Annotated in this window: 112 protein-coding genes, 3 tRNA genes and 1 pseudogene (2 of these 116 only partly in view); 69 read left to right on the forward strand and 47 right to left on the reverse strand. The window is 70.1% G+C overall.

The features are described 5' to 3' along the window. A protein-coding gene (locus tag U8D42_RS24010) for an aspartate-semialdehyde dehydrogenase (protein ID WP_322860806.1) crosses the window boundary here: on the forward strand, positions 1–495 show its 3' portion. It extends 540 nt beyond the left edge of the window; only the last 495 of its 1,035 coding nucleotides appear in the window; its start codon lies beyond the left edge, outside the window; it ends in the stop codon at positions 493–495. 7 nt (positions 496–502) lie between these two features. Continuing rightward, positions 503–1,642 carry a DUF4185 domain-containing protein gene (locus U8D42_RS24015; protein ID WP_322860805.1) on the forward strand — a complete coding sequence of 380 codons (1,140 nt, stop codon included), beginning with the start codon at positions 503–505 and terminating at the stop codon, positions 1,640–1,642. A 43-nt stretch (positions 1,643–1,685) separates the two neighbouring features. Here the strand turns inward: U8D42_RS24015 and U8D42_RS24020 are convergent, their stop codons facing one another. After that, entirely contained in the window at positions 1,686–3,116 is a 1,431-nt protein-coding gene (locus U8D42_RS24020; RefSeq protein ID WP_322860804.1) for a PPE domain-containing protein, read from the reverse strand. A gap of 372 nt (positions 3,117–3,488) precedes the next feature. Between U8D42_RS24020 and U8D42_RS24025 the strand changes: the two genes are divergently transcribed. From U8D42_RS24025 to egtE, 9 genes are all read left to right on the forward strand, one after another. Next, entirely contained in the window at positions 3,489–3,860 is a 372-nt protein-coding gene (locus tag U8D42_RS24025) for a hypothetical protein (protein WP_085241301.1), read from the forward strand. Between the two features lie 147 nt (positions 3,861–4,007). After that, on the forward strand, positions 4,008–4,508 hold the full coding sequence (locus tag U8D42_RS24030) for a hypothetical protein (protein WP_085241303.1): 501 nt from the start codon (positions 4,008–4,010) through the stop codon (positions 4,506–4,508). Between the two features lie 43 nt (positions 4,509–4,551). Then, a complete protein-coding gene (locus U8D42_RS24035; protein WP_322860803.1) occupies positions 4,552–6,000 on the forward strand; it encodes a catalase in 1,449 nt (482 codons plus the stop codon). Positions 6,001–6,039: 39 nt separating this feature from the next. Continuing rightward, positions 6,040–6,687: a sensor domain-containing protein gene (locus U8D42_RS24040; protein WP_090421349.1), complete on the forward strand. Its 648-nt coding sequence runs from the start codon at positions 6,040–6,042 to the stop codon at positions 6,685–6,687. Positions 6,688–6,853: 166 nt separating this feature from the next. After that, positions 6,854–8,113, forward strand: coding sequence for an ergothioneine biosynthesis glutamate--cysteine ligase EgtA (gene egtA / locus U8D42_RS24045; RefSeq protein WP_322860802.1), 1,260 nt, complete (start codon positions 6,854–6,856; stop codon positions 8,111–8,113). 89 nt (positions 8,114–8,202) lie between these two features. Continuing rightward, positions 8,203–9,498, forward strand: coding sequence for an ergothioneine biosynthesis protein EgtB (gene egtB / locus U8D42_RS24050; RefSeq protein ID WP_431523890.1), 1,296 nt, complete (start codon positions 8,203–8,205; stop codon positions 9,496–9,498). Continuing rightward, on the forward strand, positions 9,498–10,199 hold the full coding sequence (egtC, locus tag U8D42_RS24055; RefSeq protein WP_322860801.1) for an ergothioneine biosynthesis protein EgtC: 702 nt from the start codon (positions 9,498–9,500) through the stop codon (positions 10,197–10,199). Before egtB ends, egtC begins: the two co-directional genes overlap by 1 nt. Positions 10,200–10,201: 2 nt before the next feature. After that, positions 10,202–11,167 carry an L-histidine N(alpha)-methyltransferase gene (gene egtD, locus U8D42_RS24060; protein ID WP_322860800.1) on the forward strand — a complete coding sequence of 322 codons (966 nt, stop codon included), beginning with the start codon at positions 10,202–10,204 and terminating at the stop codon, positions 11,165–11,167. Positions 11,168–11,214: 47 nt separating this feature from the next. Beyond that, positions 11,215–12,312 carry an ergothioneine biosynthesis PLP-dependent enzyme EgtE gene (gene egtE, locus U8D42_RS24065; RefSeq protein WP_322860874.1) on the forward strand — a complete coding sequence of 366 codons (1,098 nt, stop codon included), beginning with the start codon at positions 11,215–11,217 and terminating at the stop codon, positions 12,310–12,312. 75 nt (positions 12,313–12,387) lie between these two features. Here egtE and U8D42_RS24070 read toward each other — a convergent pair whose 3' ends face one another. After that, positions 12,388–13,068 carry a class I SAM-dependent methyltransferase gene (locus U8D42_RS24070; protein WP_322860799.1) on the reverse strand — a complete coding sequence of 227 codons (681 nt, stop codon included), beginning with the start codon at positions 13,066–13,068 and terminating at the stop codon, positions 12,388–12,390. Positions 13,069–13,089: 21 nt separating this feature from the next. Then, the gene (locus tag U8D42_RS24075; RefSeq protein WP_322860798.1) at positions 13,090–14,562 is read right to left on the reverse strand and encodes a glutamate--cysteine ligase; all 1,473 of its coding nucleotides are present in this window, start codon (positions 14,560–14,562) and stop codon (positions 13,090–13,092) included. A 138-nt stretch (positions 14,563–14,700) separates the two neighbouring features. On the opposite strand from U8D42_RS24075, the gene glpK reads away from it, so the two are divergent. Next, positions 14,701–16,167: a glycerol kinase GlpK gene (glpK, locus tag U8D42_RS24080; protein WP_348636983.1), complete on the forward strand. Its 1,467-nt coding sequence runs from the start codon at positions 14,701–14,703 to the stop codon at positions 16,165–16,167. 83 nt (positions 16,168–16,250) lie between these two features. On the opposite strand, the gene U8D42_RS24085 is transcribed toward glpK, so the two are convergent. Continuing rightward, on the reverse strand, positions 16,251–16,955 hold the full coding sequence (locus U8D42_RS24085) for a PadR family transcriptional regulator (RefSeq protein WP_322860796.1): 705 nt from the start codon (positions 16,953–16,955) through the stop codon (positions 16,251–16,253). Between the two features lie 220 nt (positions 16,956–17,175). On the opposite strand from U8D42_RS24085, the gene U8D42_RS24090 reads away from it, so the two are divergent. Then, positions 17,176–17,568 (forward strand): hypothetical protein, encoded by a 393-nt coding sequence (locus U8D42_RS24090; RefSeq protein ID WP_090418891.1) that lies wholly within the window; start codon positions 17,176–17,178, stop codon positions 17,566–17,568. A gap of 9 nt (positions 17,569–17,577) precedes the next feature. Here the strand turns inward: U8D42_RS24090 and U8D42_RS24095 are convergent, their stop codons facing one another. Further along, the gene (locus tag U8D42_RS24095) at positions 17,578–18,447 is read right to left on the reverse strand and encodes an RDD family protein (RefSeq protein ID WP_322860795.1); all 870 of its coding nucleotides are present in this window, start codon (positions 18,445–18,447) and stop codon (positions 17,578–17,580) included. A gap of 36 nt (positions 18,448–18,483) precedes the next feature. On the opposite strand from U8D42_RS24095, the gene U8D42_RS24100 reads away from it, so the two are divergent. Further along, complete coding sequence (locus U8D42_RS24100; RefSeq protein WP_090418885.1) at positions 18,484–19,476, forward strand: stage II sporulation protein M; 993 nt, start codon at positions 18,484–18,486, stop codon at positions 19,474–19,476. Between the two features lie 4 nt (positions 19,477–19,480). On the opposite strand, the gene U8D42_RS24105 is transcribed toward U8D42_RS24100, so the two are convergent. From U8D42_RS24105 to U8D42_RS24125, 5 genes are all read right to left on the reverse strand, one after another. Next, positions 19,481–20,803 (reverse strand): DUF58 domain-containing protein, encoded by a 1,323-nt coding sequence (locus tag U8D42_RS24105; RefSeq protein ID WP_322860794.1) that lies wholly within the window; start codon positions 20,801–20,803, stop codon positions 19,481–19,483. A gap of 73 nt (positions 20,804–20,876) precedes the next feature. Beyond that, positions 20,877–21,857 (reverse strand): AAA family ATPase, encoded by a 981-nt coding sequence (locus tag U8D42_RS24110; protein WP_085241332.1) that lies wholly within the window; start codon positions 21,855–21,857, stop codon positions 20,877–20,879. Next, positions 21,854–22,996 carry a DUF4350 domain-containing protein gene (locus tag U8D42_RS24115; protein ID WP_322860793.1) on the reverse strand — a complete coding sequence of 381 codons (1,143 nt, stop codon included), beginning with the start codon at positions 22,994–22,996 and terminating at the stop codon, positions 21,854–21,856. The genes U8D42_RS24110 and U8D42_RS24115 overlap by 4 nt, the downstream gene beginning before the upstream one ends. Continuing rightward, positions 22,996–23,649, reverse strand: coding sequence for a DUF4129 domain-containing protein (locus U8D42_RS24120; protein ID WP_322860792.1), 654 nt, complete (start codon positions 23,647–23,649; stop codon positions 22,996–22,998). The genes U8D42_RS24115 and U8D42_RS24120 overlap by 1 nt, the downstream gene beginning before the upstream one ends. Before the next feature lie 13 nt (positions 23,650–23,662). Then, positions 23,663–24,985: a hypothetical protein gene (locus U8D42_RS24125; RefSeq protein ID WP_322860791.1), complete on the reverse strand. Its 1,323-nt coding sequence runs from the start codon at positions 24,983–24,985 to the stop codon at positions 23,663–23,665. Between U8D42_RS24125 and U8D42_RS24130 the strand changes: the two genes are divergently transcribed. Then, positions 24,984–25,448: a GatB/YqeY domain-containing protein gene (locus U8D42_RS24130; RefSeq protein ID WP_090418874.1), complete on the forward strand. Its 465-nt coding sequence runs from the start codon at positions 24,984–24,986 to the stop codon at positions 25,446–25,448. The genes U8D42_RS24125 and U8D42_RS24130 overlap by 2 nt on opposite strands. Here U8D42_RS24130 and U8D42_RS24135 read toward each other — a convergent pair. From U8D42_RS24135 to U8D42_RS24145, 3 genes are all read right to left on the reverse strand, one after another. Then, on the reverse strand, positions 25,432–27,144 hold the full coding sequence (locus U8D42_RS24135; RefSeq protein WP_322860790.1) for a SelB C-terminal domain-containing protein: 1,713 nt from the start codon (positions 27,142–27,144) through the stop codon (positions 25,432–25,434). The genes U8D42_RS24130 and U8D42_RS24135 overlap by 17 nt on opposite strands. Beyond that, positions 27,132–28,412 (reverse strand): L-seryl-tRNA(Sec) selenium transferase, encoded by a 1,281-nt coding sequence (gene selA / locus U8D42_RS24140; protein ID WP_085241340.1) that lies wholly within the window; start codon positions 28,410–28,412, stop codon positions 27,132–27,134. The genes U8D42_RS24135 and selA overlap by 13 nt, the downstream gene beginning before the upstream one ends. Positions 28,413–28,430: 18 nt before the next feature. Next, positions 28,431–28,525, reverse strand: a tRNA-Sec gene (locus U8D42_RS24145). 19 nt (positions 28,526–28,544) lie between these two features. Between U8D42_RS24145 and selD the strand changes: the two genes are divergently transcribed. The 9 genes from selD to U8D42_RS24190 all read left to right on the forward strand — a co-directional run bounded on the left by selD (position 28,545) and on the right by U8D42_RS24190 (position 38,386). Beyond that, positions 28,545–29,585 (forward strand): selenide, water dikinase SelD, encoded by a 1,041-nt coding sequence (selD, locus tag U8D42_RS24150; protein ID WP_431523809.1) that lies wholly within the window; start codon positions 28,545–28,547, stop codon positions 29,583–29,585. 10 nt (positions 29,586–29,595) lie between these two features. After that, the gene (gene fdh / locus U8D42_RS24155) at positions 29,596–32,931 is read left to right on the forward strand and encodes a formate dehydrogenase (RefSeq protein WP_322860788.1); all 3,336 of its coding nucleotides are present in this window, start codon (positions 29,596–29,598) and stop codon (positions 32,929–32,931) included. Beyond that, the gene (locus tag U8D42_RS24160) at positions 32,894–33,907 is read left to right on the forward strand and encodes a 4Fe-4S dicluster domain-containing protein (RefSeq protein ID WP_322860787.1); all 1,014 of its coding nucleotides are present in this window, start codon (positions 32,894–32,896) and stop codon (positions 33,905–33,907) included. The genes fdh and U8D42_RS24160 overlap by 38 nt, the downstream gene beginning before the upstream one ends. A gap of 7 nt (positions 33,908–33,914) precedes the next feature. Next, on the forward strand, positions 33,915–34,994 hold the full coding sequence (gene nrfD, locus U8D42_RS24165; RefSeq protein WP_322860786.1) for an NrfD/PsrC family molybdoenzyme membrane anchor subunit: 1,080 nt from the start codon (positions 33,915–33,917) through the stop codon (positions 34,992–34,994). An 81-nt stretch (positions 34,995–35,075) separates the two neighbouring features. Then, the gene (locus U8D42_RS24170; protein WP_322860785.1) at positions 35,076–36,062 is read left to right on the forward strand and encodes an LLM class F420-dependent oxidoreductase; all 987 of its coding nucleotides are present in this window, start codon (positions 35,076–35,078) and stop codon (positions 36,060–36,062) included. 383 nt (positions 36,063–36,445) lie between these two features. After that, positions 36,446–36,808, forward strand: coding sequence for a hypothetical protein (locus tag U8D42_RS24175; RefSeq protein WP_322860784.1), 363 nt, complete (start codon positions 36,446–36,448; stop codon positions 36,806–36,808). Further along, positions 36,798–37,352, forward strand: a complete 555-nt coding sequence (locus U8D42_RS24180) for a type 1 glutamine amidotransferase domain-containing protein (protein WP_322860783.1) — start codon at positions 36,798–36,800, stop codon at positions 37,350–37,352. Before U8D42_RS24175 ends, U8D42_RS24180 begins: the two co-directional genes overlap by 11 nt. 99 nt (positions 37,353–37,451) lie before the next feature. Continuing rightward, positions 37,452–38,141, forward strand: coding sequence for a HemK2/MTQ2 family protein methyltransferase (locus tag U8D42_RS24185; protein ID WP_322860782.1), 690 nt, complete (start codon positions 37,452–37,454; stop codon positions 38,139–38,141). Next, complete coding sequence (locus U8D42_RS24190) at positions 38,138–38,386, forward strand: CDGSH iron-sulfur domain-containing protein (protein ID WP_322860781.1); 249 nt, start codon at positions 38,138–38,140, stop codon at positions 38,384–38,386. The genes U8D42_RS24185 and U8D42_RS24190 overlap by 4 nt, the downstream gene beginning before the upstream one ends. On the opposite strand, the gene U8D42_RS24195 is transcribed toward U8D42_RS24190, so the two are convergent. Genes U8D42_RS24195 through U8D42_RS24220 form a run of 6 tightly spaced genes read right to left on the reverse strand, consistent with a single transcriptional unit; the run spans position 38,334 to position 43,945 of the window. Beyond that, complete coding sequence (locus U8D42_RS24195; protein ID WP_085241450.1) at positions 38,334–39,353, reverse strand: iron-containing redox enzyme family protein; 1,020 nt, start codon at positions 39,351–39,353, stop codon at positions 38,334–38,336. The two genes, U8D42_RS24190 and U8D42_RS24195, sit on opposite strands and share 53 nt — an antisense overlap. Positions 39,354–39,402: 49 nt before the next feature. Continuing rightward, complete coding sequence (locus tag U8D42_RS24200) at positions 39,403–41,616, reverse strand: SpoIIE family protein phosphatase (protein ID WP_322860780.1); 2,214 nt, start codon at positions 41,614–41,616, stop codon at positions 39,403–39,405. Then, a complete protein-coding gene (locus U8D42_RS24205; RefSeq protein ID WP_322860779.1) occupies positions 41,613–42,239 on the reverse strand; it encodes a SpoIIE family protein phosphatase in 627 nt (208 codons plus the stop codon). The genes U8D42_RS24200 and U8D42_RS24205 overlap by 4 nt, the downstream gene beginning before the upstream one ends. Next, entirely contained in the window at positions 42,232–42,642 is a 411-nt protein-coding gene (locus tag U8D42_RS24210; RefSeq protein ID WP_322860778.1) for an anti-sigma regulatory factor, read from the reverse strand. Before U8D42_RS24210 ends, U8D42_RS24205 begins: the two co-directional genes overlap by 8 nt. After that, positions 42,632–43,021 (reverse strand): STAS domain-containing protein, encoded by a 390-nt coding sequence (locus U8D42_RS24215; protein ID WP_085241358.1) that lies wholly within the window; start codon positions 43,019–43,021, stop codon positions 42,632–42,634. The genes U8D42_RS24210 and U8D42_RS24215 overlap by 11 nt, the downstream gene beginning before the upstream one ends. A 21-nt stretch (positions 43,022–43,042) precedes the next feature. Continuing rightward, positions 43,043–43,945 carry an STAS domain-containing protein gene (locus U8D42_RS24220; RefSeq protein ID WP_322860777.1) on the reverse strand — a complete coding sequence of 301 codons (903 nt, stop codon included), beginning with the start codon at positions 43,943–43,945 and terminating at the stop codon, positions 43,043–43,045. Between the two features lie 163 nt (positions 43,946–44,108). Between U8D42_RS24220 and U8D42_RS24225 the strand changes: the two genes are divergently transcribed. Both U8D42_RS24225 and U8D42_RS24230 read left to right on the forward strand, forming a co-directional pair. Then, positions 44,109–44,477 (forward strand): STAS domain-containing protein, encoded by a 369-nt coding sequence (locus tag U8D42_RS24225; RefSeq protein ID WP_322860776.1) that lies wholly within the window; start codon positions 44,109–44,111, stop codon positions 44,475–44,477. Positions 44,478–44,666: 189 nt separating this feature from the next. Further along, positions 44,667–45,167 carry a DUF6328 family protein gene (locus U8D42_RS24230; protein ID WP_322860775.1) on the forward strand — a complete coding sequence of 167 codons (501 nt, stop codon included), beginning with the start codon at positions 44,667–44,669 and terminating at the stop codon, positions 45,165–45,167. Here the strand turns inward: U8D42_RS24230 and U8D42_RS24235 are convergent. After that, positions 45,132–45,827 carry an HAD family hydrolase gene (locus U8D42_RS24235; RefSeq protein ID WP_322860774.1) on the reverse strand — a complete coding sequence of 232 codons (696 nt, stop codon included), beginning with the start codon at positions 45,825–45,827 and terminating at the stop codon, positions 45,132–45,134. The two genes, U8D42_RS24230 and U8D42_RS24235, sit on opposite strands and share 36 nt — an antisense overlap. A 192-nt stretch (positions 45,828–46,019) precedes the next feature. Here U8D42_RS24235 and U8D42_RS24240 point away from each other — a divergent pair, with 192 nt between their 5' ends. From U8D42_RS24240 to U8D42_RS24250, 3 genes are all read left to right on the forward strand, one after another. Next, positions 46,020–46,337: a hypothetical protein gene (locus U8D42_RS24240; protein ID WP_322860773.1), complete on the forward strand. Its 318-nt coding sequence runs from the start codon at positions 46,020–46,022 to the stop codon at positions 46,335–46,337. An 85-nt stretch (positions 46,338–46,422) separates the two neighbouring features. Continuing rightward, the gene (locus tag U8D42_RS24245; protein WP_322860772.1) at positions 46,423–46,713 is read left to right on the forward strand and encodes a hypothetical protein; all 291 of its coding nucleotides are present in this window, start codon (positions 46,423–46,425) and stop codon (positions 46,711–46,713) included. 75 nt (positions 46,714–46,788) lie between these two features. Next, entirely contained in the window at positions 46,789–47,091 is a 303-nt protein-coding gene (locus tag U8D42_RS24250; RefSeq protein ID WP_090418854.1) for a DUF4193 domain-containing protein, read from the forward strand. A gap of 42 nt (positions 47,092–47,133) precedes the next feature. On the opposite strand, the gene U8D42_RS24255 is transcribed toward U8D42_RS24250, so the two are convergent. The 5 genes from U8D42_RS24255 to ponA2 all read right to left on the reverse strand — a co-directional run bounded on the left by U8D42_RS24255 (position 47,134) and on the right by ponA2 (position 52,589). Next, complete coding sequence (locus tag U8D42_RS24255; protein ID WP_322860771.1) at positions 47,134–47,709, reverse strand: hypothetical protein; 576 nt, start codon at positions 47,707–47,709, stop codon at positions 47,134–47,136. An 82-nt stretch (positions 47,710–47,791) separates the two neighbouring features. Continuing rightward, a tRNA-Pro gene (locus U8D42_RS24260) sits at positions 47,792–47,865 on the reverse strand. Between the two features lie 61 nt (positions 47,866–47,926). After that, entirely contained in the window at positions 47,927–49,042 is a 1,116-nt protein-coding gene (locus tag U8D42_RS24265; RefSeq protein WP_322860770.1) for a PLP-dependent cysteine synthase family protein, read from the reverse strand. Continuing rightward, a complete protein-coding gene (locus tag U8D42_RS24270) occupies positions 49,039–50,088 on the reverse strand; it encodes a metallophosphoesterase (protein WP_431523810.1) in 1,050 nt (349 codons plus the stop codon). The genes U8D42_RS24265 and U8D42_RS24270 overlap by 4 nt, the downstream gene beginning before the upstream one ends. A gap of 77 nt (positions 50,089–50,165) precedes the next feature. Further along, a complete protein-coding gene (gene ponA2 / locus U8D42_RS24275) occupies positions 50,166–52,589 on the reverse strand; it encodes a transglycosylase/D,D-transpeptidase PonA2 (RefSeq protein WP_322860769.1) in 2,424 nt (807 codons plus the stop codon). 357 nt (positions 52,590–52,946) lie between these two features. Here ponA2 and U8D42_RS24280 point away from each other — a divergent pair, with 357 nt between their 5' ends. Further along, a complete protein-coding gene (locus U8D42_RS24280) occupies positions 52,947–53,297 on the forward strand; it encodes a WhiB family transcriptional regulator (protein ID WP_065443482.1) in 351 nt (116 codons plus the stop codon). A gap of 22 nt (positions 53,298–53,319) precedes the next feature. On the opposite strand, the gene U8D42_RS24285 is transcribed toward U8D42_RS24280, so the two are convergent. After that, complete coding sequence (locus U8D42_RS24285) at positions 53,320–54,465, reverse strand: ArsA family ATPase (protein WP_085241376.1); 1,146 nt, start codon at positions 54,463–54,465, stop codon at positions 53,320–53,322. Continuing rightward, positions 54,462–55,481, reverse strand: a complete 1,020-nt coding sequence (locus tag U8D42_RS24290) for an ArsA family ATPase (RefSeq protein ID WP_322860768.1) — start codon at positions 55,479–55,481, stop codon at positions 54,462–54,464. Before U8D42_RS24290 ends, U8D42_RS24285 begins: the two co-directional genes overlap by 4 nt. A 77-nt stretch (positions 55,482–55,558) precedes the next feature. On the opposite strand from U8D42_RS24290, the gene U8D42_RS24295 reads away from it, so the two are divergent. The 3 genes from U8D42_RS24295 to U8D42_RS24305 are packed head-to-tail and all read left to right on the forward strand — an operon-like array spanning position 55,559 to position 56,973. Further along, positions 55,559–55,720 carry a DUF4177 domain-containing protein gene (locus U8D42_RS24295; RefSeq protein ID WP_007166633.1) on the forward strand — a complete coding sequence of 54 codons (162 nt, stop codon included), beginning with the start codon at positions 55,559–55,561 and terminating at the stop codon, positions 55,718–55,720. Continuing rightward, entirely contained in the window at positions 55,721–56,185 is a 465-nt protein-coding gene (locus U8D42_RS24300) for a RidA family protein (protein WP_322860767.1), read from the forward strand. It begins immediately after the preceding gene. Further along, entirely contained in the window at positions 56,182–56,973 is a 792-nt protein-coding gene (locus U8D42_RS24305; protein WP_085241381.1) for an MBL fold metallo-hydrolase, read from the forward strand. Before U8D42_RS24300 ends, U8D42_RS24305 begins: the two co-directional genes overlap by 4 nt. Before the next feature lie 229 nt (positions 56,974–57,202). Here the strand turns inward: U8D42_RS24305 and crp are convergent, their stop codons facing one another. Together crp and U8D42_RS24315 are read right to left on the reverse strand one after the other, a co-directional pair. Then, the gene (gene crp / locus U8D42_RS24310; RefSeq protein ID WP_044508824.1) at positions 57,203–57,877 is read right to left on the reverse strand and encodes a cAMP-activated global transcriptional regulator CRP; all 675 of its coding nucleotides are present in this window, start codon (positions 57,875–57,877) and stop codon (positions 57,203–57,205) included. Positions 57,878–57,976: 99 nt separating this feature from the next. After that, positions 57,977–58,372 (reverse strand): hypothetical protein, encoded by a 396-nt coding sequence (locus U8D42_RS24315; protein ID WP_249025885.1) that lies wholly within the window; start codon positions 58,370–58,372, stop codon positions 57,977–57,979. A 173-nt stretch (positions 58,373–58,545) separates the two neighbouring features. Between U8D42_RS24315 and nth the strand changes: the two genes are divergently transcribed. Genes nth through marP form a run of 4 tightly spaced genes read left to right on the forward strand, consistent with a single transcriptional unit; the run spans position 58,546 to position 61,933 of the window. Beyond that, positions 58,546–59,226: an endonuclease III gene (gene nth, locus U8D42_RS24320; protein WP_085241384.1), complete on the forward strand. Its 681-nt coding sequence runs from the start codon at positions 58,546–58,548 to the stop codon at positions 59,224–59,226. A 9-nt stretch (positions 59,227–59,235) separates the two neighbouring features. Next, positions 59,236–59,883 (forward strand): TlpA disulfide reductase family protein, encoded by a 648-nt coding sequence (locus U8D42_RS24325; RefSeq protein ID WP_322860766.1) that lies wholly within the window; start codon positions 59,236–59,238, stop codon positions 59,881–59,883. 29 nt (positions 59,884–59,912) lie between these two features. Continuing rightward, the gene (locus tag U8D42_RS24330) at positions 59,913–60,728 is read left to right on the forward strand and encodes an NUDIX hydrolase (protein ID WP_431523811.1); all 816 of its coding nucleotides are present in this window, start codon (positions 59,913–59,915) and stop codon (positions 60,726–60,728) included. 11 nt (positions 60,729–60,739) lie between these two features. Continuing rightward, a complete protein-coding gene (gene marP, locus U8D42_RS24335) occupies positions 60,740–61,933 on the forward strand; it encodes an acid resistance serine protease MarP (protein WP_090421339.1) in 1,194 nt (397 codons plus the stop codon). Here marP and U8D42_RS24340 read toward each other — a convergent pair. Beyond that, positions 61,926–62,879, reverse strand: a complete 954-nt coding sequence (locus U8D42_RS24340) for an alpha/beta fold hydrolase (RefSeq protein ID WP_322860764.1) — start codon at positions 62,877–62,879, stop codon at positions 61,926–61,928. The genes marP and U8D42_RS24340 overlap by 8 nt on opposite strands. Then, positions 62,880–63,407 (reverse strand): phage holin family protein, encoded by a 528-nt coding sequence (locus U8D42_RS24345; RefSeq protein ID WP_085241391.1) that lies wholly within the window; start codon positions 63,405–63,407, stop codon positions 62,880–62,882. Positions 63,408–63,642: 235 nt separating this feature from the next. Between U8D42_RS24345 and U8D42_RS24350 the strand changes: the two genes are divergently transcribed. Beyond that, positions 63,643–64,341: a serine protease gene (locus U8D42_RS24350; RefSeq protein WP_322860763.1), complete on the forward strand. Its 699-nt coding sequence runs from the start codon at positions 63,643–63,645 to the stop codon at positions 64,339–64,341. Positions 64,342–64,346: 5 nt separating this feature from the next. Here the strand turns inward: U8D42_RS24350 and acs are convergent, their stop codons facing one another. Further along, positions 64,347–66,305, reverse strand: a complete 1,959-nt coding sequence (gene acs / locus U8D42_RS24355) for an acetate--CoA ligase (RefSeq protein ID WP_322860762.1) — start codon at positions 66,303–66,305, stop codon at positions 64,347–64,349. A gap of 115 nt (positions 66,306–66,420) precedes the next feature. Here acs and U8D42_RS24360 point away from each other — a divergent pair, with 115 nt between their 5' ends. Continuing rightward, on the forward strand, positions 66,421–66,963 hold the full coding sequence (locus U8D42_RS24360) for a DUF4232 domain-containing protein (RefSeq protein WP_322860761.1): 543 nt from the start codon (positions 66,421–66,423) through the stop codon (positions 66,961–66,963). A gap of 7 nt (positions 66,964–66,970) precedes the next feature. Here U8D42_RS24360 and U8D42_RS24365 read toward each other — a convergent pair whose 3' ends face one another. Then, on the reverse strand, positions 66,971–67,795 hold the full coding sequence (locus tag U8D42_RS24365; RefSeq protein ID WP_322860760.1) for an LppU/SCO3897 family protein: 825 nt from the start codon (positions 67,793–67,795) through the stop codon (positions 66,971–66,973). Positions 67,796–67,872: 77 nt separating this feature from the next. Here U8D42_RS24365 and U8D42_RS24370 point away from each other — a divergent pair, with 77 nt between their 5' ends. The 5 genes from U8D42_RS24370 to U8D42_RS24390 are packed head-to-tail and all read left to right on the forward strand — an operon-like array spanning position 67,873 to position 73,667. Beyond that, positions 67,873–69,492: a peptide ABC transporter substrate-binding protein gene (locus tag U8D42_RS24370; RefSeq protein WP_085241397.1), complete on the forward strand. Its 1,620-nt coding sequence runs from the start codon at positions 67,873–67,875 to the stop codon at positions 69,490–69,492. Positions 69,493–69,495: 3 nt separating this feature from the next. Further along, the gene (locus tag U8D42_RS24375) at positions 69,496–70,422 is read left to right on the forward strand and encodes an ABC transporter permease (protein WP_322860759.1); all 927 of its coding nucleotides are present in this window, start codon (positions 69,496–69,498) and stop codon (positions 70,420–70,422) included. Next, on the forward strand, positions 70,415–71,290 hold the full coding sequence (locus U8D42_RS24380) for an ABC transporter permease (RefSeq protein WP_322860758.1): 876 nt from the start codon (positions 70,415–70,417) through the stop codon (positions 71,288–71,290). Before U8D42_RS24375 ends, U8D42_RS24380 begins: the two co-directional genes overlap by 8 nt. Next, positions 71,287–72,897 carry an ABC transporter ATP-binding protein gene (locus U8D42_RS24385; RefSeq protein WP_322860757.1) on the forward strand — a complete coding sequence of 537 codons (1,611 nt, stop codon included), beginning with the start codon at positions 71,287–71,289 and terminating at the stop codon, positions 72,895–72,897. Before U8D42_RS24380 ends, U8D42_RS24385 begins: the two co-directional genes overlap by 4 nt. 11 nt (positions 72,898–72,908) lie before the next feature. After that, positions 72,909–73,667: an oxidoreductase gene (locus tag U8D42_RS24390; RefSeq protein ID WP_085241403.1), complete on the forward strand. Its 759-nt coding sequence runs from the start codon at positions 72,909–72,911 to the stop codon at positions 73,665–73,667. A gap of 444 nt (positions 73,668–74,111) precedes the next feature. Here U8D42_RS24390 and U8D42_RS24395 read toward each other — a convergent pair whose 3' ends face one another. Continuing rightward, positions 74,112–74,945, reverse strand: a complete 834-nt coding sequence (locus U8D42_RS24395) for an HAD-IB family hydrolase (protein ID WP_068061442.1) — start codon at positions 74,943–74,945, stop codon at positions 74,112–74,114. A 479-nt stretch (positions 74,946–75,424) separates the two neighbouring features. On the opposite strand from U8D42_RS24395, the gene ssd reads away from it, so the two are divergent. From ssd to U8D42_RS24430, 7 genes are read left to right on the forward strand one after another with little or no spacing between them, the layout of a single operon-like run. Then, the gene (gene ssd / locus U8D42_RS24400) at positions 75,425–76,477 is read left to right on the forward strand and encodes a septum site-determining protein Ssd (protein ID WP_322860872.1); all 1,053 of its coding nucleotides are present in this window, start codon (positions 75,425–75,427) and stop codon (positions 76,475–76,477) included. Then, on the forward strand, positions 76,474–77,634 hold the full coding sequence (locus U8D42_RS24405) for a TadA family conjugal transfer-associated ATPase (protein WP_322860756.1): 1,161 nt from the start codon (positions 76,474–76,476) through the stop codon (positions 77,632–77,634). The genes ssd and U8D42_RS24405 overlap by 4 nt, the downstream gene beginning before the upstream one ends. Further along, positions 77,631–78,434, forward strand: a complete 804-nt coding sequence (locus U8D42_RS24410) for a type II secretion system F family protein (RefSeq protein ID WP_322860755.1) — start codon at positions 77,631–77,633, stop codon at positions 78,432–78,434. Before U8D42_RS24405 ends, U8D42_RS24410 begins: the two co-directional genes overlap by 4 nt. Beyond that, a complete protein-coding gene (locus tag U8D42_RS24415; RefSeq protein WP_322860754.1) occupies positions 78,431–79,027 on the forward strand; it encodes a type II secretion system F family protein in 597 nt (198 codons plus the stop codon). The genes U8D42_RS24410 and U8D42_RS24415 overlap by 4 nt, the downstream gene beginning before the upstream one ends. Before the next feature lie 42 nt (positions 79,028–79,069). After that, positions 79,070–79,246: a DUF4244 domain-containing protein gene (locus U8D42_RS24420; protein WP_090418817.1), complete on the forward strand. Its 177-nt coding sequence runs from the start codon at positions 79,070–79,072 to the stop codon at positions 79,244–79,246. A gap of 23 nt (positions 79,247–79,269) precedes the next feature. Continuing rightward, positions 79,270–79,572, forward strand: coding sequence for a TadE family type IV pilus minor pilin (locus tag U8D42_RS24425; protein ID WP_085241410.1), 303 nt, complete (start codon positions 79,270–79,272; stop codon positions 79,570–79,572). Between the two features lie 31 nt (positions 79,573–79,603). Then, complete coding sequence (locus tag U8D42_RS24430) at positions 79,604–79,891, forward strand: Rv3654c family TadE-like protein (RefSeq protein ID WP_322860753.1); 288 nt, start codon at positions 79,604–79,606, stop codon at positions 79,889–79,891. Here the strand turns inward: U8D42_RS24430 and U8D42_RS24435 are convergent. Next, on the reverse strand, positions 79,888–80,925 hold the full coding sequence (locus tag U8D42_RS24435; protein WP_322860752.1) for a PAS domain-containing protein: 1,038 nt from the start codon (positions 80,923–80,925) through the stop codon (positions 79,888–79,890). The genes U8D42_RS24430 and U8D42_RS24435 overlap by 4 nt on opposite strands. A gap of 81 nt (positions 80,926–81,006) precedes the next feature. Further along, positions 81,007–83,349: a DEAD/DEAH box helicase gene (locus tag U8D42_RS24440; RefSeq protein ID WP_322860751.1), complete on the reverse strand. Its 2,343-nt coding sequence runs from the start codon at positions 83,347–83,349 to the stop codon at positions 81,007–81,009. A gap of 261 nt (positions 83,350–83,610) precedes the next feature. Here U8D42_RS24440 and cspA point away from each other — a divergent pair, with 261 nt between their 5' ends. The 3 genes from cspA (at position 83,611) to topA (ending at position 87,546) form a co-directional block, all read left to right on the forward strand. After that, positions 83,611–83,814, forward strand: a complete 204-nt coding sequence (gene cspA / locus U8D42_RS24445; RefSeq protein ID WP_007166602.1) for a cold shock protein CspA — start codon at positions 83,611–83,613, stop codon at positions 83,812–83,814. A gap of 138 nt (positions 83,815–83,952) precedes the next feature. Continuing rightward, entirely contained in the window at positions 83,953–84,543 is a 591-nt protein-coding gene (locus U8D42_RS24450) for a hypothetical protein (RefSeq protein WP_322860750.1), read from the forward strand. 195 nt (positions 84,544–84,738) lie between these two features. Continuing rightward, positions 84,739–87,546, forward strand: a complete 2,808-nt coding sequence (gene topA, locus U8D42_RS24455) for a type I DNA topoisomerase (RefSeq protein ID WP_322860749.1) — start codon at positions 84,739–84,741, stop codon at positions 87,544–87,546. Positions 87,547–87,552: 6 nt separating this feature from the next. Here the strand turns inward: topA and U8D42_RS24460 are convergent, their stop codons facing one another. Next, positions 87,553–89,226 (reverse strand): adenylate/guanylate cyclase domain-containing protein, encoded by a 1,674-nt coding sequence (locus tag U8D42_RS24460; RefSeq protein WP_322860748.1) that lies wholly within the window; start codon positions 89,224–89,226, stop codon positions 87,553–87,555. 106 nt (positions 89,227–89,332) lie between these two features. Between U8D42_RS24460 and U8D42_RS24465 the strand changes: the two genes are divergently transcribed. Beyond that, positions 89,333–90,541 carry a DNA polymerase III subunit delta' gene (locus U8D42_RS24465; protein ID WP_322860747.1) on the forward strand — a complete coding sequence of 403 codons (1,209 nt, stop codon included), beginning with the start codon at positions 89,333–89,335 and terminating at the stop codon, positions 90,539–90,541. Between the two features lie 54 nt (positions 90,542–90,595). Then, positions 90,596–90,671, forward strand: a tRNA-Thr gene (locus tag U8D42_RS24470). A 26-nt stretch (positions 90,672–90,697) separates the two neighbouring features. On the opposite strand, the gene U8D42_RS24475 is transcribed toward U8D42_RS24470, so the two are convergent. Further along, positions 90,698–92,506, reverse strand: a complete 1,809-nt coding sequence (locus U8D42_RS24475; protein ID WP_322860746.1) for a hypothetical protein — start codon at positions 92,504–92,506, stop codon at positions 90,698–90,700. Here U8D42_RS24475 and U8D42_RS24480 point away from each other — a divergent pair. Further along, positions 92,472–93,416: an NAD-dependent epimerase/dehydratase family protein gene (locus U8D42_RS24480; protein ID WP_322860745.1), complete on the forward strand. Its 945-nt coding sequence runs from the start codon at positions 92,472–92,474 to the stop codon at positions 93,414–93,416. The genes U8D42_RS24475 and U8D42_RS24480 overlap by 35 nt on opposite strands. Positions 93,417–93,532: 116 nt before the next feature. On the opposite strand, the gene U8D42_RS24485 is transcribed toward U8D42_RS24480, so the two are convergent. Genes U8D42_RS24485 through U8D42_RS24495 form a run of 3 tightly spaced genes read right to left on the reverse strand, consistent with a single transcriptional unit; the run spans position 93,533 to position 95,881 of the window. Beyond that, positions 93,533–93,883, reverse strand: coding sequence for a DUF2304 domain-containing protein (locus tag U8D42_RS24485; RefSeq protein WP_322860744.1), 351 nt, complete (start codon positions 93,881–93,883; stop codon positions 93,533–93,535). After that, on the reverse strand, positions 93,880–94,581 hold the full coding sequence (locus U8D42_RS24490; RefSeq protein WP_322860743.1) for a glycosyltransferase family 2 protein: 702 nt from the start codon (positions 94,579–94,581) through the stop codon (positions 93,880–93,882). Before U8D42_RS24490 ends, U8D42_RS24485 begins: the two co-directional genes overlap by 4 nt. A 22-nt stretch (positions 94,582–94,603) precedes the next feature. Beyond that, on the reverse strand, positions 94,604–95,881 hold the full coding sequence (locus U8D42_RS24495; RefSeq protein WP_322860871.1) for a hypothetical protein: 1,278 nt from the start codon (positions 95,879–95,881) through the stop codon (positions 94,604–94,606). A gap of 75 nt (positions 95,882–95,956) precedes the next feature. Between U8D42_RS24495 and U8D42_RS24500 the strand changes: the two genes are divergently transcribed. Beyond that, complete coding sequence (locus tag U8D42_RS24500) at positions 95,957–97,045, forward strand: DUF475 domain-containing protein (protein ID WP_431523891.1); 1,089 nt, start codon at positions 95,957–95,959, stop codon at positions 97,043–97,045. Positions 97,046–97,058: 13 nt separating this feature from the next. Here the strand turns inward: U8D42_RS24500 and U8D42_RS24505 are convergent, their stop codons facing one another. Beyond that, positions 97,059–97,547, reverse strand: coding sequence for an inorganic diphosphatase (locus U8D42_RS24505; RefSeq protein ID WP_322860741.1), 489 nt, complete (start codon positions 97,545–97,547; stop codon positions 97,059–97,061). 107 nt (positions 97,548–97,654) lie between these two features. On the opposite strand from U8D42_RS24505, the gene dacB reads away from it, so the two are divergent. Genes dacB through hpt form a run of 4 tightly spaced genes read left to right on the forward strand, consistent with a single transcriptional unit; the run spans position 97,655 to position 101,698 of the window. After that, positions 97,655–99,040, forward strand: coding sequence for a D-alanyl-D-alanine carboxypeptidase/D-alanyl-D-alanine endopeptidase (gene dacB / locus U8D42_RS24510; protein ID WP_322860740.1), 1,386 nt, complete (start codon positions 97,655–97,657; stop codon positions 99,038–99,040). Continuing rightward, a complete protein-coding gene (locus U8D42_RS24515) occupies positions 99,037–100,083 on the forward strand; it encodes a zinc-dependent metalloprotease (RefSeq protein WP_322860739.1) in 1,047 nt (348 codons plus the stop codon). The genes dacB and U8D42_RS24515 overlap by 4 nt, the downstream gene beginning before the upstream one ends. Next, complete coding sequence (gene tilS, locus U8D42_RS24520) at positions 100,062–101,036, forward strand: tRNA lysidine(34) synthetase TilS (protein WP_322860738.1); 975 nt, start codon at positions 100,062–100,064, stop codon at positions 101,034–101,036. Before U8D42_RS24515 ends, tilS begins: the two co-directional genes overlap by 22 nt. 50 nt (positions 101,037–101,086) lie before the next feature. After that, positions 101,087–101,698, forward strand: coding sequence for a hypoxanthine phosphoribosyltransferase (gene hpt, locus U8D42_RS24525; RefSeq protein ID WP_322860737.1), 612 nt, complete (start codon positions 101,087–101,089; stop codon positions 101,696–101,698). Between the two features lie 24 nt (positions 101,699–101,722). Here hpt and U8D42_RS24530 read toward each other — a convergent pair whose 3' ends face one another. Further along, complete coding sequence (locus U8D42_RS24530; RefSeq protein WP_322860736.1) at positions 101,723–102,466, reverse strand: SIMPL domain-containing protein; 744 nt, start codon at positions 102,464–102,466, stop codon at positions 101,723–101,725. Positions 102,467–103,122: 656 nt separating this feature from the next. On the opposite strand from U8D42_RS24530, the gene U8D42_RS24535 reads away from it, so the two are divergent. Together U8D42_RS24535 and U8D42_RS24540 are read left to right on the forward strand one after the other, a co-directional pair. After that, the gene (locus U8D42_RS24535; RefSeq protein WP_322860735.1) at positions 103,123–103,422 is read left to right on the forward strand and encodes a PE family protein; all 300 of its coding nucleotides are present in this window, start codon (positions 103,123–103,125) and stop codon (positions 103,420–103,422) included. A gap of 11 nt (positions 103,423–103,433) precedes the next feature. Beyond that, positions 103,434–104,651: a PPE family protein gene (locus U8D42_RS24540; protein WP_322860734.1), complete on the forward strand. Its 1,218-nt coding sequence runs from the start codon at positions 103,434–103,436 to the stop codon at positions 104,649–104,651. A gap of 200 nt (positions 104,652–104,851) precedes the next feature. Here the strand turns inward: U8D42_RS24540 and U8D42_RS24545 are convergent, their stop codons facing one another. Then, positions 104,852–105,202 carry a hypothetical protein gene (locus U8D42_RS24545; protein WP_322860733.1) on the reverse strand — a complete coding sequence of 117 codons (351 nt, stop codon included), beginning with the start codon at positions 105,200–105,202 and terminating at the stop codon, positions 104,852–104,854. 172 nt (positions 105,203–105,374) lie between these two features. Here U8D42_RS24545 and U8D42_RS24550 point away from each other — a divergent pair. From U8D42_RS24550 to U8D42_RS24570, 5 genes and pseudogenes are all read left to right on the forward strand, one after another. Beyond that, positions 105,375–105,668 (forward strand): annotated as a pseudogene (locus U8D42_RS24550) (PE family protein); the annotation flags it as partial. Positions 105,669–106,283: 615 nt separating this feature from the next. Beyond that, positions 106,284–107,378, forward strand: coding sequence for a PPE family protein (locus tag U8D42_RS24555; protein ID WP_322860732.1), 1,095 nt, complete (start codon positions 106,284–106,286; stop codon positions 107,376–107,378). A 73-nt stretch (positions 107,379–107,451) separates the two neighbouring features. Next, complete coding sequence (locus U8D42_RS24560; protein WP_322860731.1) at positions 107,452–107,748, forward strand: WXG100 family type VII secretion target; 297 nt, start codon at positions 107,452–107,454, stop codon at positions 107,746–107,748. 39 nt (positions 107,749–107,787) lie between these two features. Further along, entirely contained in the window at positions 107,788–108,072 is a 285-nt protein-coding gene (locus U8D42_RS24565) for a WXG100 family type VII secretion target (protein ID WP_348636930.1), read from the forward strand. Between the two features lie 178 nt (positions 108,073–108,250). Next, the gene (locus U8D42_RS24570) at positions 108,251–109,222 is read left to right on the forward strand and encodes an IS481 family transposase (protein ID WP_322861702.1); all 972 of its coding nucleotides are present in this window, start codon (positions 108,251–108,253) and stop codon (positions 109,220–109,222) included. Between the two features lie 118 nt (positions 109,223–109,340). Here U8D42_RS24570 and U8D42_RS24575 read toward each other — a convergent pair whose 3' ends face one another. The 3 genes in view from U8D42_RS24575 to U8D42_RS24585 are tightly spaced (each overlapping or abutting the next) and all read right to left on the reverse strand, a layout consistent with a single transcriptional unit that may run on beyond the window. Beyond that, positions 109,341–110,354 carry a zinc-binding dehydrogenase gene (locus U8D42_RS24575; protein WP_322860365.1) on the reverse strand — a complete coding sequence of 338 codons (1,014 nt, stop codon included), beginning with the start codon at positions 110,352–110,354 and terminating at the stop codon, positions 109,341–109,343. Further along, positions 110,354–111,541 (reverse strand): LLM class flavin-dependent oxidoreductase, encoded by a 1,188-nt coding sequence (locus U8D42_RS24580; RefSeq protein WP_322860366.1) that lies wholly within the window; start codon positions 111,539–111,541, stop codon positions 110,354–110,356. The genes U8D42_RS24575 and U8D42_RS24580 overlap by 1 nt, the downstream gene beginning before the upstream one ends. Further along, positions 111,538–112,259: the 3' portion of an alpha/beta fold hydrolase gene (locus U8D42_RS24585; protein WP_322860367.1), read on the reverse strand. It continues 247 nt past the right edge of the window; only the last 722 of its 969 coding nucleotides appear in the window; its start codon lies beyond the right edge, outside the window — the gene reads right to left on this strand; its stop codon occupies positions 111,538–111,540. The genes U8D42_RS24580 and U8D42_RS24585 overlap by 4 nt, the downstream gene beginning before the upstream one ends.

Consider the following 112,259-nt stretch of genomic DNA (forward strand, 5'->3'; position numbering starts at 1 on the left):
GAGCGGTTGGTGCACGACGGCTCCGCGGTCGCCTTCCCCGCGCCCAAGACCTATGTGGCGCCGATCGCGTTCAACGTGGTGCCGCTGGCCGGCTCGCTGGTGGACGACGGCTCCGGCGAGACCGACGAGGACCAGAAGCTGCGGCACGAGAGCCGCAAGATTCTCGGCATCCCCGAGCTGGCGGTCAGCGGTACGTGTGTGCGGGTGCCGGTGTTCACCGGGCACTCGCTGTCGATCAACGCCGAATTCGCCCGGCCGCTGTCGCCCGAACGCGCCCGCGAACTGCTCGACGGCGCGCCCGGGGTCAAGGTGGTCGACGTGCCGACCCCGTTGGCGGCCGCCGGCGTCGACGAGTCGCTGGTCGGCCGCATCCGGCGCGACCCGGGCGTGCCCGACGGGCGCGGCCTGGCCCTGTTCGTGTCCGGGGACAATCTGCGCAAGGGGGCGGCGCTGAACACCATCCAGATCGCCGAGCTGCTGGCCGCCCAGCTGTGATCCGCGGGTGAGCACCGCGCCTGCCCGACTGGTCGCGCGGTGCTCGCTTGCACTGACTCTGCTTGCGCCGCAATGGTGTTGGCTTGCCCGCGCCGACCCGCCGGCGCCGGCCCCCGAGCCCATCGTGGGTCCGCTGGCACCCGGTCAGGTGTTGCGGATCGGCCCCACGGCCGGCACCGGCACCCCCACCGGGGACTACGGCATCGGCGCCACGGACCTGTGTGAGTTCGTGGAGTTCCCCACCGAACTGTTGCAGGTGTGCGGCGACAGCTTCGCCGGGCAGGGGGTGGGGTTCGGCGGCTGGTACGCCCCGGTGGCGCTGCACGTGGACACCGCGTCCGTCGACGACCCGGCCGGCGTGCGCTACACCGGCGTCACCGGGATCAGCCATCCGCTGCTGGCCGACCCGGCCCCGCCGGGCGCCTCGCAGCTGCCCGCCGGGGTGGTGCAGATCAACCGGCGCAACTACGTGATGGTGACGACGACGAAGAACCTGGAGCCGCAAAGCTCACGGCTGGTGACGGCCGAGCCGGCGCGGGCGGGGTGGCAGACCATCGCCGGATCGCGGCGACCCGCCTCCTATCAGGGCGGCTCGCAGACCCAGATCAGCGGCTACTACGACCCGATCCCCACCCCGGACTCGCCCACCGGGTGGGTGTACATCGTGGCGGACAGCTTCACCCGCCGCGACCCCGTCGTGCTGTATCGGGCCACCCCGCAGGCGTTCACCGACCGGTCCCGGTGGCAGGGCTGGGCGGCCGGCCCGCACGGCGGCTGGGGCAGGCCGCCCACCCCGCTGTGGCCGGACGCCGTCGGCGAGCTGTGCATCCGGCAGATCGACGGCAAGGCCGTGCTGTCGTATTTCAACTCGGTCACCGGCAACATGGAGGTCCGCGTCGCCGACGACCCGACCGGGCTGGGCGACGCCCCGGTGACCACGGTGGTGCAGCACGACGAGTGGCCGGATCCCGCGGAGAGCCTGCCGCCGCCCTACGACAACCGGCTCGCCCAACCGTACGGCGGGTACATCTCGCCCGGCTCCACCCTCGACGAGCTGCGAATCTTCGTGAGCCAGTGGGACACTCGGGCCCGGGTCGCGGCGCCCTACCGGGTCATCCAGTTCGCGGTGAATCCGTTCAAACCGTGATCCTGCCGACCCGACGAACCGGCGCCCGCTCGCCGCGGCCTTGTCAGAGCACCACTTCCGAAGGCGCCGCCCCCGCCTGGCCGCCGGCAGCCGGTGGCGCGGTGGGGGCGGCCCCGGAAGCCTGATCGCCCGCGGCGGCGCCGTCGACGAGTGTCGCCTGGTCCTGCGTTTCCTCGTCGTCCTTCTTGTCGTCGTCCTTGTTTTCCGCGTCCGCTTGCGGGTCGATCGCGGTGGTGTCCGAGGCGAGTGAAGCCGGCATCGAGCCGCCGCCCTGCGCGAAGCCCTGGATGCCCTGCATGATGCCCTGCACCCCCTGCGTAGCGCCCTGCATCCCTTCGGAAAAGCCCTGCATACCTTGCGAAATGTTGCCCGCAAGCTGACCGATCTGCGCGGGGGTGGGCGTCCCGCCGCCCGGGGTGGGCGTCCCGCCGCCCGGGGTGGGCGTCCCGCCGCCCGGGGTGGGCTTCGGTTCCGGCTTGGGACTCGCGTCGGGATCATCCGGGTTGGGATTTTCCGCGTTGGGATCGCCCGGGTTGGGCTTTGGCGTTTTGTCGGGCGGCTTGATGACCGTCGCCTTGGGAGGCGTATCCGGGGTGAGCGCCTTCAACGGCAAGTTCGCATACTGAACGTAATACTTCAGCGCCGATTCCGAGGTTGCCTGCAGCTTCTCATACCATTGAATGGTGACGGTCACGTAGTACTGATTGTTGGATTCCATGTAGCGCCTGTACCAATAATCGCACTGCGATATTTCATAGGACGTGGGGTGCGCGCCATCAAGGGCGTGCTGGTTGTTGTACCCGGTGGTGGCGGTGGCCTTCTTGTGCACGTCGACGACCCTGTTGGCCTGCTGCGCGAGGTCACCGCACAATTTCGCCATCGAGTAGATCCACTCCTTTTGCCGCTGGAAATTCTGCTCGACCTGCGCCGTCGCCTCACCCTCCCAGCTATTGAAGAGCCGGAACCGATTCGTTTGCTCCCGAAGCGCCCGTTGGAACGACTCCCATTCCTGCGCAAACGCCCTGAATGCGGTTCCCTGGTCACCGGACTCGATGTCCGCCGCCGCCCGTCTGACTTCGTAATAGGGGTATTCGAACGGCGCCGCCGCGGCCGCGGGTGGGGGCGGTGACCACGGCTCCTCCTCCGCGACCACTTGCACCGGCGCCATGGCCGCGGCGGAAGAGCCGTCGGTCAGGATCTTGTCGATGTCCTCCGCGGCCCCGGTGTCGACCTCTTCATAGGCCTTTGCCGCGTTCCTCAGCGATTTCGCCAGACTCTTCCATTCCCGTTCGCACCCTTTGAGGTACATCCGAAACGTGTCGGCGGTGAATGCGAGTCGTGCAGCGGTATCGTGGATGAACGAAAGGTTGCAGGGGCCTTGCGGATTGGTGGACGGGACGGTTGGCAGCGGTTGCTCGAGTTCTTCAGCGCGCGCGATGAGTTCCTGATATTCGACGTTCAGCGTCTGCGTCATATCGGCTCAATCTCCTTGTGCTGCAGCGACCCTGGCCGGCTGGGTCATGTCCTGGGGAGCGCCTTCGGCAGCCGGTGACGCCGGGGTGCTTGCTCTCCGCCTTGCCTGACGGCGGCCAAATACATTGCACCCACCGACCGTTCCTCTCGTTGTGCCGGTCATGCGAGCGGTGCAGTGGCGCGCCGGCCGCTACCACGTGCCATCCTAAGTCACCGACGGGGGGCTGGTACGCGCCGATTTCTACGGATTGCGAATCGGCCCGGTTTGATCCATTCGGCCCGGCGAAGCCGAGCGGTGGGCCCCTTGCGCTCACAGCTGCTACATAAGGAGCGCATAGCCGCAACTGGTGTTAACGGCTTCATCATTTGTCTCATGAGTGAAACATCCGAAACCCCCATCGCGCGGTCCTCCACCGCCACCGCACCGGCCGCCGCGGAAGCCGCGGCGGCATACCGGGCCCCGCGGGTCTTCCAACTCGCCGCGTGGGTCGCCATCGTCGCCGGGATCGTGTTCATCGTCGCGGTCGTGTTCTTCACCGGCTTCATCCTCGGCCACCGCGGCGGCCACCACGGCGGCCACCACCACAAGCACCACGCGGCGTTCATGCACCCGCACCGCATGGGCGGTCCGGGCGGCCCGGGTGCCGGCGGACCGGCCGGCATCCAGCAGGGCGGGCCCGCGTCGGCGACCCCCGGCGCCCCCGGGCCCAGCCAGATCCCGTCGTCGGTCGCCCCGGGCCGGTAGTCCAACCCTTCACCGAACAACCAGCAGCCCGGTGCTCGGCAGAGCACCGGGCTGCCCGTCGTTCAGTCAGCGCCGGCTCCGGATTCACAGCAAGTTTGTGGTCCCGAACCTGTTACGGCCGCCGCGCCCCTGGGCATGATTCAAGGCATGAGCGAGACACCCGAACCGCCGCCGCCCCCGCCGACCGCCGCACCCGTGCCACCCCCGCCGCCGCGCCCCGAGCGGGTGAAGCCCCCGCGGCTCTATACGGCCGCCGCATGGGTGGTCATCGTCGCCGGAATCGTCTTCATCATCTCCACCGTGTTCTTCGCCGGTGCCTTTTTGTTCGGTCACTACCACCACTGCCACTACCACCACGGCCAGATGTTCACACCTGGTGGCGGCCCGGGCGGACCCGGCCCGGGCAACGGCCCGTGGGGGCCCGGTCCCGGTACCGGCCCGTGGGGCCCCGGTCCCGGCCCCGGGCCGTGGGGGTCCGGCGGTCCCGGCCCTGGCGGCCCGTGGAATTCCGGCGGCCCGGCGCTGATCGTCCCGATGCCGCCCGGTGGCCCGGGTGGACCCGGCGGCCCCGGGGGCGGTCCCGGCGTGAGCGGCCCCGGTGGGCCGTCGGCAAGCCCGACGCCGAGCACGCCCGCGCCGCGCCCGTAACACCCCATGAGCGCGTCAGCCCAGCAATCGAGGAGATAGCGACATGACGGAGCGTTTCACCACCACTGACGCCGGCATCGCTGCACCCAGCGACGACCAGTCGTTGACCGTCGGCCCCGACGGCCCCATCCTGCTGCAGGACCACTACCTGATCGAGCAGATGGCCCAGTTCAACCGGGAACGCATCCCGGAGCGGCAGCCGCACGCCAAGGGCGGCGGCGCCTTCGGCACCTTCGAGGTCACCAACGACGTCAGCAAGTACACCAGGGCCGCGGTCTTCCAGCCCGGCACCAAGACGGACATGCTGGCCCGGTTCTCCACCGTCGCCGGCGAGCGCGGCAGCCCGGACACCTGGCGCGACCCCCGCGGCTTCGCGCTGAAGTTCTACACCAGCGAGGGCAACTTCGACCTGGTCGGCAACAACACGCCGGTCTTCTTCATGCGGGACCCGCTGAAGTTCCAGCACTTCATCCGGTCGCAAAAGCGCATGCAGGCCACGAACCTGCGCGACCACAACATGCAGTGGGACTTCTGGACGCTCTCGCCGGAGTCGGCGCACCAGGTGACCTGGCTGATGGGTGACCGCGGTATTCCCAAGACGTGGCGGCACATGAACGGCTACAGCAGTCACACTTACAGCTGGATCAACGCCGCGGGCGAGATCTTCTGGGTGAAGTACCACTTCATCACCGAGCAGGGCATCGACTTCCTGACCCAGGAGGACGCCGACCGGCTGGCCGGCGAGGACGGCGACTACCACCAGCGCGACCTCTACGAGGCGATCGAGCGCGGCGACCACCCGAGCTGGACGCTGAAGATGCAGATCATGCCGTACGAGGAGGCCAAGAGCTACCGGTTCAACCCGTTCGACCTGACCAAGGTGTGGCCGCACGCCGACTACCCGTTGATCGACGTCGGCAAGATGACGCTGAACCGCAACGTCACCGACTATCACACCGAGATCGAGCAGGCGGCCTTCGAGCCGAACAACACCGTGCCCGGCACCGGGCTGAGCCCCGACAAGATGTTGCAGGCCCGCGGGTTCTCCTACTCTGACGCGCACCGCGCCCGGCTGGGGACCAACTACCGGCAGATCCCGGTCAACGAGCCGAAGGTCGAGGTAAACAGCTACTCCAAGGACGGGGCGATGCGGGTGAAGAACGCCTCCGACCCCGTCTATGCGCCGAACTCCTACGGTGGCCCGCACGCCGACCCGGCCCGCGCCGCCGAGGTGCGCTGGCACGCCGACGGCGACATGGTCCGCGCCGCGTACACGCTGCACCCCGAGGACGACGACTGGGGCCAGGCCGGCACCATGGTCCGCGAGGTTCTCGACGACGCGGCCCGGGACCGCTTGGCGCACAACATCATTGGACACGTCTCGAAGGGCGTGAAGGAGCCGGTGCTGTCGCGGGTGTTCGAGTACTGGCGCAACGTCGACCCCGACCTCGCCAAGTTGGTCGAGGAGGGCGTCCGGGCCAACGGGGGCTGACCGCCCGGCCGCGTGCCTGGCATGATCGTTTGAATGACGATGCGGGTTCGCGCGGCGGCGATCACCATCGGCCTGGCCATCGGGGGCGCGGTCGCGCTCCCGGTTGCGGCCGCGCACCCGTCGGACCCGGGGGTGGTCAACTACGCGGTCCTGGGTAAGGGCTCGGTCGGCAACATCGTCGGCGGACCCATGGGCTGGGAGTCGGTGTTCACCGAACCGGTGCAGGGCGACTGGGTGGACGTCCCGGTGTGCAACAACTGGGCCGACATCGGATTGCCCGAGGTGTACAACGACCCCGACCTGGCGTCGTTCAACGGCGCCGTCACCCAGACATCGGCCAACGACCAGACCCACTTCGTCAAGCAGGCCGTCGGGGTGTTTGCCACCAACGACGCCGCCGACCGTGCCTTCCATCGCCTGGTGGACCGAACGGTGGGCTGCTCGGGCCAGACCACCGCGATGCACCTGGACAACGGCGTCACCCAGGTGTGGACGTTCGACGGCGGCCCGCCGGGACCCGCCGACGCGAACTGGACCAAGCAAGAAGCCGGCACCGATCGGCGCTGCTTCAATCAAACCAGGCTGCGCGAAAATGTATTGCTGCAGGCCAAGGTCTGCCAGTCTGGCAACGCCGGGCCGGCGGTCAACGTGCTGGCCGGTGCGATGCAGAACGCGCTCGGTCAGTGACCCGGCTTCCGCGGCCCGCATGGGCATGCTTGAGATCGGGCGCGAACGGGAATATGTCGGGGCCATCTGTTAGATGAAGTAGTGGCGGTTACCGTTGCCTTAGCTGTGCAGGGAAGTGGTCCGCAGTCGCGTGCTCAGGCTGGCCCAGGCCCGAAGGGATAGTGATATGACGTTTGCCGCCATCACTACCGCGGGCTCCGAGATGGCCGATTCCAAGGCCGCCGCGCACTACATCGCCGAGGGCTGCCTGGTGGACGGCCCGCTGGGCCGGGTGGGCCTGGAGTTGGAAGCTCATTGCCACGACCCGTCCGACCCGCATCGCCGGCCCGCCTGGCGCGAGATCGCCCGCGTGCTGGAGCGGCTACCGGCGTTGCCCGGCGGCAGCCGCGTGACCGTGGAGCCCGGCGGTGCGGTGGAGCTGTCCGGCCCGCCGGCCGACGGGGTGGTGGCCGCCATCGACGCGATGCGCGGCGACCAGGGCGTGCTGCGGTCGGCGTTCGCCGACGCCGGCCTGGGGCTGGTCTTCCTCGGGGCGGACCCGCTGCGGCCGCCCAAGCGCATCAACCCCGGCGCGCGCTACCGCGCCATGGAGCAGTTCTTCGCGTCCAGCCGCTCCGGTACGGCGGGCGCCGCGATGATGACGTCCACCGCCTCCATCCAGGTCAACCTGGACGCCGGTCCGCGGGCCGGCTGGGCGGACCGGGTACGGCTGGCGCACGCGCTGGGACCCACCATGATCGCGATGGCCGCGAACTCCCCGATGCTGCGCGGCGAGTTCACCGGCTGGGTCTCCACCCGGCAGTGGGTTTGGGGCCAGATGGACTCGGCGCGGTGCGGCCCCATCCTGGGGGTCAGCGGTGACGATCCGGGCACCGACTGGGCGCGCTACGCGCTGAAGGCCCCGGTGATGCTGGTCAACTCCCCGGACGCCGTCGCGGTCACGCATTGGGTGCCGTTCGCCGACTGGGTGGACGGCCGGGTGCTGCTGGGCGATCGCCGTCCCACGATCGCCGACCTCGAATACCACCTGACCACCCTGTTTCCGCCGGTGCGGCCGAGGCAGTGGCTGGAAATCCGCTATCTCGACAGCGCGCCGGACCTCTTCTGGCCGGCCCTGGTGTTCACCCTGGTGACCCTGCTCGACGACCCGGTCGCGGCCGGCGTCGCGGCCGAGGCGGTCGAACCGGTGGCCACCGCCTGGGATGCCGCGGCCCAGGCCGGTCTGCGGGACCGGCGGCTCTACGCCGCGGCCAACCGGTGCGTGGCCGTCGCCGCCGAGCTGGCACCGCCGGAACTCGGCGGCCCGATGCAGCGGCTGGTCGACGCCGTGGAGCGGGGCCGGTGCCCCGGCGACGACTTCTCCGACCAGGTGATCCGGCACGGCATCGCGCCCACGGTGGCGCGGCGGGCGCAAGGGGGGCTGTGACTTCCGCTGATGATTCCGACCCGCTGCGGCCGGTCCCCCGCAAGCGGGTGGGGTCCCCGCGGAGCTGGGGAGTGCCCGCCGCGCCGCGATTGCGATCGTCCTGCCGGGCGGGTCTTGCCGACGATCTGGCGCGGGCGCGGGCGCGGACGTTGCGGTTGTGCGACTTCGACGACGCCGAACTGTACCGGCAATACGACCCGCTGATGAGCCCCCTGGTGTGGGACCTGGCGCACATCGGTCAGCAAGAGGAGCTGTGGCTGCTGCGTGGCGGCGACCCCGGCCGGCCGGGCATGCTGCCCCCGGCCGTCGAGGGGCTCTACGACGCCTTCGTGCACTCGCGGGCCAGCCGGGTCGACTTGCCGCTGCTGCCCCCGGACCGGGCGCGGTCGTACTGCCAGACCGTGCGGTCGGCCGCGCTCGACGCCCTGGACGCCCTGCCCGACGACGCCGACAGCTTCGTCTACGCGATGGTGATCAGCCACGAAAATCAGCACGACGAGACCATGTTGCAGGCGCTGAACCTGCGCAGCGGCGCGCCACTGCTGCGCGACACCGCGGCGTTGCCGGCCGGTCGGCCCGGCCTGGCCGGCAGCTCGGTGCTGGTGCCCGCCGGCCCGTTCGTGCTGGGCGTGGACGCGGTCAGCGAGCCCTACTCGCTGGACAACGAGCATCCCGCACACGTCGTGGAACTGCCCGCGTTTCGCATCGGCCGGGTCCCGGTGACCAACGGGGAATGGCGGCACTTCATCGAGGACGGCGGCTACTCCGATCCGCGGTGGTGGTCCGAGCGCGGTTGGGAGCACCGCCGGCGCGCGGGCCTGACCGCGCCGCAGTTCTGGGGTCCGGACGGACGGACGCGCACCCGGTTCGGTCACGTCGAGGACATTCCCGCCGACGAACCGGTGCAGCATGTCACCTACTTCGAGGCCGAGGCCTACGCCGCATGGGCGGGCGCGCGGCTGCCCACCGAGGCGGAATGGGAGAAGGCCTGTGCGTGGGATCCGGCCACCGAGAGCCGGCGCCGCTACCCGTGGGGGGCGCAGCCGCCGACCGACGCCCTCGCCAACCTGGGCGGCGCCGGGCTGCGCCCGGCGCCCGTCGGGGCGTACCCGGCCGGCGCCTCGGCGTACGGGGCGGAGCAGATGCTCGGCGACGTGTGGGAGTGGACCTGTTCGCCGCTGCGGCCGTGGCCGGGGTTCGTTCCGATGATCTACGAGCGCTACTCGCAGCCCTTCTTCGACGGCGACTACCGGGTGCTGCGCGGCGGCTCGTGGGCCGTGGAGCCCGCGATCCTGCGGCCGAGCTTTCGCAACTGGGACCATCCGATCCGGCGCCAGATCTTCTCCGGTGTCCGGTTGGCTTGGGACGTCGAGGATTTCGCCTGATGTGCCGCCACCTCGGTTGGCTCGGGGCCGACGTCACAGTCTCCTCGCTGGTGCTGGATCCGCCGTGCGGGCTGCGGGTGCAGTCGTATGCCCCGCGCCGGCAGAAGCACGGGCTGCTCAACGCCGACGGCTGGGGCGTCGGGTTTTTCGACGGCGCTTCGAAAGGCCCCCGCCGCTGGCGTAGCCAGGCACCGCTGTGGGGTGACGTGTCGTTCGACTCCGTGGCCCCTGCCCTGCGCAGCCGCTGCGTGGTGGCCGCGGTGCGATCGGCGACGGTCGGGATGCCGATCGACGCCAGCGCGACGGCGCCCTTCACCGACGGCCGGTGGTTGCTGTCGCACAACGGAGTCGTCGACCGCGCCGTGTTGCCCGCGACCTCGCGCGCCGAATCGATCTGTGACAGCGCGCTCTTGGCGGCCGCCATCTTCGACCGCGGCCTCGACGCGCTCGGCGAGACGATCACCGAGATAGCGGCTGCCGACCCGGACGCCCGGCTGAACATCTTGGCCGCCGACGGCGCTCGCCTGCTGGCCACCACCTGGGGAGACACCCTGTCGATCCTGCGCCGCCCGGACGGTGTCGTCCTGGCCAGCGAGCCGTATGACAACGACTCCGGTTGGGAGGACGTGCCGGACCGCCACCTCGTCGAGGTCACCGCGACGGGCGTCGCGCTGACCCCGCTGGATCGATCGGAAGGTTGACGATGACGCTGACCCTGGCCAACCACCTGGCCGCCGACTCCGCCGACCGGGCGTTACGTCGCGACGTGTCGGACGGCCTGCGCCGGACGCCGAAGTCGTTGCCCCCCAAGTGGTTCTACGATTCGCTGGGCAGCCACCTGTTCGATCAGATCACCCGGTTGCCCGAGTACTATCCGACCCGCGCCGAGGCGGAGATCCTGCGCGCGCGGTCGGCGGAAATCGCGGGGGCCAGCCAGGCCGACACCCTGGTGGAGCTGGGCAGCGGAACGTCGGAGAAGACCCGGCTGCTGCTGGACGCGCTGCGCCAACGCGGATCGCTGCGCAGGTTCGTCCCCTTCGACGTCGACGCCGGCATCCTGGAGACCGCGGCGGCGGCGATCCAGCGGGAATACGCGGGGATCGAAATCAACGCGGTCTGCGGCGATTTCGAGGAACACCTCGCCGAGATCCCCACCGGCGGCCGCCGCCTGTTCGCCTTCCTGGGGTCGACGATCGGCAACCTCACGGCCGGCCCGCGCGCGGAGTTCCTGTCGAGCCTGTCCGCCCAGATGCGGCCGGGGGACAGCCTGCTGCTGGGCACGGATCTGGTCAAGGACACCGGTCGGCTGGTGCGGGCCTACGACGACCCGGCGGGGGTGACGGCAGCGTTCAACCGCAACGTGCTGGCGGTGATCAACCGGCAACTCGACGCCGACTTCGACGTCGAGGCGTATGAACACGTGGCGCGCTGGAACGCCGAAGAGGAGCGCATCGAAATGTGGTTGCGGGCGGCCCGGCCCCAACGGGTCAGCGTGGACGCGCTCGACCTGACCGTCGATTTCGCGGCCGGTGAGGAGATGCTCACCGAGGTGTCGTGCAAATTCCGCCCGGACGGGGTGAGCGCCGAACTGGCCGCGGCGGGGCTGCGCCGCACCCGGTGGTGGACGGACGCCGCGGGCGATTTCGGGCTGTCGCTGGCCGTGAAGTGACCGTCGGGGACTCGCTGGCCGCCCGTTGGCGGGCGGCCCGCCCGCCGATGGCCGGGCTGCACCTGGACAGCGCGGCCTGCTCGCGACAGAGCCTGGCGGTGATCGAGGCCGCCGCCCTGCACGCCCGCAACGAATCCGAAGTCGGCGGCTACGTCGCGGCGGAGGCGGCCGCGCCCGCGCTGGACGCCGGGCGGGTCGCGTTCGCCGCGCTGGCCGGCATGCCCGACGCCGAGGTGGTGTTCACCACCGGCTCCCTGAACGCGCTCGACCTGCTGCTGGGCGCGTGGCCGGCCGACCGACGCACGGTGGCGTGCTTGCCCGGCGAATACGGCCCCAACCTGGCGCTGCTGAACGCGCACGGATTCGACCGCCGGCTGCTGCCGACGCTTTCCGATGGCCGGGTCGCGCTCGATGACGCCGCGCTGGAGCTGGAGGCCGATCCGCCCGATTTCGTCCACCTGACCGCGGTGGGCAGCCACAGCGGGGTGGTGCAGCCGGTGTCGATGATCGCGCAGCTGTGCCGCGAGTTGGGGCTGCCGCTGGTGGTCGACGCCGCCCAGGCGCTGGGCCAGGTGGATTGCGCGGTCGGCGCCGACGTGACCTATGCGTCGTCGCGCAAGTGGCTCGCCGGGCCGCGCGGGGTCGGGGCGCTGGCTGCGCGCCGCGAGCTGCTGGAGGGCCTGCGCCCGAGGCTGGCGGCACCCGACTGGCTCGCCGGCTCGTTCACGGTGGCCCAGCAGCTGGAGTTCGGTGAAGCCAATGTGGCCGCGCGGGTGGGCTTTTCGCTGGCGCTCGGGGAGTACCTGGCGTGCGGCCCGCAGGCCGTGCGCGCACGGCTGGCCGCGCTGGGCGCCTCCAGCCGCCGGGTGCTGGCCGACGTGGCCGGCTGGGCGGTGGTCGAAGAGGTCGACGAGCCCAGCGCCATCACCACCCTGGCCCCGGTCGACGGCGCCGATCCGCAATCGGTGCGGTCCTGGCTGCTCGCCGAGCGGCGGATCCTGACCACCTACGTCGGCGTGCAGCGCGCGCCCCTGGAGCTGGCCGGCCCGCGACTGCGGATCTCGCCGCACGTCGACACCACGGCCGACGATGTGGAGACCTTCGCCGAGGCGCTGATCGCCGCGACCGCGGCGACGTCGGGTTAGAGATCGACACCGGCGCGCAAAAGTGCGAGAAGGGCCCGCGGTGACGTCGATTTCGGCGCGACCGGCCCTGTCGTCCTAGCCCGCTTTGTGCGCCGTCAGCAGGTAGGCCGGCATCTTCATCCGGCCCTTCTCGTCGCGCTGATGCGGCGGGAATTCGAAAGGCGCGTCGGGGATCTCGATGACGTTGGAGAGGATGAAGGCCGGTCGGATCTCGTCGACCTCCCAGTACTTGCTCACCGCGGCCCGAAGCTCGTCCTCGTCGACCTCGTTGGGCTTGGGTTCCATCTCGGCGGGAAACGCGCCCTTGGCGAACACCAGCACGAACAAGCCGGCCCCCGGCGCGGCCGCGCGGTGGATGGAGCTCAGGTAGCCGTCGCGGCCCTCGACCGGCAGCGAGTGGAACAGCGTGGAATCGACCACGGTGGAGAACCGGCCGTCGTGGCCGCCGAACGACGTGATGTCGGCCTGCTCGAAGCTGGCGGTGGTCAGGCCCCGCTCCCGGGCTGCCTTGGTGGCCGCCGCGACGGCGGTCGGCGTGAGGTCGACCCCGACCACCGTGTAGCCCTGGGCGGCCAGCGCCAACGACAGTTCGGCTACCCCGCACCCGGCGTCCAGCACGTCGCTGTGGAATTTCCCCGCGGCCACCAGCGCGGCCAGTTCGGGTTGCGGCTCACCGATGTTCCACGGCGGCGGCCCCTCGAAGTGCGCCTGCTCGCGGTATGCGCTGTCCCAGTCCATGATTTGATCGCCCGTCATGGATCTCAACGTACCCGGCGCTCAGCACTCCCAGGTGTGCACCGGCTCGTTGGCGTGCATGTGCGCGCAGTACCGGCGCAGCATCTCGGCCAGCGCGGCCGGCCTTGTCATCCCGCCGTCTTCCAGCGCGCGCACGGTGGACACCTGCCAGCTGGCGCCGTTGCGACCGGTCCTGGCGCGGCCCTCGATCACCCCGAGGAAGCGGTCCCGCACGTCGGCGTCCACCCCCCAGCGGCGCAGCCCCTCGTCGGCGATCGGCAGCAACGTGTCCAGCACCAGTGCGGTCGCCGTCACCTGGCCGCGGCCCGGCCAGTGCAGGCGGGCGTCGATGCCGTCGCGCGCCGCCGCAAGGAAATTCTCTTGCGCGGCAGCGAAATCCATGCCGGCCCACAGCGGATCGTCGTCCTCGGACAGGCGGCGCAGCATCCCGTAGAAGAAGGCCGAATTGGCCAGCATGTCCACGACGGTCGGCCCCGCCGGCAGCACCCGGTTCTCCAGCCGCAGGTGCGGCCGCCCCTGCACCACGTCGTAGACCGGCCGGTTCCACCGGTACACGGTGCCGTTGTGCAGCCGCAGCTCGGGGAGGCGCGGCGCCCGGCCGGCCGCCAGCTCCGCGACCGGGTCCTCGTCGGACACCTCCGGCAGCAGGGCCGGGAAGTAGCGGATATTTTCCCGGTACAGGTCGAGCACCGAGTCGATCCAGCCTTCGCCGAACCACACCCGCGGCCGCACGCCCCGGGATTTGAGCTCCTCGGGCCGGGTGTCGGTGGACTGGGTGAACAGCTCGATGCGGGTCTCGGCCCACAACTGGTGGCCGAAGAAGTACGGCGAGTTGGCGCCCAGCGCCAGCTGCGGGGCGGCCACCACCTGTGCGGCGTTCCAGTTCGCGGCGAATGCCTCGGGGGCCACCTGCAGATGCAATTGGGTACTGGTGCACGCGGATTCGGGCGCGATCGACACGGCCTGCCAGCTCAGCGGCTCGGGGCCGGAGATGTTGATCGGGATGTCGTCGCCGCGGGCGGTGAAGATCGACTCGTTGAGCGCCGCGTAGCGCCGGGAGTCGCTCATCCAGCCGGTGGCCAGGTGTTCGGGCATCAGCGTGGGCAGGATCCCGATCATCACGATGTGCGCACCGCCCGCGCCGGCCTTGATCTCGGCGGCGTTCAGGCTGGCCCGCACCTCGTCTTCGAGATCCAGCGCGGTGTGCCCGGGCAGGGCGTGGGGCGGCACGTTGAATTCGATGTTGTAGGCGCCCAATTCCGGCTGGAACGCCGGATCCCCGATGGCGTCCAGCACATCGCGGTTCGACATGGCCGGCTGATAGTCGGCGTCGACGAGGTTGCACTCGATCTCCATGCCGGTGAGCGGCTTCGCCGAGTCGAAGTGCGACCGGGCCAGCATCGTCTCCAAGACGTCCAGGCACAACTGGAGCTTCCGCCGGTATTCCCGCCGATGTGCGCTGTTGTACGTGGTGCGCTTGACCTCTTCGCCCACACCGCCGATGGAACAGGGTTACCGGCGGTAACGCAAGCTGCCCGGCCGCTTGTCGGGCGCGGCGGACCGTGATGGACTCCTGACGTGTCCGCCGAGTTCGTCGCCGCCATCGATCAGGGAACCACCAGCACCCGGTGCATGATCTTCGATCATGACGGCGCCGAGGTGGCCCGCCACCAGCTCGAGCACGAACAGATCCTGCCCCGCGCCGGCTGGGTCGAGCACGACCCGGTCGAGATCTGGGAGCGCACCTCCTCGGTGCTGATGTCGGTGCTCAACCGCGCCAACCTGTCCGCCGATCACCTTGCGGCGCTGGGCATCACGAACCAGCGGGAAACCACGCTGGTGTGGAATCGGCGCACCGGGCGGCCCTATTACAACGCGATCGTCTGGCAGGACACCCGCACCGATCGGATCGCGTCGGCGGCCGAACGCGACGGTCGCGGGGAGGTGATCCGGCGCAAGGCGGGCCTGCCCCCGGCGACGTATTTCTCCGGCGGCAAACTGCAGTGGATCCTGGACAACGTCGACGGGGTGCGCCAGGCCGCCGAGAGCGGCGACGCCCTCTTCGGCACCGCCGACACCTGGGTGTTGTGGAATCTGACCGGGGGCGCGCGCGGCGGCGTGCACGTCACCGACGTGACCAATGCCGGCCGGACCATGTTGATGGATCTGGAGACCCTGGACTGGGATGACGAGCTGTTGTCCTTCTTCTCCATCCCGCGCGCGATGCTGCCGGCGATCGCGCCGTCGTCGTCGCCGCAGCCCTACGGCGTCTCCGCGCAGACCGGGCCGGTCGGCGGCGAGGTGCCGGTCACCGGCATGCTGGGCGACCAGCACGCGGCGATGGTCGGCCAGGTGTGCCTGTCCGAGGGCGAGGCGAAGAACACCTATGGCACCGGGAACTTCTTGCTGCTCAACACCGGCGAGACCATCGTGCGGTCCAAGAACGGGCTGCTGACCACCGTCTGCTACCAGTTCGGCGGCGCCAAACCCGTGTATGCGCTCGAGGGTTCGATCGCGGTCACGGGCGCGGCCGTGCAGTGGCTGCGCGACCAGCTGGGCATCATCAGCGGTGCGGCGCAAAGCGAGTCGCTGGCGCGTCAGGTCCCCGACAACGGCGGAGTCTATTTCGTCCCGGCGTTTTCCGGGTTGTTCGCGCCGTACTGGCGATCGGACGCGCGCGGCGCGATCGTCGGGTTGTCGCGGTTCAACACCAACGCACACCTGGCCCGCGCGACGCTGGAGGCGATCTGTTACCAGAGCCGCGACGTGGTGGACGCGATGGCGGCGGATTCCGGTGTGCACCTTGAGGTTTTGAAGGTCGACGGTGGGGTCACCGGCAACGACCTGTGCATGCAGATCCAGGCCGATGTGCTCGGCGTCGACGTGGTCCGCCCGGTGGTGGCCGAGACGACGGCGCTGGGCGCGGCGTACGCGGCCGGTTTGGCGGTGGGGTTCTGGGCCGACCCGGCCGACCTGCGGGCCAACTGGCACGAGGACAAGCGCTGGACGCCGGCCTGGACCGACGAGCAGCGCGCCGTCGGATACGCGGGTTGGCGCAAGGCGGTGCAGCGGACCCTGGATTGGGTGGACGTCACCTAGCGCCTCGATGCCGCGAGCGTGCGTGTCTGTACAACGACACGCCGGTGCGGTCGTACATTTGCGCACGCTCGCGGCAAGAGGGCTCAGTCTTCGCCGAGGATGCCGTAGACCTCGCGCCGCGCGTTGTTGAGAATTTCGACGATGCGCTGCTGCTGCTCGGCGGTGGCGGTGTGCGCGGACTGCGCGACCGCCCCGAACAGCTGGCCGACGGCCGCCCGCAGGTTCATCTGACCCGGGTCGGCGCCCTCGGCGATCTCGTCCCACGGCGGGGTCTCGACCTTTTCGGCCGCCGCGCGGCCCTCGTCGGTCAGCTCGAAGAGCTTCTTGCTGCCCTCGGTTTCGCTGGCGGTGATCAGGCCCTCGTCGGTCAGCAGCTGCAGCGTGGGGTAGACCGAGCCGGGGCTCGGCTTCCAGAGCCCGTTGCTGCGTTCGGCGATCTGCTGGATCATCTCGTAGCCGTGCATCGGCCGCTCGGCCAGCAGCGCCAGGATGGCCGCGCGGACATCGCCGCGCTTGCCGCGGCCGGGGCCGCGCCGCCAGCCGCCGCGCCGCCCGCCGGGCCCGAAACCGAAGCCCGGACCGAAGCCCGGACCGAACCCGGGCCCGAATCCGGGACCGAAGCCCAGGGGGCCGTCGTGGCCGGGGCCGTGCTCGCGGAGGTTTTCGAAGAACTCGTGGCGGGCCCGCCGCCGGGCGCCGTGCAGGGCGCGTCGATGAATGTCGGGACCGAAGCCGAAGCCCGGCCCGCCGGCGAATGGGCCACCAGGGGGGGTGAATGGGTGATTCATGTCTTTTCCTTACGTCTGAAGGGGAAGCGCACCGTGCGCTTCGAAGTATCACGATATATCGAAAACTATCGCGATGCAACGCTCGGGTGCCGAAGTCCGGGCAGCTCCGACCGAGGAACCGTCTGACCTGCGGTGATGGCGTGACCCTGCGCCCGCCGGGCCGGTGGCCGGATGGTCCAGGGCGGTTTGCACCCCACGGGCGGCGGGTAGGAACTCTGGGATGAACGCGGACAACTCCCACCTGACGGCGGGCAGCGGGACCTCCACCGCGACCGGCCCCGGTCAGGGCGGCAGCGGACGCGAACGCAACGTCTGGCCGTGGGTCAACTGGGGCCTGGCGCTGGCCACGGTGCCCGCCGCCGCCATCGTGATGCTTTTTGCGCTTGGTGCGGTGATGAGCACCGACGGCTGCGCCGACCGCAGCTGCCCCAACCTGGGACACGGCGGGATCAATTTCGGGGTCGCGTTCTACGGCGCGCCCGCGGTCGCCGTCGTCGTCATCGTCATCTCGCTCTTCACCGCGAAGCGCCGCGGCGGCATCGCCGTTCCCCTGTGCGGGTGGGCGCTGTTGATCGCCGACGTCGCCCTGATGGCGGCCAGCGTCTCCGGTTAGCCCGGCCGGTCAGCCCGGCGGCGAGAAACCGCCCGGTCCGGCGCTGGGCGGGGGCTGCCGCGGCGCCTCCGCGCCCGGCCAGAATCCGGCCGGCGGTGGCGGCCCGGGCGGCCACGGCGCGGCACCCCACGGCGGCGCGGCGGGGCGAAGCCGCGCCAGCTCGCGGCGGTGCCGTTCGGCGAGCACGGCGGCGAGGACCAATTCGGGCGGTGCGCCGGGCGGGGGCGGTGGGGCGATGCGGGACACCACGTCGCCGGCGATGCGGTAGGCCATCTGCTGGCGTAACTGGCGATCGAGTTGCGGTGCCCGCGAGAGGAATTGGCGCGCAACCTCCGCCTGGCCGGGCGACAGCCCGGACAGTTGCAGCGACGCCGCCCACCAGGCCAGCGACGGCGGCATCATCGGCGGGGGGCCCAGCCGGGGTCCGCGCTCGTTGATGACGACGGTGCCGGCGAAGATGTCGCCGATCCGTTTGGCCTTCGGCGACAGGATGCTGCAGATGACGGCCGGACTGCCGAACAGCATCCAGATCTCCACCACCGCGGCCAGGGCCCGAAACAGGGCCTGCCGGAAGCGTTCTGGGCCGCCGTCGTCGGACACCACGCGCAGGCCCATCGCGATCTTGCCGACCGAACGGCCGCGGGTGGTCGTTTCCAGGATGACGGGATAGCCGACGATCACCACCACCGTGAAGATGAGCAGGACGGCGGTGCTCAGCGCGCTGTCGTACTGGGTCAGCGTGGCGGCCCACAACATCAGGCCGAGCAGGTAGCAGACGGCGACCACCGCGATATCGATCAGTGCGCTCACGGCGCGCACCGGCAACTGGGCGATCTGCACATCGAGCACGACGGCGTCGCCGGTCACCACCTCCGACATAACACCGAACGCTACAGGGCGATTAGGCTGCGCAGGATGGACGTCGACGCATTCGTGCTGGCGCATCGCGGTACCTGGGACCGCCTCGACCGGCTGGTGGGACGGCGTCGCTCGCTGACCGGCGCCGAGGTCGACGAGCTCGTCGAGCTGTACCAGCGGGTGTCCACCCACCTGTCGACGCTGCGTTCGGCCTCCTCGGATTCGGTGCTGATCGGTCGGCTCTCCAGCCTGGTCGCCCGGGCCCGTTCGGTGGTGACCGGCGCCCACGCGCCGTTGAGCAGTACGTTCGCCCGGTTCTGGACGGTGTCCTTCCCGGTGGTCGCCTACCGCTCGTGGCGGTGGTGGCTGGGCACGGCGGTGGCGTTCTTCGCCGTGGTGGTGGTCATCGCGCTGTGGGTGATCGGCAACCCCGAGGTGCAGTCGGCCGCCGGAACCCCAAGCGACATCGAGCAATTGGTCAACCACGACATCGCCTCCTACTACAGCGAACATCCCGCGGCCGCGTTCGCCCTGCAGATCTGGGTCAACAATTCCTGGGTCGCCGCACAGTGCATCGCGATGTCGGTCCTACTGGGGCTTCCGATTCCGGTCGTGCTGTTTCAGAACGCCGCCAACCTGGGGCTGATCTCCGCGCTGATGTTCCAGGCGGGCAAGGGCGGCGTGCTGCTCGGGCTGCTGGCCCCGCACGGGCTGCTGGAACTGACGGCGGTCTTCCTGGCCGGGGGAGCGGGGATGCGGCTGGGCTGGTCGGTGATCGCACCCGGCGACCGGCCCCGCGGACAAGTGCTCGCCGAACAGGGCCGCGCCGTCGTGTCGGTGGCGATCGGACTGGTGGCCGTGCTGTTGGTCTCGGGGTTGATCGAGGCGTTGGTGACGCCCTCGCCGCTGCCGACGTTCGTTCGGGTCGGCATCGGCATCATCGCCGAGGCGGCATTCCTTTCCTACATCGTGTATTTCGGCCGCCGCGCGGCGAAGGCGGGTGAGACCGGCGACATCGAAGACGCGCCCGACGTGATCCCCACCGGATGAGCGGTCAGAGCCGGCCGGTGGCCTTCATCGCCAGATAGCGGTCGGCCAGTGCGGGCGCCAGTTCGGTGGGCGGGGCGTCGACGACCTCCACCCCGCCGCGGCGCAGCCGGGTGGCGATCGCGCGGCGGTCGTTGCGGGATCGTTCGGCCGCCGCCGCGTCGTAGACGGCGGCGGGATCCGAACGCCCGGCGGCCATGTGGTCCACCCGCGGGTCGGCGACGGCGGCCACCATCAGGTGATGTCTCGCCGACAACTGCGGCAGTACCGGCAGCAATCCCTCGTCGAGCGCCGTCGCGTTGAGGTCGGTCAGCAGCACCACCAGCGACCGTCGGCGGGCCCGCCGGGCGATCGTCGAAACCATTGCGGTCCAGTCGGGTTCGAGCAGCGCGGGCTGCAGGGGTGCCATCGCCTCGACCAGCTGGGCGAGCAGTTCGGTGCGCGACGCGCCGAACACGCCGGCCCGGCTGACCCGGTCGTGGGCGAGGAAGTCGACGTGGTCGCCGGCCCGCGACGCCAGCGCCGCCAGCAGCAGCGCGGCATCCATCGACCAGTCCAGCCGCGGCCAGCCCGCGGGATCGGACGCGGTCGGGTCGACGCCGACCCGGCCCGCCGAGGTGCGCCCCGTGTCGAGCACGATCACCACCCGCCGGTCGCGCTCGGGTCGCCAGGTGCGGACCACCACGTCGGCGCGGCGCGCGGTGGCGCGCCAGTCGATCGACCGCACGTCGTCGCCGACGACGTATTCCCGCAGCGAATCGAATTCGGTGCCCTGGCCGCGGATCAGCGTCGGCAACAGCCCGTCGATCTCGCGCAGTTTGGCCAGCCGGGCCGGCAGGTGCTTGCGGGACAGGAACGGCGGCAGCACCCGGATCAGGCCCGGCACCGCTTGCGACCCCTGCCGGCCCGCCAGCCCCAGCGGACCGATGGACCGGGCGGTGACCAGCGCCGCGCGCTGCTCGCCGCGGCGGACCGGTCGCAGCTGGGACCGGACGTGCTGGTGCTGGCCGGCGGGGATGTTCACCGGATGGATGCGGGGCCGCGCCCCGGCGCTGGGTGGCCAGGCGTCGCGGACCTGGCCGCGGAACCTGCGCCGACCGTCGTTGTGGATCAGCAGCCCGACGTCGACCTGCTGGGCGAGCCGGGCGGAACGATCCGGGGAGCGGGTGTAGCGCAACTTGCGGGTGCTGGCCGCCAGCCCGGCGTCCGCGGCCACCACGACCAGGAGCGCGACCAGAAGAAACACGAAAGTCGCTGCGGGCAAGGGCGACAGCGCGATCGGCAGGACGCACAGCAGCGCGACCAGCCCGGTGCGTCCGGTCAGGATCATGGGCGCCGCTCTCCCCCGCAACCGGGTGGTGCCCCCACCTCATCGGCGCGTTGCATCGTCGCCGGCGCGACCACTATCGGGGCACCGGAACCGACGCCAGGATCCCGTCGAGCACACCGTCGGGCGTGGCCCCTTCGAGTTCGGCCTCGGGGCGCAGCATCACCCGGTGCCGCAGCGTGGGGCGGGCCATGGCCTTCACGTCGTCGGGGGTGACGTAGTTGCGCCCGGACAGCCAGGCCCAGGACCGGGCAGTGGCCAGCAGCGCGGTCGCCCCCCGGGGGGAGACGCCCAGCTGCAGCGCGGGCGAGGAGCGGGTGGCCCCGACGATGTCGACGATGTAGCCCAAGACCTCGTCGGCGACCAGCACCTGCCGCACGGCGTCGCGCCCGGCCGCCAGTTCGGCGGGTCCGGCCACCGGTTTGATCGCCGAGAGGTCGCGCGGATCGAAGCCCTGGACGTGCCGGCCGAGGATGGCGATCTCCGAATCTCGCGGCGGCAGAGGCACATTCAGTTTGAGCAGGAATCGGTCCAGCTGCGCTTCGGGCAGCTGGTAGGTGCCCTCGTACTCGATGGGGTTCTGGGTGGCGGCGACGATGAACGGGTCGGGCAGCGGCTGGGCCACCCCGTCCACGCTGACCTGACGCTCTTCCATCGCCTCGAGCAGCGCGGCCTGGGTTTTCGGTGGGGTCCGGTTGATCTCGTCGGCCAGCAGCAGATTGGTGAACACCGGTCCGGGCCGGAACGCGAAGGCGGCGGTGCGCGCGTCGTACACCAGCGAACCCGTGACGTCGCCGGGCATCAGGTCGGGGGTGAACTGCACCCGCTTGAACTCCAACCGCAGCGCGGCGGCCAGCGCGCGCACCAGCAGCGTCTTCGCCACTCCCGGAACGCCTTCCAACAGCACATGACCGCGGCACAGCAGCGCGATCACCAGCCCGCTGACCACTCCCTCCTGCCCGACGACGGCCTTGGCGAGCTCGGTGCGCAACGCCAGCAGCGCGTCTCGTGCCGATTCAGCGGTGGGGGTCTGGGCGGGGGCGGGGGACTGTGTCACGTCCGTGTGACCTGCCTTTCGATGTCGTCGAGCGCACGGGCAAGTTGTAGCAGGTCGTGGTCGGTCGCCGGGGGTGGGCCGAACAGCTGGTAGGAGACGAACGCCGGGTCGGCGCCGTAGCGACCGGCCACCGCGGCCGCCACCGCCGGCGCCGACGCGCCGGTGTTCAGACCGAGCCGGGGCAGCAGCCGCTGCAGGGTGGCGGTGCGCAGCGCCGCGGCGGCGCGGTCGCGCGCCCGGCGGGAGCGGTAAAGCCGCCCGCGGCCCTCGACGGTCTCCGATGCGCGCACCACGACGGGCAGCTCCTCGGCGACCAGCGGGCCGGGCCGCCGGCCCCGCCACAGCGCGACCAACAGCACGACCAGGCACAGCTGGCAGAGGATCCACGTCACGTTCTGCGGCATCAGGTCGGACATCGAACCGGGCGGCGACGATTCGCCCTCGACGCGGTGGGGTGCGTACCAGACGAGCCGGGGCCGGGCGCCCGCGAGGTTCATCGCCAGGGCGGCGTTGCCCGCCTGCAGCAGGGCGCCGTTGGTCAAGAAGTCGGTGCTGCCGACCGCCGTGACGGTCCGCCCGCCCGCACGGAAGCGGATCAGTGCCCCGCCGTAACAGCGGGTCATCGCGCGGCCGTCGGCGGCGCGATAGGTGTCGCTGGGCCCGAACCGCACCGGCCCGGCCCGCGTCGCCGCGCGCAGAGTGCAATCCGGGTCGGTGTCGAAGGCGTGGGCCGCCGGTGAGACCCCCACGCCCGGCATCAGCGCCTCGCGCGTGCGCGCCGTCGGCTCCACCAGCAGCAGGTCGCCCGGCGCCCCGGAAAGCCGGTCCAGCAGCGGCTCGGTCAGGTATTGGCTCTGCGCCACCAGGATCAGCGCGTCGGGGCGCGCCGCCCGCTCCACCCCGGCGATGCTGTCGGCGACCACGACGTCGACGCCGCCCCCGCGCAGCAGCGCCACCAGCGCATGGGCGCCGTCGGGGCCCGTCGACGCCGGATCCATGCGCGCGCCCGGCCGGGGCGCGGTCAGGTAGGCGTCCACGCCGGCGAACACGGCGAGCACGATCAGGGTGAGCACCACCCAGCGCCAGGATCGCGAGCGCCGCACCGGCGGCGCGGGTTGGGGGCGCCCGATGGTCGCCATCACCGCACCCGGGCCCACGCGTCGGCCGGGGCGGGTTGCCCCGGTCCCGCGGCGACGGCCGCCGAGCGGGACCGCAGGTGGTCGTCGAGGTCGGCGATCATCTGGTATGCGCCCTGCGTCCCGGGTTGTTCGCCGTAGGTGACGTCGTTGAAAGCCGTTGCGGCTTGCGAAAGTTCACCGGCGAGGTGGGGAAGGGCGGCGCCGGCGTCGGAGGCCAGCTCGTTGGCGGTGCGGCCGGGCGCCGGGTTCAGCACGCCGGTCTCCTCCAGCTGGCGGGCGACCGCACGCAGCCGGTGGCGAATGGCTGCGGCCCAGTCACCTTGCGCCGCACAGCTTTCGGCGGTCGTGCGGTGCTGGGCGGCGGTGAGCTGCGCGGCTTCGAACAGCTGGTAGTCGCCGCCGCGGTTGGTGCGCATGGTGCGCCGCGCGAGGTGGATGGCGGCCGCCAGCGCGATCCCGAGCATGATGAAAAGCACCGTCGCCGTGAGCCATCCGCCGGGCAGCGAGGCCGTCTTCTGCAGCAGCCGGAGGATGGTCTCGTTGAGCCATTCGGCGATCTGTTCGGTGGCCGAGCCCTTGGAGTAGATCGGTTTGTTGAGCTCGTCCTGGGCGGCCTGGTGTGCGGCATCGCGGTCGATGTCGATGGAGGGCACGGTCAGCTCGTCCTCAGACCGGTCGCGTCAGCCAGAGGTTGTCGGTGGACTCGGCCGCGTACGGCCCGCCCGCGGCGCCGGTCTGCAGCACCAGATCGAATGCCTCGGCACGCATCCGGCGGTCGGTGTAGAGCAGCGCGATCACGCCCGCGTTGAACGGCGCGGTGATGATCTCGCCGATCGCGGCTCCCACCGACGAGACCGCGGTGCCGACCAGGAAGGCCGCGGTGGACGAGGTGGCGAGGAAGAACTGGCTGGCGATGTTGAACGGCACGGCGACCGCGCCCGCGACGACGGAGGTCACCACCAGCGTCAGCAGCCGGATGGCCAGCACCCGCCAGAAGCCGTTGCGGACCAGCGCGAACGATCGGGTGATGGCGTCCAGGACGGGCAGCCGCTCGAGCACGATCAGCACGGGCGCAAACAACACGACCGTGTACAGGTACACCAGCAACGCGATCACGGCCAGCGCCAGTGGCAGGCCCAAAACGACCACCGCCGCGGCCTTGCCGATCGCCGCCAGCACCGCGATGATCACGGCGACCAGGCCCGCGACCACCGCCAGGGCGGCGCCTTCCAGCAAGGCCAGCCCGAGCAACGGCACCAGGCGCCCGCGGATCTTGGCCCATGTCTCCCCGATGGTGATCGGCGAGCCGAACACCGCCCGCCCGACGATGACGGTGAGCATGCCGGACAGCAGCACGCCGCCCAGCCAGGCGACCAGGACGCCGGCGCCCATCGAGGTCAACCAGGCGCCGATGACCCCGTTGGTCAGCTCCTTGGCGTGGTCGGCGCTCAGCCTGCCGTAGGCGGCCAGCGGCCCGAAGACGGCGACCTTCGTCACGATCTGGATGGCCACCACCACGGTGGCGGTCAACCCCAGGGTCGCCTTCGGGTTGGCCCGGACGTAGCCCACCGCCCCGTTGAAGATGTCGCCCAGGGTGAGCGGCCGCAGGGGGATGATGCCGGGCTTGACCGCACCCGGAACCCGTTGCGGGAAGCCGGATTGCCAGCCGTGCGGGGGTCCGTACCCCGGCGGTGGTGGCCCGTAGCCCGGCGGCGGTCCGTAGCCGGGTGGCGGTCCGTAGCCGGGCGGGGGCCCGTACCCCGGTGGGGGTCCGTAGCCGGGTGGAGGGCCGTACCCCGGTGGAGGGCCGTATCCGGGTGGGGGGCCGTAGCCCGGTGGCGGGCCAGCCGGATAGCCAGGCGGCGGCGCGGTCAACGTGTTCCGCGGCGTTCGCGGCTGGGCCCGTCGTTCGTCATGGGGTACATCCTGTCGGTGGTCCGGGCATTTCTCAATCATGGCCAAGCCGTCGGCGCGTAGCGTTCCTGCCATGGCGGAACTCAAATCCCGGCTGCGGGCCGATCTGACCGATGCGATGAAGAGCAAGGACAAGCTGCGCACGGCGACCCTGCGCCTACTGCTCGCCGCGATCCAAACCGAGGAGGTCGCCGGCAAGGAGGCCAAAGACCTCTCCGACGACGAGGTGATCAAGGTGCTGGCCAGGGAGTCGCGCAAGCGGGCCGAGTCGGCGGAGATCTACACACAGAACGGCCGCGGGGAGCTGGCCGCCAACGAGCACGCCGAGGCGCGGATCATCGACGAGTATTTGCCGACGCCGCTCACCGAGGCCGAACTGGCCGACGTCGCCGACACCGCGATCGCCCAGGTCGCCGAGGAGATCGGTGAGCGCCCGAGCATGAAGCAGATGGGCATGGTGATGAAGGCGGCGACTGCGATCGCGGCGGGCAAGGCGGACGGGGCGCGGTTGTCGGCGGCGGTCAAGGAGCGCCTGTAGGCGACCCCACCACCCGGGTGCCGTCGGCGGCCCGCCTGGTGACGCGCCGGGCGTCGAGCTGCTCGAGCAACGGCACGGCGACGCGCCGGGTGGTGCCCAGCGCGCGGCGCGCGTCGCTGACCGTGAACGGCTGGGGCAGCGTCGCGAGGACGCCGGCCGCCCGGTCCAGCGCGCCGGACCCCAGGACGACGCCGTCGGCGATCCGGGTCAGCCGCCCGGCGCGCACCGCCGCCGCCAGCTCCCGGGGTCCCAGCTTGAGCTCGGCCAGCTCGTCGGCCTCGGGCGCCCGGAAGGGCTCGGCGGCCAGCCACTCCTCGATGGTGCGCACCGCCTTGTCGACGCGGGCCGGCAGGCCCGCGCCCGGCGCGCGCACCAGGCCGTCGCCCACCTGAAGGCCGGTGCCCTCCAGCAGCGGCGGCAGCAGTTCGGCGGCGGGCAGCCCGGCCCGCTGCCGCAGCGTCTCGAGCGGCATCCCCGCCGCGATGTCGTGGTCGTCGGCCCAGTGCCGCACAGCCGCGGTCGCGCACTCGCGCCGGGCGGCCCACCACCGCGGATCCACCACCCAATTCCCGACCCGCAGCCCGGCGAGCGGCACGCCCATCGCCCGCAGCTCGGCGGCCCGGGCGCAGTCGGGCGGGGAGACCCGCCCGGTGGCGAGCTCCGCGGCGCGCTCCCGGGCCGCGCCGCGGCGGCGCAGCGCGGGCGGCCGGACGTCGAGCACCTCGACGCCTGCCGCGATCCGGTGCTCGCCGGGATCGCGCAGCAGTCCCACGTCGCCGACCCGCAGGGGCAGGGGCTCCGCCAGCCGCAGCCGGGCCGCCGCCTCGCCCAGCGGGCGCACCTGCACCGGCACGGCCGCGGACCCGACGTGCAGCACCAGCTGGCGGTGCAGCGCGCCCGCCGACCGCAGGGCGACGTCGATCTCCGCGGTGTCCAGCCACACGCCCGGCGTCCGAACGGTGTCGCCGCGACCGATGTGCCGGCGGTCCACGCCCCGCAGGTTGAGCGCGACGCGCGCCACCGGGCCGGCGGCCGGGCGATCGCGGCCCAGCGATTGCAGCCCGCGCACCGTGACGCGCCGGCCGGCGTGTTCCAGCTCGTCGCCCACCCGGATCGTCCCGGCCGCCAGGGTGCCGGTCACCACGGTGCCCGCGCCGCGGACCGTGAAGCTCCGGTCGACCCACAGCCGCACGTCGGCGTCCGGATCCGGGACCGGCAGCCGGCCGGTCAGCGCCAGCAGCTCCGCGCGGACCCGCTCCAGGTCGGTGCCGATCGCGACGGGCGCCCCGGCGAGCGAGGTGGCGGCGAACCGTTCGCGCGCCTGCTCGGCGGCGGGACCGGGATCGGCCAGGTCCGCCTTGGTGATCACCACCAGCCCGTGGCTGACCCCGAGCGCGTCCAGCGCCGCGAGGTGTTCGTCGGACTGCGGCATCCAGCCCTCGGTCGCGGCGACGACGAACAACACCGCCGGGACGGTCCCCACCCCGGCCAGCATGTTGGCCACGAACCGCTCGTGCCCCGGCACGTCGACGAACGCCAGCTGGCGGCCACCCAGCTCCGTCCACGCGAAGCCCAGGTCGATGGTCAGGCCCCGGCGCCGCTCCTCGGCGAGCCGCTCCGGCCACATGCCGGTGAGCCGGTGCAGCAGGGTGGACTTGCCGTGGTCGACGTGCCCGGCGGTGGCTATGACGAACATGCGAGCACCGCCGCGGCCAGCAGCGCGTCGTCCTCGGGCGCCACCGTGCGCAGGTCGAGCAGGCACCGGCCGGCCTCGAGGCGGCCGACGACCGGCGGGCTGGCGGCGCGCAGCGCGGCGGCGTAGGGCTCCGGCAGGCTCACGGCGGCGCTGGGCAGCCGGACGTCCGGCGCCCCGCCGCCACCGACGGCCGCGACGCAGTCCACCACCCGTGCGCCCGGCAGCGCGGCCGCGAGCGACTCCGCACGGGCCCGCAGCGCCGCCACGTCGGCGACCAGCGCCTCGGCCACCGGCGTCGGCGGCCCCGTCAGGGTCGCCTCCAGAGCGGCCAGCGTGAGCTTGTCCACCCGCAGGGCGCGCGCGGCCGGGTGGCGGCGCAGCCGTTCGATGACTTCGGCGTCGCCCAGCAGCAGGCCGGCCTGTGGGCCGCCGAGCAGCTTGTCGCCGCTGGCGGTGACCAGGTCGGCGCCGTCGCGCAGCGCCGTCGTGGCGTCGGGCTCGTCGGGCAGCAGGGGATGCGGGGCCAGCAATCCGGAGCCGATGTCGACCACCAGGGGCGCGTCCAGGCTCGACAACTCCGCGACGCTCACCGCCGAGGTGAACCCGGTGACGTGGAAGTTGGACGGGTGGACCTTCAGGACGAAACCGGTCTGCGGCCCGATCGCCTCGGCGTAATCGCGCAGGCTGGTGCGGTTGGTGGTGCCGACCTCGCGCAGCCGCGATCCCGTGGAGGCCAGCAGCTCGGGGATGCGGAACCCGTCGCCGATCTCGACCAGCTCGCCGCGGCTGAGCACGATCTCCTTGCCAGGGGCGAGCGTGAGCGCCGTCAGCAGCAGCGCGGCCGCGTTGTTGTTGACGACGTGCACGCCACCCGCGAGGGGCACCGCGCGGGCCAGCGCCGCCAGCGCGCCACGGCCGCGGCGGCCGCGGCGGCCGGTCGTCAGGTCCAACTCGACATCGGTGGTCCCCGCGGCGGCGACCACCGCGTCCACCGCGGCCCGCGACAGCGGCGCGCGGCCCAGGTTGGTGTGCACCACCACGCCGGTGGCGTTGATGACGGGCCGCAGGCTCGACGCGGTGCTCGGCAGCGCGCCGAGGGCGTGCTCGGCGACCCGCTCGGGCTCGATCTCCCCGGCGCGCGCCCGCCGCTGCGCGTCGGCGATCACCGACTTCACCAGCGCGCGCCCCAGCACTCGCTGGGCTTCGACCAGGCGCGGATCGGCGAGCAGCGTGTCGGTCCGCGGCACCCGTCGGCGCGGGTCGCTCACTTGGGGCTCGGAAGAGTATGGCGGAGGCGGACGGGAATCGAACCCGCCAGCGGCAGCGTCTGCCGTTCGACGGTTTTGAAGACCGCGCCGATCACCAGACCGGACACGCCTCCTCGGACCATGCAGTCAATTATGTATTCCGTGACCTACCGCCTGACTCAGTACGCCCACGGCGGCGGCTGCGCGTGCAAGATCCCGCCCGGCGAGCTCGAGGAGGTGGTCCGCGGGCTGGGGGCGTCACCGGGCGTCGCGCCGCGCGACCCGGTCGGTGAGTTGCTGGTCGGGCTGGAGCACGGCGACGACGCGGCCGCGGTGCGGATCGCCGACGGCACGGCGCTGATCGCCACGACGGACTTCTTCACCCCGGTGGTCGACGACGCCTACGACTGGGGGCGCATCGCGGCCACCAACGCGCTGTCCGACGTCTACGCGATGGGCGGGCGTCCGGTGGTGGCGGTGAACCTGCTGGGCTGGCCGCGCGACGTGTTGCCGTTCGAGCTGGCCGCCGAGACGCTGCGCGGCGGCCTGGACGTCTGCGCCCTGGCCGGCTGCCACCTCGCCGGCGGGCACAGCGTCGACGACCCCGAGCCCAAATACGGGCTGGCCGTCACCGGGATCGCGGACCCGAACCGGTTGCTGCGCAACGACTCCGGCAAACCCGGCCTGCCGCTGTCGCTGACCAAACCGCTCGGTGTCGGCGTGCTCAACAGCCGGCACAAGGCCACCGGCGAGCGCTTCGAACAGGCGATCCGGGTGATGACCACGCTCAATGCCGACGCGGCCGCCGCCGCGCTGGCCGCCGGTGCCGAATGTGCCACGGACATCACCGGTTTCGGCCTGCTCGGGCACCTGCACAAGCTGGCGCGGGCCAGCGGCGTCACGGCGATCGTCGACGCGGCGGCGGTGCCCTACCTGGAGGGGGCGCGGGAGGCGCTGGCGGCCGGCTACGTCAGCGGGGGCACGCGGCGCAACCTGGACTGGGTGGCCCCGCACGCCGACCTGTCCGCGGTCGGGGAACAGGACGCCCTGTTGCTCGCCGACGCGCAGACCTCGGGCGGGCTGCTGGTCGCCGGTGAGGTACCGGGCGCCCCGGTGATCGGTGAGCTGGTGCCGCGCGGCGAGCACACGATCGTGGTGCGGCGAACCGAGCGGGGTTTCGCCGCCGCGCACTAGGGTAAAGGTCATGGCTATGCGCAAGCTTTTCCTGGAATGGCCCGTCGTGCGTCAGCTGCGATCGGGAGACAAGCTCGGCCGCGGATCCGCCGTGACCTCGAAGCGCACCCGCGCCGTCACGCCGCGCACGACGACGGCCGACCGGGTGGTGCAGAGCATCTGCCCGTATTGCGCGGTGGGGTGCGGGCAGCGGGTGTACGTCAAGGACGAGCGGGTCGTCCAGATCGAGGGCGACCCGGACTCGCCGATCTCGCGAGGACGCTTGTGCCCCAAGGGCGCTGCCAGTGAACAGCTGGTGAACTCGCCGGGCCGGCAGCTGCAGGTGCTCTACCGCGCGCCGCGGGCGACCGAATGGCAGCCCCTCGAGCTGGACGCCGCGATCGACATGATCGCCGACCGGTTCGTCGAGTCCCGCCGCCACACCTGGCAGGACATCGACAAGAAGGGCAGCCTGCTGCGCCGCACCATGGGCATCGCCGCGCTGGGCGGGGCGACGCTGGACAACGAAGAGAACTACCTCATCAAGAAGCTCTTCACCGCCGCGGGCGCCATTCAGATCGAGAACCAAGCCCGCATTTGACACTCCGCCACGGTTCCCGGTCTGGGAGCCTCCTTCGGGCGCGGCGGCGCCACTCAAACACTGCAGGACATGGCGAACGCCGATTGCATCGTCATCCAGGGCTCCAACATGGCCGAGTGCCACCCGGTGGGTTTCCAGTGGGTGGAGGAGGCCCGGGCCCGCGGCGCGCGGGTGATCCACGTGGACCCGCGCTTCACCCGCACCTCGGCGGTGTCGGACAAACACATCCCCATCCGGGCCGGTTCGGACGTGGTGCTGCTGGGCGCGTTGATCAACCACGTCCTCAGCAATGACCTGTGGTTCTCCGAGTACGTCATCGCCTACACGAACGCCGCCACGTTGATCAACGAGAAGTTCAGGGACACCGAGGATCTCAACGGGCTGTTCTCCGGCTTCGACCCCGAGACCGGGCAGTACGACACGTCGACGTGGGCGTACGAGCAGGAGAGCAACGGCCAGGTCGAGTCAGCTGGCGGTGGCCACACCCACGGCGGCACCGCATCGGCGAGCGCGGCGGGCGACGAGCACGGCAGCGGCGGCCCGCCGCTCGCGCACGCCAAGGTGAAGCGCGACGAAACCCTGCAGCACCCGCGCACGGTGTTCCAGATCCTCAAGCGCCACTACGCCCGCTACACCCCGGAGATGGTCACCGACGTCTGCGGCATCTCCCGTGCCGACTTCGACTACCTCGCGCGATCCATCGTCGAGAACTCCGGGCGCGAACGCACCACCTGCTTCGCCTACGCCGTCGGCTGGACGCAGCACACCCTCGGCGCCCAATTCATCCGCACCGCAACCATTTTGCAGCTCCTGCTGGGCAACGTGGGCCGTCCGGGCAGCGGCATCATGGCGCTGCGCGGCCACGCCACCATCCAGGGGTCCACCGACATCCCGACTCTGTTCAACCTGCTGCCGGGCTACCTGCCCATGCCCAAGGCGGGCATGCATGACACCCTGGCCGACTATCTCGACACGGTGGGATCGAAGAAACAGAAGGGCTTTTGGGCCAACGCCGACACCTACGCGATCAGCCTGCTCAAGGCGTGGTGGGGCGAGGCGGCCACGCGGGACAACGACTGGGCCTACGACTACCTGCCCCGGCTGTCCGGCCCGCACGGCACCTATCAGACCGTGATGGGCATGCTGGCCGACGAGGTCGAGGGCTACTTCCTGCTGGGCCAGAACCCGGCGGTCGGATCGGCGCACGGCCGCATGCAGCGGCTGGGCATGTCCCACCTCAAATGGCTGGTGGTTCGCGACCTCAACCTCATCGAGTCGGCCACCTGGTGGAAGGACGGGCCCGAGATCGCTTCCGGCGAACTGAAAACCGAGGACATCGACACCGAGGTGTTCTTCCTGCCCGCGGCCACGCACGTGGAGAAGGCGGGATCGTTCACGCAGACGCAGCGGCTGGTGCAGTGGCGTCACAAGGCCGTCGAACCGCCGGGACAGTGTCAGAGCGAGCTGGCGTTCTTCTACGAGCTGGGCAAGCGGATCAGGCAGCGGCTCGCCGGCTCGACCGACGAGCGCGACCGGCCGCTGCTGGACCTGACATGGGACTACCCGGAGGACGAAAACGGCGAGCCGGACGGCGAAGCCGTGCTCGCCGAAATCAACGGCTATCACGTCAGTAGCGGCGGCGCGCCGCGAAAACCCCTGTCGTCCTACACCGAGTTGCGCGCCGACGGCTCGACCGCCGCGGGGTGCTGGATCTACACGGGCGTCTACGCGAACGCCACCAACCAGGCCGCCCGCCGCGTCCCGCACGGCGGACCCTCACCGAGCCAGCATGAGTGGGGCTGGGCGTGGCCGGCCGACCGGCGAATTCTGTACAACCGCGCGTCGGCCGACCCGGACGGCAAGCCGTGGAGCGAACGCAAGAAATACGTGTGGTGGGACGCGGATCAGCACCGCTGGGTCGGCTACGACGTGCCCGACTTCGTGGCCGACCGGGCGCCGGGCAGCCGGCCCGATCCCGACGTGGGCGGTCCCGACGCGCTCGCCGGGGACGACCCGTTCATCATGCAGGCCGACGGCAAGGGCTGGCTGTTCGCGCCCAAGGGTGTGGTCGACGGGCCGTTGCCCACGCACTACGAACCGCAGGAGTCCCCGGTCGCCAACGCGCTGTACCCCCAGCAGCGCAACCCGGGGCGAATCACCTTCCCGCGCAAGGACAATCTCAGCGCGCCCAGCGCCGGCGAGCCGGGCGCCGACGTGTACCCGTACGTGTTCACCACCTACCGGCTCACCGAGCACCACACCGCCGGCGGGATGAGCCGGTGGCTGCCCTACCTGTCGGAGCTGCAGCCGGAGATGTTCTGCGAGGTGTCCCCGGAGCTGGCCGCCGAACGCGGCCTCGAGCCCTATGGGTGGGCCACGATCGTGTCGCCGCGCGCGGCGATCGAGGCGCGGGTCCTGGTCACCAAACGCGTTGCGCCGCTGGTGATCAACGGTCACACCGTGCACCAGATCGGGCTGCCGTATCACTGGGGCGTCGGCGGCGACGCCGTCGTCAGCGGGGACGCGGCCAACGACCTGCTCGGCGTGACGCTGGACCCCAACGTGCAGATCCAGGAGTCGAAGGCCGGCTCGTGTGACATCCGGCCGGGGCGCCGGCCGCAGGGCGAGGACCTGCTGCGGCTGATCGCCGAGTATCAGTCCCGCTCGGGGGCCACCGCCGAGACCGGCAACGTGCGCATCGACGACGGCGTCTGGGAAGGGGGAGCCGATGGGTCAGCTGAGCGGACCGACCGACCCGACGAGTGACGCCGGCTGGGCAGAACCCAAGCCACGCAAGGGATTCTTCACCGACACCTCGATCTGCATCGGCTGCAAGGCCTGCGAGGTCGCGTGCAAGGAGTGGAACCGCAACCCCCGCGACGGCGACCTGGAGCTGCTGGGTTCCTCCTATGACAACACCGGCGCGCTGGGCGCCAGCACCTGGCGCCACGTCGCCTTCATCGAGCAGGGCCGCGACCGCATCGAGGAGGCGCGCGAATCCGGGCGCGCCCTCACCGATTTGGGCATGCCGGCTGTTCCCGGCAACGGCAACGGCAACGGCAACGGCAACGGCGGCGGCGGCGCCGCCGCGCCGCGACCGGACCTCACACCGCCCGACACCCCGGAGTTCCGCTGGCTGATGTCGTCGGACGTGTGCAAGCACTGCACGCACGCCGGCTGCCTGGACGTCTGCCCGACGGGGGCGTTGTTCCGCACCGAGTTCGGCACCGTCGTCGTGCAGGACGACGTCTGCAACGGGTGTGGCACCTGCGTGGCCGGGTGCCCGTTCGGCGTGGTCGAACGCCGCAGCGACGGCACCTATGCGACGCCCGCGCAGCGGCCGGGCCGCCCGACCGAGCCGTTCGTCACCGGCGTCGCCCAGAAGTGCACGCTGTGCTACGACCGCCTCGTCGAGGACCAGATCCCGGCGTGCGCCCAGACCTGCCCCACGACGTCGATCAAGTTCGGCGACCACGACGACCTGGTGGTCCAGGCGCGCGAACGGGTCGCCGCGCTGCGCGCCCAGGGGCTCACGGAGGCCCGCCTCTACGGGGCCAACGAGCACGACGGCGTGGGCGGCACCGGGTCGATCTTCCTGCTGCTCGACGAGCCGGAGATCTACGGCCTGCCGCCCGACCCGCGCGTGTGCACGGCCGATCTGCCCCAGATGTTCAAACGAGCGGGCGTGGCCGCGGCGGGCATGTTCGCCGCCGCGGCGCTGGCCTTCTGGAAAGGCCGGTGAAAAGCCCATGAGCACTTCGGAATACGACAGCCTGCGCCCGCCGGAGCCCGCCGGCGGCCGACGCAAGCGGCAGCGCAAGGGCCGCCGCGGCGGCGACGGTTCGCGCGAGATGCCGATGGTGCCCGAAGCCGAGTTCAGCTCCTATTACGGGCGTCCGGTGGTCAAGCCCCCGCCGTGGGAGTCCGAGGTGGCCGCGTACCTGTTCCTGGGCGGCGTCGCGGGCGGATCCGGCCTGCTGGCGGCCGGCGCGCAGCTCACCGGCCGCACCCAGCTGCGCCGCAACGCCCGCCTGACCGGCTTGGCGGCCGTCTTGCTCAGCCTCGTCGCGCTGGTGAAGGACCTGGGCCGGCCCGAGCGGTTCCTGCACATGCTGCGCACGTTCAAGCTCACCTCGCCGATGAACCTCGGCTCGTGGATCCTGAGCGCCTTCGGCGCCGGGATCGGGGTGGCCGCCGCGGCCGAGGTCGATCGGATGATGGGGGAGCGGCTACCGCTGGGCCCGCTGCGGCCGGTGCTGCGCGCCGTCGAGGGACCGGCCGGCCTGGAGGCGGCGCTCCTCGCCCCGCCGCTGGCCGTCTACACCGCGGTGCTGCTGTCCGACACGGCGACCCCGACGTGGAACGCCGCCCACGAGGACCTGCCGTTCGTGTTCGTCAGTTCGGCCGGCCTGGCCGCGTCGGGGTTGGCGATGGTCACCACCCCGGTCGCCGAGGCCGGTCCGGCCCGCGCGCTGGCCGTGTTCGGCGTGCTCGGCGACCTGGTGGCGACGAGGGTGATGGAGCGCCGGATGGACCCGGTCGCCGCCGAGCCGCTGCACCACGGCGCCCCGGGCCGGATGCTGCGGTGGAGCGAGCGGCTGGTGATCGCCGGCGGGTTGGGCACGCTGCTCGGTGGCCGCAACCGCGGCGTCGCGGCCGTGTCCGGCCTGGCGCTGGCGACGGCGTCCGCGCTGACCCGCTTCGGCGTGTTCGAGGCGGGCCTGGAATCGGCCCGCCACCCCCGCTACACGATCGAGCCGCAGAAGCGCCGGCTGGCGGCGCGCCGCGCGGCGGGCGTCGCGGACGACTCGATCACCACCGCGGGCTGAACTTGCCCGTGCCGCCGCCGTAACGCCCCCGGAGGCGACTGAGGCGGTTTGAGCCCGCGGCACCGGGGTAATCCTGGCGCTATGACGCATTTTGGCTACACTCTGATGACCGAACAGAGTGGACCCAAAGACCTTGTCCGTCAAGCTGTTTCCGCTGAGGAACGCGGTTTCGACTTCGAGGTGTGCAGCGACCACTTCTCCCCGTGGCTGACGTCGCAGGGACATGCGCCCAACGCCTGGACGGTGCTGGGCGCGGTGGCGCACGCCACCGAACGGGTGGACCTCTACACCTATGTGACCTGCCCGACGATGCGCTATCACCCGGCCGTCGTCGCCCAGCAGGCCGCCACCGTGCAGATCCTGTCTGACGGCCGGTTCACGCTCGGCCTCGGGACCGGGGAGAACCTCAACGAGCACATCGTCGGCAGGGGCTGGCCCACCGTCGAGCGCCGTCAGGACATGCTGCGCGAAGCGATCAAGATCATCCGCGAGCTGTTCGGCGGCCAGCTGGTGAACTTCAGCGGCGACTACTTCCAGGTGGACTCCGCACGGTTGTGGGACGTGCCGGAGATCCCGGTCGGCATCGCGGTGGCGATGGGCGGCGCCAAGGCCATCGACAAATTCGGCCGGCTGGCCGACCACTTCGTTGCGGTCGAGCCGGACGGCGAGCTCGTCGACGCCTGGCACGCCGCGCGGCAGGCCGCCAACCTCGCCGGCGGCGGCCGCGTCGTCGGCCAGATCCCGGTCTGCTGGGACCCCGACCGCGACACCGCCATCGAACGCGCCCACGACCAGTTCCGCTGGTTCGCCGGTGGCTGGAAGGTCAACGCGGACCTGCCGACGCCGGCGGGCTTCGCCGGCGCCACCCAGTTCGTCCGCCCCGAGGATGTGGCCGAGTCCATCCCCTGCGGCCCCGACCTCGACGCGATCGTCGAGGCCGTCCGGCCCTACTGGGAAGCCGGGTTCACCGACGTGGCGCTCGTCCAGGTTGGCGGCGAATCCCAGGACCTCTTCCTCAAAGAAGCCGCCGAACCGTTGCTTGCCGCACTGCGCAGCGCAGCAAACTGATCCCAGGTTTGGGCGGTATCTGCCCGGGTATCCGGCTTTGATCGTGCGCCCGGTAAGTACGGGTTAGTGCGGCGCGTGAAGGCCGGCAAGCAGAGCCGAGAACCTGTAGATCCGCAAAGCGGCTGTCGGTCAGCAACTTTGCCCGATATGTGGTCCACCGCAAGGCAAGGGGAGCTGACGATGGGCGATCGGTCCGCCGACACCACCTCGGCTTTGGTGAAGGCACTCAGCATCGCCAGTTTCGGACTGGGGCTGAGCGAGCTGGTGGCCCCCGGAAAAGTTCCTGCCGTGGCGGGTGTCGACGACACCCCCGGTCGCGCCGGGTCATCCGCGCGCTGGGCGCGCGGGAATGCGCCTACGATCGCGTCAAGCAGGCCGCCCGGATGGAAACCGAACGGCCGCATGCCATTCGGGAAGCGGCGATGAGCGGCCGCAATGGCGGGACGATTTCCATCGTCGGCGTGTACGGCGACCTGATGGACAAGTTTCCCATCGGGGCGGTGATGAACCGGTCGGTCACCATCAAGACCGGACAGTGTCACGTGCACCGCTTCATGCGCCCGCTGTTGGACCGGATTCGCAACGGCGACATCGAGCCGACCATCATCGTCAGCCATCATCTGACGCTTGACCAGGCGCCCCATGGATATGAGATCTTTCAAGAACAAAGAGGACCGCTGCACCAAAGTCATCCTCAATCCGAGCTGACCGCAAGAATGGGAAAGGGGAATAGTCATGGCGAATGAATTGCAGGGCAAAAAAGTCGCGATTCTCGCCGCCGACGGCGTCGAGAAGGTGGAACTCGAGCAGCCACGCTCGGCGCTCGAGGCGGCAGGCGCCCAGGTCGAGCTGCTCTCGCTGAAGACGGGTGAAATCCAGGCCCGCAACCACGATCTCGAGCCGGCCGGAACCTTCAAAGTCGACCGGGCGGTGTCTGACGCCTCGGTATCCGAATTCGACGGCCTGGTGCTTCCGGGCGGCACCGTCAATCCGGACAAGCTGCGGATGGACAGCTCCGCCGTCTCCTTCGTGCGCGACTTCGTCTCCTGCGGAAAGCCGGTCGCCGCGATTTGTCACGGGCCCTGGACGCTGCTGGAAGCCGGTGTGGCAAAGGGTCGGACGCTCACGTCGTATCCCTCCATCCGTACCGACCTGCGCAACGCGGGGGCGAACGTGGTGGACGAGGAGGTCGTGGTCGACGGCAATGTGATCACCAGTCGCTCACCGAAAGACCTCCCCGCGTTTTGCGCGACCATCGTGCAGCAATTCGCCCACGCCCCTGCGAGTTAGCGGGAAATGGCCTTTCCGCACGCCGTTTGAACCCATCGGTTTGCGGGCATTACACAGGCCAAGCAGTGATCGCCGCGGCGATCCGTCGAAAGGCCAGAGTTGACCACAACACATCCCGGACCCGCTGTTTCTGCTGCGTCGAACGTTTATCAGCCACAAGAGGATTCCCGGTTGCTGGTGGATGTGATGAGCGAGAGCGGACTCGTTCCGGGGCGGCGCGTTCTCGACTTGTGCACGGGTAGCGGATTTGTCGCGATCGCCGCAGCAGAGATGGGTGGCGCCGACGTCACCGCCTTCGACATCTGCCCGCACGCGGTGGGCTGTTCGCGCGGCAACGCCGTCGCCGCCGGCGTGCATCTCGACGTCCGCAACGGCACGTGGAGCGACGCGCTCGACTGCGCGCCGTTCGACGTCGTGGTGTCCAACCCGCCGTACGTGCCGGCACCGCCGCACGACGACACGGCGGCGATCCCGTCCGGTGCGGGGCCGTCGTGGGCCTGGAACGCCGGCCCGGACGGGCGGATGGTGCTCGATCCGCTGTGCGAGGCGGCGCCCAAGTTGCTCTGCGACGGCGGAACACTGCTTCTGGTGCACTCGGCGCTCGCCGGTGTCCAGCAGTCGCTGGATTCCCTGAAGTGGGCCGGCATGGACGCGAAAGTCGTTGCGTCGAAATGGATACCGTTTGGTCCCGTGATGACCGCGCGAGCGGCCTGGCTGGAGAGCGTCGGGTTGATACCGCCCGGGCGCAGGGAAGAGGAGCTGATCGTGATCCGGGCGGACAAGCGGTGACCGGGACCCGGGTACAGGTGGTTGCGGGCGGGCCGGTGCTGGTGGCCGGCCCGGTGCGCATCGAGATGCCCAACGGGGAGGTCGTCGAATCCGACCGGTTCATGGTGGCGATCTGCACCTGCCGGCGCAGTGACACGTATCCGTTGTGCGACACCAGCCATCGGCGGTGCCGCGATCTGGACCGGCGGACGCCTAGTCCAGCGGCCTCCGCAACGACGTCCGACCCTGCTGCCACGACGCCATAACCGCGTCGGCCAAGCGGTTTTCGACCGCGGCGTGCGCGCGGATCCCGAACACGATGTCGCGATCGAGCTGTGGTTCCCGGGCGACCAGGTCGCCGACCACATCGATGCGCACCACGTGCTCGTGCACCGCGTCGGCCTCGACGTGCTCGGCGTAGAACTCCACACACGCCGACGGTGCCCCCATCCGCTGCAGGGCGTGCACCATCCGCCGGGACCCCGGCGGCGAGGTGATCTCGGTCGACGCGAAATGGCCTATGGCGGCCCCACGCAATTCGCGGTGCAGCCCGAAGAGCGACATCAGGTTCACCGCGGCCAGCGCCTCGGCGGTGACCACGTCCGCGTAGGCCAGGTACGTCGTGTCGAGGCCCGCGGCCGCCATCAGATCGGCGAAGAGCTGCTGATGCAACCGGGGACCGTGCCCGGCGCCGTATTCGTCGAATTCGATTGCCACGAAAGCCGCTTTCGCGACACCCAGCAGTCGCGGGATCGCCCAGGCGTGCGGATCGCCCTCTTTGAGGTGGTACACCGACCGGTGTACGAAATATTCGCGCATCTGCTGCCAGGTCCCGGTGTCGCGCAGGTAGTACGACGGGCCGGTGCCGTCGGCCGGTTCGACCGAGATGGCGTCCATTTCGGCGGCAGCGGTCTGGTCGGCCGCGATGGGCCCGACATCGCGGCGCACGCCGGCCAAGAAGACGCGTTCCAGTTCGCCGCGGAGCGTGAGCAGCGCCGGGTTCCATTCCCAGCCCGGGTCCACCCCGGCGAAGCCCCGGTAGTGCAGCTCGTAGCACATGCACAGGGCCAGCTGCAGGTCCAGCCCGTAGGGATCCGAATCGCGGACCGACGCGCCGATGCGGGCCAGGTGGTCGTGTGACGGCGGCCCCGTCAGGGCGCGCCGAACGGTGGTCGACAGCGGCCCGTGTGCCGCCGGCAGGGCGGGTTCGGTCGTGATTGATGCGCGGGTCACGCCCACGACTACCCGCAATCCGGGGCCCACAAACGGTGCGGCGCCACCGCTATCCGGCCCCGGCCGGCAGGCGAAAGGTGAGGTCGACGGTCGTTCCGGTGTCGCCGCGGTCCAGCTGCAACGTGCTGCTGAGCGCCCTCATCAGCACCAGGCCCCGCCCACCGTTCCCGGGGTTGACGGCGGGTTCCTTCCACGAGCCGTGGTCGCTGATCCGGGCGCGGATTTCGCCTTCGGCGAGTTCGACGTGGAGCGACATCGTGCCGGGCGGGTGCCCGACGTATGCGTGCTCGACGCAGTTCGTGCAGGCCTCATTGACCACCAACACGATGTCGGCGGCCAGTTCGTCGGGCTGGCCCGCGGCGCGCAGCCAGTCGGCCAATCGATGCCGGACGCCGGCCAATTCGGCTGCCCTGGCCTCACTTTCGATCCGGAGCGGGGACGGCTGGTACCGGTAGATCACCATGGCCACGTCGTCGTCATACCCCGAAACGGGCGCCAACTCACGCAACACCGCATCGGCGACCGAATCCAATGGCAACGTCGTCGTCTTCGCCAGCACCGCCGCGGCGCGATCGATCCCGTCGTCGATCGACTCGTGCTTGCGTTCGACCAGCCCGTCGGTGAACAACATCAGGGTCGAGCCCGGTGGCAACACCCGGCTGGCCTGCGGGCGAGGCTCGGCGCGGCGGACCGCGAGGGGCACCGACGCGGCGTCGGTCAACATCACCGTCGTGCAGGGCTCCGACCCGACGAGCACGGCGGGCATGTGACCGGCGTTGCTGTACTGCAGAACCCCGGATTCGGTGTCCAGGACCGCCAGGAAGACGGTGGTGCAGTATGCATTCGGGATGAGCGATGCCGCCGAGTCGAGTTGCTCGAGCAACAGCGCGGGCTCAGCCCCGTTGATCAACAGCGCCCGCGCCGAACTGCGCAGCTGGCCCATGACCGCGGCCGCCGGCAGGCCGCGACCCACGCAGTCACCCACGACGATGCCGATGCGGTGATCGCCGATGGGCAGCACGTCATACCAGTCGCCGCCGATCTCCAGCGGCGGGACGGCGGGCTCGTAACGCACGGCGAAACCCGGCGGCGGCTCCATGGTCGGGAGCAGGGCGCGCTGCAAGGTCAGCGAGGTCTCGCGGGCGCTCTCGAATTGGCGGACGTGTTGCATGGCCAGGCTGAGATGACCGACGAGGACGGTGATCAGCAGCCGGTCTTCGGCGCTGACCCAGCGGGGCGAACGCAGCTCCAGCCACAGGGCCACATCACCCGCGCCGGAGAGCACCGCCACCAATCCCGCCGCCTTGCCGGGGCTGTCGGGCCGCTCGACCGTCTTGGCGGTCAGCGGCAGCTGGTGACGCGCGTCCTCGAAGGTGTGCCGCAACCACGGATCCAGCCTGCGCCAAGAGGTTTGGGACGGTTCGCCGGCGACCTGGACGGTGGGTTCTCCCCCGACGGCCGGCCAGGAGATCGCGATCACCCGCTGCACGTCGATCGCCGCGGTGCACTCGGCGAGGGTGATGGACAGCAGCTCGTCGACGCTCTTGGCCACCGCGACCGCCGTCGCCAACCGCAGGACCGCGCTCTCCCGCGCGGCGAAGGCCCGTTCGGCGGTGATGTCCCGGATCGTTCCCACGAAGACGTCTTGGTCGCTGCCGCTGCCCTGCACCGCGTTGATGCTGACCGTCACCCAGACCAGGTGCCCGTCGTGATGGCGGATCGGCGTCTCGTAGGCGGTGCTGCCGATGCTGCGCACCAGCGCCTGCTGTTGGGTGGCGCCCTGCTGGTCGACCAACCACGGGTGCGGCCACCGGTACGGCAGCCCCTCGGCGGGATAGCCGAGGATCTCGATGAGGGCGTTGTTCATCTCGATCACGGAGCCCTCGTGGTCGGCGACGAAGAACCCCTCCTGCAACGAATTGACCAGCGCCGTGCGGAATTTGTCGCGGTCGGCCAGCCCCTCGGCGCGAGCCCGCTCGCGGGCGTAGCGCCTGGTGCCGTCCAGGAAGCCGCGGGTGGCGATGTCGAGCGGGACCAGCATCTGCAACAGGAATTCCAGCGCGATCGGTGCGTCGATCTGGATGTCCTTGGCCAGTTCCAGGATCAGCTCGACGTGGCGCTCGATGATGGCGAGCAGGCTGACCTCTTCTTGCAGGGCCCGGCGCCCGAGCTCGTACGCCACGGCCAGACTGTCCTCGTCACGCGCCTTCAGATAGGTGCGCAGCGCCGTGGCGTACTGGGCGTGGAAGTCGTCGTCGTTCATGTCGAAGCTCCCCGATGACGAGCGGTCAGCACCATGGCGTCATCGGTTTCCTTCGCGTCCTTGCCGAGCAGTTCTTCGGCGATGGCGACGGCGGGGGCCGCGAAGTCGATGTGGTCCAGGTAGTCTTCGGCGATCCCGTCGGTCCGCATCACCAGCAGATCGCCGGGGCGCATCGAAACCACCTGCGCCGGCCGGATTTCCGGTATGCGGTAGCCGACGATCCCCGCGGTCAGCCGCGCGCTGGCCCGGATCTGGACACCGGTGGGGGACTTGGCCACCAATTCGGCTGTCACGTTGCCGACGCCCGTCCACGTCAGCGTGTTGGTCGCGAAGTCGACCCGGGCCAGAGTCATCGCAACGCCTCGGCTGCCGGTCAGCACGCGGTGACAGAGCTGGACCAAGACCTCGATCCGCTCAGCTCTGGAGCGTCTGACCGCTTCGACGGCCCGCAGCGCCGCTGCCGCGGCGTCCGGACCGTGGCCGAGTCCGTCCACCACGGCGAACAGGGCGGCGTCACCGCCAACGTCGACGGCGATGCCCCGATCCCCGGAGATGAACTCACTGGGCAGCGGACGGCCCGCCCGTGCCCACTCGATCGGCCCGAAGCGGCCGTTCTCACGCATGGGGCGGGACCCATTTCCACATCTCGACGACCGTTCCCCGGCCGAGCGTGGATTCCACGAGCAGCCGGTCCATCAGCCGCCGGGAGCCGGGCAGGCCCATGCCCAGCCCGCGGCCGGTCGAATAACCGTCCTCCATCGCCCGTTCGATGTCGGCGATGCCCGGTCCTTCGTCCTCGGCGCGCACCACCAGGGCCTTGTGGCCCTCCCGGTCGGCGACGAAGACCCGGACCACGCCGCGGCCGGCGTAGCTGGTGATGTTTCGCGCGATCTCGGAGATCGCCGTGGCGATCATCGTGACGTCGGTCAGGGAGAACCCCAGGTCGAGTGCGAGTTGATGGCCGGCTTTGCGGACTTCGACGATGTCGTCGGAATTGTTGATGTCGACGACGATGTCAGTCTCCACCGTCGCGCCCGATCGCCGGTTTGCGCTGTGTCAGTTGGCGATTCAGCAGGGCGAGGCCCTCTTCGAGATCCAGCGCGGTGTTCATGTCGTCGAACGCCAGGCCCAGCTGGACCATCGCGAAAGCCACCTCCGGCTGCAGGCCGACGATCACCGTGTCCGCGCCGCGCAGCCGGGTCATGTGCGCGATGGTCCGCAGCGATCGGGCCGCGAAGGAGTCCATCACGTCGATGGCGGTGACGTCGACGATGATGCCCTGCGCGCGAAAGCGGCTGACTCGCTCCATGAGGTCGTAGCGGAGCCGCTCGGCGTCGGAGTCGCTGAGCGCGGCCTGCACCGAGGCGATCAGGATCGCACCCTGTTTCAGGATCGGTACCGGCATGGGGCGCTCGTGTTCCTCTTGCTATCCGGTCTGCTCGCCGGTGCGGGTGACCTCGTAGCCCAGTAGGCGCTCGGCTTCCTCGATGCCGCCCTGCAGGTCGCCGACGGCGTTCATCTTCGACAGGTCCAGGCCGATGGTCACCAGCGTCAGGGCGATCTCCGAGGACAGGCCGGTGATGATGACGCTGGCGCCCATCAATCCGGACGCGTCGACCGTCTGCACCAGGTGGTTGGCCACCGTGGAGTCGATCGTGGGCACACCGGTGATGTCGATGACCACCACCTTCGCGCGGTTGGCGCGGATGGCTCTCAGCAGCTGCTCGGTGACCTGGCGGGCGCGTTGGCTGTCGAGCACGCCGATGATCGGCAGAATCAGCAGCTGTTCACGCACCTGCAACACCGGTGTCGACAGCTCCCGAATCGCCTCCTGCTGCTGGCGGATGATGCGCTCGCGTTCCTGCACGAAGCTGACCGCCACGGTGTTGGCGATGCGGTTGGCCGCCGGTTCGTAGGCGTCCAGCACCCGGTTGAGCATTTCGAATTCGGCCTGGTATTTCTCGAACAGCGAGCGTGCGAGCACGTCGCGCAGCAGCAGCACGATGCCGACCACCTCGTCGGTTTCCACCCCCCGCGGGATGATGCGTTCCGACAGGTCGCGGGCGTAGGCCTGCAGCGCCTCGACGCTACCGGTCTCGAGCACCTCGACATAGTTGTCGTAGACCGCGGTCGCCTCGGAGAACAGCTCCTCCGGCGTCATCGCGGTGAGCAGTTCGGCCTCGGTGATCCGGCGCGCCCACTCCTCGCGCAGGACGGTGCGGTTCTGCCGCAGATGCTGAACGAGCTGCGGTAACAGACCCTCGCTGGAAACGCTGACTGCCTGCGCGGTGGCGCCTGCGCCGCTGAACTCCGCCGGCGATTCTGACATGTGGCCTCCCGAGTAACGGTCCGCGCCCCGCCGTGTGCAGGCTGATTTTGCGAGACTAGCCTGGGTTGCCGCGGGGCAGGTGTTGAGGGCATATTCTTCCCGCAGTTTCGCAACGCAGGCTAGGCTTGCACCACACCCTGCAGCCCAGGACAAAGGATCGCCATTGTCAGCTCCTGATTCGATTACCACGTTGGTTGAGGACCACGGAGGGGTGTCCGTGGTCAGTGTCAGCGGAGAAATCGATTTGGTCACGGCTCCGGCTCTTGAACAGACCATCGGCGCGGTCGTTGCGGAGAACCCGACGGCACTGGTGATCGATCTTTCCGCGGTGGAGTTTCTGGGTTCGGTGGGGCTGAAGATCCTGGCGGCGACGTACGAGAAGCTGGAAACGGCGACGGGGTTCGGGGTGGTCGCACGCGGTCCGGCGACCAGGAGGCCCATTCATTTGACCGGGCTGGACAAGACCTTTCCGCTGTACCCTACGCTGGACGACGCGCTGACCGCGGTGCGGGACGACAACATCAACCGGTAGGCGCGTGGCGTTCGCGCCATAGTTTGCGCGACAAGCCATTTGGCGAAATTGCCGGCGGTTGCATTGCCGGATGTGGACGACGAGTCAACGGTCGGCCGAGAATCATTTGAAAGTGCAAACGCGATACCGACTCTCGCTACACCTGTCGAATTGGCGCCGCCTCGTGCGGCAGGTGCGATGATCACGGCTATGGACGTCGACAATCCGCAAGGCGATCAGCGGTGGGACAGCCGTGAGCGGGGCGAATCCGAAATGCAACGGCTGGACCGCAATTGGAACAGCCTGCTGCAGGAGCTGCGCGTGGTGCAGACAGGTGTACAGCTGCTCACGGGTTTCCTGTTGACACTGCCGTTCCAACAGCGGTTCGACGTCCTGAGCCCGCCGATGCGCAACCTCTATCTCGCGACGGTGGGGTGCTCGGTGGGGGCGACCGTGCTGTTGATCGCCCCGGTCGGCATGCATCGCCTGTTGTTCCGCCGTCATCGCCTGCAAGTGCTGGTGTCCGCCGCGCACCGTTGCGCGTACGCCGGGCTGGCGCTGTTGGGCCTGGCGCTGACCGGGATGACGGTCATCGTCTTCACCGCGGTGGCCGGCAGCAGCCCGGGGCTCATCGCCGGGGCGTGTGCGCTGACGCTGTTCACGCTGTTCTGGTGGCTACTGCCGTTGCTGCTCCGCACCCGCGGCACCTGACGCGAGACCGGTGATGTGGGTCGAATCCAGATGCTCGAGCAGGTCTTGCGGATCGGCGAAGATCGGTGACGCGCCCGCCGCCTGCAGCTCCTCGCGGGCGATGCCGCCGCTGAGCAGCCCGATGCAGGGCAATCCGGCGCCGGCCGCGGCGTGCGCGTCCCAGACGGCGTCCCCGATGAACACGGCATGGGCGGCGTCGACCCCCGCCCGGTCCAGCGCCACCTGCACGATGCCGGGTTCGGGCTTGGCGGTGTCGACGTGGCGCGACGACGTCGTTTCGGAGATCACGTCCTCACAGTCGAGGACCTTGCGCAGGATCTCCAGTTCGTCGTCGGGCGCCGAGGTGGCCAGCACGACCTGCAAGCCGAGTGCGGCGACCCGGCGCAGCAGCGCGCGGGCCCCCGGCAGCGGCGCGAGCAGCGGGGTGCACTCCCGGTAGTAGCGGCTGTGCCCGTCGCTGAGCCGCTCCTGGACCTCGTCCGGGGCGTCCCGGGATAGCGTTCGCACCAGCGTGGAACCGTCCATGCCGATGCAGCGGTGGATCTGCCAGGCGGCCACCGGCAGACCCTCCGCGTCGAAGGCACGTTGCCACGCGTAGACGTGCAGATAGTTGGAGTCGACCAGGCTTCCGTCGACGTCGAAGAGAACGGCGGGTTCCATCTGCGCGGCATACCCAGGCCGGGGTCGGCTGACACCGGCGCGCGATGTCGTTTGGATTGCGGGGCGGCGGGTAATCGGCGTGCGTGAGCGGTTGCGGCTCCTTTGCCGCGGGATGGCCGGCCCGGCCGACGCCCGAGTGGTGGACCGCAGTGCCACACGAATCGCATTGGTAGGCAAACTTTCTCACAAGGAGTGAAGTTGAATTACCGCAACGGCGACCCGGTCGATCACCATCGGACCTCCCGTCGGCACGCCGGCGAAACCGTCACCGACGGCGCGAACGCGCCCGGTCTGGCCGGCTCGGCCGTCGCGGTGGTCGCCCTGATCGTCGGTTTGTTCGCGTTGGCGACCCGGCACCCGGCGGCCGGCGTGGCGGCCGTGATCCTGGCCACGATGCTGGGGGCGGCGAGCGCGGTGTGGTTGCTGCGCACGCACCGCAGGGTGCGCGAGGACGAACTGGCCTGGCACGCCGCGCATTCCGACGAGCCCGCCCCGCCGCCGAGTAGCTGACCGCTGTGAGCTAACGAACACCGGTGGGCGCGTCGCCCGCCGTGTGGGGGTTTATCGGGCGCCACGACCGGGTAAATGCGGATCTATGGTCGCGCCAGTTTCGTTGCGAGCAGCAAACTATCCGGTCGAGTACGGGCGGGATTTTCCGCTGCTCGGCCTGGCGGCGGTGGCGGTCTGGGCGCTCAGTCTGGCCCTCGGCCTTTTCGAGCTGCTGCTTGGGCACGAGGGGATCGCCATCGCGGCGCTGATCGTGTCCGTGGTCGCTCCGTGGCTGGGCCTGGCGCTGGCGCATTACCCCGCGGTGGCCCGGCGCACGCGGCGGCTCAATGTCCGACTGCGCAACTTTTTCCAGCCGGTCGGTGTAACGCGCGCCTGAATGGGGTACGTCCTGCGCCACGGGTGAGTACAGGAAAGTGCGTCAACCCGGCTTCACCAGCAGGAAGGAACTGCCATGCCGACCGCAAGCGACTATGACGCACGCCGCGCCTCGGACTCCGAAACCCAGGACAAGTCCGCCATCCGCGAACTGGCACCGACCTTGCACGGGTCCGCCACCGCGGTGGTCGACGAGGACCCCAACGATGTGCACTTCTTCGAGTTGCCCGGCGCGGACCTGTCCGGTGAAGAGCTGTCGGTGACCGTGATTCCCCAGCGGTCCGATGAATTCACTTGCTCCAGCTGCTTTTTGGTGCAACACCGCAGCCGGTTGCGCAGCTCGAGCGCCGGCGTGTCCATCTGCGCCGACTGCGCCTGACACCGGCGCCCCCGCCGGGTGATCCGTTGCCCCGCAACCGATTCAGGCCTGCGCCCATTCGCGATCGCACACGGCGCACCGCCGGGTGACCATCGCCCAGGCCGGTTCGTCCGGGCCGGGCTGGCGGATCGGGTGGGCCGAAGTGTCGCCGCAGCCGGGGCAGGCACAGACGGCGCGGTAGGGCTCCATGGGCTGGCCCTGCATCAGCCGGAGGTTTTCCGCGCGGGAGAACGGCACGATCGCCAACGGCTCGGGGCGGGGGACCGGGCGCGGCTTTTCGAACCACAACAGGCCACAGGTCACCGTCGCGACCGCGGTGAAGATGGCCAGGATCATTGTCGGGATGTTCCACGGCCAGTTCGGCGGGATGGGAGTCACCACCAGAACCGCCAGCACCGTGGAGAGCAGGGCGCCGATGATGGTGCCCGGTTTGGCAAACCGGTAGTGGTCGCCGACGCTGAGCGCCTCCCACGCCCGGATCTCCCGCTGCCGCTGCGCGACCTCGGCCAGGGTGGGGTGCCGGCGACCGGCGCCGTCCGTGCAAACAGCAAACCCCGTCACCTGTCGCGTAGGCCCGCGCGGCTCGCCCCGCGCGGGCGACGAGCTTGCGGGCGTCATGCAGGCCGAGCTTAATGGCAAAGCCGCGACGCCGCAGCGGGAGACCGCGGCGCCGGCCGGCGCACCGGCTAACACAACCGAGTCGGGGTGGCGGGATTTGAACCCACGGCCTCTTCGTCCCGAACGAAGCGCGCTACCAAGCTGCGCCACACCCCGCTTGAAGCTCCGACAGCCTATCGCACCGGCCCATCGGCTGGCCAAATCGCGGCGTGGCGGCTCATTCCCACCGGCAGGAGCGCTCGAACTCCGCCAACGCCTCGGCGGGGCCACTCGGGTCGATTCCCTGCGCGCTGACCCACTCGTCGTCGAAGTAGGTGTCGATGTAGCGGTCGCCGCTGTCGGCGAGCAGCGTGACCACCGACCCGCTGCGCCGCTGGGCCACCATCTCGGCGAGCAGACCGAAGGCGCCCCACACGTTGGTGCCCGTCGAGGGCCCCACCCGGCGTCCCAGGACGGCGCTGACGTGGCGGGCGGCGGCGACCGACGCCGCGTCGGGGACCAGGACCATGCGGTCGACCACGTCGGCCAGAAACGACGGCTCGACCCGCGGGCGGCCGATGCCCTCGATGCGCGAGGACCCGGACATCACGATGTCGCAGCGGCCTTCGGCGTACGCGGGAAAGAACGCGGAGTTCTCCGGGTCGACGACGCACAGCCGGGTGGCGTGCCGCCGGTAGCGGATGTAGCGGCCGATCGTCGCGCTGGTGCCGCCGGTGCCCGCACCGACCACGATCCATTCCGGGATCGGATGCGTCTCCTCGCCCATCTGCTCGAAGATCGACTCGGCGATGTTGTTGTTGCCCCGCCAGTCGGTGGCGCGTTCGGCGTTGGTGAATTGGTCCAGGTAATGGCCGCCGGTGTCGCGGGCGACCCGCTCGGCCTCGGCGTACACCTCGCCGGAGTCGTGCACGAAATGGCAACGGCCGCCCTGGGCCTCGATCAGCGCCACCTTCGACGAGCTGGTGGACGTCGGCATCACGGCCACGAACGGCAGGCCCAGCAGGGCCGCGAAGTAGGCCTCCGACACCGCGGTCGAGCCCGACGAGGCCTCGACCACGGTGGTGCCCTCGTTGATCCACCCGTTGCAGAGCGCATACAGGAACAACGACCGCGCCAGCCGGTGCTTGAGGCTGCCGGTGATGTGCGTGGTCTCGTCTTTGAGGTAGAGCGTCACCTGAGCGCCTGGGCCGTCCGCGGCCCACGCCGACGGCAGGGGATACCGCAGCAGGTGGGTGTCGGCGCTGCGACGGGCGTCGGCGTGGATGAGCCGAATCGCGTCATCCGTCCAGCACCGCGAGCGGCTGCGGACCGCGATCCGGGTCCGCTCGCTCAACGCACCGAAACTGTTGGCTGCGAACGGCTCAGGTCGCTGGCCGAATCGCGACCGCCCATCGGGGTGGCGATCAACGTCAGCAGCGTGGCCTCGGGCCGGCAGCAGAAGCGCACCGGGGCGAACGGCGAGGTGCCGATCCCGCCGGAGACATGCAGCTGCATGTGCGCGCCCCAGCGCGACGGGCCCTTCGCGCGCGACCGGTCCAGGCCGCAGTTGGTGACGAGGGCGCCGTAGAGCGGGAGGCAGACCTGGCCGCCGTGGGTGTGTCCGGCCATCACCAGCTGGTAGCCGTCGGCGGCAAAGCGGTCCAGCACCCGCGGCTCCGGGGAGTGGGTCAGCCCGAGCCGCAGGTTCGCGGCCGGGCTGGCCGGCCCCGCGATCGTCTCGTAGCGGTCTCGGTCGATGTGCGGGTCGTCGACGCCGGCGGCCGCCACGTGCAGGCCGGCCACCTCGAACTCGCGCCGCGTGTGGGTCAGGTCCAGCCAGCCGCGCTCGGTGAAGGCCGCCCGCAGGTCCTGCCAGGGCAGCGGCTCGCCGTGGACCCGATGCGACGGGTTGGTCACGTAGTTCAGCGGGTTCTTCAGGCGCGGCCCGAAGTAGTCATTGCTGCCGAACACGAAAACGCCCGGCCGCGACAGCAAGTCCCCGAGGGCCTGTACCACCGCGGGCACCGCCTTGGGGTGCGCCAAGTTGTCGCCGGTGTTGACCACCAGGTCGGGTTCCCAGTTGCTCAGCTCGCGCAGCCAGGCCTGTTTGCGGCGCTGGCTGGGCAGCATGTGCAGATCGCTGATATGCAGCACCCGCAGCGGCGTGGAGCCCGGCGTCAGGACGGGCATGGTTATCTCGCGCAGGACGAAGGCGTTGCGCTCGACGACGGCGGCATAACCGATGCCGACGACGGCCGAGCCGAGCGCGACGGCACCGGTGCGTATCAGCGTGGGCAGCGCCGCGCGACGACGCGGTCCGCGCAGCGGACCGGTGTGCGGGCGCCCCCAGCCGCGCAGCGGACTGCCAAGGAGCGGGGCCATTGAGCTTGCATCAGCCATGCTGGCAGCCTACTGCCGGTTGCGCTTTGGCAACGGAGGGCTTGCGTCGCAATTATGAAATCGCGGTGTGTGCCGGTCTACGGCGGCGGCTGTCCCGGCGGAGGCGGCGGTGCCAGCAGCGGAATGGTGATCGGCGGCAGGCCCGGGATCTCCACCACCTGCGAGCCGACCGGTGGCGCGCCGTCCGGCGGCGGCGGGGGGGCCGGCGGAATGCCGTTGCTGACCTGGATGGTGATGATCGACCCGGGAATTGTCGCGCCGCTCGGCGTCGTTCCGACCACCTCGCCCTGCTTGGCGCTGCTGTTGACGAAGTTGTTCTGGTCGGCGACCTGGAAGCCCGCCTCCTTGAGGCGTGACCGTGCCGCGTCGATGTCCAGGCCGGCGACGCTGGGCACCCGCGACCCGGGCGACCCGTCGACGTACCGCGGATCGGTGGGGGGCAACTGCACCGGCCCGAAGTTGGTGGCGATCGGCTTCATCGCCGTGAACCAGGTGCGGGCCGGCTCGTTACCGCCGTACAGGTCGCCCTCGGCGCAGTGGCGCAGCGGCGACGAGCACAGGTCGGTGGGCGTCGTGGAGTCGTCGTAGATGTAGTTGGCCGCCGCGTAGTGGCTGGTGAACCCCACGAACCCGGAGGAGCGGTGCGCCTCCGTGGTGCCGGTCTTGCCGGACACCGGCAGGTTCCACCCGGCGGCGGCGGCCGAACCGGCCGCCGTGCCACCGCCGAGCGCGTCCTTGCTCATCGCGTTGGCCAGCGTGTTCGCCAGGCCCTCGGGCACCACCTGATCGCAGGTCTCGGTGGTCACCGCGACCTCGTTGCCGTGCCGGTCGATCAGCTTGTCGATCGGATTCGCCGGGCACCACGTGCCCCCGGAGCCCAGCGTGGCCGCGACGTTGGACAGCTCCAGCGCGTTGACCTCGATGGGGCCCAGGGTGAACGACCCGATGTTCTGCCGCTTGACGAAGTCGGCCAGGCTTTCGTTGCTGTCGGGGTTGTAGTCGCGGGCCGTGCCGGGGTCGGCGTAGGACCGCAGCCCGAGCTTGATCGCCATGTCCACCGTGCGGGTCACCCCGACCTGCTGGATCAGCTTGGCGAACGCGGTGTTGGGCGAGGTGGCCAGCGCGTCGGTCACGTTCATCGACCCGCGGTAGTTGCCGGCGTTGACCACGCACCAGGTGTCCTTGGGGCAGCCCTTGGCGCCGCCGCTACCCATGCCCTTGGCCTGGAACCGGCCCGGCACCTCGAGCGTGGCGTTGATACCCATGCCCATGTCCAGGGCGGCGGCCGTGGTGAAGATCTTGAAGACCGACCCCGCGCCATCGCCGACCAACGAGAAGGGCTGCGGGCGCATGGTTTCGCCGGCGTCGAGGTTCAGCCCGTAGGTCCGGTTACTGGCCATCGCCATCACCTTGTGCGAGGTCTTCCCCGGCTGGATCACGCTCATCACGCTGGAGATCCCCGGCAGCGTCGGGCTGGCGAACTGGTCGATGGCCGACTTGACCGGGATCTGCACGTCGGGGTCCAGCGTGGTGCGGATCAGATACCCGCCGCGGGCCACCTGTTCTTTGCTGATACCGGCGCGGGACAGGTACTCCTGGACGTAGTCACAGAAGAACGCGCGGTCGCCGGCCGCGATGCAGCCGCGCGGCAGTTCGTTGGGCTGCGGCAGTACGCCCAGCGGGGTGGCCTTGGCGGCGCGCAGCGCGTCGGCCTCCTGCGGGATGTTCTCGATCATGGTGTCCAGCACCAGGTTTCGCCGTGCCAGCGCGCCCTCGGGATTGGTGTAGGGGTTGAGCGCGCTTGTTGACTGCACCATGCCCGCCAACAGCGCCGCCTGCTGCCAGTTGAGGTCGGACGCGTTGATGCCGAAGTAGGTCTGGGCCGCGTCCTGCACGCCGAACGAGCCGTTGCCGAAGGACACCAGGTTCAGGTAGCGGGTGAGGATCTCGGGCTTGGTGAAGGTCTTGTCCAGGGTGAGTGCCATCCGGATCTCACGCAGCTTGCGCGCCGGGGTGGTCTCCACCGCGGCGCGCTTCTCGGCGTCGGTCTTGGCCGTCACCAGCAACTGATAGTTCTTGATGTACTGCTGCTCGATCGTCGAACCGCCCCGGGTGTCGACGTCACCGCGCGCGTAGCCGGCCAGCCCGGTCAGCGTGCCCTTCCAGTCCACCCCGTTGTGCTCGGCGAACCGCTTGTCCTCGATGGACACGATCGCCAGCTTCATCGTGTTGGCGATCTTGTCGCTGGGCACCTCGAACCGGCGCTGGGAGTACAGCCACGCGATGGTGTTGCCCTTCGCGTCGACCATCGTCGACACCGCGGGTATCTCGCCCTCGAGGAGTTGGGCCGAGCCGTTCGCGACGACTTCGGAGGCGCGGTTGGACATCAGGCCCATTCCGCCCGCGAACGGAAACATCAGCGCCGTGGCGACGACGCCGGCCAGCAAGCAGTACCCCGCAAGCTTGAGGATCGTGAAGAAGGCCGGGGGGCGGTCTGACATGGCTACTACAGTAGCGGCCCCCAGTCACGCCGCCACGCTGCGAGTTCGTCCGGATTTTGCCCGGTCATCGACCAGCGCTTTACGCGCCGGGCCGCGATAAAATTGTCGCGTGCGTCAGCGGCCCGCCCCGGGTGACGTGTGCAAGATCACTTCTTCGCCTATGGTTCTAGGCCGAGACGGCACGCCCGTCCCAAAAAAAGCGTTATCGGACTGTTGCGCAATTGGCAGCTGACCACCTAACTTAGACACACGGTGAGATTCAGGTAACACCGATGTACACAGTGTGGCGTAGATCGCAGGTGAGATCTGCACCCGGAGGGCGGTCGCGAGAGCGGCCGGTAGGGAAGGGACCAGCTCGTGTCAGGAACACGACCTGCGGCACGTAGGACAAACATTGCGGCCGCGCAAGGGGTACTCCGCAGCGTTGACGCCGAAGAACGGATCGCCTGGGTTTCCAAAGCACTGTGCCGGACCACCGACCCGGACGAACTCTTCGTCCGGGGAGCCGCCCAACGTAAAGCCGCCGTCATCTGCCGGCACTGCCCGGTCATGCAGGAGTGCGGCGCGGACGCGCTGGACAACAAAGTCGAGTTCGGCGTCTGGGGCGGCATGACGGAACGTCAGCGTCGCGCCCTGCTCAAGCAGCACCCCGAGGTGGTGTCGTGGGCGGACTTCTTCGACAAGAGGAGAACCCGCAGCGTCGGCTGAGCCAAGGGTTCGCCCGGGTCCCTCAGCGGACCGCCGCGTCGCCGGTGGAAGTGATCTGGTCGGCCAGCGCGCGCAGCGCTTCCAGGTCCGACACGTCGAACGGCAGCGAAGGCACCCCGATGACCGGCACGTGCGGATTGGCCCCGGTGAAGCGGGACAGCAACCTGATCTCCCGCTTGGCGGTCTGCGCGCGGTCGGCGTGAATCCTCAGCACGGCCGCGGCCAACGACGCCGCCTCGGAATCCCGTTCGGCCTCCAAGGTCTCGAATCCGTCGATGGCCCGCTCGGCGGGTAACGAGCACAACGTCGGGTGGGTGCGATTCAAGACCAGCCCCGCGAGCGGCATCCCCTCCTGGGACAACCGGTCGACGAAGAAGGAGGCCTCGCGCAGTGCGTCGGGTTCGGCCGCCGACACCACGACGAACTGGGTGCCGCGCCGCTTCAGCAGCGCGTAGGTACGGTCGGCCTTCTCCCGGAAACCACCGAAGGTGGCGTCCAGTGACTGTACGAACGCCGCCGCATCGCTCAACATCTGCGAGCCGAGCACGGTGGACATCGCCTTCATCGCCAAACCCATTGCGCCCGTAACCAATCGGCCTATGCCCCGGCCCGGCGCGAGCAGCAGCCGCCACAACCGGCTGTCCATGAAGCTGCCCAGTCGTTTCGGCGCGTCCAGGAAGTCCAGAGCGTTGCGCGACGGCGGCGTGTCCACCACCACCAGGTCCCAGCGGTCCTGCGCCAACAGCTGACCCAGCTTCTCCATCGCCATGTACTCCTGCGTGCCGGCGAGCGAGCTGGCGACGGTCTGATAGAACTGGTTGTCCAAAATCGCTTGCGCCCGCCCGTTTCCGGAGTACTGGAGCACCATCTCGTCAAACGTGCGGCGCATGTCGAGCATCATCGCGTGCAACTCGCCGGGAACCTCGGGCGCCAGGGGCACCCGCTGGGGGGTGTTGCCAAGGTCGTTGACCCCCAGCGCTTGCGCCAGCCGCTTGGCCGGGTCGATCGTCAACACGCAGACGTTGCGGCCGTATTCGGCCGCGCGCAACGCCATGGCGGCCGCGGTGGTGGTTTTCCCCACCCCGCCGGCGCCGCAGCACACCACCACCCGGTTGGACGTGTCGGCCAAGATGGCCGCCATATCAAGCCTATTCGGTGCGGTGATCATCGAACCCCCTGGTGCGCAAGCGATTCCGAAAGCTCGTAGAGGCTTCCGAGGTCGACGCCGTCGGAGATCGCCGGCAGTTCCAGCCGCGGCACCTGCAACGCATCCAGCTGCTGCGCGATCTCGGCCCGCGCTGCGATCACCGCCGCATGCTCGATGGTTTCGGTCAGCAGCCCGGCGAAGTCGGTGTCGTTCAGCTTGATCCCGGCCATCTCCAACCCCGCGCGCAGTGAGTCCGCGTCGACGTGTCCCTCGGCGGCCTTGGCCAGGTCGGCCGGCTGCAGGTGAGACGGGATGTTGCGGTTGACGATCACGCTGCCGATCGGCAGCTCCATCTCGGCGAGTTCCTCGATGGCCTCCAGCGTCTCCTGCACCGGCAGCGCCTCCAGCAGGGTCACCAGGTGAATGGCGGTCTGCTCGGAGTGCAGCAGCTTCACCACACCCTCGCTCTGCGAGTGCACCGGGCCGCCCTTGGCCAGATCCGACACGGCCTTGGTGACGTCCAGGAAGCGCGCGATCCGCCCCGTCGGCGGGGCGTCGACGACCACCGCGTCGTAGACCGGGAGCCGGTTTTTATCGACGCGCACCACCGACTCCTTGATCTTTCCGGTGAGCAGCACGTCGCGCAGACCGGGCGCGATCGTCGTCGCGAACTCGATCGCGCCGATGCGCCGCATCGCCCGCCCGGCGATGCCGAGGTTGTAGAACATGTCCAGGTATTCCAGGAACGCGGCCTCGATGTCGATCGCCAGTGCGTTGACCTGACCGCCCCGTTCGGCGGTGGCGATCTTGACCTCCTGGTAGGGCAGCGGCGGAACGTCGAAGAGTTGCGCGATGCCTTGTCGCCCTTCGACTTCCACGAGGAGCACCTTGCGGCCTCCGGCTGCCAGGGTCAGTGCCAGTGCGGCCGCAATCGTCGACTTGCCCGTACCGCCTTTGCCGGTGACGAAATGCAGGCGGGCTTTAGACAGCCGCGCCGGCCAGCCGACGGCGCCGCCGCCGCTCGATGTGTTTGCCACCTTCGCATGCTAGCCCGACCGGCGCCCGGGCCACGGGCAGGCCAGAGCCGTTCACATCCGACCGATAAGCTCGCGCCATGAGCCAACCGACCGCATGGGAATACGTCACCGTCCCGCTGCTGACGCACGCCACCAAACAGATTCTCGACCAGTGGGGTGCCGACGGATGGGAACTGGTGTCCGTGCTGCCCGGTCCCACCGGCGAGCAACACGTCGCGTATCTGAAGCGCCCGAAGTAGATGACCGCGTCGGCCCGGCTCGCGCAACTCGGCGTCGCGCTTCCGGAGGTGGTGGCGCCGCTGGCCGCCTACGTGCCCGCGGTGCGAACGGGTGACTTGGTCTACACCGCCGGCCAGCTACCGATGCGGGCCGGGCAGCTGGCCGGGACCGGCAAGGTCGGGGCGCAGGTCAGCATGGAAGAGGGCAAGGCGATGGCGCGGATCTGCGCGCTCAACGCCCTGGCGGCCGTCGATTCGGTGGTGGGCATCGACGCGGTGACCCGGGTGGTCAAGGTCGTCGGCTTCGTCGCCTCCGCCCCGGGTTTCAACGGCCAGCCCGGCGTCATCAACGGGGCTTCCGAGCTGCTGGCCGAGGTGTTCGGCGATGACGGCGCGCACGCGCGGTCGGCGGTCGGCGTGTCCGAGCTGCCGCTGGATGCGCCGGTGGAAGTCGAGCTGATCGTGGAGGTCGGCTCACGACCGTGACCGCCGCACCCGAGTCGCTGAGCCATCCCGCCTACGGCAGGCTGCGGGCGGTGACCGACACCGCCTCGGTCCTGCTGGCCGACAACCCCGGATTGCTGACGCTCGAGGGCACCAACACCTGGGTGTTGCGCGGCAAGGGCAGCGACGAGATGGTCGTCGTCGATCCGGGGCCGGACGACGACGACCACATCGACCGGGTCGCCGCGCTGGGCCGCATCTCGCTGGTGCTGATCAGTCATCGGCACGGCGACCACACCGACGGCATCGACAAGCTGGTCGAGCGGACCGGGGCGACGGTGCGCTCGGCGGGCAGTGGGTTCTTGCGCGGCCTCGGCGGTCACCTCGCCGACGGGGAGGTGATCGACGCGGCCGGCCTGAAGATCAAGGTGATGGCCACCCCCGGCCACACCGCCGACTCCTTCTCATTCCTGCTCGACGACGCGGTGCTCACCGCGGACAGCGTGCTGGGCCGCGGCACCACCGTCATAGATTCCGAAGACGGCAGCCTGGCCGACTACCTCGAGTCGCTGCGCCGGCTGCGCGGCCTCGGGCACCGGACGGTGCTGCCCGGTCACGGGCCGGAGCTGGCCGACCTGGAGGCCGTCGCGTCTGGCTACCTGACGCACCGCCACGAAAGACTCGAGCAGGTCCGCGCCGCGCTGCGGGACATCGGCGACGACGCCACCGCACGCCAGGTCGTCGAACACGTCTATGTCGACGTCGACGAGAAACTCTGGGACGCGGCCGAATGGTCGGTTCAGGCGCAGCTGGACTATTTGCAGCGCTGAACTCTCGCCGAAATCGACGCCATCGCGGAAAACGTCGAGAGAACGGGTCGATAACGTCGATCTCGGCGCAATTCGCGCGCTTACCTGGCGCGCTTACCTCGCTCGCTGTTGGATTTCTCGCTCGGTTGCGCCCGCGCTGCGCGCGCGCTTTGTCCGATTGCTCGACTCTCCCCCGCAAGCGGGAGGTGCCCCCACCTCGGTCCGCTACGCGGCCCGCATCGTCGTCAAGCTACCTCGCTCGGCGGGCCAGCCTTTCGGAGTCCGAAATCAGCACGCTTTTGCCCTCCAGGCGGATCCAGCCGCGGTGGGCGAAATCGGCCAGCGCCTTGTTCACCGTCTCCCGGGACGCGCCCACCAGCTGGGCGATCTCCTCCTGGGTCAGGTCGTGGGTGACCCGCATCGCGCCGCCCTCCTGGGTGCCGAAACGCTGGGCGAGCTGCAGCAGCTGCTTGGCCACCCGGCCGGGCACGTCGGTGAAGATGAGGTCGGCGAGGTTGTTGTTGGTGCGGCGCAGCCGTCGGGCCAGCACCCGCAGCAGCTGCTCGGCGATCTCGGGTCGGTCGGCGATCCAGGCACGCAACGCGTCGCGGTCCATCGACACCGCACGCACCTCGGTGATGGTGGTCGCGCTGGAAGTCCGCGGGCCCGGGTCGAAGATCGACAATTCCCCGAACATGTCCGAGGGGCCCATGATCGTCAGCAGGTTCTCCCTGCCGTCGGGAGACCGACGGCCGATCTTCACCTTCCCCGAGACGATGATGTACAGCCGATCGCCCGGCTCGCCCTCGGCGAAGACCGTGTGTCCACGGGGAAAGTCGACGGGTTGCAGTTGCTTCGTCAGCGCGGCGACGGCGCCGGGCTCAACCCCTTGGAAGATTCCTGCCCTTGCCAGGATCTCGTCCACATTGCCTCTTCAGATTTCCAATGATTGCGCTACGGGCAGGTAATCCCGTGCTCTCGCGTGCTGAGTCTAGCGGTAGGACATTTTGTCCAACGTGCAACGCTACACACGATTGACGTGTCGAGTGGCCTTAAACTGCGGATTGATCGGCGAATGCGCGTGTATTCGCGTCGGCAATGTCAGCTCGGCATGGTCGATGAAGCTGGCGGCAAACGACGGCGCCGCGTGCCGCGGCCGGGCCGTGATGCCGGCCAGCGCGGCCTCCGACAGTTCCCACGCCTCGCGCCGGTGCAGGTATTCGACCGCCTCGGGCATGCCCTCCCGGGCCAGGGTCCGCATGTCGACGAGCTCGACGCGCTCGAAGAGCTCGGTCACCGCCAGCACCGCGACGTCGTCGCGGGACAGGCCCCGTTCGAGCCGTCCCAAGCCGAGCGCCGCCAGCATCAGCAGCCCCGGAACGACGGCCACCAGCAACCATGACACAAGGAGAGTAAACATGGCCTCCAATCAACACGAGGTCTCGGCGAGATCACGAAATCAGTACTCTGTCGTAGGTGACAGCGGCTAAGTCGTCCGGGCGCACGAAGTCCACGTCGACACCTCCGGGCGGCGACGCTGCGCGGCGCTGGGCCGAGGAGACCCGGGTCGGCCTGGTGCGGCGCGCCCGCCGGATGAATCGGGCGCTGGCACAGGCCTTTCCGGACGCGCACTGCGAACTCGACTTCACCACGCCGCTCGAGCTGACGGTCGCCACCATTCTGTCCGCGCAGAGCACCGACAAACGGGTGAACCTGACGACGCCGGCGTTGTTCAAGCGGTACCCCTCGGCGCTGGACTACGCGCAAGCCGACCGCGACGAACTGGAGACCTTGATCCGTCCGACCGGGTTCTTCCGGAACAAGGCGACCTCGCTGATCGGCCTGGGGCAGGCGCTGGTCGAACGGTTCGACGGCGAGGTGCCCTCCACCATGGAGGAATTGGTGACGCTGCCGGGGGTGGGCCGCAAGACCGCCAACGTGATCCTGGGCAACGCCTTTGGCGTCCCCGGCATCACGGTCGACACCCACTTTGCGCGGCTGATGCATCGGTGGCGCTGGACCGCCGACAAGGACCCGGTCAGGATCGAGCGCGCGGCCGGCGAGCTGATCGAACGCAGCGAGTGGACCATGCTGAGCCACCGCGTGATCTTCCACGGCCGCCGGGTGTGCCACGCGCGCAAGCCGGCGTGCGGGGTGTGCCTGGTGGCCAAGGACTGCCCGTCCTTCGGCCTCGGGCCCACCGAGCCCCTGCTGGCCGCGCCGCTGGTCCGGGGCCCGGAAACCGAGCACCTGCTCGCCCTGGCCGGCCTGTAGGGCACGGCCTTGACGCGCACGACGCGCTGGACGATCGCGATCCTTGCGGTGGTGGCGGCGCTGACCGCGGCCCTGGTGGCCCAGCTGCACGACGAGTCCGCGACGCCGTCGAAGCCCGGCACAGCCGCGGACACCGGTGACCGCGAACATCGCGACGCCGACACGGCGGCGGCGCTGGCGGGCCCGCGGCAGCGGGCCGACCTCCCGCCGTGCCCCGCTGCCGGCGCCGCCCCCGGCCCCCGGGCGCTGCGCGGTGTCACCGCCGAGTGCGCCGCGGACGGTTCGGTCGTCGACGTCGCCCGCGCGCTCGCCGGGCGCCGGGTGGTCCTCAACCTGTGGGCGTACTGGTGCGCGCCGTGCGCGGCCGAACTGCCCGCGATGGCCGAGTATCAACGGCGCGCCGGACCGGACGTGACGGTGGTGACCGTGCACCAAGACGAGAACGAGACGGCGGCCTTGCTGCGCCTGGCCGAGCTGGGCGTTCGCCTGCCGACGCTGCAGGACGGTCGCCGTCGGATCGCGGCGGCGCTGGGGGTGGTAAACGTGATGCCTGCGACGGTGGTGCTGCGGCCGGACGGTAGCGTTGCCCAGATGCTGCCGCGGGCTTTCGGCAGTGCCGACGAGATCGCCGCAGCGGTCGGAAACGACAAGGGATAAGCCGTACATTGGACCGACTGGAGCGCCCGGTGACTGTTGGGGGCATGCCCCCGCCCGGGGAAGGCGGCACGCCGGCCGACGCGCGCGGGACGGTTCCGCTGACGCCGGACTCCTCGCCCGCGTGGCTGCGCCCCCTGGTCGACAACGTCGAGCGGATGCCCGACGCGTATCGGCGCCGGCTACCGGCCGACGTGCTGGCGATGATCACCGGCAAGACCGTGTCGGCGTTGAGCGGCAGCGGTCGCGAGGCCGCCGTCCTGGTGCTGTTCTCGGGTCCGGAGTCCGCGGCGGCCGACGGCGGCGTCCCCGACGACGCCGACCTGCTGGTCACCGTGCGGGCCTCGACGCTGCGCCACCATGCCGGGCAGGCGGCGTTTCCCGGCGGTGCCTCCGATCCCGTCGATGACGGTCCGGTGGCCACCGCCCTGCGCGAAGCCCGGGAGGAGACCGGGATCGACGTGTCCCGGCTGCGTCCCCTGGTCACCATGGAACGCACGTTCATCGCGCCGTCGCGGTTCCACGTCGTCCCGGTGCTGGCCTACTCGCCCGACCCCGGGCCGGTGAACGTCGTCAACGAGGCCGAAACCGCGATCGTGGCGCGGGTTCCGGTGCGCGCGTTCATCAATCCGGCCAACCGGCTGATGGTGTACCGGGGTGAGGCCGGCCGCCGGTGGGCCGGACCGGCGTTTCTGCTGAACGAGATGCTGGTCTGGGGATTCACTGGCCAGGTGATCTCCGCGATGCTCGACGTCGCCGGATGGGCCCGGCCGTGGGACACCACCGACTTCCGCGAGTTGGACGCGGCGATGGCGCTCGTGGGCGAGCAGGGCGGACCGCCGCGGTGAACATGAACTCGATGACCCCGTCGCAATGGCTTGACGTGGCCGTGCTCTCGGTCGCCTTCATCGCGGCCGTCTCGGGCTGGCGTTCCGGCGCGCTGGGCTCGTTGCTGTCGTTCGTCGGTGTCCTGCTGGGCGCGATCGCCGGTGTGCTGCTGGCCCCCCACCTCGTCAGCCACATCGCCGCGCCCCGGGCCAAGCTGTTCGCCGCCCTGTTCCTGATCCTGGCGCTGGTCGTCATCGGCGAGGTCGCGGGGGTGGTGCTGGGACGCGCGGTCCGCGGCGCGATCCGCAGCCGCCTGATCCGGACGGTGGACTCGTTCATCGGGGTGGGCGTTCAGGTGGTGGTGGTGTTGACCGCGGCCTGGCTGCTGGCGACGCCGCTGACCCAGTCCAAGGATCAGCCGGAGCTGGCCGCCGCGGTCCGCGGCTCGCGGGTGCTGGCCCAGGTCAACGAGGTCGCCCCGCCGTGGCTGAAGACGGTGCCCAAGCGGCTGTCGGCCTTGCTGAACACCTCGGGCCTGCCCGCGGTGCTCGAGCCGTTCAGCCGTACGCCGGTGATTCCGGTCGCCTCGCCCGACCCGGCGCTGGCCAACAACCCGGTGGTGCAGGCCACCGCGCCCAGCGTCGTCAAGGTGCGCAGCCTGGCGCCGAGCTGCCAGAAAGTGTTGGAGGGCAGCGGATTCGTGATCGCCCCGGACCGGGTGATGACGAACGCGCACGTGGTGGCCGGCTCCAACAGCGTGCAGATCTACGCCAGCGGAACCCCGCTGGACGCCACCGTCGTGTCCTACGACCCGTCGGTCGACATCGCCATCCTCGCGGTGCCCAACCTGCCGCCACCGCCGTTGGTGTTCGCGCAGAACGAGGCGAAGACCGGTACCAGCGTCGTGGTGCTGGGCTATCCGGGCGGCGGCAACTTCACCGCGACGCCGGCCCGCATCCGCGAGGTGATCAAGCTCAGCGGCCCCGACATCTACCGCGATCCCGCACCGGTGACCCGTGACGTCTACACCATCAGAGCCAATGTGGAGCAAGGGAATTCGGGTGGACCGCTGATCGACCTGAACGGTCAGGTGCTCGGCGTGGTGTTCGGTGCGGCCGTCGACGACCCGGACACCGGTTTCGTGTTGACGGCCGACGAGGTGGCCGGCCAGCTCGCCAAGATCGGCGACACCCGGCAGGTGAACACCGGGTCGTGCGTCAGCTGACCACCTGGTCGAGGAATCTCATCAAGTGTCTGTTGACATCCTCGGGCGCCTCTTCGTGGCTGAAATGCCCTGCGCCCGCGATGGATACGTACCGCCCCTGCGGGGCGTAGCGCTGCGTCCGGTCGACCGCGTCGGCCAGCACGTAGGGATCGGCGTCGCCGCGCAGGTGTAGCAGCGGCACGCCGAGCCGCTGGCACATCGACTTCATGAAGCGGCGGCCTTCGTCGCGCAGCTGACTGCGCACCGCCCAGCGCTGGTATTCCAGCGCGCAGTGCGCCGCCGAGGGGATCTGGATGGCCATCCGCAGGTGACGAATGGATTCGGAAAAGTCTTCGGAAGCAAGCCATTTGGCGCTGCTGCGACGCCGGACGAGGCGCTCGATCTCGGCCCCGTCGTCGCGGGTCAGCAGGCGCTCCGGCCAGATGGGCAGCTGGTAGCGCAGCAACGTCGGCAGCAGCGCGTAACCCTGGTCGCGCCGGGTCAGCGTGGACCGGCGCAGCGCCGCCGGGTGCGGCGAGCTGATCAGCGCGATGGCCGAGACCAGCCGCGCGTGCAGCAGCGCGGTCGCCCAGCAGGTCAGCCCGCCGTCGGCGTGACCGACCAGGGTCGCCGACGAGTGCCCCAGCGCGCGGATGAGGCCGGCGGTGTCGCCGGCGAGTGTCCAGCCGTCGTAGCCGCGGGGCGGCTTATCGCTGCCGCCATACCCGCGCAGGTCGACCGCGACCACCCGCGCCCCGGTCAGCCCACGCAGCTGATGACGCCACGACCACCAGAACGAACCGAAACCATGCAGCAACATCACCAGCGGGCGGGCGGTGGGCGGTGCGGCCGTGTCGGCGGCGGCGGGCAGGGCCTCGACGACGTGGAACCGGATGCCGTTGGCGTGCACGTCCAGGTGACGCCACGGCCCGTCGATGCGGGTGACCGACGGATCCGGCGGCGCCATCTACCAACCCGAGGGATCGGTTTCGGGCTTCTCGTGCTTGCCGTGCCCGGCGAGCTGCTTGGCCGCTCCCTGTGGTTTGTCGTGACCCGGGGTGAGCGCGGTGCGCGTCTCCTTGACCGATTCGATGGTCTCTCGCGGTCCCCGGATCCGGCGCACCTTGAGGAAGCCCAGCAGGGCCAGCAGGGCCCCGACCACCACCTGGATCCCGAACACGATCAGGAACGCCACCCACCGCCACAGCCAGGTGTCGAGCAGTTCGGCGACGAAGAAGAAGAAAAAGAAGGTGGAGTAGAACAGCACCACCAGCGCGGCGATGAAGAACACGCTGCCGGTCAGGCCCTTCTTGACGTCCCGGGTGATCTCCGCCCGGGCCAGTTCCACCTCGGCGCGCACCAGCGTGGAGACCTGCGTGGTCGCGTCCTTGATCAGGTCGCCGATCGACGGCTCGGCGGGCCGGGCGTGCGGGTCGGTCAGGGGGATCGTGGTCAGGGTGCTGGGCACACCGTTCTTGCCGTCGCCTTTGCTCACAGACGGTCCCCTCTTTCGTCATCGGCCGGGCTCTGTCGTCGCGGTTCATGTTGCCATGCGGCGCTTTGCCAGACGAGGCCAGCCGAGGGCGGCGACCGGACCGACCTCGATCGGGGCGACGATCTGGGCCCGCGCGACCGGTTCCGGCAACCGCGCGCAGCACGGCGTGCGAGACGTCCGGCCGACTAGACTGGCAAAGCCGGTCCGGGTCCGGCCTGTCGATGGGAGTGGTGCTGTGCAGACGGCGCACCGGTGCTTCGTGGCGGCAATGGCGGCGGTTTTCGTGGTTCTGGTGGGCTGCCCCCCACGCGCTGCGGCCGCCGACGTCAAGATCCCGATGGGCGGCGGCGCGGGAATCGTCATCAACGGCGACACGATGTGCACCCTGACGACCATCGGGGGCGATACCGCCGGCGATCTGATCGGTTTCACCTCCGCGCACTGCGGTGGTCCCGGCGCCAAGGTCGCCGCCGAGGGCGCCGAAAACGCCGGGATCCTGGGCACCATGGTGGCCGGCAACGACAACCTCGACTACGCGGTCATCAAATTCGATCCGGCCAAGGTGACCCCGACCGCCAACTACAACGGCTTCGTGATCAACGGCCTCGGCCCGGATCCGGCCTTCGGCGAGATCGCCTGCAAGCAGGGGCGCACCACCGGAAACTCGTGCGGCGTCACCTGGGGTCCGGGCCAGGACCCGGGCACCATCGTCATGCAGGTCTGCGGCCAGCCGGGTGACTCGGGGGCGCCGGTGACCGTCAACAGCATGCTGGTCGGCATGATCCACGGGGCGTTCAGCGACAACCTGCCGACCTGCGTCATCAAGTACATCCCGCTGCACACCCCGGCCGTGGTGCAGTCGTTCAACGCGATCCTGGCCGACATCAACACCAAGCATCGGCCCGGCGCGGGGTTCACGCCGCTACCGGCCTGAGGCGGCTACTTCGAGGCCTGGATCGCGTCGAACACGCTGGGGTCGAGCAGCGTCGACGTGTCACCCAGGTCCCGGTTCTCGGCGATGTCGCGCAGTAGCCTGCGCATGATCTTGCCGCTGCGCGTCTTGGGCAGCTCCGGCACCACGTGGATCTCACGCGGTTTGGCGATGGGCGAGATCTCCCGGGCCACCTCGGCGCGCAGCTCGTCGACGACCCCGTCGTGCACCTCGTACTCGGCGCACAAGACGACGAACGCGCAGACGGCTTGGCCCGTGGTCTCGTCGGTCTTTGCGACCACCGCGGCCTCGGCCACTCCGTAGTGGCCGACCAGCGCCGACTCCAGTTCGGCGCTGGAGAGCCGATGCCCGGACACGTTCATCACGTCGTCGATGCGGCCCACCACCCAGATGGCTCCGTCGCGGTCGTAATAGGCGCTGTCCCCGGCGAAATACCAGCCTTGCTCGGCGAATCTGGACCAGTAGGTCTCGACGTATCGCTCGGGATCACCCCAGATGCCGCGCAGCATGGACGGCCACGGTTGGTCCAACACCAGGTAGCCCGTCACGTGCTCGCCGTGGTGGACGCCCGGCACCAGTTCGTCGCCGTGGTCGTCGACGATCTTGGCCGAGATGCCCGGCAGCGCCCGCATCGCCGAACCGGGTTTGGCGGCGGCGACCCCGGGCAGGGGGGCGATCATCGCGGAGCCGGTCTCGGTCTGCCACCAGGTGTCCACGATGGGGAGGCGGTCCGCGCCGATCACCGTGCGGTACCAGCGCCAGGCCTCCGGGTTGATCGGTTCGCCGACCGATCCCAGCAGCCGCAGGCTGGACAGGTCGTGCGCGTCGGGGATCTCGTGACCCCACTTCATGAACGTCCGGATGAGCGTGGGCGCGGTGTAATAGATTGTCACACCGTACTTTTCGATGATCTCGAAGTGCCGGTGCTGGGTCGGTGTGTCGGGCGTGCCCTCGTAGAGAACCTGGGTGGCCCCATTGGACAGCGGGCCGTAGACACCGTAGGTGTGCCCGGTGACCCAGCCGATGTCGGCGGTGCACCAGAAGACGTCCTTCTCGGGCTTGAGGTCGAAGACGTAGTAGTGCGTGTAGGACGCCTGGGTCAGGTACCCACCGCTGGTGTGCACGATGCCCTTGGGTTTTCCGGTGGTGCCCGAGGTGTACAGCAGGAACAGCGGCTGCTCGGCGTCGAAGGGCTCCGGGGTGTGCTCGGGCGACGCGGCGTCGACGACGTCGTGCCACCACAGGTCGCGGTCGTCGTCCCACGACACGTCGATTCCGGTGCGCCGCACCACCAGGACGTGCTCGACGGGGCTGTCGCCGTCCGGGCCGGGCGCAACCGCCTCGTCCGCGGCGTCCTTCAGCGGCGCCGGTTTCCCGCGGCGGAACTGCCCGTCGCTGGTGATCAGCAACTTGGTCTGCGCATCGGCGATGCGGGCCCGTACCGCCTTCGCGGTGAAGCCGGCGAACACGACGCTGTGCATGATCCCCAGGCGGGCGCAGGCCAGCATCGCGATGACCGCTTCGGGGATCAGCGGCATGTAGATGGCGACGCGGTCACCGGCGACCAGACCCAGGTCGGTCAGTGCGTTGGCCGCCTTGCACACCTGCGCCTGCAGCTCGGAATAGGTCAGGCTGCGGCTGTCGCCGGGTTCGCCCTCCCAGTGGATCGCGACGCGGCCGCCGTTGCCCGCCTCCACGTGGCGGTCCACGCAGTTGTAGGCGACGTTGAGCCTGCCGTCGGCGAACCACTTGGCGAACGGGGCGTTCGACCAGTCCAGCACCTCGGTGAACGGCGTCGCCCAGGAGAGCCGACGGGCCTGCTTGGCCCAGAAGGCCAGCCGGTCCTCGTCGGCCTCGCGGTACAGCTCCTCGCCCGCGTTGGCCTGCGCGACGAACTCCGCGGACGGGGGATACGACGACGGGCCTACGGCGTCGGTGGCGGTCACTGGCTTCCTCCTGGTGTCGAGGCTCGTCGATCGTCAGAGAGCCTAGCCCCACAACGTGAAATGCGACGCTCGAAATGCAGGTCAAAGCGCGCCCCGATGGCGGATAATCACCGGTGTGCCGGGTCACGGGCGGCGCATCCGCCGACTAGTTCTCAGCTTTGCCTCGGCCGCAACGGGTTACGCGGCCACCGCCATGCTGGGGACTCCGGCGTGGGCCATGCCGACCGACACCGCCGACGAGCCGACCCCATGCTGGTCGGACCAGATCGCCGTCACCTCCTCGCCGGCTCAGGCCGCCGTCGGCCACCGCGCGACGACTCTGCTGTTCAGCCTCGCCGGCGGCGCGGAGCCCTGCACGTTGACCGGATACCCCGGGGTGGACTCGGGCGCCGGTGGGCCACTCATCCATGCGCAACCCACGCTGCGCGGCTACATGGGCGGCCTGCCGGGCGGCGCCGAGTCACCGCCGACGGTCATCCTGTCGCTGTCCAGCCAGGCGCAGGCCGTCGTGGAGGGCATCGCCATCGACGCCAACGGCGCGCCGTGCCCCACCTACACCGAACTGCTGGTCACCCCACCGGACACGACGGTGGTGCTGACCGTGCCGGCCGCCATCGACGTGTGCACGCTGCAGGTGCACCCCGTCACGCCCGTCTGAAGCGACGTCACGAGTCGGCTTGCGCCAGGCAGTAGACCCGCGGCGGCGTGGGGTACGCGTTGGCCTTTGTCCCCGGCGGACATTGCGTTTCGTCGGCGCTGCCGTCAATGCGCTTGTCGACCTTAAATCTTGCGAAGCGTGCTTCAGCGCAATCGATCGGTGTCCACGTCGTCGTCTTGCGCTGGTCGGTCCTCAGGTAGCAGAGCCCTTGTTTGAGGTTGGGGGCAAAACACAGTGTGTGGGATTCGTTGGTGAGGCGCGCGTATACGGAGTCGCCGCGTTTGTTGTCGGGGCAGGTCGCCGTCGGCCCGCCTGCGGCGGCGAGCTCATAGGTCGCCACAGGATCACCGCAGTCGGTCGGTTGGTTGAGCGAACCCATACGGACCTCGAATTCGGTGAAGCACTGACCTATTTCGGGCATCGCGGCTCTGGCCGATGGGGTTGGCTGGGCGGTCGTGAGCGAGCCACTATCGTCGCTCGACACGGCGCGCGTAGCGTGGAAGAAGATGTTCAGCCCGCCCAGCCCCAGCAGGACGGCGCCGACGGTGATCAGTGTGGTGGCCGACTTGCTCGTCGGCCGCCGCGGCGGCACGGCGGGCGGATAGCCCGGGAAGGGCGGCGGAGCGGGGTACGGGCCCGGATAGCCCATCGGCGGTGGGGGCGGATACGGATGGCCGGTGTTGTACGGCGGCGGGAACGGTGGACGTCTGCGCGAGCGCTCCAGCAGGCCGGCGACCAGACAGATCAATCCGGTTGCGGGAAGGCCGAACGTAAAGATCAGTTCCCCCGCTAGCAGACCCGGTCGGTCCGAAGCCAGATACACGACAGTCACGCCGCGATTCTAAATTCGCGGACCCGCGCCGGGCACTTCACCGCCGGGCGCGGCGGCAGGCCCTAGGGTCGGGTGTCATGCGTCGGATGCGGGCCTATGCGACGAGTGTGATCGTTGCCGGCTTCCTGGCGCTCGCGTCCCTGACCGCGTGCGGCGGCGGGGCGTTGAGCCCTGAGTCGGTGGTGGTCAACGGCGGGGAACCGCCGAATCCGTTGGTCCCGACCGGCACGAACGACAGCCTCGGCGGGCGGATCCTGGATCGGCTGTTCGCCGGCTTGGTGTCCTATGACGCCGCCGGCAAGCCGTCGCCGGAGGTGGCGCAATCGGTCGAGACCACCGACAACGTCAACTACCGGATCGTCCTCAAGCCCGGCTGGAAGTTCACCGACGGCTCGCCGGTGACGGCGCATTCATTCGTCAACGCGTGGAATTACGGGGCGCTGAGCACCAACGCCCAACTGCAGCAGAGCTTTTTCAGCCCGATCGTCGGTTACGACGACGTCGCGGCCGCCAAGCCGAGCGCGACCACCATGTCCGGGCTGCACGTGGTCAACGATCTCGAATTCGACGTGCGGCTCAAGGCGCCGACCGTCGACTTCACGTTGCGGCTGGGACACAACGCGTTCTACCCGTTACCGGACAGGGCTTTTCGGGATATGGCGGCGTTCGGCCGCAACCCGGTCGGCAACGGCCCATACGAATTGGCGGACGGTCCCGACGGGCCGGCCTGGGAACACAACGTCAAGATGGACTTGAAGCCCAATCCCGACTACCAGGGCAACCGAAAGCCGCACAACAAGGGCTTGCGTTTCGAGTTCTACGCGAACCTCGACACCGCCTATGCCGACCTGCTGTCCGGCAATCTGGATGTGCTGGACACGATTCCGTCCAGCGCGCTGACGATCTACAAGCGCGACCTGGGGGGCAACGCGGCCAGTGGACCCGTCGCGGTCAGCCAATCGCTCGACACGCCGTTGCGGCTGCCGCATTTCGGGGGCGAAGAGGGTCGGTTGCGCCGCTTGGCGTTGTCGGCGGCCATCAACCGCCCGCAGATCTGTCAGCAGATCTTCAACGGCACCCGCAGCCCGGCCCGGGATTTCACCGCCAGCTCGTTGCCCGGATTCGATCCCCACATCCCGGGTAACGACGCATTGGACTTCAAACCCGAACGGGCGCGCCAACTCTGGGCGCAGGCCAACGCGATCTCGCCATGGAGCGGGCGGTATTCAATCGCATACAACGCCGACAGCGGGCATCAAGAGTGGGTGGACGCGGTGGCCAACAGCATCAAGAACGTGCTGGGCATCGATGCCGTCGGCGCGCCGCACCCCACGTTCGCGGGCTTTCGCACCCAAATCACCAACCGCACCATCGATACCGCTTTCCGCGCGGGCTGGATCGGCGACTACCCGTCGATGATCGAGTTCGTGGCCCCGCTGTACGCCACCGGAGCGGGATCCAATGACGTTGGATACTCGAGCCGGGAGTTCGACGCCGGGCTGGCCGCCGCGGAGGCCGCCCCCAACCTGCAGCGGGCCGATGTGCTGGTCAACGAGGCCCAACGAATCCTATTGCGCGACATGCCTGCTGTGCCGCTGTGGTACTACATCGCGGTGGTCGGGTGGTCGCCGCAGGTCAGCGGCGTCAAGCTCACCTGGAACGGTCTGCCCGACTACGAGAACATCGTCAAGGCCTGAGCCATGGGCTGGTACATCGCGCGCCGGATCGCCGTCATGGTGCCCGTTTTCCTCGGTGCCACGCTGCTGGTCTACGGCATGGTGTTCCTGTTGCCGGGCGATCCCCTCGCCGCGATCGCCGGGGACCGTCCGCTCACCCCCGAGGTCGCCGCGCAGCTGCGGGCCCGCTACCACCTCGACGACCCGTTCGTCGTGCAGTACCTGCGCTACCTCGGCGGCGTGCTGCGCGGCGACTTGGGTCGGTCCTACTCCGGCCTGCCGGTGAGCGACGTTCTGGCGCATGCCTTTCCGGTCACGCTGCGGCTCGCGCTGATCGCGCTGGCCGTGGAGACGGTGCTGGGCATCGGTTTCGGGGTGATCGCCGGCCTGCGCACCGGTGGCCTGTTCGACGCGGGCGTGCTGATCACCGGTCTGGTCATCATCGCGGTGCCCATCTTCGTCCTGGGGTTCCTGGCCCAGTTCGTCTTCGGGGTGAAGCTGGGCATCGCGCCGGTCACGGTGGGCGAGCGGTCGACGTTTGGGCGCCTGCTGCTGCCCGGGTTTGTGCTGGGTTCGGTGTCGTTCGCCTACGTGGTGCGGTTGACCCGGTCCGCGGTGGCCGCGAACGCGCACGCCGACTACGTCCGCACCGCCACCGCCAAGGGGCTGTCCCGGCCGCGCGTGGTGACGGTGCACATCCTGCGCAATTCGCTGATCCCGGTCGTCACCTTCCTGGGGGCCGACCTGGGGTCGCTGATGGGCGGGGCCATTGTGACGGAGGGCATTTTCAACATCCACGGCGTCGGCGGTGTGCTGTATCAGGCCGTCACGCGGCAGGAGGCGCCGACCGTCGTGTCGATCGTGACGGTGCTGGTGGGGATCTACCTGATCACCAACCTGGCCGTCGACCTGCTGTATGCCGCCCTGGACCCGAGGATCCGGTATGGCTGAGCCGTCGGCCGGGCGCAGCGGCTTCTGGCGGGACACATGGCGTGGGTTGCGCGGGCGCCCGAAGTTCGTCATCGCCGGCCTGCTGATCCTGTTCGTCCTGCTCGTCGCGATGTTTCCGGCGCTGTTCACCGGGGCCGATCCGGCCTACGCCGACGCCGGCCAGAGCCTGCTCCCGCCATCGCGTGCGCACTGGTTCGGCACCGACCTGCAGGGCCACGACGTCTACGCCCGCACCGTCTACGGCGCGCGGGCCTCGGTCATCGTCGGAGTGGGGGCGGCGCTGGTGGTGTTCGTCGTCGGCGGCGCGCTCGGCGCGCTGGCCGGGTTCTACGGCGGCTGGGTCGACGCGGTGGTCTCGCGGGTCAGCGACGTGTTCTTCGGGTTGCCGCTGCTGCTCGCAGCGATCGTGCTCATGCAGGTGATGCGCCATCGCACGGTGTGGACGGTGATCGCCATCCTGGCGTTGTTCGGCTGGCCGCAGGTGGCCCGCATCGCGCGCGGATCGGTGCTGGCGGTGCGCGCGAGCGACTACGTCCTGGCTGCGAAAGCGCTGGGGCTGAGCCGCTTTCAAATTCTGCTGCGCCATGCGCTGCCCAACGCCCTGGGCCCGGTCATCGCGATGGCCACCCTCGTCCTGGGCGTTTTCATCGTCACCGAGGCGACGCTGTCCTACCTCGGTGTCGGGCTGCCGAGCACGGTGGTGTCCTGGGGCGGCGACATCAACCTCGCCCAGACTCGGCTGCGCGCCGGCTCGCCCATCCTGTTCTATCCGGCCGGCGCGCTGGCGATCACGGTGCTGGCCTTCATGATGATGGGCGACGCGTTGCGCGACGCCCTGGATCCGGCGTCCCGGGCGTGGCGCCCATGACCGGCGAACCGCTGCTGGCCGTCGAGGGCCTCGAGGTCCGCTTCGGCGACCAGGCCGCCGTGCGCGGCGTGGATCTGACGGTCCTGCCCGGCCACACCGTCGCGGTGGTGGGCGAATCGGGTTGCGGGAAATCCACCACGGCCGCGGCGATCCTCGGCCTGCTTGCGCCCGGTGGCCGAATCACCGCCGGGCGCATCCTCTTCGACGGATCCGACATCGCCGGGGCCGACCGCCGGACGCTGCGGGCGATCAGGGGCCGCGAGATCGGCTACATACCCCAGGACCCGATGGCCAATCTGAACCCCGTCTGGAAGGTCGGCTTCCAGGTCTCAGAAGCGCTGCGGGCCAACACCTCCGATCGCCGGACGCGGGAACGCGCGGTGGAGCTGCTGGCCCGGGCGGGCATGCCGGACCCGGCGAAGCAAGCGGGTCGCTACCCGCACCAGCTATCCGGTGGCATGTGCCAGCGGGCGCTGATCGCGATCGGGTTGGCGGGCCGGCCGAGGTTGCTGATCGCCGACGAGCCGACCTCCGCGCTGGACGTCACCGTGCAGCGCCAGGTACTCGACCACCTGCAGGGGCTCACCACCGAACTCGGCACCGCGTTGCTGCTGATCACCCACGACCTGGCGCTGGCCGCCGAACGCGCCGAGTCCGTGGTGGTGATGCGCGCGGGTGTGGTGGTGGAATCCGGTGCGGCGGAGTCGATCCTGCGCGACCCGCAACACGATTACACCCGGCGGCTGGTGGCCGCGGTGCCGTCGCTGTCGGTCACCAGGCCGGCCCGGACGACGGATCGCCGGCCGGCCGGCGACATCCTCGTCGCCTCGGGACTGACGAAGGTCTATCGTGAATCCCGCGGCGCTCCCTGGCGGCGAACGGAATTCCGTGCCGTCGACGGGGTTTCGTTTCGGTTGCGGCGGGCGAGCACGCTGGCCATCGCCGGTGAGTCGGGTTCTGGCAAGTCCACGCTGGCGCGAATGGTCCTCGGCCTGCTGCCGCCCACTTCGGGCACGGTCGTCTTCGACGGCGCCCGGGTCGACGCCGCACTGAACCGGGAGCAGCAGTTGGCCTTCCGGCGGCGGGTGCAGCCGGTGTTCCAGAACCCCTACAGCAGCCTGGATCCCATGTACACGGTGTCTCGGGCCGTCGAGGAGCCGCTGCGCATCCACCACGTCGGTGACCGACGGCAGCGCGAGCGCGCGGTGCGCGAACTGGTCGACCAGGTCGCGTTGCCGTCCTCGGTGTTGGGGCGGCTGCCCCGCGAGCTGTCGGGTGGGCAGCGGCAGCGGGTGGCAATCGCCCGGGCGCTGGCGTTGCGCCCGGAGGTGCTGGTGTGCGACGAGGCGGTCTCCGCGCTCGACGTGCTGGTGCAGGCGCAGATTCTGGAGTTGCTGGCCGGCCTGCAGGCCGAATTGGGCCTCGCCTACCTGTTCATCAGCCACGACCTGGCGGTCATCCGGCAGATCGCCGACGACGTCCTGGTGATGCGCGCCGGCCGCGTGGTCGAGCAAGCCCCGGCCGAGGAGCTGTTCACCCGGCCCCGGCACGAATACACCCGTCAGCTACTGGAGGCCATCCCGCGCGCGCCGGCGCCACCGGGATAGGTTGGCAACCTGTGACGGCTGATCCACTGGCTCCGCTGATGGAGTTGCCGGGCGTCGCCGAGGCCAGCGACCGGGCCCGCGACGCGTTGGGCCGCGCCCATCGTCACCGGGCCAACCTGCGTGGCTGGCCGGTGACCGCCGCCGAAGCGGCGTTGCGGGCGGCCCGCGCGTCGTCGGTGCTGGACGGCGGTCCCGTGCGGCTGGAAGACCTGGCGGACGCGGCGGTGGTCACCGATCCGGTGTTCGGCGGGGCGCTGCGGGTGGCCCAGGCGCTGGAAGGCGGCGAGGGTCCGCTGGTCGGGATCTGGCGGCGGGCGCCGCTTCAGGCGCTGGCCCGCCTGCACATGCTGGCGGCGGCCGACCAGGTCGACGAGGACCGGCTGGGCCGGCCGCGCGCCGATGCCGGCGTCGCGCAGCGGCTGGAGTTGCTGGCGGAGTTGGTGAGCGGCGGCACCGAGGCGCCCGCGCCAGTGGTCGCCGCGGTCGCGCACGGAGAACTGCTGACGCTGCGGCCGTTCGGCAGCGCGGACGGCGTGGTGGCCCGCGCGGTGTCCCGGTTGGTGACCATCGCCAGCGGGCTGGATCCCCACGGATTGGGTGTGCCCGAGGTCAGTTGGATGCGCCAGCCCGCCGACTACCGCGACGCGGCCCGGGGCTTCGCCGAGGGCTCCGCGGCCGGGGTGGGCGGCTGGGTGGTGCTGTGCTGCCGGGCGATGCGGGCCGGTGCGCAGGAGGCGTTGACAATCGCCGAGTCGCTGTCGGGTCGATAGCTGGACCGGTTGCCGCGAGTGCCCGAAAACGCGGCGGGACAATGCAAAGCGGGCGACGTCCCGAAGAATTCGGTCCGCCGCCCGCTAGCACGGAACTCGGTTACCATGCGTGCATTTCGGGGCTGCGTGGGTTGGCCTCGGCGATCTTGCGATGCTTCCGGTCGCAACCCCACCCAAAGGGCCGTCGATACCGTCCACATTTCGCAATTACGCAGGCCCGCAACACTTCTGCCATTATCGCGGCTATGACTCCGCGTGGGTGCCGAGCACCGTGCTGGGCGCCCGGGTCGGGAGATCGAACCTTCTCTTCCGGATCGACCTAGGCCTCACCGGGCTTCCGTGGTTCCTTTGTACTACTAGACCCTTAGCGCAGCAAGGCCCAATTTTGCAAACGTTGCGAAACGGTGCCGGAAATGTGTTTGCTGCGCATCGGCCAGGTTTGGGTCAGAACGCGAAGCGGCGCAACAGCGAATAGGTGACCGCACCGGCGGCCAGCGCGCTGACGCCCACGGCGGCGGTCGTCGCGATCGCCGCACCGGACGGCGCCGGGATGCGGTCGCGCAGCGACACCGGCCGCGAGAACGACAGCACGGGCCATCCACGCTCGACGGCTTCCCGGCGCAGTCCGCGGTCGGGATTCACCACGCTGGGATGCCCGACGGATTCCAGCATCGGCAGGTCGGTGATCGAGTCCGAGTACGCGTAGCAGTGCTCCAGCGGGTAACCCTCGCGGGCGGCGAGCTCGCGGATCGCCTGCACCTTGCCCTCGCCGTAGCAGTAGAACGCGATCTCGCCGGTGTACCGGCCGTCCTCGACGACCATCCGCGTCGCCATCGCGTGCGTGGCGCCGAGCGCCCGGGCGATCGGCGCCACGATCTCCTCCCCGGACGCCGAGACCACGACGACGTCGCGGCCGCACAGCTTGTGCGCGGCAATGAGGTCCGCGGCTTCGGCGAACACGAGCGGCGTGACGATGTCGTGCAGCGTTTCGTTGACGATCGACTTGACCTGTTCCACATCCCAGCCGGCGACCATGTTCGTCATGTGGATGCGCATCCGGTCCATCTGGTCATGATCGGCGCCGGAGAGCAGATAGATGAACTGGGCGTAGCTCGACTTGAGCACGGCGCGGCGGTTCAGCAGCCCCTGGTTGAAGAACGGTTTGCTGAAGGCCAGGGTGCTGGACTTGGCGATGATCGTCTTGTCCAAGTCGAAGAAGGCCGCGGTGCGGGCCCGGGGAGTCGTGTGCTGCTCATCGGCCGGGTCGAAGACGGTCACGGGCCCAGCATAGGTCGGTCGTCCGCCGGCGCTGGGACCTTGGGCGCGAAATGGCCGCTCAGCAAAGTGGGACCTACGGTAACGGCAGTGTTCTTGCGGCTCAACGTGTTCTTTCATAGAAAGAGCTATTGCGTTACCGCGGCTTGGCATGTGTATAGTAAGCATTACTCGGCCTGAGCCGAGGGTGTATCAGCCCGACCCCCCGGGGCTGATGCACGACGACCCTCGCCTCCTCCCCCCCTGGCGGGGGTCGTCCCTTTTCTGGGGTCAGTTTCCCTGATACCGGCCGCGCCGCGCCGCCGTCCGAGTGGTTGCGGACATTTCCCCCTCTGCGCGCCTCCCGATGCGTTTGTGCACAGTCGCGTCTCTATCCCCAAATGCCGCGTTTGGGACTGGTGTCCAACATCACGCGCCCGCAGAGTGGGTGCGTGACAAGCACACCGCAGGCCGAAGTGGCGACCTCTCCGGGCGTGCTGGCGGTGCTGGCGGACGCGGAACTGTGCCGGGAGTTGGATCGCGTGGCCGCGGCCGTCGGCGTCCGGGTGGTCCATGCCGGCGGCGCCGTGAGTCGCAAGACCTGGTCGGCGGCCGCGGCCGTGGTGCTGGACGAGGCGGCGGCCGAACGATGTGGGCGAGCGGCGTTGCCGCGGCGCGCTCACGTGACCGTGCTGACGGCGGCCGACCCGGCGACCGCGACGTGGGCGGCGGCCGTCGCGGTCGGCGCCGGGCGGGTGCTGCGGCTGCCCGAGCAGGAGCGCGGGTTGGTCGGCGCCCTCGCCGAGGCGGCCGATTCGGTCCGCGACGACGGGCCGCGCGGCGATGTCGTCGCCGTCATCGGAGGGTGCGGCGGGTCGGGCGCGTCGTCCCTGGCGATCGCCGTGGCGCAGGCCGCCGCCGAGGCGCTGGTGGTCGATCTCGACCCGTGGGGCGGCGGGATCGATCTACTGCTGGGCGCGGAGGGCGTGGCCGGCCTGCGCTGGCCGGACCTGGCGGTGCAGGGCGGCCGGCTCGCCTGGTCGGCAGTGCGTGCGGCGTTGCCGCGACACCGGGGCGTGAGCGTGCTGTCGGGCACCCGGCGCGGGTACGAGCTGGCGCCCGGGCCGGTGCACGCCATCGTCGACGCCGGCCGCCGGGGTGGGGTGACGGTGGTCTGCGATCTTCCGCGTCGTCTGACCGACGCGGCACAGGCTGCGCTGGACGCCGCCGACCTCGTCGTGGTGGTCAGCCGATGCGATGTGCGCGCGTGCGCGGCGACGGGTGCGCTGGCCCCGGTGCTGGCGGCCGTCAACCCCAACGTGGGATTGGTGGTGCGGGGCCCGTCGCCGGGCGGGTTGCGGGCGGCCGAGATCGCCGACATCACCGGGCTGCCGTTGCTGGCGTCCATGCGGGCCGAGCCGCGGGTGGCCGAGCAGCCCGAGCGCGGCGGCCTGCGGGCCGGGCGGCGGTCTGCGCTGGCGGCCGCGGCCCGCGGGGTGCTCGCCGTGCTGCCCCGGACGTCGTCGGGGCCGGCGGGAAACGGTAGGGCCGCGTGAGCGGTTCGCTGATCGACCGGGTGCGCGAGCGGCTGGCAGCCGAATCCGTGCCGTTGGGTCCCAACGTCGTGGCCGCCGCGATCCGCGCCGAGTCCGGCGGAATGCTCGGTGACACCGAGGTGCTGGCCAACCTGCGGGTGCTGCAGACCGAGCTGACCGGCGCCGGCATCCTCGAGCCGCTGTTGTGCGCGGACGGCACCACCGACGTGTTGGTCACCGCACCGGACGCGGTCTGGGTCGACGACGGAAACGGCCTGCGGCGCACCTCCGTCCGGTTCGCCGACGAGGCGGCGGTGCGGCGCCTGGCGCAGCGGCTCGCGCTGGCCGCCGGTCGGCGCCTGGACGACGCGCAGCCGTGGGTGGATGGCCAGCTGACGGGCATCGGCGCCGGGTTCACCGTGCGATTGCACGCGGTCCTGCCTCCCGTGGCGGTCGCGGGCACGTGCTTGTCGCTGCGGGTGCTGCGGCCGGCCAGCCAGGACCTGGCGGCCCTGACCGCATCGGGTGCCCTGGCGTCCGACGCCGCGGCCCTGGTCGCCGACATCATCGCCGCGCGGCTGGCCTTTCTGGTGTGCGGCGGAACGGGAGCGGGTAAGACCACCCTGCTCGCGGCGATGCTCGGTGCCGTGGCGCCCACCGAACGCATCGTCTGCGTCGAGGATGCCGCCGAGCTGGCGCCCCGGCATCCGCACCTGGTGAAGCTGGTCGCGCGATGCGCCAACGTCGAAGGCGTCGGCGAAGTGGGCGTGCGCCAACTCGTTCGGCAAGCCCTGCGGATGCGGCCCGACCGCATCGTGGTCGGCGAGGTGCGCGGCGCGGAGGTGGTGGATCTGCTGGCGGCCCTGAACACCGGCCACGACGGGGGAGCGGGGACCGTGCATGCGAACAACCCCGCCGAGGTTCCCGCCCGGCTGGAGGCGCTGGGTGCGCTCGGCGGTCTCGACCGCGTGGCGCTGCACAGTCAACTCGCCGCCGCAGTGCAGGTGCTCTTGCACGTCGCACGGGATCGCTCCGGGCGGCGCCGGCTCGGCGAAATCGCCATGCTGCGCCCGGCCGCGGGGCGGGTGCGCGCGGTCACGGTGTGGCATGCCGACACCGGCATGACCGACGACGCCGAACTCCTGCGCCGGTTGCTGGACAGCCGGATGCCGGCGTGAACGGCCTGGTCGTCGTCGGGGCGTTGTTGGCGCTGGCGCTCGTCGTCTACCCGTCGTCGCCGCGGTACCGCCTGGCGCCCCGGACGTCACACCGTCGGTGGCGCCCGCTGGCCGGGCCGCGCGCGGCGGCCTGCCTTGCCGCGGCGACGGTGGCGGCGGCCGCGCTGCTGCTGCCGCTGACGACGGTGCTCGCCGTGGCCGTCGTGGGTGCGACCGCGAACGTGCGCTACCGCCGCCGCCGTCGCATCCGGCGCGCCGTGGGCGAGGGGCGGGCGCTGGAAGGCGCACTCGACGTGCTCGTCGGTGAACTGCGGGTCGGCTCCCATCCGGTGCGCGCGTTCGGCGTGGCCGCGGCGGAAACCGCGGGCGCGGTTGCGGAGTCGTTGCGGGCGGTCGCGGCCCGCGCCAGATTGGGTGCCGACGTCGCGGCCGGCCTGCGGGCCGCGGCGCAGTCGTCGAGCCTGCCCGCGCATTGGCATCGTCTCGGGCTGTGCTGGCAACTGGCCAGCGACCACGGCCTGGCCATCGCCACCCTGATGCGCGCCGCGCAGCGCGATATCGCGGAGCGGCAACGGTTCTCGGCTCGGGTGACGTCGAACATGGCCGGCGCGCGGGCGACCGCGGCGATCTTGGCGGCCCTGCCGGTGCTCGGCGTGCTGCTGGGCCAGCTGATCGGGGCCCGGCCGCTGGGCTTCCTGCTCGACGGGCACGCCGGCGGATGGTGCTTGGTCGTCGGTTCGACCCTGGCGTGCGGGGGATTGTTGTGGGCCGACCGCATCACGGATCGGCTCGGGTCGTGACGGCTGCGGCGATGTTGCTCGCGGTGGCCGCGTGGATCGGCCCCGGCCCGGCGCTGGTGCGGGCGCGGGTGCGGGCGCCGGTCCGCGAGAATCGGGCGCCCACCGGGCTGGGGCAGGCGCACGACGACGATCCGCTGGCGGTCGCCTCCTGTTTCGACGTGCTGGCCGTGTGCCTGGGAGCGGGCATGGCGGTGGCCACCGCCGCGTCCGCCGCCGCGTCGTCCGCGCCGCCGGTGTTGGCCCGCGTGCTGCGGCGCGCGGCCGATCTGCTGGCGTTGGGCGCCGATCCCGCTGTCGCCTGGACGACTGCGCCGGATCCGCGGGCCGGCTCGGCCGACACGCAGGTGGAGGCGCTGCTACGGCTGGCTCGGCGCTCGGCGGCGTCGGGCGCTGCGCTGGCCGAGGGTGTCGCCGAGTTGGCGGACCAGTCCCGCCACAACGCCGCGCACGCGGCCACCGCCACCGCCGAGCGCGCCGGGGTGTTGATCGCCGGACCGCTCGGATTGTGCTTCTTGCCGGCGTTCGTGTGCCTGGGCATCGTTCCCGTGGTGGCCGGGCTCGCCGGTGAGGTCTTGCAGTCGGGATTATGGTGAAAAGAAAGGAAAGCGTTGCTGTACAACATATTTCGGGCGCTGATGGCCCGAGTGACGGTTCTGGTGTCCGACGAGGCGGGCATGTCCACGGTCGAATACGCGATCGGTACGATCGCTGCCGCCGCGTTCGGAGCGATCCTCTACACCGTCGTGACCGGCGACTCCATCGTGTCGGCGCTGACCAACATCATCGGTCGGGCGCTCAGCACCAAGGTCTAGCGGGCAGTGCGGGTGCCGGCACCGTGGAGGCGGCCTTGGGCGTGGCCACGCTGGTCGTCGTGCTGGTGCTCTGTCTGGCCGGCGTCACCGCGCTGTCGATGCAGGTGCGCTGCGTGGACGCGGCCCGGGAGGCCGCGCGACTGGCCGCCCGCGGCGACGAACGCTCGGCGCTGGGCGCGGCTCGGCGCATCGCCCCCGCCGGGGCGCGCGTCGAGCTGCGTCGCGACGGCGAGTTCCTGGTGGCCACCGTCGTCGCCCGTTCCAGGCTGTTGCCGGCGCTCGACATTGCGGCCAAAGCGGTCTCGGCGGCCGAGCCCTCGGGATGATCGCGGCTCGGCCACCCTGGTCGCGGCCTGGATGGTGGCGGTGCTGCTGTGCGTCACGGTCGCCGGGGCCTACCTCGGTGCGGTCGTCGTCGCGCGTCATCGCGCGCAGGCGGCGGCCGACCTGGCCGCGTTGGCCGCCGCGGGCCGGTTGGCGGCCGGACCCGAAGCCGCCTGCGCCCGCGCGACGGCGGTCGCCCGCGCGATGCGGACCGACGCCGGCTGCGCCGTCGACGATCTCGACGTCGTCGTCACGGTTCGCGTCGCGGTCCTCGGCGGGTCGGCGAGCGCCGCCGCACGGGCGGGGCCGGCGCGCGGCTAGGAAGCCGGGTCGGGGCCGCCGGTCAGGCCCGCGGCGGCGAGCTCCTCGCCGGAGGGCAACCGCAGCGAGACCAGCCCGGCGTAGGCGCCCGGTTCGATCTCCACCCGGTTGACCGTGACGTGCACCGGCACCCACGCGGTGTCGTGGCCGGGCATGCGCAGCACCCGGCTGGTGGCGCCGTGGGCGAATTCCTCCGTCATCGAGGCGACCAGGTGCTGGTCGTCGGGGTGAACCCTGGGCTCGCCCGTCTCACTGCCCCGCCAGTCGTAGAAGGTGCACGGCTCGTCCAGCCATTTCAGCAGGGCCCAGTTCTTGAGGTCGATCAGCGCGCGGTGGACGCCGGCCTGGGCGAGTCCACTCAGGATCCGTTGCGCCAGATCATCTGTCGACACCGCCGGGCCCTTGAGTTCGGCGCGCCAGTTGATCGCCCGGGCGACCAGATGGTCCCGGCCGTCGGGCCCGGGCTCCAATCCGGTGCGCGCGACGAACCCGATCCGCACGGGGTTGCCCTCCCAGTCGGTGAGATCCCATGTGCTGCAGAGTGTTTGGTCGGGCTCGGCCTTGACGGCCATGGCAAGCACCTTGGTTTCGTTCGGGTTGAGCTCGCGCGAGGGAAGGTCTTCCGCGAAGGCCCTGCCGAAGGTCACCTCCACTTCGGGATTCTTTCCGCTGTTCACCAGCGACTCCCGGGTGTCGGTGGCGACGCCCAGGGTCAGGTCCCACTTCAACGGCCCGGGGATCGGCCGCTCGGGGGGCTCGACGTCGGCGGGGCCGGTCCACACGTGCACGCCGTGGACATGGCCATCGGACATCACCACCGGTTCGGTGCGAATGACGCGGTCGCGCTTGGGGGTGATGCTGGTCAGGCTCTGCCCGGTCTGCACCGACTCGGCGATCGCCGTGCGAACCGCGGAGAGGTAGGGGCTGCGGCGCATGAATGTGGTGATGGGGACCAGGTTTTTCAGCTGGCGGCCCTGCGCCACCACGGTGGGTTCACCCCCCAGCGTCTCCACGAGCAGCCAGTCGTGGCCCATGCGGCCGATTTTACGGCGACGCCCCGCCCACCTGGGACCTCGGGCTCGGCGGGATCATCAGGCGGAGCGCCGCGCCGGCCGTCATCCGGCGGACCGCTGGGCGTGGGGCAACTGCGCCAGCACCAGCCGTAGCACCCGCACCGCACCCGCCTTGTCGAGCGGGTCGTTGCCGTTGCCGCACTTGGGGGACTGCACGCAGGAGGGGCATCCGCGGGGGCACTCGCATGCCTCGATGGCGGCGGCGGTCGCACCCAGCCAGGTGCTCACCTGGCGAAACCCGCGTTCGGCGAACCCGGCGCCACCGGGATAGCCGTCGTAGACGAAAACACTGGGCAGACCCTCCGGGTCGGGTCCGGCCACGGTGGACAGGCCGCCGATGTCGCCGCGGTCGCAGCTGGCCACCAGCGGCAGCAAGCCGATCGCGGCGTGCTCGGCGGCGTGCAGCGAGCCGGGGATCCGCGTAGCGTCAATACCGTTGCGCAGCAACGCCTCTTCGGTGATGGTATACATCACCGCGGTGGTCGCCAGCGTCTGTTCTGGCATGTCGAGTTCGATAAAGTCGATGACCTCACCGGACGGCCGGCGGCGCAGGTATCCCACCACCCGGTGGGTGACGGTGACCGGCACCAGGCCGAGGGTGACCGGCCCGAATCGCGAGCGCTCGCCGGCGCCGGTGACGGCGATGTCGGTGACTTCGCGCGCGAACGTGGCGTAACCGGGGTCCTCGGCGTGCACGAAGGCGATCGCGTCCTCGAGGTCCAGCGAGTCGACGACGTAGCTCTCGCCCTGATGCAGGTAGACGGCGCCGGGATGGATCGCCGCGGGGGCCTGGCCGACGCCGGTGCTGCCCAGCAACCGCCCGGTGTCGGCCTCCACGATGACGATCTGGCCGCCCGCCGACCCCCGGATGTCCACCGCCCCATGGGGTTCCAGGCCCGGCGCGGGAAAATACTTGCCGTTGCGCCGTCGCAGCAGTCCGTCGTCTACCAGGTGATCGGCCACCTCGGTGGCGCCGAGGTCACGCACCTCCGCCTCGTCGAGCGGCATTTCGGTTGCCGCGCAAAGGAGCTGGGGCCCCACAATGTAGGGATTGCCGGGATCGATCACCACCCGCTCGACCGGCTTGCCCAGCAGCGCCGCCGGGTTGTGGACCAGGTAGGTGTCCAGCGGATCGTCGCGGGCGATCAGCACGACCAGCGCGCCCTGTCCGCGCCGGCCCGACCGCCCGGCCTGCTGCCAGAACGAGGCAACCGTGCCGGGGAACCCGGCGAGCACCACTGCGTCCAGCCCCGCGATGTCCACACCCAACTCCAGGGCGTTCGTGGTGGCCAGGCCACGCAGCCGGCCCTCCGCCAGGGCGCGCTCCAGCGCGGCGCGGTCCTCGGCGAGGTAGCCGGCCCGATAGGACGCCACCTTGCCGGAGAGCTCCGGCGCGGTGTCGTCCAGCCGCGCCTGGGTGCCCAGCGCGGTCAGCTCGGCGGCGCGGCGCGACCGGACGAACGTCAGCGTCTGCGCCCCCTCGGCGACCAGGTCGGCCATCACCCGGGCGGCCTCCGCGCCGGCCGAGCGGCGCACCGGCGCGCCGTTCTCGCCCAGCAGGTCGGTCCGCAGCGCCGGTTCCCACAACGCCACCGTCCGGGCGCCCTGCGGGGAACCGTCCTCGGTGACCTCCTCGACGGGAAGCCCGATGAGCTCGGCGGCCGTTTCGCCCGGCGCGTCCGTCGTCGCGCTGGCGAAGATGACCGTGGGGGCGGCCGAGTAGCGTGCGCACAGCCGCAGCAACCGGCGCAGCACCATCGCCACGTTGGAGCCGAAAACCCCGCGGTAGTAATGGCATTCGTCGACGATCACGAACCGAAGCCCCCGCAGCAGCACGGCCCAGCGGGCGTGGTTGCGCAAGATCGACACATGGATCATGTCGGGGTTGGAGAACAGCCAGCGGGAGCGCTCGCGCGCGAACTTGCGCACTTCCGGCGGGCTGTCACCGTCGTAGGCGGTGGGAGCGACCGCAAAACCAGGCTCGTGCAGCCGCGGGATGGCCGCGGTGAGCGCGTGCGCGGCGCGCAACTGATCGTGGCCCAGCGCCTTCGTCGGCGACAGGTACAGCGCCCGGGCGCGCGGATCGGTGGCCAGCGCATTGAGGACGGGGAGCTGATAGGCCAGGGACTTGCCCGACGCGGTCCCGGTGCTCACCACCACATGCCGGCCCGCGTGCGCCAGCTCCGCGGCCACCGACTGGTGTGACCAGGGGGAAGCGACGCCGCGGTCGGTGAACGCGCGCACCACGTCGGGCTCGGCCCACGCCGGCCAGCGGTGTGGGCTGCCACCCCGGGCCGGCAGCTCGGCGACGTGGCGCAGCGGGTGCTCGTCGGCGGCGGTTCCGGCAAGCGCGGCGGCGAGCAGCTCGCTACCGAAACTCGCCATCGGCACCCTCCTGGAACCCGGCTGAGACTGCGCCCACGGCGCAAGTCTGTCGCCGAAGCGATGAACATGGTTGACTATTTGCGGTCGCAGCTTCTGTGTTCGTTTGTCAAACTTTCGCAGGATCGACGTTGCGGCCGCGGTTCCTGCGAGGTTAATCGGTCGGGTGAAGTTCCGGCGACTGAGCGAGGTATGGCGGTCGTACCAGGCCCGGGGCATCGAAAGGCGATGCCCCGCACCCAGAAGAAAAGGAAAGATCGAGAGATGCCACAGGGAACTGTGAAGTGGTTCAACGCGGAGAAGGGCTTCGGGTTCATCGCCCCCGAAGACGGTTCCGCAGACGTGTTTGTCCACTACACGGAGATCCAGGGTTCGGGCTTCCGCACCCTCGAAGAAAACCAGAAGGTCGAGTTCGAGATCGGCCACAGCCCTAAGGGCCCCCAGGCCACCGGAGTCCGCTCCGTCTAAGACGAGCCGAATCTCCACGAACCCCCCGTGCAGTCCCGCCCAGCGGGTCCGCCGGGGGGTTTTCGTATTGCCGCCGGCTAGCGAAGCCGCCGCCGCGCCTCGAGACGCGGATGGTCGACCTGGCCTACTGTCGGTGGCGTGAGCCAGCTTTCCTTCTTCACAGCGGAGTCGGTGCCGCCCGCGGTCGCCGACCTCTCCGGGGTGCTGGCGGCTTCCGGTCAGATCGTCATGGTCGGCGGCCAGGGGGCGCCGGGCGCGCGGCTCTCCGTGGTGGTGGATCAGCCCTGGCGCGCCGGCGCGCTGGCCGAGATGATCCGCGAGGCCGGTCTGACGTTCGAGATCGGCCGCACCGACGAGGACACCCCGTTGGTGCGGACGGCGGTCAGCGCGTCCTTGGTGAATTTGGCCACGGAATGGACGCGCGGGGCGGTAAAGACCGTGCCGCCGCGCTGGCTGCCCGGGCCGCGCGAATTGCGGGCGTGGACGCTGGCGGCCGGTCACCCCGACGGCGACCATTATCTGCTTGGGCTCGATCCCCACGCGCCCGATACCCATTCCCCGCTGGCTTCGGCTTTGATGCGGGTCGGAATCGCGCCCACGCTGATCGGCACCCGCGGCGGCCGCCCGGCGCTGCGGATCAGCGGGCGTCGGCGGCTATCGCGCCTGGTAGAGAACGTGGGCGACGCGCCGGGCGAGGCCGACGCATCATCGGTGTGGCCGCGGGTATAACCGCGGAAAAACATTTGCCATTCCGCTTGCCGGTTTGCGCAGTCGCGCCCAAGGGTGCGAAATTGTCAGGTGCCCGAGGGCGAAGGAACGCTGGCCTATCTGAATTTCCGCGGAATTTTCGACGCCGGCCTGTCATTCTTCTGCGGGGGCGGCCTCGCAGGGGGGCCGGGATCTAAGGATGGAGCGTAAGCGTAGTTGGCCGACCAGAATCTCAAGGACCGCGAAAGCGGCCGGGCTGGGAGCCGTAGGCGACTCGTCATCGTCGAGTCGCCGACCAAGGCGCGCAAATTGGCCGGCTACCTGGGCTCCAACTACATCGTCGAATCGTCGCGGGGGCACATCCGCGACCTGCCCCGCGCCGCCGCCGACGTGCCGGCGAAGTACAAGTCCGAGCCGTGGGCACGGCTCGGGGTCAACGTCGATCACGACTTCGAACCGCTCTACATCATCAGCCCGGAGAAGAAGAGCACCGTCAGCGAACTGAAGGGCTTGCTGAAGGGCGTCGACGAGCTCTACCTCGCCACGGATGGTGACCGCGAGGGCGAAGCCATCGCCTGGCACCTGCTGGAAACGCTGAAGCCGAACATCCCGGTCAAGCGGATGGTGTTCCACGAGATCACCGAGCCGGCCATCCTCGAGGCCGCCGAAAACCCCCGTGACCTGGACATCGACCTGGTCGACGCGCAGGAGACCCGCCGCATCCTGGACCGGCTGTACGGCTACGAGGTCAGCCCGGTGCTGTGGAAGAAGGTGGCGCCCAAGCTGTCGGCGGGCCGGGTGCAGTCGGTGGCCACGCGCATCATCGTCCAGCGGGAACGCGACCGGATGGCGTTCCGCAGCGCCTCCTACTGGGACATCGTGGCCCAGCTGGACGCCAGCGTGTCCGACCCGCAGGCCTCACCGCCCACCTTCACCGCCCGCCTGAGCTCCGTCGACGGGCTGCGGGTGGCCACCGGCCGCGACTTCGACTCGCTGGGTCAACTGCGCAAGGCCGACGAGGTCACCGTGTTGAACCAGGCCCAGGCGACGGAGCTGGCCGCCGGGCTGCGCGGCGCCCAGCTCTCCGTCGCCTCGGTCGAGGAGAAGCCCTACACCCGGCGGCCCTACGCGCCGTTCATGACGTCGACGCTGCAGCAGGAGGCAGGCCGCAAGCTGCGGTTCTCCTCCGAGCGGACCATGAGCATCGCGCAGCGGCTCTACGAGAACGGCTACATCACTTATATGCGGACCGACTCGACGACGCTGTCGCAGTCGGCCATCAACGCCGCACGCACCCAGGCGCGTCAGCTCTACGGCGAGGAGTACGTCTCGCCGTCGCCGCGTCAGTACACCCGCAAGGTGAAGAACGCCCAGGAGGCGCACGAGGCCATCCGGCCCGCCGGCGAGGCGTTCGCGACCCCGGACGCGGTGCGCCGCGAGCTCGACGGCGACGAATTCCGGCTCTACGAGCTGATCTGGCAGCGCACGGTGGCCTCGCAGATGGCCGACGCGCGCGGCACGACGCTGAGCCTGCGGATCAATGGGGCGGCGGGTGGGGCCGCCGGGCAAAGGCAAGTGGTGTTCGCCGCCAGCGGGCGCACCATCACGTTCGCCGGCTTCCTGAAGGCCTACGTCGAGACCGTCGACGAACTGGCCGGCGGGGAGGCCGACGACGCCGAGAGCCGGTTGCCGCAGCTGACGCAGGGCCAGCGCCTGGACGCCATCGAGCTGACTCCGGACGGCCACGCCACCAACCCCCCGGCGCGCTACACCGAGGCGTCGTTGGTGAAGGCGCTCGAGGAGCTGGGCATCGGCCGCCCGTCGACGTATTCGTCGATCATCAAGACCATCCAGGACCGCGGCTACGTGCACAAGAAGGGCAGCGCCCTGGTGCCGTCGTGGGTCGCGTTCGCCGTAACCGGTTTGCTGGAACAGCATTTCGGCCGGCTCGTCGACTACGGCTTCACCGCCGCGATGGAGGACGAACTCGACGCGATCGCCTCCGGGCAGGAGCGGCGCACCGACTGGCTGAACCGCTTCTACTTCGGCGGCGAGCACGGGGTTGCCGACTCGGTGGCCCGTTCCGGTGGGCTCAAGAAGCTCGTCGGCGTCAACCTCGAAGGCATCGACGCCCGAGAAGTCAACTCCATCAAGCTGTTTGACGACGAGCAGGGCCGGCCGGTGTACGTCCGGGTGGGCAAGAACGGGCCCTACCTGGAGCGCATGGTCGCCGGCGACGACGGCGCACCGACGCCGCAGCGCGCCAACCTCAACGACTCGCTGACGCCCGACGAGCTGACGCTGGACGTGGCCGAACAGCTGTTCGCCACGCCGCAGGAGGGGCGCTCGCTGGGCATCGACCCGCAGACCGGTCACGAGGTCGTCGCCAAGGACGGCCGGTACGGCCCCTACGTCACCGAGATCCTGCCGCCGCCCCCCGAAGCGGACGACGGTGGTGCCCCGGCGAAGAAGGGCAAGAAACCCACCGGCCCCAAGCCCCGCACCGGCTCGCTGCTGCGCAGTATGGACCTGCAGACCGTCACCCTCGAGGACGCGCTCAAGCTGCTGTCGCTGCCCCGCGTGGTGGGTGTGGACCCGCAGACCGGTGAGGAGATCACCGCCCAGAACGGCCGCTACGGCCCATACCTGAAGCGCGGCACCGACTCTCGCTCGCTGGCGACCGAAGACCAGATCTTCGAGATCACGCTCGACGAGGCGTTGAAGATCTACGCGGAGCCCAAGCGTCGCGGCCGGCAGGCCGCCGCCGCGCCGCCGTTGCGCGAGCTGGGCGCCGACCCCGCGACCGGCAAGCCGATGGTGATCAAGGACGGCCGGTTCGGCCCCTACGTCACCGACGGTGAGACGAACGCGAGCCTGCGCAAGGGCGACGACGTGCTGTCGATCACCGACGAGCGGGCCGCCGAATTGCTGGCCGACCGGCGGGCGCGCGGTCCGGTGAAGCGTCCGGCGAAGAAGGCGGTGCGGAAGAAGGCCCCGGCCAAGAGGGCCGGCAAGCGCGCCTAGCGCCGGCTAATAGCCGGGGCCGATGGCCTCGCTGTGCACCTCGTCGGACGTCCGCACGGGTTGGCTATCCGGCGATCCGGCCAGGTTCACCGGCCGCGCCAGCTGGGTGGGGGCGGTGCGGCCACGCAGCTCGACCACCTCGCCCACATCCCAGCACAGGGCCTCGGCGTCCAGGGCGCCGCTGACCGCGATCGCCGACGCCAGCACGTGCCCGGGCTCCAGCTTGGCCAGCTCGGTCAGCCGGGCGGCCTCGTTGACCGGGTCCCCGATCACCGTGTACTCGAAGCGGGCCTGCGCGCCGATGTGCCCGGCGATCGCCCTGCCGGCCGACACCCCGATGCCGAACTCCGCCGACCCGATCACCGGGAGCAGCGCGTCGTGCAGCTCGCGGGCCGCGGCGAGCGCGCCGCCCGAAGCGTCGGGGTGTTCGATCGGCGCGCCGAAGATGGCCAGCGCGGCGTCGCCCTGGAATTTGTTGACGAAACCGCCGTGGCGGCCCACGGTTTCCACGACCACCCGGAAGAACTCGTTGAGCAGGTGGACCACCTCGGCGGGCGGGCGGGTCGCGGCGAGCTTGGTGGAGCCGACCAGGTCGACGAAGAGGACCGCCACGTGGCGCTCCTGGCCGCCCAGCTCGGTGCCGCGCTCCAGCGCCCGCCGGGCCACGTCTTCGCCGACGTAGCGGCCGAACAGGTCGCGCAGCCGCTGCCGCTCGGACAGGTCCCGCACCATGTCGTTGAAGCCGGCCTGCAGCAGCCCCAGCTCGCTGGCGTCGTAGATCTGCATGTGCGCGTTGTAGTTCCCGCGTTGCACCTCTGACAGCGCCCAGCGCAGCTGGCGCAGCGGGTCGGCGATCGACATGGCCACCAGCAGGGTGCTGACGAAGCCGATGCCCAGCGCCGCCAGTGCCAGCAGCAGGATCGGGGTGAACAACTTCTCCGGTGTCGCGTGCAGCAGCGACGCCTTGTCCGCCATCACCGCCAGCACGATCGCCAGCACCGGGACCGCGGTGGACAGCATCCACGTCAGGATCTGGCGCAGGATGACACCGGGCGCCTGGACGTTCTCGGGTACGCCGCTGCGCAGGGCGGCCACGGCCACCGGCCGCAGCACCCGCTCGGACTGCAGGTAGCCGATGATCGCGGTGGCCGCGGCGCCCAGTCCCGTGGCGACGGCCACGACGGGCGCCGCGAACCGGGCCACCGACCAGCTGGCGACGATGAACACCACCCCGCCGATCAACCAGGCCGCCATGCTGATGAGCGTGCGGTAGAACGGCATCCGCAGGGCCCGGCTACGGGCCAGCTCCGTGGCCGCCGGGTCGGCCTCGGCCAGCAGGTTGTCCCGGCGCTGCCAGCGGAAGACCGGCATCAGCAGCTTCAGGTTCACCATCCAGCCGGCCAGGAACAACACCACCAGCGCGGTACCGAAGACCGCCAGGTTCAAGACGGGCAGATCCTGCAGCTGAATGCGATCCTCGGGGGGCAGGGCGTAGCGCAGGAAGCCGAGCACGAAGAGGGCGCCGATGATGTCGGCCTGCAGCATGCTCAGCGAGAACAGTGGCCACGGGGTGCGCACCACCCACCGGACGAATCCGCTGATCCGCCCGGGCAGTGCTGCCGGTGATGCCACGATCCCACCGTATCGGTCAGCAGGGACTTGTCGGAAACTTACAACCATCTCGAGCGGGCCCCATCCGCGGCGAAAAAGGGCGAAATGTAACGGGACCGTCGCAATGCGGTGGCTGATCGGTATCCGTCGGCGGTGATGGCTACTGTTACCGGTGATGTCCGGGGTGTTTGCGCGGCTGGTAGGCCAGGACGCGGTGACGGCCGAATTGCTCGCCGCCGCCAGGGCCGCCCGCGGTGATCTCGTTCACAGCGAGGCGGGCGCCGGGACTATGACACATGCGTGGCTCATCACGGGTCCCCCCGGGTCGGGGCGCTCGGTCGCGGCGCTGTGCTTCGCGGCCGCGCTGCAGTGCACCTCCGACGCGGAACCGGGGTGCGGGCAGTGCCGCGCCTGCACGACGACGATGGCCGGCACCCACGCCGACGTGCGCCGGGTGGTCCCCGAAGGGCTGTCCATCGGGGTGGACGAGATGCGCGGCATCGTGCAGATCGCGTCCCGGCGGCCGGCCACCGGGCACCGGCAGATCGTGGTGATCGAGGACGCCGACCGGCTGACCGAGGGCGCCGCCAACGCGCTGCTCAAGGTCGTGGAGGAGCCGCCGCCGTCGACGGTGTTCCTGTTGTGCGCGCCGTCGGTGGACCCGGAGGACATCTCCATCACGCTGCGGTCCCGTTGCCGGCACGTCGCGCTGGTCACCCCGCCGACCGAGGCGATCGCGCGCGTGCTGATGGACAGCGACGGCCTGAGTCCCGACACCGCGAACTGGGCGGCCTCGGTCAGCGGCGGCCACGTGGGCCGGGCGCGGCGGTTGGCCACCGACTCCGAGGCCCGGGCGCGCCGCGAGCGGGCGCTGGGGCTGGTCCGCGACGCCGCGACGCCGTCACGCGCCTATGCCGCCGCCGAGGAGCTGGTGGCCGCGGCCGAAGCCGAGGCTGTGGTACTCACCGCGGACCGCGCCGAGGCCGAGACCGAGGAGCTGCGGACGGCCCTGGGCGCCGGCGGCACCGGTAAGGGCACCGCCGGGGCGATGCGGGGCGCCGCCGGCGCGATGAAGGACCTCGAGCGGCGGCAGAAATCGCGTCAGACCCGCGCCTCCCGCGACGCGCTGGACCGGGCGCTGATCGACCTGGCGACGTATTTCCGCGACGCGCTCATGGTCTCGGCCGGTGCGGGGTCGGTGCGGCCCAACCATCCGGACATGGCCGACCGGGTCGCGGCCCTGGCCGCCCACGCCGCGCCGCCGCGGTTGCTGCGCTGCATCGAGGCGGTGCTGGAGTGCCGCGAGGCGCTGGCGATGAACGTCAAACCCAAGTTCGCGGTCGACGCCATGGTGGCCACCTTCGGCCAGGAACTGCGCGACTAACTTGGGCCGGCCCGCCCGCCTGCCGTAGACTCGTGCCGCCCGGCGTCAGGGTGTGCCGCCTTAGCTCAGTCGGTAGAGCGATTCACTCGTAATGAATAGGTCGGGGGTTCGATTCCCCCAGGCGGCTCCACAGGTTTTACCGCCAGGCGCGCGTCTTCAGGCCGGCGCCAGGAACCCCACCGGACCCGACGCGAGGCACAGCGCGAGTGCGGTGGTGTTGGCGCGCACGGTGATCGCGTCCCCGGCGCCGGGCAGCCGGACGAAGACACGGTTGAGACCCGGATGCACGGGGACCCGCGCCTCGGGCCCCTGCGTCATCGCCAGCGTCATCGTTCCCTCGCTGTTGGCCAGGTAATTGAGTTCGACGCTCCAGTCGGCGGGCAGCAGCGGCCCGTCGAGGGCGAGGCGCGCCGGCTTGTCCGGCTGCGCGAAATACCCGCACTGCGGCAGGGGTCCCGGCACGATGGTCCGCACCCAGGTCACCCGTGCCCTGACCAGGTGACCCGATCTGTCCAGCATCAGCAATCGCGTTGTGGCCGAGGCGAATTCGGGCCTGTCTCGCAGCAGGGCGAACAGGTGGCTGGCCAGGTTCTCCGGCGCCGCCACCCGCTGCAGCACCAGCGGGTCGACCTCCTGATCCAGTAGCGGCGCCGTCGACGCCGCGTGCGCCGCGGCCAGGTCGGCCTGGGCGTTCCGCAGGTAGGGCTGGGCCGGGTTGTCCCGCCAGCTGGTCAGGAACGTCGCCGTCGAGTACAGGCTGCTGGCGACGAACAACGCCGCCAAACCCAGCGTCACCACGGTGCGTCCGGGGGAGGCGTCCAGCCAGCGGGGCCCGCCGGCCCGGTTGGGCGCGCCGAACGCGACGGCGGCCAGCAGGGCCAGCACGAAGACGAGATCCGGGAAATACCGCAGGGTTTGGGCGAGCTCCAGCGCGGTCTGCTTCGACGAGCGCATCAGATAGATCGGCACCTGACAGGCGACGGCGTAGCCGGCCGCGGTCAGCCACACCGCCCCGATGTGCCGCTTGCGCATCAGCGACAGCACCAGCGTGCCCGCCAGCGCCAGCCAGCCGAGCGCCATCACCAACGGCGGGGGCGTGGCCCACGGTGAGGCCGGCGCCCACCGGTCCCAGCGCCATGGCCCGCCGGCCAGCCCGGGGACGATGCCGTGGGTGACCGACCGCACCAACAGCTCCGAGGTCATCGCCAGGTCGGAACTCCACCGCCGCTGATTGACCACGGCCAGATAGAGCGCGATCCAGCCGGCGGTCAACGACAGCGTCGGGACCCACAGCCGCAGCCCGGCGCGCCACACCGTCCGCAGCGCCGCCCGATCGCCCTGCACGTGGCGCAGCAGCGCGGCCACCGCGAAGGCGACGAACGGGATGACCGCGGCCTTCTCGAAGAACAGCAGCCCACCGAGATAGGCCAGCGTCCCCGTCGCCGCGTAGCGCCGGTTGCCGGTGCGCACCAGCAGCACGGCGTCGGCGCACACCCAGGCCAGCGCCGCCAGCATCGGCAGCGAGTTCAGCGCCGCCGCCCACCACGCGAACCCCGGCACGGCCAGCGGGGTGAACAGCGCGAACGTCAGCGGGATCAGCAGCACCGGCCGCCACCCGAGGAGGACGTGCAGCGCGCGCAATAGCGCCAGCGACGCCAGCAGCTGCAGCACCAGCAGGCTGATCGCCGGCCCCGTCCAGTTCAGCGGCGCCAACCGGATGATGGCGCCGCCGAGCAGAAAAGCGCCGGGCATGACGTGGCCGTCGTGGTCGTCGAACAGGTACGCCGGCGAAAACAGGTTGTGGGTGCCGGCCTTGCCGATCAGGATCAGGTCGTCCCAGTAGAAGTAGCCCCCGAACGCCAGCGCCGCGCGTATGCCCAGCGCAATGGCGATCAGCGCCCCGGCGACCACCCCTATGTATGGTGGGCCGGTGCGCGCACTGGTTACCGGGGCTGCCGGATTCATCGGGTCGACGCTAGTCGACCGCCTGCTGGCCGACGGCCACACCGTGGTGGGGCTGGACAACTTCGCGACCGGCCGCGCGACTAACATCGAGCACTTGGCCGACAACCCGGCGTACGCCTTCGTCGAGGCCGACATCGTCACCGCCGACCTGCGCGGCATCCTCGACGAGCACCGGCCGGAGGTGGTGTTTCACCTGGCGGCCCAGATCGACGTCCGGCATTCGGTGGCCGACCCGCAGTTCGACGCCTCGGTCAACGTCATCGGCACCATCCGCCTGGCCGAGGCGGCCCGCATGGCCGGGGTGCGGAAAATCGTGCACACCTCGTCGGGGGGATCCATCTACGGCACGCCGCCGGTATACCCGACGCCGGAGACGGTGCCCACCGACCCGGCTTCGCCGTACGCCGCGGGCAAGGTGGCCGGCGAGATCTACCTGAACACGTTCCGCCACCTGTACGGCATGGAGTGTTCGCACATCGCGCCCGCCAACGTGTACGGCCCCCGCCAGGACCCGCACGGCGAGGCCGGCGTGGTGGCGATCTTCGCCCAGGCGCTGTTGTCGGGCAAACCCACCAAGGTGTTCGGCGACGGCGGCAAGACCCGCGACTACGTGTACGTCGACGACGTGGTCGACGCGTTCGTCAGGGCCTCCGGGGACGCCGGCGGAGGGCAGCGGTTCAACGTCGGCACCGGGATCGAAACCTCGGACCGCCAACTGCATTCGGCGGTGGCCGCGGCCGTCGGGGGACCCGACGACCCGGAGTTTCATCCGGATCGGCTCGGCGACCTGAGGCGGTCCTGCCTCGACATCGGCCTGGCCGGACGGGTTTTGGGCTGGCGCCCGCAGGTGCGGCTCGACGACGGCGTGCGCCGCACGGTCGAGTACTTCCGTCACGCGCAGACGGTCTAGCGCGGCGTCGAGTGTGCAGTTAGGCCTTTGAGTGTGAACCGGCGACGGGGAATTCGCCGAAATCCCGCCGTGGCTTCACACTTGAGGCCATCAGCGCACGGAAAGCCGGGCCCTGCCTACACGTTTGACGACTGCTCGGGCGCCTGTGCGCCCTCCAGCGCCAGGGTGCGGGCGAGGCGCGCGTAGCGCAGCTCCAGGTCCTTGAACCGCATGTAGGTGCTGAGCGTGGTGAAGCAGAACGCCATGATGAGCGCGTAGAGCATCAGATCGGTGCCGCGGCGCACCCCGAACCACTGCGCCACCACCGTGGTGTCGTCGGGCCGCAGCACGGCATAGATGCCGCCCAGCACGAAGACGACGTAGCCGACCTTGACCCAGGCCCGCGACCGCGCATTCCGGCGGGACCGCAACAGGTAGACCAGCAGCGCGATGATCGACCCGATCAGCAGCACCTGGATCCAGTTCATCTGGGAATCCTTCCTCGCAGGAAACCGTCGAAGATGATGTTGACGCCGTTGAGAAGCGGCTGTCCCTTCGACTTCGAGTAAGCGGTGTACAGCACCTCGACCGGCTGTTCGACGACGCGCCAATGGTTTTCGGCGATGAGCATGATGAACTCGTTGGCGTGGCTCATGCCGCTCATCGTGATGTCCAGCCCGTCGGCGACCTTCTTGTTGAAGACCCGCAGCCCATTGTTGGTGTCGGTCAAGCCAAGTCGGCGACCGCGCCGGCTCAGGCGGGCGGCGGTCTGCAGCACGAGCCGTTTCAGAAACGGCGGCCGGGTGCCCACCGCCGCGCCGAACCGCGTCCCGATGACGACGTCGACGTCCTCGGAGCAGAGCCGGTCGACCATCGCGGCCAGGTCCTTGACCCGGTGCTGCCCGTCACCGTCGAACGTGGCGAACACCTGAGCGCCGGGCTGTTTGCGGGCGTACTCGACGCCGGTCTGGATGGCCGCACCCTGGCCTAGGTTGATCGGATGGCGCACCAGGTGGGCGCCGGCCCGCCTGGCGATCTCACCCGTGTCGTCGCTGCTGCCGTCGTCGACGCAGACGACATTGTCGAAGACGGAGCGCACATCGGCGACCACCTCTCCGATGACGGCGGCTTCGTTGAAGGCGGGGATGACGATCCAGGCGCCCGGGTATTGGGATGCTGTGTCCATTCAGCCCAAAAGGTACACGCGATCAGCCGGTAGGGCGCTCGGCGCGCGACAGCGCCACCAGATGAACGCCGATTCCCACCAGTGGGCCGCACAGCAGGCCGACGACGGTGCGCGTCTGCAGCGGCAGCGGTAGCAGCAGCAGTAACACCGACGCCACCGTCGCCCCGACCCAGCCCAGCGCGTACGCCCGTTGTAGCGCCGCCGCGACCGCGCCGGCCCCGGTCAGCGTCAGCATCGCGATCGCCACGGCCGCCGCCGTCAGCCAGGCCAGCAGCGCACCGTCGGCGTGGTACTGCGGCCCGAAGGCGACCCGCAGCAGCCACGGGCCCACGGCCCAGGCGGCCAGCACCCCCACCGCGCCGATGCCGCCGACGACGGCGGCCGGCCCGAGCAGGGCGCGCACCCGGTCGTTGCGCGCGTCGACGAAGTGCGCGATCAGGTTGCCCTGCATGGCCGTCAGCGGCACCAGCAGCGGCGCCCGCGTCAACGTCACGGCGAGGATGATCACCCCGCCCTCGGCCCCCAGCTCGTCGCTGGTCAGCTTCAACAGCACCGGAAATCCCATCACCAGGACCGCGCTGGCGCCGGCGGCGGTGATCGAATGGGCGGCCCCGCGCAGGAAGGTCTGGGCGCCGCCCGGTGTCCGCAGGCGGGCGGCGGACCGTGCCGAAGGGGAAGCCAGCAGCATGATGAGCCACGCGACCGCGCCCGCCACCGTGGCCCACAGGAAGCCGACCAGGCTCCAGCCGAGGACGACGGTGGCCGCGGCGACCGTGACCCGCATGACCGCGTCGGTCACCATCAGCGTCCCGTAACCGGTCCACCGATCGGTGCCCGCCAGCATGCCCAGCAGCGTGGCGTGCACACAGAACCCGGCCAGCCCGACGCTGAGCAGTGCCACCGAGAGCCAGCGTTGTTCGACGAACACCCGCGCGCTCCACAACGGCGAGCTGCCCGCGATCACGACGGCCGCGCCGACGCCGACCAACATGGCCACCCGCAGCGGGTGGGTTCGCGGCTCGTCCGCGACCGGCAGGGCCGCCGGCAGGTGGCGGCTCGACCGGATCTCCCGGGTGGTCTCCTGCAGCAGGCCGAAAGCGGCGCCGGTGGCCAGGCCGAACGCCCCCCAGAACACCCCGAACACCGAAAATCCGCCCGGCGCCAGGTCGCGGGCGGCCAGATAGATCACGGCGTAACCGCACAGGGCGGTCACCGCCGTCGCGGTGGCGACCCGTGCCACGCTGCCGCGCGTGATCGGACCGGTGCCGGTGGGGGCTTGGGTACCGCCGACTTCGGGCATCGCCACAATTTGAAAATAGTAAGTGGCCGTGGACGCAGGTCTGCGGCGGCGACCGGCGTTCGCTATCGTGAGCGGCTGTCGGAAAGGACCTCGGCCGCCTTGCGCATCTTCGGGATCTCGCTGTTGGTCACCGTGGCGGCCCTCGCGGTCGGATACGCCCACGGCGGCCTGCAGGATCTGTTCTTGCTGCTGGTGCTGGCCATCCTCGAGGTGTCGCTGTCCTTCGACAACGCCGTCATCAACGCCGCGATCCTCAAGCAGATGAGCCCCTTCTGGCGGCAGATGTTCCTGACCGTCGGGATTCTCATCGCCGTGTTCGGTATGCGGCTGCTCTTTCCGCTACTGATCGTGTGGGCCACCGCCGACCTCGACCCCGTCCGCGCGATGGAGCTGGCGCTGCACCCCCCGCCGCACGGCGCGCTGGAATTCCCCGACGGCTCGCCCAGCTATGAGAAGCTGCTCGCCGCCGCGCATCCGCAGATCGCGGCGTTCGGTGGGACATTCCTGCTGATGCTGTTCCTGGATTTCGTGTTCCACGACCGAGACATCAAGTGGCTCAAGTGGATCGAGATCCCGTTCGCCCGCATCGGGCGGCTGGGTCAGGTGTCGGTGGCGGTGACCGTCGTCTTGCTGATTCTGGTCGGCACCCGGCTGACGCAGTCGGCCGAGGAGCGCGCGACGGTGCTGACCGCCGGACTGCTCGGCCTGGTGACGTATCTGATCGTCAACGGCCTGAGCCGGGCGTTTCGGCCGCCGGACGTCGAGGCGGCGTCGAACGGCAAGGCGGTCGCCAGGGCCGGCCTGAGCCTGTTTCTTTATCTCGAGGTTCTCGACGCCGCCTTTTCCTTCGACGGGGTCACCGGCGCGTTCGCGATCACCTCGGACCCGATCGTCATCGCCTTGGGGCTCGGCCTGGTGGGCTCGATGTTCGTCCGGTCCATCACGATCTTCCTGGTGAAACAGGACGCGCTGGACCGCTACGTGTACCTCGAGCACGGCGCGCACTGGGCGATCGGGGTGCTCTCGGTGATCATGCTCGTCTCGATCGACCCGCGGTTCGAGGTCCCCGAGCCGGTCACCGCCTCGGTCGGCGTGGTGTTCATCAGCGCGGCGCTGGGCTGGAGCGTGCTGCGCAATCGACGCCAGGCCGCGGCCGCCGGTTAAGGCCGGTCGGGCGTCAGTGCCCGCCGGCCTTGAACCGCTCCACCGAGCGCTGAATCTCGGCTTCGGCTTCCGCCCGGCCGACCCAGTCCGCGGCCTTGACGAACTTGCCCGGCTCCAGGTCCTTGTAGTGCACGAAGAAGTGCTTGATGACGTCCAGCTCGAACTCGGGGACGTCCGCGATGTCCTGGACGTGGTCCCAGCGGTGGTCACCGGCCGGCACGCACAGGACTTTGTCGTCGCCACCCTTCTCGTCGGTCATCCGGAACATGCCGACCGGACGGGCCTCGACGATGACGCCGGGGAACACCGACTGCGGCAACAGCACCATCGCGTCCAGCGGGTCGCCGTCTTCGCCAAGGGTGTCCTCGATGAAGCCGTAGTCGGTCGGGTAGCCCATCGAGGTGTACAGGTAACGGTCCAGACGCACCCGTCCGGTCTCGTGGTCGATCTCGTACTTGTTCCGCTGGCCTTTCAGGATCTCGATGGTGACGTCGAATTCCACGGCGTCGGCTCCTTTTCTGGGTAGGCAGGTCAACTTTCCTCTGTTACACCCTAGTCGAGCCCATTTCGGCCGATTCGGCAGAATGGCTTCAGACAGTCAGGAGAGCGATGGGTCCCACTCGCTGGCAAAAATCCACCCATGTCTTCGTCGGGTTGGCCGTGCTGGCGTTCGTCGCCGCCGTGGTGGCGGCGGCAACGTTTTTCACCTCGGCGGGGCATGGCGGCAACAGCTCGCACGCCCCCATACCGCCTCCGCACGCGCCGGCCGTCAAACCGGGAATGGTGCCCGTCAGCGACACCGCCGAGACGCCCAGCCCCGCCGGGGTGACGGCCGCGCTCGCGCCCATCGCGGCCGATCCCAACCTGGGCCGGCTGGGCGGCCGCATCACCGACGCCATCACCGGCAAAGAGCTTTGGCAGGTGGCAGACGACATGCCGCTGGTGCCGGCGTCCACCAACAAGGTGCTCACGGCGGCCGCGGCCCTGCTCACCCTGGACCGTCAGGCGCGGATCAGCACGCGGGTGGTGGCCGGCAGCCAGAACGCTCAGGGGCCGGTCGTGCTGGTCGGCGCCGGCGATCCGGTGCTGTCGGCGGCGCCGCCCGGGGTGGAGACCTGGTACCGCGGGTCGGCCCGGATCAGCGACCTCGTCGAGCAGATCCGCCGCAGCGGCGTGACGCCGACCGCGGTGCAAGTGGACACGTCGGCGTTCAGCGGGCCGACGATGGCGCAGGGCTGGGACGCCGCCGACGTCGACAACGGCGACATCGCGCCGATCGAGTCGGTGATGATCGACGCGGGGCGTATCCAGCCGACCACCGTCAATTCCCGGCGGTCCCGGACGCCGGCGCTCGACGCCGGGCGAGAGCTGGCCAAGGCGTTGGGCCTGGACCCCGCGGCGGTGACGATCGCGACGGCGCCCTCGGGAGCGCGGCAGCTGGCCGTCGTGCAGTCGGCGCCGCTGGTCGAACGGCTGTCCGAGATGATGGACCACTCCGACAACGTGATGGCCGAATGCATCGCCCGCGAGGTGGCCGCCGCCATCAACCGGCCGCGCAGCTTCGCCGGGGCGGTCGACGCGGTGACCAATCGGTTGGGCACCGCCCACGTCGACACCGGCGGCGTCGCGCTGCTGGACTCCAGCGGGTTGTCCGTCGACGACCGGTTGACCGCCAGGACGCTCGACGGCGTGCTGCAGGCGGCCGCCGGACCCGACCAGCCCGCGCTGCGTGCGCTGCTGGACCTGCTCCCGATCGCCGCCGGTAGCGGGACGCTGGGCGACCGCTTCACCGACGCGGCGTCCAATCAAGGGCCGGCCGGCTGGCTGCGGGCCAAGACCGGATCGCTGACCGCCGTCAACGCCCTGGCCGGGGTGCTCACCGACCGCAGCGGCCGGGTGCTCACGTTCGCCTTCATCTCCAACGCGGCCGGACCCAACGGTCGCAACGCGATGGACGCCCTGGCCACCAAGCTCTGGTCCTGTGGTTGCTCATGACGTCCGGCTCGGAGCTGACGCTCGGCACCGCCGTCGACTGGGGCTTCGCCGCCACCGTCGGTAAGCGGTTGGCCCGGCCGGGGCCGCCCTCGAGCGAGTACACCCGGCGGCAGGTGATCGACGAGCTCACCAGGTCGGCCGCCAAGGCCGAACCGCCGGTGCGTGAGGTCACCGGGCTGGTGACCAAGGGGGCCGTGCCCGCCGCCCGGATCGTCGACCGTCCGGAATGGATCGCCGCGGCGGCCGAGTCGATGCGGGTGATGATGAACGGCGCGGAGAAGCCGCGGGGCTTTCTCACGGGCCGCGTCACCGGCGCACAGACGGGGGCGGTCCTGGCGTTCGTGTCGTCGGGGATCCTCGGTCAGTACGACCCGTTCGCGGCCGGCAAAGAGGGCTGCCTGCTGCTGGTGTATCCCAACGTCATCGCCGTCGAGCGGCAACTGCGGGTGGAGCCCTCCGACTTCCGGCTGTGGGTCTGCCTGCACGAAGTGACCCACCGGGTGCAGTTCACCGCGAACCCGTGGCTGTCCGAGCACATGTCCCGTGCCCTGGCGCTGTTGACGCGGGACCCCGGGGAAGACGTCACGCAGGTGGCGAGCCGGCTCGCCGATTACGTCCGCAACCGCGGCGACGGGGTCGGCGACGACGGCCCGTCGGGGATCGTCGGCCTGGTGCGCGCCGTCCAGTCCGAGCCGCAGCGCCAGGCCCTCGATCAGCTGCTGGTGCTCGGCACGCTGCTGGAGGGCCACGCCGACCACGTGATGGACGCCGTCGGGCCCATGGTGGTGCCGTCGGTGACCACCATTCGCCGTCGATTCGACGAGCGCCGCAACCGCAGGCAACCGCCGCTGCAGCGGCTGCTGCGCGCGCTGCTTGGCCTTGACGCCAAGCTCAGCCAGTACACGCGGGGCAAGGCCTTCGTCGACCACGTGGTGGGGAGGGTCGGGATGGAGCGGTTCAACGCGATCTGGACCGGCCCCGAGACGCTGCCCGTACCCGCCGAGATCGAGGAACCCCAGCGATGGATCGACAGGGTGCTGTAGGGCAGCTGCGCGCGGCTGCCGAGGATTTCCTCAAGACCCACGTCGCCACGGCCGAACAATGGTGCGTGGCGCTATCCGGCGGCCCGGATTCCCTGGCGCTGACCGCGGTGGCGGCCCAGCTGCGGCCCACCACCGCCGTGATCGTCGACCACGGTCTGCAACCGGACTCCGCCGCCGTCGCGCAAACCGCCCGGGAGCAGGCCGAAACGCTGGGATGCGTTGCAGCACAAGTGATTCGAGTGCATGTGGGCAACGAGGGCGGTCCCGAGGCCGCAGCGCGCGCCGCCCGCTACGCCGCCCTGAGCGCCTACCACGGCGGGCCGGTGCTGCTCGGTCATACCCTCGACGACCAGGCGGAGACGGTGCTGCTGGGGCTGGGCCGCGGCTCGGGCGTGCGGTCGATCGCCGGGATGCGCCCGTACGACTCACCGTGGGGCCGGCCGTTGTTGGGGGTGCGGCGCGCCGTGACCCACGCCGCGTGCCGGGAGCTGGGCCTGACCGCCTGGCAGGACCCACACAACACCGACCGCCGCTTCACCCGGACCCGGCTGCGCCTGGAGGTGCTGCCGCTGCTGGAGGACGTGCTGGGCGGCGGGGTGGCCGAGGCGCTGGCCCGGACGGCGACGGCGCTGCGCGAGGACACCGAGCTGCTCGACACGCTCGCCGCCCGGGCGCTGCCCGAGGCGAAGTCGGGCGCGGGCCTGCAGGCGCAGGCGTTGGCCGCGCTGCCCGCCCCGGTGCGGCGCCGGGTGATTCGCGGCTGGCTGTTGGCGGGCGGCGCAACGGGTTTGACGGACAAGCAGATCCGCGCGGTCGACGCCCTTGTCACCGCCTGGCGCGGCCAGGGCGGGGTGGCGGTCGGGTCCGCGTTGCGTGACGAGCGGTTGATCGCGGGGCGGCGCGACGGCGTGCTGACCCTGTGGCGCGAACCGGTTGAAAAATCCGCCCGATAGGCGCAATACCGGGGTCGCCGTTGGTTATTCGGCGGTCGGCGTGGCACTCTGTGGACGTGGCCCAGATGTCCTCGGCGATCACCCCCGCCCAGCCCGTGGAGCTGTACCCGGGGGACATCAAGTCGGTCCTGCTCACCGCCGAGCAGATCCAGGCGCGAATCGCCGAACTCGGTGAGGAAATCGGCGCGCAATACCGCGACGTCATGGCCCAGACCGGCCAGGATTTGCTGCTGATCACGGTGCTGAAGGGCGCTGTGATCTTTGTCACCGACCTGGCGCGGGCGATCCCGGTGCCCACCCAGTTCGAGTTCATGGCCGTCAGTTCGTACGGGACTTCGACGTCGTCGTCGGGCGTGGTGCGGATCCTCAAGGACTTGGACCGCGACATCCAGGGCCGCGATGTGCTGATCGTCGAGGACGTCGTCGACTCGGGCCTGACCCTGTCGTGGTTGCTGCGCAACCTCACCAGCCGCCACCCGCGTTCGCTGCGCGTGTGCACGCTGCTGCGCAAGCCCGACGCCAAGGGCGCCAACGTGGACATCGCCTACGTGGGCTTCGACATCCCGAACGACTTCGTCGTAGGCTACGGGCTGGACTACGACGAGCGCTACCGCGACCTCTCCTACATCGGCACCCTGGACCCCAGGGTCTACCAGCAGTAGGCACGCGCCTCGCGGGCCGTCAGGCTAGTCCAGTTCCCAGACCGCGGTCACCGAGAAGCTCACCGTCTGCTGGCCGGGCTCCAGCGGGACCATGCTCGGCATGGCCTTCGGCGGCGCCGGCGCCCCGGCCGGCGCCGGTTCGGTGGCCTCCGAAATGGACAGCACCTTGCCCAGCCGGAGCCCGGACAGCTGGGCGTACTGTTCGGCGCGGTTCTTGGCGTCGCCGAACGCCCGTGCGCGCGCATCCTTCACCAGCTGTGAGTCATCGGCGATGGAGTAGCTGACCGACTTGATCCGGGTGGCGTCGCCGCCGGTTTCGACGATGAGGGCCAGCATTCGCGACGCGGCGTCGGGCGGGTGGATCTTGACCGTGATGTCGTTGGTGGCGCGGTAGCCGGTGATGGTGGCGGTGCCGTTGGGTCCGGGGTTGTTGAACTGCGGCTGCAGCGTGACCTCGCTGGTGCTGATGTCCTTGTGGTCGACCCCGGCACCGACTAGCGCGTTGATGACCGCTTGCTGACGGTCGTTGGTCTGGTTCATCGCAGCGGTGACGTCGGGTGCCGTGAACTCGATGCCGACGTCGGCGGTCAGGGTGTCCGGAACGCCCTGGACGTGCCCCGACCCGAAGACGGTGACCTGGCGGGGGTTGACCCCCGGCGCGGGCGCCGAAGGCGGCGAATCGCAGGCCGACAACGTTGTCGTGACCATGCCGGCGACCGCCAAGGCGATCAAGCTGCGGGCAAACCTCGGGGCGCTCGGTTGCGGCATGCAGTGGACCCTAGCGCTTTCCGACGCAGCCGAGTCGGACTGCGGCGGCGCGCCGGGTCCGCCCAAGAAGGTGCATGAGCTGACGCGGCGCGCGAGTAGACAGGTTCATGCCGAACTCAGATGAACGGGGTCCTGGGATCTGTGGCTGATATGTCCGCACGCTGATTCGCTTCTGGTTTAGGCCCAATCATGTGCGACACACCTGAGTGTCGTGGTCGGCAATCCGGTGGAGACGCACCCACAGTGGCCCTGACCGCCTCGTCCCCTTCGCCGTTGTGCGACCGCAGTTCTGACATTCGCGGCGACATCGTGGTCAATTCCCCTGCAATGGAACACATTTCACGAACCGACCGCGACACCCGTGGTGTCGGCCAAGGGTCCGCTTAGCCGAGGTTCGGCGTTGGCGAAATCACTGTGACGATTTTCCTATGAAACCCTAATCGCAAGAATCCCATGGCTTTCCACGAAAATCTGGATCGCGCAGCAATAAGCCCCGGACTGAGTAAACGTCCACCAAATCGGTGGTTAACGGGCCGGCCGTGAACTCGGATCGACCCGATGCGGGTGGTTTAACGTGGCCGCCGGAATCGCAGTCGGCGACGGTAATCAGTCGTTGAAAGTCGCTGATGCAAAACGCTATTGAGGGAGGAACGGGAATGTCGATCGTGATCGCACAGCCGGACATGTTGAGCGGGGCCGCGGGGCAACTCCAGTCGATCAACGCGGCGCTGCAGGCAGGCAATGCGGCTGCGGCAGGCCCGACGACGGTGGTGGCCCCTGCCGCGGCCGATGCGGTGTCCATCCTGACCGCCGCCCAATTCTCCGCGCACGCCCAGCTGTATCAGGCGATCAGTGCCCAGGCCGCGTGGGCGCGAGAACAGCTCGCGGCGGTGCTGGGTCTCAGCGCAGGTTCTTATGCGGCTACCGAGGCCGCCAACAGCACGATGGTCGGTTAGGCGAGAGCATCATGCTGGATTTCGCGCTCTTGCCGCCGGAGATCAACTCCGCGCTCATGTATGCCGGCCCCGGCTCCGGGCCGATGCTGGCTGCCGCGGCGGGCTGGGAGGCGTTGGCCGCCGACCTGCTCACCACGGCGTCCGCCTACCAGTCGGTGGTCACCGGGCTGATCGACGGGCCATGGCTCGGTGCCGCCGCCGGGTCGATGGCGGGTGCGGCCACGCCGCAGATCGCATGGTTGAACGGCACGGCCGACCAAGCCGAACACGCCGCCGTCCAGGCCGCCGCAGCGGCGAGCGCCTACGAGGCGGCATTTGCCGCGACGGTGCCGCCGCCGGTGATCGAGGCCAATCGGGTGTTGTTGATGGAACTGCTGGCGACGAATTTTCTCGGCCAGAACACACCGGCGATCGCGGCAACCGAGGCGGAATACCTGCAGATGTGGTCGCAGGACGCGGCGGCAATGTACGGCTATGCGGGCGCATCGGCGGCAGCGTCGAGGGTGGCGCCGTTCGACCCGGCATCGCCCGCCACCAACCCGGCTGGAGTGGCCGCCCAGGAGGTTGCCGTCGCGCAGGCGGTGGCGTCGTCTGCTGCGGCCGACACGCAAGAGTTGTCCGCGCTGACCAACGCGATGCCCGGCACCCTGGCGGGGCTCGCCGGCCCCCAACCCGCCGTCAACCCGTTGGCGAATCTGCTCAACGGCGGCACCATCGAGCTCGACGGAATCGGTGGTGCATTCCTGGAGAGCCTGGCCGGCTCGTCAACCCTGCACCTCGGCACGCCCATCGACATGTTCAAAGAATGGGTGGGGCCAAGCCGGCTCTTCGTCACGATCTTCAGGGACCTCGAGGGGCTCAGCCACTCGATGGCGCCAAAGGCCGTCGCCCAGGCCGTCGAGGGCGCCGCGAAGGCCGCCGGATCGGCCCTGCCGGCGGCCCTGTCCAGCACCGGGGTGGCCGGCCCGGTGGGAGCTGTGGGCCAGGCGGTGACGGTCGGCGCGTTATCGGTGCCGCAGGCGTGGGCCGGCGTTGCCCCGGCGGCGACACCTGCCGCCGCAACCCTCAACGGCCTCGCGGCGTCGGCGGCGGTGGAACCCGCGACGCACGCCGTAGGAGGTGTGCCCATGGTGGGCAGTGGCCTCGGCCGCGGAGTGTCAGCCAACTTCGCGGCCCCGCGCTACGGCTTCAAGCCCACGGTCATCACGCATCCACCGGCCGGCGGCTAGCGACAACGCCTCAGAACGCGTGGCGCCGCTGACCCGATGATCCAGCCCGAAGACGGCGGATCGTCGGGTCAGCGGGCGGCATTGAGCGGCCGCGCGCGCGACCACGAGTGTGGTCTTGCCTGTCGGTGAGAGCGGAGCATGGTGCGTCGCAACGCCTTTCGCGCAACCCAACCAGGGCCGACCCCACGCTCGACGGCGAGTTAGTCGCGCGAGGCCTCTGGCGCCGGATTGGGCATCAGCACCCGCTGTCGCGTCGTGGCGCGGAAAGGATCGAGGGACTGCCCGTCGCCCAAGGCGCCGTGCACGTCTTCGGGGGTGATCAGGCCGAGTTCGATCTGTAGCCAGGTGGCGCTGAGTCCGAACGCGTGCGCGGCCCGCCTGGCCTCCTCGGCGTCGGGGAAGTCGTCGGCGTTGGCCCGGCCGGCGGCCCCGTACCAGCGCCCCTTGGTGACGCCGCAGGCGTCGCGCAACTGCTCGACGGTGATGTCGCGGTTCAGCGTCGCCTCAAGCAGGCGCCTCAGACCCCAGCCCGCGGCATTAGTTCGTGGCATCCACCAAGCGTAACTCTGTGCCGAAACGCGGGCAAAGTGTCTCCACCTGCGAGTTATACGACGGAAAAAAGAACTATGTACCTAGTACTAGACATAGATTCCGAATTTATGACATAGTGTCCGCAAGTACGACACCGGAAGCCGGATCAAGGCATTCATGAGGAGAAGACACATGGCGTTCCTGACCACCGTCCCGGAACTGCTGCTAGCGGCAGCCGGCCAGTTGCAGGCGATCGGCTCTGCGGTAACCGCGGCCAACTCGATGGCCGCGTTCTCGATCACGGGAGTGGTCCCGGCGGCAGCCGACGAAGTCTCGGCAATGACGGCGGCCGCCTTCGCGGGCTACGGCCAGCAGTATCAGGCGATCAGCGCCGAGGCGAGCATGATCCACGAGCAGTTCGTCAAGGCCCTCGGGCTCGGCGCCGACTCGTATTCGGCCACCGAGGCCACCAACGCGACGCAAGCCGCGGGTGGTCACCTGGCGCCCGCGCACATGGCCCCCGTCGCACCGGCCCGCCCGGCGCCCGCCGTGCACACGCGGGTCGCACCGGCGGCGCCGAACCGCGTGACCCCAACCGTTCCCGGACGGCCGGTGCCCGGCGCGGGTCCCGGTGCGCCCGGCCTGCCGGCGACGACGCCCCTCGGTCAGGGGTGGCATGGGGGCGGCAGCTACGGCGGCCACATGACAGCGCAGCACGGCGGTTATGCCGGTGCCGACTATGGCCGCCACCAGGCGCCATACGGGCGCGGCGGCTATGGCCCGCACCCGGCAACCCGCGTCGAGCACCTTGCGCCCGCACGGATGACGCCCGCCCAGCGTGTCGAGCACGTGGCACCGGCCCATCCTGCGCCGCCCGAACGCGTCGAGCGCCCGAACGTGGGGGCCGGCCAGCACGTCTCGCCTACGCAGCTGACACCGACGGCGCCCCTTCACCGCGTGCCGCTGGCGGCGGGCTTGCACCTGCCCGGCACACCAGGCGAACACGTCGTGCACGCGAACCCGGCATTCAGTGCCGTTGCCGGCCCGAAGCCCGTGCCGGCACTGGCATAGCGAATCCACGCGATAGAGAGAGGAACACTCATGGATTTCGGTGCGATGCCCCCGGAGATCAATTCCGGCCTCATGTACGCGGGGCCGGGGCCAGCGTCGATGCTGGCGGCGGCGATGGCCTGGGAGGGGCTGGCCGCGGATCTGCGTTCAGCCGCGACCAGCTACGGGACGGTGATCCTCGACCTCACCGAGTCCGGCTGGCAGGGCCCGTCTTCGGTGGCGATGGCCGCCGCCGCGGCTCCCTACGTGGCCTGGATGCACGCCACGGCCGCGCAGGCCGAGCAGGCCGGCATGCAGGCGACAGCGGCCGCGGTCGCACACGAGGCCGCGTTCGCTGCCACCGTGCCGCCGCCGCTCATCGCCGCCAACCGCTCCACGCTGATGATGCTGGTGGCGACCAACTTCCTCGGCCTGCACTCCGCGGCGATCGCGGCCACCGAGGCGCAGTACGGCGAGATGTGGGCCCAGGATGCGATGGCCATGTACGCCTACGCCGGTTCGTCGGCGGCGGCCGCCATGCTGGCGCCGATGGCGGTCGCACCGCCCACCACCACTGCGGGCGACATGCAGGGGGCAACTCAGGGATTGGCCACTCAAGCGGCCATGGGGCTGCCGTCGACGCTCAATTCGTCGGCGTCATCGCTGGCGAGCAACTTCCCTTCTGCCATAGGCAGTTTCGCGGACCTGCTTGGGATGCCCTTCGGTCAGGGGTCCGGCGGCGCCGCGTCCGGCGTGGCCGGGACGACGCCGTCCGGAGGGGGCCTCGCGACCGCCATGCGCGCATCCGGGGCGTTCTCTCCGGCGGTGATGCCCGGCATGCAACGTTTCATCCCCGCTCAGCCGCTGATGTCCTTGCCCGAGCGGCTGGCACCGGCGCGGCTGATGCCGTCGGCGGTAATGGGCCAGGCGACTCCGGTCGGAGGTCTGTCGGTTCCGCCCGGGTGGACTGCGGTGACCCCCGAGGCTGCCGCGCCGGCCGGCGCACCGCTGGCCGGCGCCGGCGCCGCGGCTCGAATGCTGAGTCCCCGGAATACCTCCGCGGCCCCGCTGGCCGGGATGGAGATGCGCGGATTCGGCGGCACAATGCCGGCCCCCGCAAGCGTATTGCCGCGCGTGGTCGGATGACGAAAGGAGAAGCACTTCGGCGACCTGGTGACCAAAGCTCGAAAACAACAACCACTTTCGAAGGAGATATCTGATGGCAACACGTTTCATGACCGCCCCGCACGAAATGCGGGCGATGGCGGGCCGCTTCGAGGTCCACGCCCAGACCGTTGAGGACGAGGCCCGCAAGATGTGGGCGTCCTCGATGAACATCGCCGGCTCGGGCTGGAGCGGTCAGGCCCAGGCCACCTCGTACGACACCATGGGGCAGGTCAACCAGGCCTTCCGCAACATCGTCAACATGCTCCACGGCGTGCGCGACGGACTGATCCGCGACGCGAACAACTACGAGCAGCAAGAGCAGGCCTCACAGCAGATCCTGGGCAACTGACCCACCAACCAACCCGCTACCAACAGGAGACGATCAACCATGACGATCAACTATCAATTCGGCGATGTCGACGCCCACGGTGCCTTGATCCGCGCCCAGGCCGCGTCCCTGGAGGCAGAGCACCAGGCCATCGTGCGTGATGTGCTTGCGGCCGAGGACTTTTGGGGCGGTGCCGGTTCGGCGGCGTGCCAGGAGTTCATCATCCAGCTGGGTCGCAACTTCCAGGTGATCTACGAGCAGGCCAACGCCCACGGGCAGAAGGTGCAAAGCGCCGGCAGCAACATGGCCAGCACCGACAGCGCCGTCGGATCCAGCTGGGTCTAGTGGCGATCGCAAGCGCGGCTTAGCCGGGCGCGGCGGGTCGCCACCGTGGGTCTAGTGGCGATCGCAAGCGCGGCTTAGCTGTCGTGACCCGGAAGGTTGTTAACCGCGTGCCTGCTTGAAAGTGGGAGGACCTCCTGACGGAGTGGATGTGTCTGGCATTCACCCGTAGGAGGTCCTTGTGTCTCACGCTAACGCTCGTACCAATGTGTTCGCTCGTCGGCTGATCGTTGAGCGTGTCGCCGCCGGGTGGCCGGCTGCGCATGTGGCTGAGCAACTGGGGGTTTCGCGGGCAACGGTGTACAAGTGGCTGCGCCGATATGCCCAGGGCGGCGATGCGGCGCTGGCCGACCGTTCGTCACGGCCGATCCGGATGCCCAACCGCACGAGTCATCGGGTCGAGCAGAAGGTGCTCGCCGCCCGCCGGCGCCGTAAGCGTGGCGCTGTTGTGCTCGCTGCAGAACTCGATCTGAATCCCTCGACGGTCGGGCGGATTCTGGTGCGCCACCAGATGCCGCATCTGAGTGCCCTTGACCCGATCACTGGCGAGGCGCTGCGCTGCTCTCGGCGCAGCCCCAACCGCTACGAACACCCCACGCCGGGGGCCATGGTTCATGTCGACGTCAAAAAGCTCGGCCGTATCCCGTCAGGCGGTGGATGGCGGCTGCACGGCCGCGACGCCGCGATCTCCGTTGCCCACCGGCACAAGAAGACCAAGATCGGCTACGACTACGTCCACACCGCTATCGATGACTACACCCGGCTGGCCTACAGCGAAGTGCTCCCCGACGAGAAGGACCCGACGTGCGCTGGGTTTCTCCACCGGGCACTGGTCTGGTTCGCCGCCCACGGCGTGCGCGTGCGTCGGTTACTGACCGACAACGCGTTGGTCTATCGCCAGGGCACCGACTGGAGCTGGGTGTGTGCGGCCTGGCAGCTCAAACGCCGATTCACCCAACCCGGCTGTCCATGGACCAACGGCAAAGCAGAACGTTTCAACCGGACCCTGCTCAACGAATGGGCCTACGCCCGCCCCTGGACCAACAACACCCTGCGCAGCCGCGGTCTTGACCAATTCCTTCGCCGCTACAACACTCGACGAGGCCACTCCGCCCTCGGCGGACGACCCCCAATCAGCCGACTCGCTGCCTGACAACAACGTGTCAGGTCACGACACTTAGCCGGGCGCGGCGGGTCGCCACCGTGGGTCTAGTGGCGATCGCAAGCGCGGCTTAGCCGGGCGCGGCGGGTCGCCACCGTCGACCCAGTGCCTAAGGGGTGACGAGAACCTTGCAGTGCCGCTCGGGGTCGGCGAGTTCGTCGAAGGCTTCGCCGACCCCGTCCAGGCCCACCTCTCCGGTGATCAGCGGGCCCACGTCGATGTCGCCCTCCGCGAGCGCGCGCAGCGAATCGGTGAACTCCTCGGGAGTGTAGGCAAGGCAGAACTGGACGTTGATCTCCTTGGCGATAGCGAAAAACGGATGTACGGTGTCGGGCTGCATACAAACGCCGGCGACCACCAGGCGGGTGCCCAGCCGGGCCCGCAGCAGCACGTCATCGATGATCCCGGGCACTCCGACCGCCTCGAATACCACGGCCGGTTTGACCGAGTCGAACGGTGAACCCTGCCCTGCATCCAGGGTCTGATGGGCGCCCATGGCGGTGGCCAGTTCCCGCCGCTTCGGTGAAAAGTCCGATGCCACGACGTTTTCCACCCCTCGGGACCGCAGCGCCGCGATGATCGCGATGCCGATCGGACCGCAGCCGATGACCAGGGCCGTCTCGACGGGGGTGACGTTGGACTTGTTGACCGCGTGCAGCCCCACCGCCATGGGTTCGGTCAGGGCCGCGTGTTTGAAGTCCAGCCCGTTCGGGACGGGCAGCAGCAGCGCGGCCGAGAGGAGCATGCGTTCGGCGTAGCCGCCGATCGTGCTGTTGCTGTAGACGATCGGTTCGACGCCCTTGGCGGACAACAGCACCGGAAGCGAGGTGACCAGCGTTCCCGTCGGGTGGGTTTCGGTGCCGGGCCCGGCCTCGAGCACCTCGGCGCTGAACTCGTGCCCCATGAAAACGTCGTGATTCAAGTCGACATGCATGCCCCCCGCGCCGCGGGCCACCCGCGCGGTCATCTCGAGCACGTGTGCGCCGTGAGCGGCGAAATGCAGGTCCGAACCGCATATCCCGCACGCCCGCACGCCGACCAGTACTTGCCCCGCCTCGGGCACGGGATCGGGCACATCGTCCCGATAGACCATCCGGCCATCTCGCAATACCGCGGCGCGCATCAGCTGCTCACGCCCTTGTGTTCATCGACGTGCTCGGTGATGGCTTTCACCACGGCCTCACCTGCCCGGCCGATCAACTCGTCGCGTCTGCCCTTGGCCCAGTCGTGCGACGAACGCGACGCCTCGAGCTGCCCCTTGAAATGGGGGATCACCTTGCGCGCCATCAGGTCATAGCAGTGATACGTCGCCTCCGGGGACGCCCAGTCGTGGCCGAGCATCAGCAGCGTGCCGAAACCGCCCGAGCGGTCGAGCAGGTCCTCGATGTGGGCGATCGCGTCGTCGGGGGTTCCTATGCAGCAATTCCCCTTGGCCGCGTAGTCTTCGACGAACTCGTGCGGCGTCTGGGCGCCCTCGACGGTGTTGGCCAACGGGACGAACCCGGCAGCGCCGAAATAGTTGGCGAAATCCTGCAGCCCGTAGGTGCAGTCGTCGATGGCCCGCTCTCGGCTGTCCGCGATGTGCATGATGCTCAAAACCCGCCAGTCGGCCCGATCCGGCTCGTCCCTGCCGGCTTTGGTGGCCTGCTCGCGCACCACGTCCCAAGTGGTTTCCAGCGCGGCGTAGCCGCCGGGCACCGACATCGACAGCGACAGCAGCGACGTGCCCAGCGCGCCCGCAAGCCGCGGTCCGGACGGGGAAATCATTGCAGCCGTGGATATCTCGGGATAGGGCCAGGTATACGGGCGGATATGCAGCTGCGCCTCGCGCAGCGTGAACCAGTCGGTGTGGCGGTCGATTCGCTCAGTCGGCCCGGCGCGGAACAACGCGAGGATCGCTTCCAGCGACTCCTGCATCATGTGCCGTTGGTCGACCGGGTCGATGCCCATCATGTAGGCGTCCGACGGCAACGCGCCCGGACCGGTGCCGAACATCACCCGGCCGCGGGTGAGATGGTCGAGCAGCACCCAGCGGTCGGCCACCATCAGCGGGTGGTGGTACGGCAGCGAAACCACGCCGGTGCCCAGCCGGATGTGTTTCGTCCGCTCGGCCGCGGCGGCGATGAAGACCTCCGGGCAGGCGATCAGCTCGTAGCCACCGGAGTGGTGTTCGCCGAACCAGGCTTCGTCGAACCCGAGCCGATCCAGCGCGACCACCCGTTCCATGTCGTATTCCAAAGCCACGGTTGGTGATTGGCCGATCGGGTGAAACGGTGTGATGAAAACACCGAAGCGAAGTGGCGCGCTCATCGCAGCTCCAATCCGTTGAGGAAGTCCAATAGGGCCGCGTTCACCTCGTCGGGCCGCTCCTGCTGCAACCAGTGCCCCGCGTCCTCGATCATCACCTGGCGGTACGGGCCGGTGATCAATTGCGCCGCACGGTCGGCGCGGGTGAACGTCAACACCGGGTCGGCGGTGCCCCCGATAAAGAGCGCCGGCACAGTGATTTTCGCGTCGGCCAGCTCGGGGGTGGTCTCCCAGTTGCGGTCGAAGTTGCGATACCAGTTCAGGCCACCGGTGAAGCCGGTGCGGGAGAACTCGGCGATGTAGTAATCGAGTTCCTCCCGGCTCAGCCAGTCCGGCAGCCCGTCGGGTTCCGGAAGGCGATCGATGAACCCCTCGGGGCCGGGCGCGACCATCCGCAGGCCCGCGGCCTTGTCGGCGGTCGTGCGCAGCCCACCCATCATCCGCCGCATCGTGCGGGCGGGGTCGGCGTTGAGTTCTGCGTCGGCGACGCCGGGCTCCTGGAAGTACAGGATGTAGAAGAAGTTCTCGCCGAATGCCTTGTGCCACGCCCTCGTCGGCGCCACCCTCGAGCGGGGCACCGCCGGCACGCTGAGGGCGGCGACCGCCGCCACCCGGTCCGGGTGCAGCAAGGGAGCGTTCCACACCACGGCGGCACCCCAGTCGTGTCCGATCCAGACGGCACGCTCGGCGCCGACGTCGTCGAGCAGACCGACCAGGTCGG

The sequence above is a fragment of the Mycobacterium europaeum genome (assembly GCF_034555895.2).
Lineage (GTDB): Bacteria > Actinomycetota > Actinomycetes > Mycobacteriales > Mycobacteriaceae > Mycobacterium > Mycobacterium europaeum.

Bases quoted from the DNA above. Each gene is read 5' to 3' on its own strand.
- U8D42_RS24020 (WP_322860804.1), bottom strand. From the start codon at position 3,116: ATGACGCAGACGCTGAACGTCGAATATCAGGAACTCATCGCGCGCGCT.
- U8D42_RS24025 (WP_085241301.1), top strand. From the start codon at position 3,489: ATGAGTGAAACATCCGAAACCCCCATCGCGCGGTCCTCCACCGCCACC.
- U8D42_RS24030 (WP_085241303.1), top strand. From the start codon at position 4,008: ATGAGCGAGACACCCGAACCGCCGCCGCCCCCGCCGACCGCCGCACCC.
- U8D42_RS24035 (WP_322860803.1), top strand. From the start codon at position 4,552: ATGACGGAGCGTTTCACCACCACTGACGCCGGCATCGCTGCACCCAGC.
- U8D42_RS24040 (WP_090421349.1), top strand. From the start codon at position 6,040: ATGCGGGTTCGCGCGGCGGCGATCACCATCGGCCTGGCCATCGGGGGC.
- egtA (WP_322860802.1), top strand. From the start codon at position 6,854: ATGACGTTTGCCGCCATCACTACCGCGGGCTCCGAGATGGCCGATTCC.
- egtC (WP_322860801.1), top strand. From the start codon at position 9,498: ATGTGCCGCCACCTCGGTTGGCTCGGGGCCGACGTCACAGTCTCCTCG.
- egtD (WP_322860800.1), top strand. From the start codon at position 10,202: ATGACGCTGACCCTGGCCAACCACCTGGCCGCCGACTCCGCCGACCGG.
- egtE (WP_322860874.1), top strand. From the start codon at position 11,215: ATGGCCGGGCTGCACCTGGACAGCGCGGCCTGCTCGCGACAGAGCCTG.
- U8D42_RS24070 (WP_322860799.1), bottom strand. From the start codon at position 13,068: ATGACGGGCGATCAAATCATGGACTGGGACAGCGCATACCGCGAGCAG.
- glpK (WP_348636983.1), top strand. From the start codon at position 14,701: ATGATCTTCGATCATGACGGCGCCGAGGTGGCCCGCCACCAGCTCGAG.
- U8D42_RS24085 (WP_322860796.1), bottom strand. From the start codon at position 16,955: ATGAATCACCCATTCACCCCCCCTGGTGGCCCATTCGCCGGCGGGCCG.
- U8D42_RS24090 (WP_090418891.1), top strand. From the start codon at position 17,176: ATGAACGCGGACAACTCCCACCTGACGGCGGGCAGCGGGACCTCCACC.
- U8D42_RS24095 (WP_322860795.1), bottom strand. From the start codon at position 18,447: ATGTCGGAGGTGGTGACCGGCGACGCCGTCGTGCTCGATGTGCAGATC.
- U8D42_RS24100 (WP_090418885.1), top strand. From the start codon at position 18,484: ATGGACGTCGACGCATTCGTGCTGGCGCATCGCGGTACCTGGGACCGC.
- U8D42_RS24105 (WP_322860794.1), bottom strand. From the start codon at position 20,803: ATGATCCTGACCGGACGCACCGGGCTGGTCGCGCTGCTGTGCGTCCTG.
- U8D42_RS24115 (WP_322860793.1), bottom strand. From the start codon at position 22,996: ATGGCGACCATCGGGCGCCCCCAACCCGCGCCGCCGGTGCGGCGCTCG.
- U8D42_RS24130 (WP_090418874.1), top strand. From the start codon at position 24,984: ATGGCGGAACTCAAATCCCGGCTGCGGGCCGATCTGACCGATGCGATG.
- U8D42_RS24125 (WP_322860791.1), bottom strand. From the start codon at position 24,985: ATGGCAGGAACGCTACGCGCCGACGGCTTGGCCATGATTGAGAAATGC.
- U8D42_RS24135 (WP_322860790.1), bottom strand. From the start codon at position 27,144: ATGTTCGTCATAGCCACCGCCGGGCACGTCGACCACGGCAAGTCCACC.
- selD (WP_431523809.1), top strand. From the start codon at position 28,545: ATGTATTCCGTGACCTACCGCCTGACTCAGTACGCCCACGGCGGCGGC.
- U8D42_RS24160 (WP_322860787.1), top strand. From the start codon at position 32,894: ATGGGTCAGCTGAGCGGACCGACCGACCCGACGAGTGACGCCGGCTGG.
- nrfD (WP_322860786.1), top strand. From the start codon at position 33,915: ATGAGCACTTCGGAATACGACAGCCTGCGCCCGCCGGAGCCCGCCGGC.
- U8D42_RS24170 (WP_322860785.1), top strand. From the start codon at position 35,076: ATGACGCATTTTGGCTACACTCTGATGACCGAACAGAGTGGACCCAAA.
- U8D42_RS24175 (WP_322860784.1), top strand. From the start codon at position 36,446: ATGGAAACCGAACGGCCGCATGCCATTCGGGAAGCGGCGATGAGCGGC.
- U8D42_RS24180 (WP_322860783.1), top strand. From the start codon at position 36,798: ATGGCGAATGAATTGCAGGGCAAAAAAGTCGCGATTCTCGCCGCCGAC.
- U8D42_RS24200 (WP_322860780.1), bottom strand. From the start codon at position 41,616: ATGAACGACGACGACTTCCACGCCCAGTACGCCACGGCGCTGCGCACC.
- U8D42_RS24205 (WP_322860779.1), bottom strand. From the start codon at position 42,239: ATGCGTGAGAACGGCCGCTTCGGGCCGATCGAGTGGGCACGGGCGGGC.
- U8D42_RS24215 (WP_085241358.1), bottom strand. From the start codon at position 43,021: ATGCCGGTACCGATCCTGAAACAGGGTGCGATCCTGATCGCCTCGGTG.
- U8D42_RS24220 (WP_322860777.1), bottom strand. From the start codon at position 43,945: ATGTCAGAATCGCCGGCGGAGTTCAGCGGCGCAGGCGCCACCGCGCAG.
- U8D42_RS24230 (WP_322860775.1), top strand. From the start codon at position 44,667: ATGGACGTCGACAATCCGCAAGGCGATCAGCGGTGGGACAGCCGTGAG.
- U8D42_RS24235 (WP_322860774.1), bottom strand. From the start codon at position 45,827: ATGGAACCCGCCGTTCTCTTCGACGTCGACGGAAGCCTGGTCGACTCC.
- U8D42_RS24245 (WP_322860772.1), top strand. From the start codon at position 46,423: ATGGTCGCGCCAGTTTCGTTGCGAGCAGCAAACTATCCGGTCGAGTAC.
- U8D42_RS24250 (WP_090418854.1), top strand. From the start codon at position 46,789: ATGCCGACCGCAAGCGACTATGACGCACGCCGCGCCTCGGACTCCGAA.
- U8D42_RS24255 (WP_322860771.1), bottom strand. From the start codon at position 47,709: ATGACGCCCGCAAGCTCGTCGCCCGCGCGGGGCGAGCCGCGCGGGCCT.
- U8D42_RS24270 (WP_431523810.1), bottom strand. From the start codon at position 50,088: ATGGCTGATGCAAGCTCAATGGCCCCGCTCCTTGGCAGTCCGCTGCGC.
- ponA2 (WP_322860769.1), bottom strand. From the start codon at position 52,589: ATGTCAGACCGCCCCCCGGCCTTCTTCACGATCCTCAAGCTTGCGGGG.
- U8D42_RS24285 (WP_085241376.1), bottom strand. From the start codon at position 54,465: ATGATCACCGCACCGAATAGGCTTGATATGGCGGCCATCTTGGCCGAC.
- U8D42_RS24295 (WP_007166633.1), top strand. From the start codon at position 55,559: ATGAGCCAACCGACCGCATGGGAATACGTCACCGTCCCGCTGCTGACG.
- U8D42_RS24300 (WP_322860767.1), top strand. From the start codon at position 55,721: ATGACCGCGTCGGCCCGGCTCGCGCAACTCGGCGTCGCGCTTCCGGAG.
- U8D42_RS24315 (WP_249025885.1), bottom strand. From the start codon at position 58,372: ATGTTTACTCTCCTTGTGTCATGGTTGCTGGTGGCCGTCGTTCCGGGG.
- nth (WP_085241384.1), top strand. From the start codon at position 58,546: ATGAATCGGGCGCTGGCACAGGCCTTTCCGGACGCGCACTGCGAACTC.
- marP (WP_090421339.1), top strand. From the start codon at position 60,740: ATGACCCCGTCGCAATGGCTTGACGTGGCCGTGCTCTCGGTCGCCTTC.
- U8D42_RS24340 (WP_322860764.1), bottom strand. From the start codon at position 62,879: ATGGCGCCGCCGGATCCGTCGGTCACCCGCATCGACGGGCCGTGGCGT.
- U8D42_RS24370 (WP_085241397.1), top strand. From the start codon at position 67,873: ATGCGTCGGATGCGGGCCTATGCGACGAGTGTGATCGTTGCCGGCTTC.
- U8D42_RS24375 (WP_322860759.1), top strand. From the start codon at position 69,496: ATGGGCTGGTACATCGCGCGCCGGATCGCCGTCATGGTGCCCGTTTTC.
- U8D42_RS24380 (WP_322860758.1), top strand. From the start codon at position 70,415: ATGGCTGAGCCGTCGGCCGGGCGCAGCGGCTTCTGGCGGGACACATGG.
- U8D42_RS24385 (WP_322860757.1), top strand. From the start codon at position 71,287: ATGACCGGCGAACCGCTGCTGGCCGTCGAGGGCCTCGAGGTCCGCTTC.
- U8D42_RS24420 (WP_090418817.1), top strand. From the start codon at position 79,070: ATGGCCCGAGTGACGGTTCTGGTGTCCGACGAGGCGGGCATGTCCACG.
- U8D42_RS24430 (WP_322860753.1), top strand. From the start codon at position 79,604: ATGGTGGCGGTGCTGCTGTGCGTCACGGTCGCCGGGGCCTACCTCGGT.
- U8D42_RS24435 (WP_322860752.1), bottom strand. From the start codon at position 80,925: ATGGGCCACGACTGGCTGCTCGTGGAGACGCTGGGGGGTGAACCCACC.
- U8D42_RS24440 (WP_322860751.1), bottom strand. From the start codon at position 83,349: ATGGCGAGTTTCGGTAGCGAGCTGCTCGCCGCCGCGCTTGCCGGAACC.
- cspA (WP_007166602.1), top strand. From the start codon at position 83,611: ATGCCACAGGGAACTGTGAAGTGGTTCAACGCGGAGAAGGGCTTCGGG.
- U8D42_RS24460 (WP_322860748.1), bottom strand. From the start codon at position 89,226: ATGGTTGTAAGTTTCCGACAAGTCCCTGCTGACCGATACGGTGGGATC.
- U8D42_RS24465 (WP_322860747.1), top strand. From the start codon at position 89,333: ATGTCCGGGGTGTTTGCGCGGCTGGTAGGCCAGGACGCGGTGACGGCC.
- U8D42_RS24475 (WP_322860746.1), bottom strand. From the start codon at position 92,506: ATGAATCCGGCAGCCCCGGTAACCAGTGCGCGCACCGGCCCACCATAC.
- U8D42_RS24485 (WP_322860744.1), bottom strand. From the start codon at position 93,883: ATGAACTGGATCCAGGTGCTGCTGATCGGGTCGATCATCGCGCTGCTG.
- U8D42_RS24490 (WP_322860743.1), bottom strand. From the start codon at position 94,581: ATGGACACAGCATCCCAATACCCGGGCGCCTGGATCGTCATCCCCGCC.
- U8D42_RS24495 (WP_322860871.1), bottom strand. From the start codon at position 95,881: ATGCCCGAAGTCGGCGGTACCCAAGCCCCCACCGGCACCGGTCCGATC.
- dacB (WP_322860740.1), top strand. From the start codon at position 97,655: ATGGGTCCCACTCGCTGGCAAAAATCCACCCATGTCTTCGTCGGGTTG.
- U8D42_RS24515 (WP_322860739.1), top strand. From the start codon at position 99,037: ATGACGTCCGGCTCGGAGCTGACGCTCGGCACCGCCGTCGACTGGGGC.
- tilS (WP_322860738.1), top strand. From the start codon at position 100,062: ATGGATCGACAGGGTGCTGTAGGGCAGCTGCGCGCGGCTGCCGAGGAT.
- U8D42_RS24530 (WP_322860736.1), bottom strand. From the start codon at position 102,466: ATGCCGCAACCGAGCGCCCCGAGGTTTGCCCGCAGCTTGATCGCCTTG.
- U8D42_RS24535 (WP_322860735.1), top strand. From the start codon at position 103,123: ATGTCGATCGTGATCGCACAGCCGGACATGTTGAGCGGGGCCGCGGGG.
- U8D42_RS24540 (WP_322860734.1), top strand. From the start codon at position 103,434: ATGCTGGATTTCGCGCTCTTGCCGCCGGAGATCAACTCCGCGCTCATG.
- U8D42_RS24545 (WP_322860733.1), bottom strand. From the start codon at position 105,202: ATGCCACGAACTAATGCCGCGGGCTGGGGTCTGAGGCGCCTGCTTGAG.
- U8D42_RS24555 (WP_322860732.1), top strand. From the start codon at position 106,284: ATGGATTTCGGTGCGATGCCCCCGGAGATCAATTCCGGCCTCATGTAC.
- U8D42_RS24560 (WP_322860731.1), top strand. From the start codon at position 107,452: ATGGCAACACGTTTCATGACCGCCCCGCACGAAATGCGGGCGATGGCG.
- U8D42_RS24565 (WP_348636930.1), top strand. From the start codon at position 107,788: ATGACGATCAACTATCAATTCGGCGATGTCGACGCCCACGGTGCCTTG.
- U8D42_RS24575 (WP_322860365.1), bottom strand. From the start codon at position 110,354: ATGCGCGCCGCGGTATTGCGAGATGGCCGGATGGTCTATCGGGACGAT.
- U8D42_RS24580 (WP_322860366.1), bottom strand. From the start codon at position 111,541: ATGAGCGCGCCACTTCGCTTCGGTGTTTTCATCACACCGTTTCACCCG.